At 60.3% G+C, this 112,898-nt stretch carries 109 protein-coding genes, 2 tRNA genes and 1 pseudogene (2 of these 112 only partly in view); 48 read left to right on the plus strand and 64 right to left on the minus strand.

Translation table 11 applies throughout. The annotated features are described in order from the left end of the window. From ACO08A_RS00850 to ACO08A_RS00860, 3 genes are all read right to left on the minus strand, one after another. Window positions 1-191, minus strand: the 5' portion of a protein-coding gene (locus ACO08A_RS00850; protein WP_422039396.1) for a response regulator transcription factor. Its footprint begins 496 nt before the window's first position; the window shows 191 of its 687 coding nt (coding positions 1-191); the start codon lies at window positions 189-191; the stop codon falls past the left edge of the window. A 189-nt stretch (window positions 192-380) separates the two neighbouring features. After that, window positions 381-1,922, minus strand: a complete 1,542-nt coding sequence (locus ACO08A_RS00855; protein WP_422039397.1) for a Do family serine endopeptidase — start codon at window positions 1,920-1,922, stop codon at window positions 381-383. A 259-nt stretch (window positions 1,923-2,181) separates the two neighbouring features. Further along, window positions 2,182-2,829, minus strand: a complete 648-nt coding sequence (locus tag ACO08A_RS00860) for a glutathione S-transferase (protein WP_422039398.1) — start codon at window positions 2,827-2,829, stop codon at window positions 2,182-2,184. Between the two features lie 129 nt (window positions 2,830-2,958). On the opposite strand from ACO08A_RS00860, the gene ACO08A_RS00865 reads away from it, so the two are divergent. The 3 genes from ACO08A_RS00865 to ACO08A_RS00875 all read left to right on the plus strand — a co-directional run bounded on the left by ACO08A_RS00865 (window position 2,959) and on the right by ACO08A_RS00875 (window position 7,230). Next, on the plus strand, window positions 2,959-3,957 hold the full coding sequence (locus ACO08A_RS00865) for a DUF2336 domain-containing protein (RefSeq protein ID WP_422039399.1): 999 nt from the start codon (window positions 2,959-2,961) through the stop codon (window positions 3,955-3,957). Window positions 3,958-4,339: 382 nt separating this feature from the next. Continuing rightward, window positions 4,340-5,911 carry an alpha/beta fold hydrolase gene (locus ACO08A_RS00870; protein WP_422039400.1) on the plus strand — a complete coding sequence of 524 codons (1,572 nt, stop codon included), beginning with the start codon at window positions 4,340-4,342 and terminating at the stop codon, window positions 5,909-5,911. Window positions 5,912-6,150: 239 nt separating this feature from the next. Beyond that, window positions 6,151-7,230 (plus strand): DUF2336 domain-containing protein, encoded by a 1,080-nt coding sequence (locus ACO08A_RS00875; protein ID WP_422039401.1) that lies wholly within the window; start codon window positions 6,151-6,153, stop codon window positions 7,228-7,230. Window positions 7,231-7,260: 30 nt separating this feature from the next. Here the strand turns inward: ACO08A_RS00875 and ACO08A_RS00880 are convergent, their stop codons facing one another. From ACO08A_RS00880 to ACO08A_RS00905, 6 genes are all read right to left on the minus strand, one after another. After that, window positions 7,261-8,502 carry an alpha/beta fold hydrolase gene (locus ACO08A_RS00880; RefSeq protein ID WP_422039402.1) on the minus strand — a complete coding sequence of 414 codons (1,242 nt, stop codon included), beginning with the start codon at window positions 8,500-8,502 and terminating at the stop codon, window positions 7,261-7,263. A 121-nt stretch (window positions 8,503-8,623) separates the two neighbouring features. Further along, complete coding sequence (locus ACO08A_RS00885) at window positions 8,624-9,400, minus strand: ABC transporter ATP-binding protein (RefSeq protein WP_422039403.1); 777 nt, start codon at window positions 9,398-9,400, stop codon at window positions 8,624-8,626. Between the two features lie 2 nt (window positions 9,401-9,402). Further along, window positions 9,403-10,311, minus strand: a complete 909-nt coding sequence (locus ACO08A_RS00890) for an ABC transporter ATP-binding protein (RefSeq protein ID WP_422039404.1) — start codon at window positions 10,309-10,311, stop codon at window positions 9,403-9,405. A 2-nt stretch (window positions 10,312-10,313) separates the two neighbouring features. Then, complete coding sequence (locus ACO08A_RS00895) at window positions 10,314-11,246, minus strand: ABC transporter permease (protein WP_422039405.1); 933 nt, start codon at window positions 11,244-11,246, stop codon at window positions 10,314-10,316. After that, window positions 11,243-12,271 carry an ABC transporter permease gene (locus ACO08A_RS00900; protein WP_422041840.1) on the minus strand — a complete coding sequence of 343 codons (1,029 nt, stop codon included), beginning with the start codon at window positions 12,269-12,271 and terminating at the stop codon, window positions 11,243-11,245. Before ACO08A_RS00900 ends, ACO08A_RS00895 begins: the two co-directional genes overlap by 4 nt. Before the next feature lie 170 nt (window positions 12,272-12,441). Then, window positions 12,442-14,040, minus strand: coding sequence for an ABC transporter substrate-binding protein (locus ACO08A_RS00905; protein WP_421982242.1), 1,599 nt, complete (start codon window positions 14,038-14,040; stop codon window positions 12,442-12,444). A 216-nt stretch (window positions 14,041-14,256) separates the two neighbouring features. Here ACO08A_RS00905 and ACO08A_RS00910 point away from each other — a divergent pair, with 216 nt between their 5' ends. After that, a complete protein-coding gene (locus tag ACO08A_RS00910) occupies window positions 14,257-15,201 on the plus strand; it encodes a LysR family transcriptional regulator (RefSeq protein WP_422039406.1) in 945 nt (314 codons plus the stop codon). A gap of 327 nt (window positions 15,202-15,528) precedes the next feature. Here ACO08A_RS00910 and ACO08A_RS00915 read toward each other — a convergent pair whose 3' ends face one another. From ACO08A_RS00915 to ACO08A_RS00955, 9 genes are all read right to left on the minus strand, one after another. Then, complete coding sequence (locus ACO08A_RS00915) at window positions 15,529-16,026, minus strand: cytochrome c-type biogenesis protein (protein ID WP_422039407.1); 498 nt, start codon at window positions 16,024-16,026, stop codon at window positions 15,529-15,531. Window positions 16,027-16,035: 9 nt separating this feature from the next. Continuing rightward, on the minus strand, window positions 16,036-18,024 hold the full coding sequence (locus tag ACO08A_RS00920; protein WP_422039408.1) for a heme lyase CcmF/NrfE family subunit: 1,989 nt from the start codon (window positions 18,022-18,024) through the stop codon (window positions 16,036-16,038). A gap of 35 nt (window positions 18,025-18,059) precedes the next feature. Beyond that, a complete protein-coding gene (gene ccmE / locus ACO08A_RS00925) occupies window positions 18,060-18,509 on the minus strand; it encodes a cytochrome c maturation protein CcmE (protein ID WP_319386662.1) in 450 nt (149 codons plus the stop codon). Between the two features lie 58 nt (window positions 18,510-18,567). Beyond that, a complete protein-coding gene (ccmI, locus tag ACO08A_RS00930; protein WP_422039409.1) occupies window positions 18,568-19,671 on the minus strand; it encodes a c-type cytochrome biogenesis protein CcmI in 1,104 nt (367 codons plus the stop codon). A gap of 136 nt (window positions 19,672-19,807) precedes the next feature. After that, complete coding sequence (locus tag ACO08A_RS00935; protein WP_422039410.1) at window positions 19,808-21,283, minus strand: hypothetical protein; 1,476 nt, start codon at window positions 21,281-21,283, stop codon at window positions 19,808-19,810. Window positions 21,284-21,389: 106 nt separating this feature from the next. Continuing rightward, window positions 21,390-21,827, minus strand: a complete 438-nt coding sequence (locus tag ACO08A_RS00940) for an RT0821/Lpp0805 family surface protein (protein WP_422039411.1) — start codon at window positions 21,825-21,827, stop codon at window positions 21,390-21,392. Between the two features lie 168 nt (window positions 21,828-21,995). Beyond that, the gene (locus ACO08A_RS00945) at window positions 21,996-23,429 is read right to left on the minus strand and encodes an ATP-binding protein (protein ID WP_422039412.1); all 1,434 of its coding nucleotides are present in this window, start codon (window positions 23,427-23,429) and stop codon (window positions 21,996-21,998) included. Further along, complete coding sequence (locus ACO08A_RS00950) at window positions 23,419-24,087, minus strand: response regulator (RefSeq protein ID WP_421982233.1); 669 nt, start codon at window positions 24,085-24,087, stop codon at window positions 23,419-23,421. Before ACO08A_RS00950 ends, ACO08A_RS00945 begins: the two co-directional genes overlap by 11 nt. A 78-nt stretch (window positions 24,088-24,165) precedes the next feature. Further along, window positions 24,166-24,420 carry a PepSY domain-containing protein gene (locus ACO08A_RS00955; protein ID WP_421982232.1) on the minus strand — a complete coding sequence of 85 codons (255 nt, stop codon included), beginning with the start codon at window positions 24,418-24,420 and terminating at the stop codon, window positions 24,166-24,168. 153 nt (window positions 24,421-24,573) lie between these two features. Here ACO08A_RS00955 and ACO08A_RS00960 point away from each other — a divergent pair, with 153 nt between their 5' ends. Beyond that, complete coding sequence (locus ACO08A_RS00960) at window positions 24,574-25,317, plus strand: DUF1194 domain-containing protein (protein WP_422039413.1); 744 nt, start codon at window positions 24,574-24,576, stop codon at window positions 25,315-25,317. Window positions 25,318-25,321: 4 nt separating this feature from the next. Here ACO08A_RS00960 and ACO08A_RS00965 read toward each other — a convergent pair whose 3' ends face one another. Continuing rightward, on the minus strand, window positions 25,322-26,500 hold the full coding sequence (locus ACO08A_RS00965; RefSeq protein ID WP_422039414.1) for a phytanoyl-CoA dioxygenase family protein: 1,179 nt from the start codon (window positions 26,498-26,500) through the stop codon (window positions 25,322-25,324). An 84-nt stretch (window positions 26,501-26,584) separates the two neighbouring features. Between ACO08A_RS00965 and ACO08A_RS00970 the strand changes: the two genes are divergently transcribed. Next, window positions 26,585-27,607 (plus strand): LacI family DNA-binding transcriptional regulator, encoded by a 1,023-nt coding sequence (locus ACO08A_RS00970; RefSeq protein ID WP_422039415.1) that lies wholly within the window; start codon window positions 26,585-26,587, stop codon window positions 27,605-27,607. Between the two features lie 12 nt (window positions 27,608-27,619). Here the strand turns inward: ACO08A_RS00970 and ACO08A_RS00975 are convergent, their stop codons facing one another. Both ACO08A_RS00975 and ACO08A_RS00980 read right to left on the minus strand, forming a co-directional pair. Further along, window positions 27,620-28,321 (minus strand): helix-turn-helix transcriptional regulator, encoded by a 702-nt coding sequence (locus ACO08A_RS00975; protein ID WP_421982228.1) that lies wholly within the window; start codon window positions 28,319-28,321, stop codon window positions 27,620-27,622. A 73-nt stretch (window positions 28,322-28,394) separates the two neighbouring features. Then, complete coding sequence (locus ACO08A_RS00980) at window positions 28,395-28,778, minus strand: VOC family protein (RefSeq protein ID WP_319386651.1); 384 nt, start codon at window positions 28,776-28,778, stop codon at window positions 28,395-28,397. Between the two features lie 253 nt (window positions 28,779-29,031). Here ACO08A_RS00980 and ACO08A_RS00985 point away from each other — a divergent pair, with 253 nt between their 5' ends. From ACO08A_RS00985 to ACO08A_RS01000, 4 genes are all read left to right on the plus strand, one after another. After that, a complete protein-coding gene (locus ACO08A_RS00985; protein WP_422039416.1) occupies window positions 29,032-30,972 on the plus strand; it encodes a calcineurin-like phosphoesterase C-terminal domain-containing protein in 1,941 nt (646 codons plus the stop codon). Window positions 30,973-31,050: 78 nt separating this feature from the next. Beyond that, the gene (locus ACO08A_RS00990; protein WP_422039417.1) at window positions 31,051-32,316 is read left to right on the plus strand and encodes a HupE/UreJ family protein; all 1,266 of its coding nucleotides are present in this window, start codon (window positions 31,051-31,053) and stop codon (window positions 32,314-32,316) included. A 191-nt stretch (window positions 32,317-32,507) separates the two neighbouring features. Next, complete coding sequence (locus ACO08A_RS00995; protein ID WP_421982224.1) at window positions 32,508-32,762, plus strand: YdcH family protein; 255 nt, start codon at window positions 32,508-32,510, stop codon at window positions 32,760-32,762. A gap of 539 nt (window positions 32,763-33,301) precedes the next feature. Then, window positions 33,302-33,586: a hypothetical protein gene (locus tag ACO08A_RS01000; RefSeq protein ID WP_422039418.1), complete on the plus strand. Its 285-nt coding sequence runs from the start codon at window positions 33,302-33,304 to the stop codon at window positions 33,584-33,586. Between the two features lie 90 nt (window positions 33,587-33,676). On the opposite strand, the gene ACO08A_RS01005 is transcribed toward ACO08A_RS01000, so the two are convergent. Beyond that, on the minus strand, window positions 33,677-34,531 hold the full coding sequence (locus ACO08A_RS01005; protein ID WP_422039419.1) for a cysteine hydrolase family protein: 855 nt from the start codon (window positions 34,529-34,531) through the stop codon (window positions 33,677-33,679). A 351-nt stretch (window positions 34,532-34,882) separates the two neighbouring features. Between ACO08A_RS01005 and ACO08A_RS01010 the strand changes: the two genes are divergently transcribed. From ACO08A_RS01010 to ACO08A_RS01030, 5 genes are all read left to right on the plus strand, one after another. Next, on the plus strand, window positions 34,883-35,488 hold the full coding sequence (locus ACO08A_RS01010; protein ID WP_422039420.1) for a hypothetical protein: 606 nt from the start codon (window positions 34,883-34,885) through the stop codon (window positions 35,486-35,488). A 718-nt stretch (window positions 35,489-36,206) separates the two neighbouring features. Further along, entirely contained in the window at window positions 36,207-36,719 is a 513-nt protein-coding gene (locus tag ACO08A_RS01015) for a hypothetical protein (RefSeq protein ID WP_422039421.1), read from the plus strand. A 35-nt stretch (window positions 36,720-36,754) separates the two neighbouring features. Continuing rightward, window positions 36,755-37,027, plus strand: a complete 273-nt coding sequence (locus tag ACO08A_RS01020; RefSeq protein WP_422039422.1) for a hypothetical protein — start codon at window positions 36,755-36,757, stop codon at window positions 37,025-37,027. A 341-nt stretch (window positions 37,028-37,368) separates the two neighbouring features. Next, window positions 37,369-37,812: a hypothetical protein gene (locus ACO08A_RS01025; protein WP_422039423.1), complete on the plus strand. Its 444-nt coding sequence runs from the start codon at window positions 37,369-37,371 to the stop codon at window positions 37,810-37,812. A gap of 26 nt (window positions 37,813-37,838) precedes the next feature. Then, on the plus strand, window positions 37,839-38,591 hold the full coding sequence (locus ACO08A_RS01030; protein WP_422039424.1) for an SDR family NAD(P)-dependent oxidoreductase: 753 nt from the start codon (window positions 37,839-37,841) through the stop codon (window positions 38,589-38,591). Window positions 38,592-38,597: 6 nt separating this feature from the next. Here the strand turns inward: ACO08A_RS01030 and ACO08A_RS01035 are convergent, their stop codons facing one another. Continuing rightward, the gene (locus ACO08A_RS01035; RefSeq protein ID WP_422039425.1) at window positions 38,598-39,026 is read right to left on the minus strand and encodes a secondary thiamine-phosphate synthase enzyme YjbQ; all 429 of its coding nucleotides are present in this window, start codon (window positions 39,024-39,026) and stop codon (window positions 38,598-38,600) included. 401 nt (window positions 39,027-39,427) lie between these two features. Between ACO08A_RS01035 and ACO08A_RS01040 the strand changes: the two genes are divergently transcribed. Then, window positions 39,428-40,714, plus strand: a complete 1,287-nt coding sequence (locus tag ACO08A_RS01040; RefSeq protein WP_422039426.1) for a glycosyltransferase — start codon at window positions 39,428-39,430, stop codon at window positions 40,712-40,714. A gap of 66 nt (window positions 40,715-40,780) precedes the next feature. On the opposite strand, the gene ACO08A_RS01045 is transcribed toward ACO08A_RS01040, so the two are convergent. Then, window positions 40,781-41,533 (minus strand): hypothetical protein, encoded by a 753-nt coding sequence (locus tag ACO08A_RS01045; RefSeq protein WP_422039427.1) that lies wholly within the window; start codon window positions 41,531-41,533, stop codon window positions 40,781-40,783. Between the two features lie 582 nt (window positions 41,534-42,115). On the opposite strand from ACO08A_RS01045, the gene ACO08A_RS01050 reads away from it, so the two are divergent. After that, window positions 42,116-43,696 (plus strand): FMN-binding glutamate synthase family protein, encoded by a 1,581-nt coding sequence (locus ACO08A_RS01050; RefSeq protein WP_422041841.1) that lies wholly within the window; start codon window positions 42,116-42,118, stop codon window positions 43,694-43,696. Between the two features lie 38 nt (window positions 43,697-43,734). On the opposite strand, the gene ACO08A_RS01055 is transcribed toward ACO08A_RS01050, so the two are convergent. From ACO08A_RS01055 to ACO08A_RS01085, 7 genes are all read right to left on the minus strand, one after another. Further along, entirely contained in the window at window positions 43,735-44,667 is a 933-nt protein-coding gene (locus ACO08A_RS01055; protein ID WP_422039428.1) for a DUF922 domain-containing protein, read from the minus strand. 88 nt (window positions 44,668-44,755) lie between these two features. Beyond that, the gene (locus ACO08A_RS01060) at window positions 44,756-45,547 is read right to left on the minus strand and encodes a hypothetical protein (RefSeq protein WP_422039429.1); all 792 of its coding nucleotides are present in this window, start codon (window positions 45,545-45,547) and stop codon (window positions 44,756-44,758) included. Window positions 45,548-45,685: 138 nt separating this feature from the next. Continuing rightward, a complete protein-coding gene (locus ACO08A_RS01065; protein WP_422039430.1) occupies window positions 45,686-47,566 on the minus strand; it encodes a flotillin family protein in 1,881 nt (626 codons plus the stop codon). 52 nt (window positions 47,567-47,618) lie between these two features. Further along, window positions 47,619-48,377 (minus strand): YqiJ family protein, encoded by a 759-nt coding sequence (locus ACO08A_RS01070; protein ID WP_422039431.1) that lies wholly within the window; start codon window positions 48,375-48,377, stop codon window positions 47,619-47,621. Window positions 48,378-48,379: 2 nt separating this feature from the next. Next, on the minus strand, window positions 48,380-49,063 hold the full coding sequence (locus ACO08A_RS01075; RefSeq protein ID WP_422039432.1) for a PspA/IM30 family protein: 684 nt from the start codon (window positions 49,061-49,063) through the stop codon (window positions 48,380-48,382). Window positions 49,064-49,215: 152 nt separating this feature from the next. Then, window positions 49,216-49,722: a hypothetical protein gene (locus tag ACO08A_RS01080; RefSeq protein WP_421982209.1), complete on the minus strand. Its 507-nt coding sequence runs from the start codon at window positions 49,720-49,722 to the stop codon at window positions 49,216-49,218. A gap of 267 nt (window positions 49,723-49,989) precedes the next feature. Further along, a complete protein-coding gene (locus tag ACO08A_RS01085) occupies window positions 49,990-50,835 on the minus strand; it encodes a helix-turn-helix domain-containing protein (protein ID WP_421982208.1) in 846 nt (281 codons plus the stop codon). A gap of 293 nt (window positions 50,836-51,128) precedes the next feature. On the opposite strand from ACO08A_RS01085, the gene ACO08A_RS01090 reads away from it, so the two are divergent. Continuing rightward, entirely contained in the window at window positions 51,129-52,229 is a 1,101-nt protein-coding gene (locus tag ACO08A_RS01090) for a hypothetical protein (RefSeq protein ID WP_422039433.1), read from the plus strand. A gap of 54 nt (window positions 52,230-52,283) precedes the next feature. Here the strand turns inward: ACO08A_RS01090 and ACO08A_RS01095 are convergent, their stop codons facing one another. Continuing rightward, window positions 52,284-54,164 (minus strand): ABC transporter ATP-binding protein, encoded by a 1,881-nt coding sequence (locus ACO08A_RS01095; protein WP_422039434.1) that lies wholly within the window; start codon window positions 54,162-54,164, stop codon window positions 52,284-52,286. Window positions 54,165-54,284: 120 nt separating this feature from the next. Further along, window positions 54,285-54,929, minus strand: coding sequence for a helix-turn-helix transcriptional regulator (locus tag ACO08A_RS01100; protein WP_422039435.1), 645 nt, complete (start codon window positions 54,927-54,929; stop codon window positions 54,285-54,287). Window positions 54,930-55,293: 364 nt separating this feature from the next. Here ACO08A_RS01100 and ACO08A_RS01105 point away from each other — a divergent pair, with 364 nt between their 5' ends. Together ACO08A_RS01105 and ACO08A_RS01110 are read left to right on the plus strand one after the other, a co-directional pair. Continuing rightward, window positions 55,294-57,291 (plus strand): putative bifunctional diguanylate cyclase/phosphodiesterase, encoded by a 1,998-nt coding sequence (locus tag ACO08A_RS01105; protein ID WP_422039436.1) that lies wholly within the window; start codon window positions 55,294-55,296, stop codon window positions 57,289-57,291. Window positions 57,292-57,336: 45 nt separating this feature from the next. After that, entirely contained in the window at window positions 57,337-57,654 is a 318-nt protein-coding gene (locus tag ACO08A_RS01110; protein ID WP_422039437.1) for a DUF2293 domain-containing protein, read from the plus strand. Window positions 57,655-57,932: 278 nt separating this feature from the next. Here ACO08A_RS01110 and ACO08A_RS01115 read toward each other — a convergent pair whose 3' ends face one another. The 4 genes from ACO08A_RS01115 to ACO08A_RS01130 all read right to left on the minus strand — a co-directional run bounded on the left by ACO08A_RS01115 (window position 57,933) and on the right by ACO08A_RS01130 (window position 62,519). Further along, entirely contained in the window at window positions 57,933-58,325 is a 393-nt protein-coding gene (locus tag ACO08A_RS01115) for a RidA family protein (protein ID WP_422039438.1), read from the minus strand. A 46-nt stretch (window positions 58,326-58,371) separates the two neighbouring features. Continuing rightward, window positions 58,372-58,989 (minus strand): MOSC domain-containing protein, encoded by a 618-nt coding sequence (locus ACO08A_RS01120; RefSeq protein ID WP_422039439.1) that lies wholly within the window; start codon window positions 58,987-58,989, stop codon window positions 58,372-58,374. 441 nt (window positions 58,990-59,430) lie between these two features. Beyond that, window positions 59,431-60,258: a hypothetical protein gene (locus ACO08A_RS01125; RefSeq protein ID WP_422039440.1), complete on the minus strand. Its 828-nt coding sequence runs from the start codon at window positions 60,256-60,258 to the stop codon at window positions 59,431-59,433. 161 nt (window positions 60,259-60,419) lie between these two features. Continuing rightward, window positions 60,420-62,519: an FUSC family protein gene (locus ACO08A_RS01130; RefSeq protein ID WP_422039441.1), complete on the minus strand. Its 2,100-nt coding sequence runs from the start codon at window positions 62,517-62,519 to the stop codon at window positions 60,420-60,422. A 196-nt stretch (window positions 62,520-62,715) separates the two neighbouring features. On the opposite strand from ACO08A_RS01130, the gene ACO08A_RS01135 reads away from it, so the two are divergent. Continuing rightward, window positions 62,716-63,030: a DUF2834 domain-containing protein gene (locus ACO08A_RS01135; protein WP_422039442.1), complete on the plus strand. Its 315-nt coding sequence runs from the start codon at window positions 62,716-62,718 to the stop codon at window positions 63,028-63,030. A 575-nt stretch (window positions 63,031-63,605) separates the two neighbouring features. Here ACO08A_RS01135 and ettA read toward each other — a convergent pair. Further along, on the minus strand, window positions 63,606-65,255 hold the full coding sequence (gene ettA / locus ACO08A_RS01140; RefSeq protein ID WP_422039443.1) for an energy-dependent translational throttle protein EttA: 1,650 nt from the start codon (window positions 65,253-65,255) through the stop codon (window positions 63,606-63,608). 307 nt (window positions 65,256-65,562) lie between these two features. Between ettA and ACO08A_RS01145 the strand changes: the two genes are divergently transcribed. After that, window positions 65,563-66,516 (plus strand): 2-hydroxyacid dehydrogenase, encoded by a 954-nt coding sequence (locus ACO08A_RS01145; protein ID WP_422039444.1) that lies wholly within the window; start codon window positions 65,563-65,565, stop codon window positions 66,514-66,516. A gap of 48 nt (window positions 66,517-66,564) precedes the next feature. Here the strand turns inward: ACO08A_RS01145 and bla are convergent, their stop codons facing one another. After that, entirely contained in the window at window positions 66,565-67,446 is an 882-nt protein-coding gene (bla, locus tag ACO08A_RS01150; RefSeq protein ID WP_422039445.1) for a class A beta-lactamase, read from the minus strand. Window positions 67,447-67,595: 149 nt separating this feature from the next. Here bla and ACO08A_RS01155 point away from each other — a divergent pair, with 149 nt between their 5' ends. Beyond that, entirely contained in the window at window positions 67,596-68,471 is an 876-nt protein-coding gene (locus ACO08A_RS01155; RefSeq protein ID WP_422039446.1) for a LysR substrate-binding domain-containing protein, read from the plus strand. Window positions 68,472-68,477: 6 nt separating this feature from the next. On the opposite strand, the gene mnmD is transcribed toward ACO08A_RS01155, so the two are convergent. Beyond that, window positions 68,478-69,242, minus strand: a complete 765-nt coding sequence (gene mnmD, locus ACO08A_RS01160) for a tRNA (5-methylaminomethyl-2-thiouridine)(34)-methyltransferase MnmD (RefSeq protein ID WP_422039447.1) — start codon at window positions 69,240-69,242, stop codon at window positions 68,478-68,480. 80 nt (window positions 69,243-69,322) lie between these two features. Here mnmD and ACO08A_RS01165 point away from each other — a divergent pair, with 80 nt between their 5' ends. Continuing rightward, on the plus strand, window positions 69,323-70,483 hold the full coding sequence (locus ACO08A_RS01165) for an NAD(P)/FAD-dependent oxidoreductase (RefSeq protein ID WP_422039448.1): 1,161 nt from the start codon (window positions 69,323-69,325) through the stop codon (window positions 70,481-70,483). Window positions 70,484-70,584: 101 nt separating this feature from the next. Here ACO08A_RS01165 and ACO08A_RS01170 read toward each other — a convergent pair whose 3' ends face one another. Further along, on the minus strand, window positions 70,585-70,773 hold the full coding sequence (locus ACO08A_RS01170) for a hypothetical protein (RefSeq protein WP_422039449.1): 189 nt from the start codon (window positions 70,771-70,773) through the stop codon (window positions 70,585-70,587). 243 nt (window positions 70,774-71,016) lie between these two features. On the opposite strand from ACO08A_RS01170, the gene ACO08A_RS01175 reads away from it, so the two are divergent. Continuing rightward, entirely contained in the window at window positions 71,017-71,493 is a 477-nt protein-coding gene (locus ACO08A_RS01175; protein ID WP_422039450.1) for a YbaK/EbsC family protein, read from the plus strand. A gap of 3 nt (window positions 71,494-71,496) precedes the next feature. On the opposite strand, the gene ACO08A_RS01180 is transcribed toward ACO08A_RS01175, so the two are convergent. From ACO08A_RS01180 to cysQ, 4 genes are all read right to left on the minus strand, one after another. Continuing rightward, the gene (locus ACO08A_RS01180) at window positions 71,497-72,510 is read right to left on the minus strand and encodes a GDP-mannose 4,6-dehydratase (protein ID WP_422039451.1); all 1,014 of its coding nucleotides are present in this window, start codon (window positions 72,508-72,510) and stop codon (window positions 71,497-71,499) included. A gap of 186 nt (window positions 72,511-72,696) precedes the next feature. Beyond that, window positions 72,697-74,604: a sulfate adenylyltransferase subunit CysN gene (cysN, locus tag ACO08A_RS01185; protein WP_422039452.1), complete on the minus strand. Its 1,908-nt coding sequence runs from the start codon at window positions 74,602-74,604 to the stop codon at window positions 72,697-72,699. 1 nt (window position 74,605) lies between these two features. Then, window positions 74,606-75,535, minus strand: coding sequence for a sulfate adenylyltransferase subunit CysD (gene cysD / locus ACO08A_RS01190; RefSeq protein ID WP_422039453.1), 930 nt, complete (start codon window positions 75,533-75,535; stop codon window positions 74,606-74,608). Between the two features lie 73 nt (window positions 75,536-75,608). Further along, window positions 75,609-76,445 (minus strand): 3'(2'),5'-bisphosphate nucleotidase CysQ, encoded by an 837-nt coding sequence (gene cysQ, locus ACO08A_RS01195; RefSeq protein WP_422039454.1) that lies wholly within the window; start codon window positions 76,443-76,445, stop codon window positions 75,609-75,611. A gap of 599 nt (window positions 76,446-77,044) precedes the next feature. Here cysQ and ACO08A_RS01200 point away from each other — a divergent pair. Both ACO08A_RS01200 and ACO08A_RS01205 read left to right on the plus strand, forming a co-directional pair. Beyond that, window positions 77,045-77,533, plus strand: coding sequence for a PilZ domain-containing protein (locus tag ACO08A_RS01200; RefSeq protein WP_422039455.1), 489 nt, complete (start codon window positions 77,045-77,047; stop codon window positions 77,531-77,533). A gap of 113 nt (window positions 77,534-77,646) precedes the next feature. Then, window positions 77,647-78,153 (plus strand): PilZ domain-containing protein, encoded by a 507-nt coding sequence (locus tag ACO08A_RS01205; protein WP_422039456.1) that lies wholly within the window; start codon window positions 77,647-77,649, stop codon window positions 78,151-78,153. 55 nt (window positions 78,154-78,208) lie between these two features. Here ACO08A_RS01205 and ACO08A_RS01210 read toward each other — a convergent pair. Continuing rightward, window positions 78,209-78,283: transfer RNA gene (locus ACO08A_RS01210), tRNA-Gln, on the minus strand. Between the two features lie 336 nt (window positions 78,284-78,619). Between ACO08A_RS01210 and ACO08A_RS01215 the strand changes: the two genes are divergently transcribed. From ACO08A_RS01215 to ACO08A_RS01225, 3 genes are all read left to right on the plus strand, one after another. Further along, window positions 78,620-78,696: transfer RNA gene (locus tag ACO08A_RS01215), tRNA-Pro, on the plus strand. Window positions 78,697-78,928: 232 nt separating this feature from the next. Next, window positions 78,929-80,209, plus strand: a complete 1,281-nt coding sequence (locus tag ACO08A_RS01220; protein WP_422039457.1) for a D-alanyl-D-alanine carboxypeptidase/D-alanyl-D-alanine-endopeptidase — start codon at window positions 78,929-78,931, stop codon at window positions 80,207-80,209. 227 nt (window positions 80,210-80,436) lie between these two features. Then, window positions 80,437-81,354 carry a DMT family transporter gene (locus ACO08A_RS01225; protein WP_422039458.1) on the plus strand — a complete coding sequence of 306 codons (918 nt, stop codon included), beginning with the start codon at window positions 80,437-80,439 and terminating at the stop codon, window positions 81,352-81,354. 42 nt (window positions 81,355-81,396) lie between these two features. Here the strand turns inward: ACO08A_RS01225 and ACO08A_RS01230 are convergent, their stop codons facing one another. From ACO08A_RS01230 to ACO08A_RS01245, 4 genes are all read right to left on the minus strand, one after another. Then, the gene (locus ACO08A_RS01230) at window positions 81,397-82,197 is read right to left on the minus strand and encodes a 2-keto-4-pentenoate hydratase (protein ID WP_422039459.1); all 801 of its coding nucleotides are present in this window, start codon (window positions 82,195-82,197) and stop codon (window positions 81,397-81,399) included. 103 nt (window positions 82,198-82,300) lie between these two features. Beyond that, entirely contained in the window at window positions 82,301-83,500 is a 1,200-nt protein-coding gene (locus ACO08A_RS01235) for a hydantoinase/carbamoylase family amidase (protein WP_422039460.1), read from the minus strand. Between the two features lie 288 nt (window positions 83,501-83,788). Further along, window positions 83,789-84,205: a DUF6855 family protein gene (locus ACO08A_RS01240; protein WP_422039461.1), complete on the minus strand. Its 417-nt coding sequence runs from the start codon at window positions 84,203-84,205 to the stop codon at window positions 83,789-83,791. Then, complete coding sequence (locus ACO08A_RS01245; RefSeq protein WP_422039462.1) at window positions 84,198-84,620, minus strand: SRPBCC family protein; 423 nt, start codon at window positions 84,618-84,620, stop codon at window positions 84,198-84,200. The genes ACO08A_RS01240 and ACO08A_RS01245 overlap by 8 nt, the downstream gene beginning before the upstream one ends. Before the next feature lie 73 nt (window positions 84,621-84,693). On the opposite strand from ACO08A_RS01245, the pseudogene ACO08A_RS01250 reads away from it, so the two are divergent. Then, a pseudogene (locus ACO08A_RS01250) lies at window positions 84,694-84,801 on the plus strand (transcriptional regulator); the annotation flags it as partial. 30 nt (window positions 84,802-84,831) lie between these two features. After that, the gene (locus tag ACO08A_RS01255; protein WP_422041851.1) at window positions 84,832-85,341 is read left to right on the plus strand and encodes a hypothetical protein; all 510 of its coding nucleotides are present in this window, start codon (window positions 84,832-84,834) and stop codon (window positions 85,339-85,341) included. Between the two features lie 157 nt (window positions 85,342-85,498). Here ACO08A_RS01255 and ACO08A_RS01260 read toward each other — a convergent pair whose 3' ends face one another. Next, on the minus strand, window positions 85,499-86,146 hold the full coding sequence (locus tag ACO08A_RS01260; protein WP_422039463.1) for a GntR family transcriptional regulator: 648 nt from the start codon (window positions 86,144-86,146) through the stop codon (window positions 85,499-85,501). Between the two features lie 136 nt (window positions 86,147-86,282). On the opposite strand from ACO08A_RS01260, the gene dctP reads away from it, so the two are divergent. From dctP to ACO08A_RS01290, 6 genes are all read left to right on the plus strand, one after another. Beyond that, entirely contained in the window at window positions 86,283-87,266 is a 984-nt protein-coding gene (gene dctP, locus ACO08A_RS01265; protein ID WP_422039464.1) for a TRAP transporter substrate-binding protein DctP, read from the plus strand. A 68-nt stretch (window positions 87,267-87,334) separates the two neighbouring features. Beyond that, on the plus strand, window positions 87,335-87,868 hold the full coding sequence (locus ACO08A_RS01270; protein ID WP_422039465.1) for a TRAP transporter small permease: 534 nt from the start codon (window positions 87,335-87,337) through the stop codon (window positions 87,866-87,868). Further along, on the plus strand, window positions 87,868-89,184 hold the full coding sequence (locus tag ACO08A_RS01275) for a TRAP transporter large permease (RefSeq protein WP_422039466.1): 1,317 nt from the start codon (window positions 87,868-87,870) through the stop codon (window positions 89,182-89,184). Before ACO08A_RS01270 ends, ACO08A_RS01275 begins: the two co-directional genes overlap by 1 nt. 29 nt (window positions 89,185-89,213) lie before the next feature. Further along, a complete protein-coding gene (locus ACO08A_RS01280) occupies window positions 89,214-89,999 on the plus strand; it encodes a maleate cis-trans isomerase family protein (protein WP_422039467.1) in 786 nt (261 codons plus the stop codon). A gap of 168 nt (window positions 90,000-90,167) precedes the next feature. Further along, window positions 90,168-91,082, plus strand: a complete 915-nt coding sequence (locus ACO08A_RS01285; RefSeq protein WP_422039468.1) for an MBL fold metallo-hydrolase — start codon at window positions 90,168-90,170, stop codon at window positions 91,080-91,082. Further along, window positions 91,082-92,029: an MBL fold metallo-hydrolase gene (locus ACO08A_RS01290; RefSeq protein WP_422039469.1), complete on the plus strand. Its 948-nt coding sequence runs from the start codon at window positions 91,082-91,084 to the stop codon at window positions 92,027-92,029. The genes ACO08A_RS01285 and ACO08A_RS01290 overlap by 1 nt, the downstream gene beginning before the upstream one ends. A 110-nt stretch (window positions 92,030-92,139) precedes the next feature. On the opposite strand, the gene ACO08A_RS01295 is transcribed toward ACO08A_RS01290, so the two are convergent. The 12 genes from ACO08A_RS01295 to ACO08A_RS01350 form a co-directional block, all read right to left on the minus strand. Continuing rightward, entirely contained in the window at window positions 92,140-92,574 is a 435-nt protein-coding gene (locus ACO08A_RS01295; RefSeq protein ID WP_422039470.1) for a DUF302 domain-containing protein, read from the minus strand. Between the two features lie 94 nt (window positions 92,575-92,668). Then, window positions 92,669-93,928: an FCSD flavin-binding domain-containing protein gene (locus ACO08A_RS01300; protein ID WP_422039471.1), complete on the minus strand. Its 1,260-nt coding sequence runs from the start codon at window positions 93,926-93,928 to the stop codon at window positions 92,669-92,671. A gap of 22 nt (window positions 93,929-93,950) precedes the next feature. Continuing rightward, window positions 93,951-94,655, minus strand: coding sequence for a c-type cytochrome (locus ACO08A_RS01305; protein ID WP_422039472.1), 705 nt, complete (start codon window positions 94,653-94,655; stop codon window positions 93,951-93,953). A 6-nt stretch (window positions 94,656-94,661) separates the two neighbouring features. After that, entirely contained in the window at window positions 94,662-95,957 is a 1,296-nt protein-coding gene (locus ACO08A_RS01310) for a c-type cytochrome (RefSeq protein ID WP_422039473.1), read from the minus strand. Further along, window positions 95,941-97,212, minus strand: coding sequence for a sulfite dehydrogenase (soxC, locus tag ACO08A_RS01315; protein WP_422039474.1), 1,272 nt, complete (start codon window positions 97,210-97,212; stop codon window positions 95,941-95,943). Before soxC ends, ACO08A_RS01310 begins: the two co-directional genes overlap by 17 nt. A 22-nt stretch (window positions 97,213-97,234) precedes the next feature. After that, the gene (soxB, locus tag ACO08A_RS01320; protein ID WP_422039475.1) at window positions 97,235-98,932 is read right to left on the minus strand and encodes a thiosulfohydrolase SoxB; all 1,698 of its coding nucleotides are present in this window, start codon (window positions 98,930-98,932) and stop codon (window positions 97,235-97,237) included. Window positions 98,933-99,024: 92 nt separating this feature from the next. Continuing rightward, window positions 99,025-99,876: a sulfur oxidation c-type cytochrome SoxA gene (soxA, locus tag ACO08A_RS01325; protein WP_422039476.1), complete on the minus strand. Its 852-nt coding sequence runs from the start codon at window positions 99,874-99,876 to the stop codon at window positions 99,025-99,027. Window positions 99,877-99,912: 36 nt separating this feature from the next. Then, window positions 99,913-100,242: a thiosulfate oxidation carrier complex protein SoxZ gene (gene soxZ / locus ACO08A_RS01330; RefSeq protein WP_319386595.1), complete on the minus strand. Its 330-nt coding sequence runs from the start codon at window positions 100,240-100,242 to the stop codon at window positions 99,913-99,915. 25 nt (window positions 100,243-100,267) lie between these two features. Further along, complete coding sequence (gene soxY / locus ACO08A_RS01335; RefSeq protein ID WP_422039477.1) at window positions 100,268-100,690, minus strand: thiosulfate oxidation carrier protein SoxY; 423 nt, start codon at window positions 100,688-100,690, stop codon at window positions 100,268-100,270. 22 nt (window positions 100,691-100,712) lie between these two features. Then, window positions 100,713-101,186 (minus strand): sulfur oxidation c-type cytochrome SoxX, encoded by a 474-nt coding sequence (soxX, locus tag ACO08A_RS01340; RefSeq protein ID WP_422039478.1) that lies wholly within the window; start codon window positions 101,184-101,186, stop codon window positions 100,713-100,715. A gap of 153 nt (window positions 101,187-101,339) precedes the next feature. Further along, window positions 101,340-101,900 (minus strand): thioredoxin family protein, encoded by a 561-nt coding sequence (locus ACO08A_RS01345; RefSeq protein ID WP_422039479.1) that lies wholly within the window; start codon window positions 101,898-101,900, stop codon window positions 101,340-101,342. Between the two features lie 16 nt (window positions 101,901-101,916). After that, on the minus strand, window positions 101,917-102,657 hold the full coding sequence (locus tag ACO08A_RS01350; protein ID WP_422039480.1) for a cytochrome c biogenesis CcdA family protein: 741 nt from the start codon (window positions 102,655-102,657) through the stop codon (window positions 101,917-101,919). 81 nt (window positions 102,658-102,738) lie between these two features. Between ACO08A_RS01350 and ACO08A_RS01355 the strand changes: the two genes are divergently transcribed. From ACO08A_RS01355 to ACO08A_RS01370, 4 genes are all read left to right on the plus strand, one after another. Continuing rightward, window positions 102,739-103,107, plus strand: coding sequence for a hypothetical protein (locus ACO08A_RS01355; RefSeq protein ID WP_422039481.1), 369 nt, complete (start codon window positions 102,739-102,741; stop codon window positions 103,105-103,107). Between the two features lie 81 nt (window positions 103,108-103,188). Next, entirely contained in the window at window positions 103,189-103,497 is a 309-nt protein-coding gene (locus ACO08A_RS01360; protein WP_319387622.1) for a metalloregulator ArsR/SmtB family transcription factor, read from the plus strand. Window positions 103,498-103,551: 54 nt separating this feature from the next. Then, entirely contained in the window at window positions 103,552-104,607 is a 1,056-nt protein-coding gene (locus ACO08A_RS01365) for a YeeE/YedE family protein (protein ID WP_422039482.1), read from the plus strand. A 175-nt stretch (window positions 104,608-104,782) separates the two neighbouring features. Further along, window positions 104,783-105,886, plus strand: a complete 1,104-nt coding sequence (locus ACO08A_RS01370) for a YeeE/YedE family protein (RefSeq protein ID WP_422039483.1) — start codon at window positions 104,783-104,785, stop codon at window positions 105,884-105,886. Window positions 105,887-105,944: 58 nt separating this feature from the next. Here ACO08A_RS01370 and ACO08A_RS01375 read toward each other — a convergent pair whose 3' ends face one another. Then, window positions 105,945-106,856, minus strand: a complete 912-nt coding sequence (locus tag ACO08A_RS01375; RefSeq protein ID WP_422039484.1) for a GntR family transcriptional regulator — start codon at window positions 106,854-106,856, stop codon at window positions 105,945-105,947. Between the two features lie 403 nt (window positions 106,857-107,259). On the opposite strand from ACO08A_RS01375, the gene ACO08A_RS01380 reads away from it, so the two are divergent. The 6 genes from ACO08A_RS01380 to otnK form a co-directional block, all read left to right on the plus strand. Next, window positions 107,260-108,249 carry a Bug family tripartite tricarboxylate transporter substrate binding protein gene (locus ACO08A_RS01380; RefSeq protein ID WP_422039485.1) on the plus strand — a complete coding sequence of 330 codons (990 nt, stop codon included), beginning with the start codon at window positions 107,260-107,262 and terminating at the stop codon, window positions 108,247-108,249. A gap of 67 nt (window positions 108,250-108,316) precedes the next feature. Next, window positions 108,317-108,748: a tripartite tricarboxylate transporter TctB family protein gene (locus ACO08A_RS01385; RefSeq protein WP_422039486.1), complete on the plus strand. Its 432-nt coding sequence runs from the start codon at window positions 108,317-108,319 to the stop codon at window positions 108,746-108,748. 12 nt (window positions 108,749-108,760) lie between these two features. Next, complete coding sequence (locus tag ACO08A_RS01390; protein ID WP_422039487.1) at window positions 108,761-110,305, plus strand: tripartite tricarboxylate transporter permease; 1,545 nt, start codon at window positions 108,761-108,763, stop codon at window positions 110,303-110,305. 79 nt (window positions 110,306-110,384) lie between these two features. Further along, complete coding sequence (locus ACO08A_RS01395; protein WP_422039488.1) at window positions 110,385-111,470, plus strand: isocitrate/isopropylmalate dehydrogenase family protein; 1,086 nt, start codon at window positions 110,385-110,387, stop codon at window positions 111,468-111,470. 86 nt (window positions 111,471-111,556) lie between these two features. Further along, the gene (locus ACO08A_RS01400) at window positions 111,557-112,231 is read left to right on the plus strand and encodes an aspartate/glutamate racemase family protein (protein ID WP_422039489.1); all 675 of its coding nucleotides are present in this window, start codon (window positions 111,557-111,559) and stop codon (window positions 112,229-112,231) included. A 3-nt stretch (window positions 112,232-112,234) separates the two neighbouring features. Next, on the plus strand, window positions 112,235-112,898 hold the 5' portion of the coding sequence (gene otnK / locus ACO08A_RS01405) for a 3-oxo-tetronate kinase (RefSeq protein WP_422039490.1). It continues 620 nt past the right edge of the window; 664 of the gene's 1,284 nt are visible here — the first part of the coding sequence; its start codon is at window positions 112,235-112,237; its stop codon lies off the right edge, out of view.

Here is a 112,898-nt window from a genome sequence, read left to right on the forward strand (position 1 = left end):
ATGATCGAAAGTCCGTCAAGCTTGGGCAACATGCGATCGACAATGAGAATGTCGTAGCTGCTGTGCAGGGCCATATCCAGACCGCTCTGTCCGTCCGCAGCATGATCGGCCGTGTGGCCGAGTTCGCTCAATCCCTTGACGAGATAGCTCGCCGCTTCTGGATCATCTTCGATAACAAGAATCCGCAACATGAAACCCTTTTACCTTGAGTGAGCATGAAATGGAATGGCTGGCGGCGGCAATGGATGTGAGGCGCCGCCGCCAGTCCGGCTGGGTTTACGGGCGAAACCCATGGCGAAGACCGGCCCGTCGGGGTTGGGGGCAGAGGGCAAGCCGGTCCCGCCAGTCAGGTTCCGGTTCCAAGACGAACCGGTTCCTGATCAGGCCAGGTTCATGGGCAGAGCCACGAACCGGGTTGTATCGTTGGTCTCGATCCGGAAGAGGACCGCCTTGCGGCCGTCGTTTTCCGCCTTGTCGAGCGCCTTGAGGACATCGTCGGCCGAATTGACCTTCATACCGGCGACTTCGAGGATCACATCACCCGTCGAAAGACGCTTGTCTGCGGCCGGTCCGTCCGGATCGATTTCCGCAATCACGACGCCCTCACCTTCCAGACCGGCTTCCGCCTTGGTCGTCACGACCAGGCCGAGATCGTCCAGGCTGGTCTTGGTTTCTTCAACCTGGGGCTCGGCAGCTTCCGCAACCTTTTCCTGGTCCTGAAGACGTCCGAGGGTCACGGAGATGTCCTGCTCCTTGTCGTCGCGCCAGATCGTAACCTTGACCTCGGTGTCCGGCTCATAAGCCGCAACGATCCTGGACAGGTCGCGCGGGCCGTCCACCTTCGTGCCGTCAACGGCAAGAATGGTGTCGCCTGAGCGCAGGCCAGCCTTCTCAGCCGGGCTGTTTTCCTGCGCTTCCGCGACGATGGCGCCGCGGGCCTCCTTGAGGCCAAGGCTTTCCGCGATGTCATCAGTCACGTTCTGGATTTGAACGCCGAGCCAGCCACGAACAACGGTGCCGTCGTTCCTGAGCTCCATGATGACATCTTGCGCGGTCGAAGCCGGGATTGCGAAAGCAATGCCGACATTGCCACCGGACGGCGAGAAGATCGCCGCATTCACACCGATCACTTCACCGTTCATGTTGAACGCCGGGCCACCGGAGTTGCCCCGGTTGACGGGTGCATCGATCTGGATGAAATCGTCATACGGGCCGGCACCGATGTCGCGGCCACGTGCAGACACGATCCCTGCGGTCACAGAGCCGCCAAGTCCGAACGGGTTGCCGATCGCGACGGTCCACTCACCGACATGCGGTGCTTCGTCGGCAAAGTCCACATAGGTGAACTCGTCGCCGCTCTCGACCTTGAGAAGCGCCAGATCCGTGCGCTTGTCTGAACCGATGAGGGTCGCATTGTACTCGTCGCCGTTCTTGTCGATCACGGTGAACTCGGTGCCGCGGTCGATCACGTGGTGATTGGTAACGACATATCCGTCCTTGGAAATGAAGAAACCGGATCCTTGCGACATACCGTACTGGCGCGGCGAACGGCGCTCATTGCGGCCTTCTTCACCGCCCCGGCCACCGAAGTCGCGGAAGAACCGCTCGAACGGATGGCCATCGGGCATGCCCTTGAAGAACTCTTCGAAACCATTGCCGCCGTTGCCGCCGTTGAAATTCATCATGCGCGGCTCAGCAGCCTGCTTGACGCGTACGCTCACGACAGCCGGGCTGACGGTGCGCACGACATCGGAGAAGTCCGCGGGTGCCGCGGCATCGACCCGGACGGCTTCGGCCTGAGCCAGCTGGCTCGGAACAAGCGTCTGCGCGGTCAACGCACCGGCGGCGCCCAGAGCGACAACACCTGCCAGCAATTTGGCACGGCGCGAACGCAAGGGAGAGACTGACCCACGATTTTGCATATTTTCTACCTCTGTCGACATAACTATTGGAGGCCAATACGGAGCGCATGGGGATCTGCGTTCCGGGCTCAAGGAAGAAAGTAGGTTGTCGTGCCTTACCGTTGCCTGTCGGGGGAATTACAAATTCGTAACGTTCGCGCCTCACCGAGACGGAGAGTCAAGCTGCGCTTCTAAAGTACTGTTTTCATTGATATTCAGAATAATCGCCGAACCGGACACCCGTTCCACATGCGACTAAAAATCGGTGTGCGGCGCAGTTTCAGGCCGGAAACCTGACCGGTGTGTCGCCGGAAACCCACTTTGTCCACTTCGGCATGACGGCCTGGAACGCGCCGGACGATTCAAAGGATTCGAGCCAGCTCCGCAGCGGATGCCAGTTCTGCGCATCAAACCAGGCGCGGTCGGCATTCGCGAACTGCCGGACAAACGGCAAGATCGCGTAGTCCGCCAGTGACGCGGACCCGCCAAACAGCCACGGTCCCCGCGTCAGGCGTTCATCAAGCTCGCAGAGAAACACTCCGGCGCGCGCCCGCTCCTCTTCCCTGTCGGCATCCTCGTAGCGCACATCGTACTTGTAGCGATCGAGATGCGACTTGAACGGACCGTCGCATTGCAGAACCAGTTCCCGCATGTCGGCCATCGTTGCCCGCTCCGGCTGTAGCCAGTTGTCCGGGTCGGCAAATTCAAGCGCCCAAAGCATGATGTCCCAGCTCTCGTCGATGACCCCGTCGCCTGTCTTGAGACACGGAACCGTTGCCGTAGGCGAAGCCTCAAGGAATTCCGGCGCCTTGTCCCGAAGCACAATTTCGCGCAGTTCGACCGGACGGCCGCTGGAAGCGATCGCAAGCCTGGCGCGAATTGCGTATGGACAGCGCCGGAAGGAATAAAGAACCGGAAGTTTGCTCATGGAATTGAAATGCCGCAAGCCCGGGCAAAGGTCAACTGCACCCAAGGATTGCATTTCGTCCAACTCGAACGCCGTTTTTCACGAGATGTAAAGAAAATGTGATGATACTTATCCTCATAGGGTAACATCATGACTGACTCGCTGCTTCAACTGGCCAAGGACAGTTCTTCGGAGAAAAAACACGAGCTCGCAGAGCACGTAACGGGTCTGCTTTCGTCGCGCTCCGAAGAAGACAGGACCAAGGAAACCGACCTCCTCAACAACATGCTGGAGGGGGTTTACGATTCCCTGACGCCCGAAGCCCGCCAGAAAATGTCCGAGACACTCGCAGACGTGAAAGCCACGTCCTCGACACTTGCCGGTGCCATTGCCAAGGACGAAATCCAGATCGCCCAGGCCATACTGGAACGGTCGACATCGCTCTCGGACGACACCCTGCTCGAAATTGCCCAGTTGAAAGACCAGGGGCACCTGCTTGCCATGGCCAAGCGGGACCATATCAGCAAGAAAGTCACCCAGCAGCTGATCAAGCGCGGCGGCAAGGAAGTCAAGCAGGCCATCGCCTCCAACCTGGGCGCCGAGCTCGAAATGCCGGTTTTCGAGGATCTGGTCAAGGAGATCCCGAAACAACTGGGCGACCGGATGCGGCACCTGCGCAAGTCCAACGAGGAACTCATCGAGGACCTGTTCCGGGAAGACGGCGAAATCGCCTCAGGCCCGAAACTTGAGAAAAAGCCGTCGAAAATCAGTCCGAAGGCCTGGCTCGCGGGTATCAGGCTCGGCAAAACCAACCTGAACAAGGCCGTCTACCAGCTGTGCATCGAACACAACCTCCTGGACATCGTCGGACTTCTCTCGGTGTTTTCAGACCTTGACATGAAATACGTCCACAACCTCATGGTCCGCTTTGACGCAACTGGAATCGCCAGCGTGTGCCGGGCCAGCGGCATCGGCGCACGCGAGTTCCAGGCAATCTGCAAGGAACGCTGCAAGCACCTGAAGTTTCCCGAAAGCACCGGCAGCAAGTGGCTGACCAACTATCACATGCTTGATGAAACCGACGCCCGTCGCCTGCTCGCGGTCATGAGAGCCAAACTGGAAAGCCAGGCAACGCACCAGGCTGCCTGACGCCGGCGCCGACACGGGCCTGCGGAACCGGGCGTGGCGCGCACCGTACCTGTCTTCGCACAAAAAATGCACGGCCACACAAGTGGAACATGCGGCCGTGCAGTTGCTTCAATAAATGGTGCGCCTTCTTCGCCTAGCCAAGCGGGCGCAGAAATGTCTTCAAGTATTCCCCAGCCCCTTCTTGGTCTTTGCGCTCCTGCGAGAACGCCGCTTCGTGCAACCTTGCCGGTTGATTATCGATTAGGAAATTTCCGAATTCATCGCATTCCCCAATTGGGTAATGACCGCAAAATTCTTTAACTGTTAGAATTGATCATGGGGCAATCCGGATTTCGATTGCCGTCATGACTTTTTGAGTAGTTGCACTGCGATGCAAGGTGGCGTGAAAGACAATCTGGCGCGGGTTTTCTCGATCCTTCCCGAGGAACGGATCGAACAGGCTGTGAACGGAACGCTCCAGCGCCTGAAGTCCGTCGAGACGAACACCAAGGCGGTTCTCAAATGGTGTGATTTCGATGAGCGGGGCAGGTTTGTGCGCGGCGGTGCGACGGACTTGTCCGACTACATGGTCAAGATGGTTTCAGCGCCCGCCGATGACCCGGAACTTGAAACCATGGCGCGCGATGTCGCAGACGGTTTCGCAGAACCGGGCCGCGTCACGTGCAACGAAGATGGCACCCGGTTCACACTGTTCCTGCCCGATCGTGTGTCGACTCCCCAAGCTGCACCCGTTCCGCGCATTCGCGGCTTCATCGTCGACTTTCAGGTGTTCAAGAAAATCCATCTGACCTTCCAAAGCGAAAGCAGGCTGACGGACGCGGAGATGCGGGTCGCATTCCAGTTGCTCGCCGGCATAACTTTGCGGCATGCTGCGTCGCTGGATGACGTCACCGTGGAAACGAAGCGCGCGCAGATCAAGACCGCGGCAGCCAAAATGCAGTGCAGCGGACAGCTCGATCTGGTTCGGCTTCTGATGGGCCAGCTGTCCATCATCAGCGTCATTGCCGACGATGAAATGCGACATGCCTCCTTCGCAGAAACCTTCATTTCCGAAAAGCTCGGCCGCGATGCGCGCCTGGTGGTCGAACGGCTCGGGAATGGACAGATTCTCAGATGTGTCGAGGCAGGCCCGGCCGACGGCATACCTGTTGTTGTCTTGCATGGAATGATGTTCGGAATGTTGCTTTCCGGCGCGGCCGAGCATCTTAAGACCGAAGGCCTGCGCCTGCTTATGCCCCTTCGACGGGGCTATCTTGATGCGCGGCCCATGCTTGATCTTGCCGCCGGCGACAGTCTCGTCGAAGAGAGCTACAAGGATCTCAACCTGTTTCTCGAACGGCGCGCCATGAAAGACGTGACACTGCTTGGCCACTCCCTGGGCGCCGTTCTTGCCTTGCACTACGCAAGACGCTTCCCGGAGCGCCTGAGTCAACTCGTTCTGCTCTCCGCCAACACGGCGGGCGCGGACACCGAACGCGACAGTTACGCCGACATCCTGTACGGCGGATACAAGACACTGGGTGAGGGAACTTCCCTCTCCAGGGCGATCACGCTGGAATTCAGCCGGCACTATCCAGATCAGGCAACGGCGAAGACCATGCTTGACCGCATGTTCAACGCTTCCCCGGCAGATCTATCGGCAATGGAAGGCCTGGAAACCGCAACACCCGTTCATGCATGGTTTCCGGACTTATACCGGAGTTCGGTCGCCGGCATCTCTGACGACTATGACTTTGTGATGGGCGCCCGGCTTCCCGAGCCGATCACGCAGATCACAGCCAGGTTCATACACGGCACCGAAGATCCGCTCACGCCGGTCGGGACCATCCGGACTCTCGTCGAGAAGCACAGCCCGGCAGACATTTCCACGATCTCGGGTGCGGGCCACTTCGCACCCGCAAGCCATGCGGAACAGGTGTGGCGGCTCGTCGCCGAGCAGGTCCGCCACAGGTAACGCAGCTCTGAACGCAAACTGCGCCTTTGCCCCTTTTTCAACGCGTCTGCCTTCGCCTGTTCTTGCGGCAAGCCCGCGTGCCGCGCGGCAAGCATGACGATCCGAGGCGGCCCGCGCAGGGATAATTGGCTTTTCTGCCGATAGAAGCCGCAGTCTTGCGCAAATTTCCTTCCACTCTTTAGACACTTGTAAACTGTCTCTAGGGTATTCTCCGATCCAAACGAATGGATGGATCCGACATGCTCAATGATCTTCTCAACCAAGCGCAGGACAGTTCTCCTGAAAAACGCCACAAGCTGGTTGAACATGTCACTGACCTGTTTGTAACCGGTGCGAACAGTTATCAGACGGAAGAAATATCGCTCTTCAACGCCGTGCTGGAACGCATGTTGCCGTCGATGGAGGCGGAGCAGAAACAGACCGTTTCCGAACGGCTGGCTCCGATCGACACAACCTCACATGCCGTTGCCTATGAACTGGCCAGCGACGAAATCGAGATTGCGCGCCCGATGCTGACAACATCCAAGGCGCTGAAATCCGATGACATCCTGCGGCTCGCGAAGACAATGGGCCAGGGCCACCTGCTCGCCATTTCAAAACGTGACCACCTGGAAGCGAAGGTCACCGATGTGCTGCTGGAGCGCGGGGAAAGCCCTGTCAAACAGTCTGTGGCGGCCAACTCCGGTGCAGAGCTGTCCGACTGGGGTGGACGCCTTCTCGTGAAACTCGCCGAGCGCGACGACAAGATCCGCGACGCGATGATCGAACGCGCGGATGTCTCGGAAGACGACTACGAGAAGCTGATTTCCCAGATGCCGGCGCAGCAACAGACCAAGATCAGGAAAATGCGCGAGGACAACGAGGAACTCGTGCGCACGCTTTTCCACGAGGCCAGCAAGGTTGTCGCCAGCACGAAGCTGGAGCGCAAGAAAACCCGCATCGATGCGAAGGTCGCTTTGAAGGACATCCGCGAAGGTCGCGGAACCCTCGGACAGGCGCTGACGCAGATGGCGCTGTCCAACAACCTGTTCGACATCTGCTTCCTGCTCGCGGAACTGGCCGGGCTCGACCAGAAATACATCACGAACGTCATGGTTCGCTACGATGCGACCGGTGTTGCCGTGCTGTGCAAGGCGCTTGGTGTCGACAAGAACGGTTACGTTGCCCTGTGCCGCGCACGTGCTGCAAACAACAAGCAGCCCGCAACGACCGTCCAGAACTGGATCAACGACTACCAGGAACTGACGGACAAGGACGCAAGGCGCCTGCTGTCGTTCATGAAGGTACGTCTGAGCACTCTGGAAGAACAGGCAGCCTGACCGGGCTGCCTGCGCTTGTCGCTCCAACTCTCATGAAGATGCGGCTTCCCGTGTGATGACGGCGGCACCGTGCTCCAGTGTGCGGTGAACCGGACACTTGTCGGCGATTTCGAGCATGCGCTGCCGGGTTGCGGCGTCAAGGTCTCCCTCCAGAGTGATCAGCCGCTCGAAACGGTCGATCTTACCGCCCTTTTCCTTCAGTTCCTCCGAGCAATCCGCGCAGTCGGCCGCGTGCACCTTGTTGTGCAGAACCTGCGTGCCGATCCGATCAACCTTCAGTCCCTTGCGGTCCGCATACATGCGCAGCGTCATGACGGTGCAGGCACCCAGCGCCGTTGACAGAAAATCATACGGTGACGGCCCGCTGTCAAAGCCGCCATAGCTGACAGGTTCATCCGCGATCAGCCGGTGCTGGCCGGCGGCGACCATCGCCTGGAACTTGCCCTGTCCGGTTTCGACGACGCCAACGCCCTCTTTTGCGGTCTCGTCCCGCCGCGAGGCGTCCTCCCTGTCCAGATACCCGCTGGCCCACCCCGCGATAACCCTCGCCGCGTAGGCAGCGTCCTCACCGCGGGTCAGCAGATGATCCGCCTTGTCGAGCGACACGAAACTCTTGGGATGTTTCGCGGCGACGAAGATCTCGGTGGCGTTCTCGACCCCGACCGTATCGTCCAGCGGCGCATGCATGACGAGAAGCGCCTTGCCCAGCTTCGCCGTCCTTTCCTTAACGGTCTGCGCTTCCAGATCCTCCAGGAATTCCTTGCGTATCGTGAACGAGCGCCCCGCGAGATCAACGCTTCCCGATCCCTTTTCGCGGATCTCGTCGACAGATCCCTTGAAGTTGTGAATGACATGATCGGCATCCGACGGCGCACCGATGGTGACGACCGCCCGGACTTCGGGGATATCCGCGGCGACGGACAAAACCGCAGCACCTCCAAGAGAATGACCGATCAGAAGCTGTGGTGCCTCGTAGTTGGTCCGCAGAAAGTCGGCGGCGAGCTTGAGATCATCGACATTGGACGAAAAGCCCGTCGACGAAAAATCGCCGCCGCTGCCGCCAAGACCCGTGAAATCGAACCGCAAGACGGCAATGCCCTCGGCGCTGAGCGCACCCGCGATGTGGCGGGCTGCCGGTATGTCCTTGGAACATGTGAAACAATGGGCGAACAGCGCGAATGCGCGGATCTTGCCGGCCGGAAGATCGAGCCGTGCCGCCAGTTTTGCGCCATGCGCACCGTCAAATTCCAGTCGCAGCGGTCTGTTTGCCATGGTTCAACCCTCCAGCGTTTCAACGCGCCTGAAATAAGCACGAACCGATGTCATGCAAGTCACGGCTTGGTGCGGAGCCTGTGAAGAGCTTAGCACCAGGTACCGGCGGGCGTGTATGGGTTCAGGCAAATTCCTTGAACGTTTCAAGCGCGGCGCGGTCATACCCCTGAGATGCCGTCCAGAGTTGGCGCGTGTAGTCGTGCCGGACGTTGCCGGAGCGCATCTGCTCTTCGCTCATTTCCTCCACGACCTCGCCCCGGTTCATGACGGCGATCCGGCTGCACAGGTGGCCGACGACAGCCAGGTCATGGCTCACCATGATGTAGGTGAGCCCATGGGTCTTGCGCAGCGCCGACAGCAGATTGAGGATTTCGGCCTGCACCGACACATCCAACGCACTGGTGGGTTCGTCGAGCAGGATCACCCTGGGCTCCAGGATCAGGGCCCGGGCGATGGCCACGCGCTGACGCTGGCCGCCGGAAAGCTGGTGCGGATACCGGAACCGGAATTCCGGCCCGAGCCCCACTTCCTTCAAGATCTTCAGAACGCGGTCTTCCCGGTTCTTCAGCCCGTGGATGATCAGCGGTTCGCTCAAGGTATCGTCAATGGTCCTGCGTGGATGAAGAGAGCCGTAAGGATCCTGAAACACCATCTGCATGTGCTTGCGCGACGACACGGACCTTTTGGTCTTGAGCGGTTCACCGGCGATCCGGATTGTACCCGTCCAATGGGAATAGATCCCGACCATGGCGCGCAGGACGGTTGACTTTCCGGACCCCGATTCACCGACGATGCCATAGCTCTCGCCTTCGGCGACGGTCAGGCTGACGTTCCTGACCGCAGTGATCTGGGACTTTCCGGAACCGAAGACGATGCCGAGATTTTCAATATCGATCATCGTCAGCCCGCCTCCCCGGTCATGTCCTGCGTTTCGTGCAGCCAGGCGGGATCCCGCTTGAGGACCGGCAGATCATCGTGTTTTCCGTCGAGACGCGGAAGGCAGTTCAGAAGGCCCTTCGTGTAGGGGTGCTGTGCGCGGTCAAGGTGCTTGGCGTCGAGCGTTTCCATGATGCGGCCACCATACATGACAAGCACGCGATCGCAGAAGCTGGAGACAAGATTGAGATCGTGACTGATCAGCACCAGCCCCATGCCCCGCTCGCGCACCATGTCGTCCAGAAGAGACAGGACCTGCATCTGAACGGTCACATCCAGCGCGGACGTCGGCTCGTCGGCAATCATCACCTGAGGATTGGTGATCAGCATCATCGCGATCATGATGCGCTGTCCCATGCCTCCCGAAACCTGATGCGGATAGAGCGAATAGACCTTCTCCGACTCGCGGATGCGGACCGTCTCGAGCATCGCAAGAGCACGCCGGCGCGCTTCCGAGCGGGACACGTTCTCGTGCCGGCGGCAGGATTCGGCAATCTGGGTGCCCACCGTCAGCACGGGATTGAGTGAGTATTTGGGATCCTGCATGATCATCGAAATCCGCGATCCGCGGATACTGCGCATGGTCTTCGCACCGGCCTTCATCAGGTCCATGCCGTCAAACATCATGCGACTTGCGTCGATCGTGCCGTTTCCGGCGGTCAGGCGCAGGAGGGCGCGGCCGGTCTGTGATTTGCCCGAGCCGGATTCGCCGACGATCCCGAGCCGCTCGCGCCCCAGATCGAAGCTGACGCCGCGTACCGCGTGGACGGGGCCCTTGGGCGTTGAAAACCGGACATGGAGATCGCGCACCGAAATCAGGGGAGCTTCATTCGGGTCGTCTGACTGAAAACCGGCCATCTTCATCTCGTTCATCGTCAATGCCCTCCCGAGCTGCGCGGGTCGAGCACGTCGCGAAGACCGTCGCCCAGGAGATTGAAGCCCAGCGAGACGACAAGAATGGCAATGCCGGGGATGGTCGGAACCCACCACTGATCAAGCAGATAGTCGCGGCCGGAGGCGATCATGGCACCCCATTCGGCAAGCGGCGGCTGCGCTCCCAGCCCAAGGAACCCGAGGCCGGCCGCCGTCAGGATGATACCGGCCATGTCGAGCGTCAGGCGGACGATGGTGGAGGAGAGACACATCGGCATGATATGGGCGAACAGCACCCTGATCCGGGAGGCGCCCATGATCTGCGCCGCCATGATGTATTCGCTGTTGCGCAAGGTCAGCGTTTCGGCCCGGGCAAGCCGCGCATAGGGTGACCATGTCGTCAGGGCGATGGCCAGCACGGCATTTTCCAGGCCCGGCCCGAGCACGGCAACGAATGCCAGCGCCAGGATCAGGCGCGGAAACGCCAGGAAAATATCGGTGATGCGCATCAGCGTGGCATCGACAACCCCTCCCAGAAGCCCCGCGGTCGTGCCGATGATCAGCCCGATCGGCATCACGATAATGGAGACGAGGAAGATGATGTAGAGCGTGACCCGCGAGCCCCAGACAATGCGCGCAAAGATGTCCCTGCCGAGTTCGTCCGTCCCGAACCAGTGTTCCGCGCTCGGCGGGGCAAGGCGGTTGGCAAGATCCTGCGTGGTGCCGTCCCCGCCCGCGATCAGCGGCGCAAACAGGGCCACGAGGCAAAGGAAGAGCACGATGGCCAGCCCAAACATGGCAATGGGATTGGACCGGAAGGCCAGCCAGCCGATATAGGCGCGCTGGCACTTTGCCTGGAACGCGTTTTTCGGCGAGTCGGCCAGCAGCCAGGAGGACGAACCGGATTTCTGATCAAGCGCGGTTTCCGACATCATTTCGCCCTCGGGTCGACGATCCGGTAGAGCATATCGGATAGCATGTTGATGAAGACGAACGAGATCCCGACGACCAGCGTGCCGCCGATGACGGCGTTCATGTCGGCGTTGAACAGGGAATTCGTGATGTATTGGCCGATGCCGGGCCAGGCGAAGACGGTCTCCGTCAGCACCGATCCTTCCAGCAGACTGGCATAGGTCAGGCCAATGATCGTGATGAGCTGAACGAGGACGTTCCGGAAGGCGTGATACCAGATGACCGTGCCCTCGCGCAGGCCCTTGACGCGGGCTGTCAGAACATATTCCTGGTTCAGCTGATCGAGCATGAAAGAACGGGTCATGCGGGCGATATAGGCGAGCGAGTAGATCGCCAGCATGGAGGCCGGCAGGATCACATGCGACAGGGCGTTGTGAAAAACGTCCCACTCCCCGGCCAGGGCGGCATCGATCATGATGACACCGGTCACGGGGTCGACGATGCCGTCATAGAAGAAATCGATCCGTCCCGGTCCCGCGACCCAGTCCAGTTTTGCGTAGAAGATCAAAAGGGCGACCATGCCCAGCCAGAAGATCGGGATGGAATGTCCAAGCAGGCCGACGACCCGGACGACATGATCGATCAGGGTTCCCTGGCGCACGGCAGCCAGCACACCGGCCGGAACCCCTATGATCACGCCGACAACCGTCGCGATGGTGGCCAGCTCCAGCGTGGCCGGGAAGAACCGCTTGATGTCCTCGATTACGGGCTGCCCGGTCATCACCGAACTGCCGAAATCGCCGCGCAGGATGTCACCCAGGAAAATCAGATATTGCTGCCAGATCGGCTTGTCGAGACCGAGCTGCAGGTACATGGCATCATAGACCTCCTTCGACGCCCGGTCGCCGACGATCGCGACAACGGGATCGTTGGGCATGATGCGGCCGATGATGAAAGTGATCGCGGTCAGGCCGATGAAGGTCAGGAGCAGCATGAAGATGCCGCCACCAATCTTTTTTGCCACGCCCAGATACGGCTTGAAATCCATCGCCGAGCGCTGCACTGCGGAACTGTCGCTCATTGCGAACGAAACCCCCGGTTGTTCCTGCTTGCCTACACAAAGCCGCGCTTCTTCATCTGAGACATGAAGAAGCGCGGTTCATTCCGAATGCGGCCTGCCGCACTGCTCTCAAGACCAGTGCGGCCGGTCTATCCGATTTATTTTGTCACGGTCTTGTAGAAGGCCTGGTCCGACGTCACGCCGTTGACGAAGCCGTCTACATTGGCCCGTTTGCCATAGGTGCCGATCGCCTGGAACATGATCGTGAAGGGCGAGTCCTCCTGAACCATTTTCTGCAGCTTGGCGTAGATTTCCTCACGCACCTCCGGATCGGATTCCGCGGCCGCCTGATCTGTCAGTTCCGTCAGGCCTTCCGCCGGCCAGGCGTTGCGCCAGGTCAGTTTGCCGGTCAGCTTGGCTTCGAAATTGTTGTCCGGGTTGTGGGCAAACGCGTCGGCGTTGGAATGCGGATCGGAATAGTCCGGGCCCCAGCGCGCGACAATGAGTTCGTGCTTGCGTGCACGGTATTTCGGCCAGAGCGTGGCACCGTCGGACAGGATGATTTCGGAATCGATGCCCAGTTCCTTCAGGCTGGCCTGCACGCTCTGGGCCACTTCGGTGAAGGGCGACTTGTTGAGCGTGTCGATGGTGATCTTCGTGTCGCCGTCGAGGCCGGCATCGGCGATCAGCGCCTTGGCCTTGTCCATGTTGTAGCTGTAGGGCGTATCCGTAGCCGCAGCCCACATGCCGGACGGCCAGAAGTTCTGGTGGATCTTGTACTGACCGTCGAGGAACGAGCCGACCATACCGTCATAGTCGACCATGTATTTGAGCGCCTCGCGAACTTCGGGCTTGGACAGGACCGGATGGTCCATGTTGGACGCCAGGTACATCAGGTATCCCTTGGGATAACTCTCCGCCGAAACGTCCGCGTTGCCGGACAGGCCCTTCAACTGGTCGGCCGTTAGTTCCATCGCAGCGTCGACGTCGCCCTTTTCAAGCAAGAGACGCTGTGCGGACGGTTCCGCGACATGGCGGATGACGACACGGTTCATGGCAGGCTTGCCCTGGCGATAACCGTCAAAGGCTTCCAGCATGACGACTTCGTTGGCTTTCCAGGTCTTCAACTTGTAGGGGCCGGACCCTGCCGAATTGTCCTTCAGCCAGGCATACCCCATGTCGCCGTCGACTTCGTGGCTCTGCACTTCCTTCATATCGACGATCGAGGCGACACTGGAAGACAGAAGGTTCAACACGAGTGCGGGCGACAGGTCCGCCAGGATGTTGATCTCGACCGTACCCTCGTCGACGGCCACCACGGCTTCATCGACGTTGTCGGCGGTCCAACCGATCTGCTTGATGATGAAGGCCGGGGTCTTGTCCAGCTTGACCGCGCGGCTCAGGGAATAGGCCACGTCCGCAGCCGTCACCGGGTTCCCGGAGTGGAATGTCAGTCCGGGACGCAGCTTGACGGTGATCTTCTTGCCGTCTTCGGAAAACTCGTAGGATTCCGCGATGCCGCCGACAAGCTTGGTCAGGTCGTCCGGCTCGAACAGGAACAGGCGCTCATAGATGTTGGCAACGATCCGGCTGCCGGTGAATTCGAAGCACTCGGCCGGATCGAGCGTGATGGCATCGGCCGTGTTGCGCGCGATCACGAAAGTATCGGCCGGTGTCGCGGCGATCACAGGAAAGGCGACGGACGTCGCGAGCAATGCCGCAAGTGAAAGACTTTTCAATGGAGTTGTGATGTTCACGATCATTCCCCCTCTGGAACAAAACGAATGGGATGGAGCCGGTTGATCCCGGCGGGATCGTGTGCGGTCACGCTTCGTTGGTCGAGCGCGGATTCCACACCTGAACCAGAAGCTTAAACCCGCCGGTTGAATTCAACCAAGAGTCTTGTTATGCAAATTTTGCATAGTTATTCATACTGCTTACTTATTCGGCAGCTTCCCTTAAGGAATGATGCAGTGGACACCAACTGGCTGGCCGATTTTCTGGTCCTGAGCAATCGCGGGAATTTTTCCCAGGCCGCGGACGAGAGAAACATCACGCAATCGGCGTTCAGCCGCCGGATCAAGGCGCTGGAGACCTGGCTCGGCACCGAACTCTTCGACCGGAGCAGCTATCCGGTCACGTTGACGCCGGAAGGGCAGGTCTTCCACGCGACCGCTCAGAACGTGTTGAGGGAACTGGAACTCAACCGGGTGGAGTTTCAACGGCGCAATTCCGGGACGACACCCGATATCCGCCTAGCGGCATCAACCTCCCTCGCTCTCAGTTTCGTGCCGGAATGGCTGCAGCAGATCAAGGACGCCTGCGGCGCCTTTTCGGTGTCCCTGGACACGTATGACTTTTACGAAATGATCGAACTGCTCGGCGACCGGAAGATGGATCTGGTGGTGCTGTATTCTAAGCCAGAGGTACCGGCATTTTTTGAGCATCAGGCCTTTGAATCGATCAAACTGGGCGAAGACACTATGCATCTTTGTACTGCGCTTGATGCGGAAGGGCGGCCCGCCTTCGACGTCGACAACCCGCCGAGCAGTGGCCTGGAATATATCGGCTACGGTCAGACAGGATATTTTTCGAAGGTCGAGGATCTGCTTTTTTCGACGATGACCTCCCAGGACCCGGAGTTCGTCTGCACCTCGCAGAGCGGAACCTGCGAATTCATGAAACGCCTCGCCTTGATGGATCAGAAAATGATCTGGCTTCCGGCCTGCAGCGCCTATGAGGATATCAAGTCAGGCCAGTTCGCACTGGCGGGCAACGGCAGATACGACACGAATCTCGACATTTGGGTGTACCGGAACCGGGAAACGACGTCAGCACTCGTCGAAGCGATCTGGGCACATCTCAAGACCGACCCCTGCACAAGTCACCTGCAGCGGTTTCAGCTCAGGCAGAGCTGAGCATCGGCTAGGCACCGACGGAGCCGACCAGGCCACCAGAGGCTCGCGAATAGCGAAGGCTCTAGGGTACGGACTTATAAATGAAGTCAATTTGGTTTGGATCGTTTTGACCAGCTGCGAGGAGCGAAAGCGCAGGAAATGTGGTTCATTTTCAAGCCTTTCGCGACGTGGCGGATGGCCAAAACGACCAAATCCGAAGGACGGCAAAATGGCTTTACCTCGCAGCGTCACCGCGCTTGACCGGGCAAAAAGCCCGCCCTGCGCACGTTTCCTCGCGAGATTTTGCCATTTCTGCCGCCAAATCGGCTTCATTTATGGGTCCGTACCCTAGCCCTGCCCGTCGCCGTCCCGCTTTTCAAGCAGCGCCTTCAGCCGTTCTTCCTCGCCCTCGGAAAGTTTCGCAGACCCTGCCGCGGCCACCGGGAACCCGCGCCGGGAGCGGTTTCTGAGCGCGAGGACAATCGCGATGATACCGGCGACAAGAGCAATCGGCCCGGCCGCCCACAGCCCGAGCGTGTGCCAGGCAAAGCGCGGCTTAAGAAGCACGAATTCACCGTAGCGGGACACCAGGTAGTCGATCACCTGTCCGTCCGTATCGCCTGCCACCAGGCGCTCGCGCACGAGCACCCGCAAGTCCTTGGCAAGCGGTGCGTCGCTGTCGTCGATCGACTGGTTCTGGCACACCATGCAGCGAAGTTCCGCAGACAGGGCCCTGGCCCGTTCTTCCAGGGCCGGGTCGTCCAGCACCTCGTCCGGGGCAACCGCAAATGCCGGCGCACCCAACAGGGGAAGCCACAGCAAGAGGCTGGCAAGAAATGCACGCATTCCCAATTCCTATTCGGCTGGCGCGGGCTGCGCCGCCTTGCGTTTTGCCGCCGGCTTCGGTGCGCCGATGCGCAACCGGCGATCGGCCATGGAGAACACCGCACCGATTGACATAATCACGCAGCCGATCCAGATCAGCGTGATCAACGGCTTGAAATAGACCCGGACATCGACAGCCCCGTCGCCGCGGCTTTCGCCGAGGGAGAGATAGAGCTGCGAGAAACCGATGGTGTGGATCCCGGCTTCGGTCGTCGGCATCTGCCGCGCCGTGTAGACCCTCTTGGACGGTTCCATTTCGGTGACCAGCGCCCCGGCTTGGCGGACGGTGAAATGCCCCACCTCCTCGGTGAAGTTGGGACCCTGTCTCGGCACCGCGCCATCGAATGTCACATCGTAGCCATTGACCTCGACGGTCTGGCCGGGCCGCATCGTCTCGATGCGCTCTTCCTGAAAGGCCGATGCCGTCACGATGCCGAGAACCGTGACACCGACCCCGAAATGGGCGATGGCCGTGCCCCATGCGGAGCCGGGCAGACCGACCAGACGCGATAGTGCTCTTTTCGGACCGATTTCGAAGAATTTCACGCGCGTGACAATTTCAGAAACAGCGCCGGCCATGACCCAGACAGCCAGCCCGACACCAAGGGGAGCGAGGATCTTTTCCATGCCCCAGAGCCAGAAGGTGAAGAGCGTGAGCACCAGCGCGAGACCGAACGCGGCATAGAGCCGCTGGCAGGCCGCCAGGAGATCGCCGCGTTTCCAGGACAGGATCGGTCCGAAGGGGATCGCCATCAGCAGCGGGATCATCAGCGGCCCGAAGGTCAGATTGAAGAAGGGTTCACCGACCGAGATCTTCTCGCCCGTTACCGCGTCCAGTGCCAAGGGGTAGAGCGTTCCCACGAAGACGGCGGTACAGGCCGCCGTCAGGAACAGGTTGTTGAGCACCAATCCGCCTTCGCGGCTGATCGGGGCGAACAGACCGCCCTGCTTGAGCATCGGTGCCCGCCAGGCATACAGCGCCAGGGAGCCGCCGATGAAGAAACACAGCAGGCCGAGAATGAAGACACCGCGTGCCGGGTCCGTTGCGAATGCGTGGACCGATGTCAGCACGCCCGAGCGCACCAGGAAGGTTCCCAGGAGCGAAAGCGAGAACGTGAAAATCGCGAGCAGGACGGTCCACACCTTCAGCGCCTCGCGCTTTTCCATCACGATCGCCGAATGAAGCAGCGCGGTGCCGGCAAGCCAGGGCATGAAGCTGGCATTTTCAACCGGGTCCCAGAACCACCAGCCGCCCCAGCCGAGCTCGTAGTAGGCCCAGTAGGACCCCATGGCGATGCCGAGTGTCAGGAAGCACCAGGCAAGCAGGGTCCAGGGGCGTACCCAACGCGCCCAGGCTGCGTCCGTCCGGCCGAGGATCAGCGCGGCGACCGCGAACGAGAAGGTGATCGAGAAGCCGACATAACCGACGTAAAGAAGCGGCGGGTGGATCGCCAGACCGATGTCCTGGAGGATCGGATTGAGGTCCGCACCTTCCAGAGGCGGATTGGGAACGCGTGCGAAGGGATTGGACGTTACCAGCAGAAACAGGATGAACCCGCCGGTCACCCAGGCCTGGACAGCCAGCGTCGCGGCTTTCAGATCCTGGGGCAGGTTGCCGCCGAACACGCCGACAAGTGCCCCGAAGAACACCAGGATCAGCACCCAGAGCAGCATCGAGCCTTCATGGTTGCCCCACACGCCGGTAAACTTGTAGAGCAGCGGTTTTGCCGAATGGGAATTCTGCACAACGTTCAGAACGGAGAAGTCCGACGCCAGGTATGCAATCGTCAGCGCGACGAAAGAGACCAGGATCAGCATGAAAAGCGTGACGGAAATCGGCGGCGCGACCGCCATCAGCCTGCCGTCTCCCGACAGGGCTCCCCACAAGGGCAAGACACACTGAACAAGGGTCAGTGCAAATGCCAAGACAAGTGCGTAGTGTCCCAATTCTACGATCATGCGCGCGTCCCGTGTTCCCCCGCAGGCCCCGGTTCCTAGTTGGCTTCGCCTTCGCCGCCTTGCCAGTGACCCTGGTCTTTCAGCGCTTCGGCAACTTCCTTGGGCATGTAGTTCTCGTCATGCTTCGCAAGGACACTGTCGGCGACGAACACGCCGTCGGTCCCGACAATTCCTTCCGTCACAACACCCTGCCCCTCGCGAAAGAGGTCGGGTAGTATTCCTTTATAGGTAACGGCAACCGCATTCGCCATGTCCGTTACCCGAAAACTCACTTCGGCGTTGTCCGAACGCACCACCGAGCCTTCTTCCACCAGGCCGCCAAGACGGATGCGCTGACCGGCCGGGATCTGCTTTTCGGTGATATCGGTCGGGCTCTGGAAAAAAACGATCTGGTCATTGAGCGCAAAAAGGATCAGGCCGAGCGCGACTGCGAGCACTGCGCCTGCCGATCCGATCAAGGTCAATCTTCTTTGCTTGCGTGTCATTTCCCTGCGTCCGGTTATGCGCCTGCCGGGGGCACGACCCCCGGGGCAATTCTTTCCATCAGGACCCGCTTAGCCCGAGCGAGGTGGCCGTGTCCTTGATCAGTGACAAATCGTCCGGTTTTCCGGCATAGGCATCCTCGGCGGCTGCGAGTGCTTCGCGCGCCTTCTGCGGCTCGCCCAGAACCATGTACGCCCTGATCAGCCGGCTCCACTCCCCCGCACTGCCGCCATCCGCTGCCAGCCTTTCGGCGAGGCCGGCGACCATGCTGCCGATCATCGCCTGCCGGTCCTCGGCGGACATCTCCTGCGAGGCGGCGACGTCTTCGGCTGTCGGACCACTCAGCTGACCGGCAACCGGCCGCTGTTCCAGACCCGCAAGTTGCTGACGCGCGGCAGCCACCCAGGGTGCCGTTTCATCCGCGCCTTCCAGCAGGGACTTCCATGCCTCGACTGCACCGTCCCGGTCCCCGTCCTGCCCCAGCGCGATTGCAAGAAAGAACCGAGGCTTCACGGCAGAAGGCTGGAGCGACACGGCCTGTTCGAAGGCGCGCTTTGCGTCCGCCGTGACAAGACCCTGGTTGGCCATGGTGAGGGCCTCGCCCATGTCCGTCAGCCAGTCGGGTCTCGGCCCGAGGATACGAAGGGCGTTGGCATAGGCGCGCGCCGAAGCCTGCGGTTGGCCCATTGAAAGATAGACCGGCGCGACGACGGCCCAGCCTTCACCATCCTGCGGATTTTCCGCCAGATGACGTTCCACGCGCGCGACCAGCAGCTCAACCGACTGTTCCTCGGCCGGCGCGTTCAAGCGCGTGACCAACGGTTGATCGGGTTTGTCGGGAGAGCCGAGCGCGAAGTAGGTCGCCAGCGAGATCAGCGGAAGAGCGGCAAGGGCGACGACCTGTGCGGTCTTCAGCCGAAACCCGGAGGATGAGCCTTTCTGACGGCTTTCGTTCTTGTCATGAGCGGCGAGCAGCCGCCGCGCGGTTTCAGTCCGTGCCGCCGCGGCAGCCTCGGCATCGATCAGACCGCGTTCCAACTCGCTTTCGATCGCGGCGAGTTGCTCCCGGTAAACAGCCTCGTCGGCACTGCCGATCGTCTCCGCCTGCGACCGCCCTGCCCGCGCCAACGGAACGAGAACCGACAATGCGGCAATTCCTGTCATCAGTGCGAGTAAAATCCAGAATATCATGGGCGCACTATAGACAGTGCAATACGGGCAAATGCAAGACGAACCGGATGTGACCCGCCGTCGCGCCGCTCACAATCGTGTTGGCGGATACCGGGATGAAAGGTGCCGTTCAGTACCTGGCGAGAACGCTCGACACCAGTTTGCGCTCCGGTGCCGGCTCGCTTGGAGCGTCCTGGTTCGACGCCTTCGCGAAGGCAGCGTCGCGGCTGCGGCGCAACTGCGTGGCATAGTCGGCGCCGAAGTAGATCTCCGAGAGCGTGATTGCCACGTCCGCGGCGGATGCGTGCGCCTGTATCTGGGCACCTTCCGCCTTTCCAAGGTCGGTGATCAGGGACCTCGTGACGATCTCGAGCGTCTGTTCGACAGCCTGGCGGGTCTGCTTGCCAACCTCGTTCACGGCGAAGGTCTCAGACGCCGTGCGCGCCATGGTCACGACGCGAAGTGTCCTGACCGCATCGTCGACGGCCGTCTTGTCGGTCACGAGCACGCCGTCCTTGTCGAATTTCGGCACTTGAAGGGCACGGCGAATCGCGCCGCTCGCACCTTTCAGTTCGCGGGTGACCTCCCCGGAGATATTGCGCTTGGTGTCTGCCAGCCGCTGATGCCAACGCCCTGACAGCGACAGATCCATATCGCGTTCAACACCGCGCACGAGCGCATGATAGTCGGACAGGGCTTCCGAAAAGGAGCTGGGGTCGTCGCTGTTGTGACGGTGGTCCAGCGCCCGGATCTGGAGGCGCTCGGCCTCGCTCATGACGATGTCGACGAAGGGCGCGAATTTCGAGCCGGCAATCGTCCTCGGGTCCGGGTCGCCGGCAAGTCTGCCGGCGAACGTGCACAGGGCAGACGGTGTGTCGGAACGATCCACCAGGGCCGCGGCGATGATCGGAACGTGATCCGGGAAGCGGTTCGAGCACTTGTCCACCAGACGCAACACGTCGAGGTCCTGCTTGAGGCGGTGTTCGTTGATCCGTTCCGGAATGTTCTGCAGGAAGGGCGACAACCATCGCTCCGCGGCAAACACCTTCTGGATGTCTTTGAGCTCGGCTATACCGCGCTCACCGCCGAGTTCAGCGCCGATGATACGCCGCTTCTTCTCGGAGATTTCACTTGCTTCCAGGGCTTCGCCGAGCGCCTCGACCGCACGCGTCCTGAGCGCCTGGACGAGTGCATCGACCCGTTCACCGCTGACGGCGGCATTTCCCGCCTGGTCGAGCACGGTCTTGACTTCATTCGGCATGACATCGCGCGAAAGCCACGTCCAGACCCGCTCAAGCATGGCGCTCTGGATGCGGCCTTCCTGCCGGTTCGGCAGTGTTTCATCTATCAGAAAGCCGTTCAGCGGCGCGAAAAACAGTTTGTGAACCTGCCCGCGTCTCACGTCGACATCGGGTACGTCGAGCGCGTCCGGGAGTGGCCCGTCAACCAGGGCCGATGCGGCGGTGAGGATGAGATCCAGATGCGGATCGGTGCTTTCCTTGCGCTTGGAATTCTCCAAGTTTCTGACCAGCGAGCCCAGCGCTTTCGGACTGAGACTGCTCAGATATGTCCTTATTTTGATTTCAAGCTCGTTTGAACGGGTCATCCAAGGGTTCGGCGCAAGATCTTGATCCGGCCAATGATACCCGCACAAGGATTAAGCAATTGTTGAGAGAAAACGCAGCGCCATCAACGGTTTTGGGGCGAAAAAGCTAGCCGATTACCAGCCAGTTGCCACGGTCTGTTTCGCAGGCGGTTCCGCGTGCCTGAAGGGTGCGTCCGCGCAGCACCATTTCATGAGTGAACTCACGGCACTTCGTGTCGTTGACCGTGTAGACCGGCCCGGGACGAACCTGACCGCTGCGGCCCGTGCGCTCATTCTGCCACGCCACTGCCGCACCCAGGCCACGCGCCCGCAGCGCGCGGTTCTGCGCGTCTTCAGCCGCCCGCCGGTCCGACGGGTCCAACGCATCGCCGAACTCGTTGTTCACGAGAACCGAGATTGCCGTGTTGGCTTCTGAGCCGGCGACGTTTTGAGACGGATCACCGAAGAACGACCCGAGGCCCTCCGTATTCGTGGAGCCGGACGTCATCGAGCATCCGGCCAAGGCGGCGGCAAAGGCAACAATGGCGATATCGCGCAGTCGCATGCTCGGAAGCTCCCAGGGTGTGCGGTGTCCGGGTTAAACCCGGCGACGAACAATTGATATTTTCAATTTGTGGCCGAACTTGGCCACAAGAATGTCTTTTCGGTGCGGCGCCCGTTCACTTCCTATCACAGCTCTTCGACCTGATTCTTAACAAGAACTTGAAAATTACTAGTCAGGTGACAAGGCCGGAAGGATCAGACTCGCCTTCAGTCCGCCAAGATGCGAGCCGGCAAGCTTCAATTCCCCGCCATAAAGCGCTGCAAGGTCAGCAACAATCGACAATCCGAGCCCGGTTCCCGGTACGGTTTCATCCAGTCTGCGGCCCCGCTTGACGGCTTCTGCGCGCTGCTCGGGAGACAGGCCCGGGCCGTCGTCTTCCACAATGAGCGCGAACATCTCGCGATTGCTGTCCGGCCCGCTCACGGCCTCGATCTTCACGTTTACCCGCGCAGCTGCCCACTTGCAGGCGTTGTCGATCAGATTTCCGCTCATTTCCTCAAGGTCCTGGCTTTCCCCCCGGAAACGCAGGTCTCCGCCAGGCTGAAAGGCAACCGTGATTCCCTTGTCCTGATAGATCTTTCCCATCGCGCGAATCAGTCTAGCAAGCACGGGTTCGGTTTCGCAGGACACGCCGATGACCCGTCTTTGTGCCGCCATGCGCGCCCGTTCGAGGTGATGCTGTATCTGTGTCGACATGATCGCCGACTGTTCGGCAACCTTGTCGGCGAGCGCGCCTTCGGATGCGCGCGCCTCATTGGAAATGACCGAAAGCGGCGTCTTAAGACCATGCGCGAGGTTACCGACATGCGTGCGTGCCCGCTCGACGATTTCCTTGTTGGAAACGATAAGAGCATTCAGTTCGACGGCCAAAGGCGCGATTTCGGTGGGCAGGGCCTCGTCTATCCGGTCCGCCTCGCCCAGGCGGACAGCCGAAAGCGATGCGCGCAGCCTTGTAAGAGGCTTGAGGCCGAACCGGACCTGAAGAAAGATCGCGAGGATCAGTCCCAGGCCGACGATGCACAGCGTGATCGTCACCATTCGGGAAAATTCAGCGACGTCCGCCCAGAACCCGGCAGTGGCCGCGCCGACGGCGATCACATAAGGCGTGTCTCCGATCGATATGCGTTGTTGCAGGACACGTACCTCGTCACCGGTCGGACCGGCGATAAAGCCGACGCTGTCGTCCATGTCCGCGATCGGCGGCGTGTTCAGGGGGTCTCCAACCAGGGATTCGGATGCATAGAGGATACTTGGGCTGTCCGCGCGCCGCACGGTCCAGTACCAGCCGGACAGCGGCAGAGAGAATCGGGGGTCGCCGCGGTAGACCGGCTCCCTGACGGTCTGAACCTGGGGCTGCCCGTCGGCGCCGTTGTCCTGCCCGGTGTCCAGCATCTCGGCGATGAGCGCCTTGATGTGGATTTCAAGCTGGGCGTCGAACGCCCGCTCACTGGCATTGCGGTAAAGGCCGACCAGAAAGATCCCGGCAAGAGCAAGCGTGATCGCGGACCAGAGCGCGGCGACAAAAACAAGCCGCGTTGCAAGGGACCGCTGCGGTTTGACGGTTGCCTGCGGCCCCGGACCTGCGCCTTTGTCAGTCGTCACCGGCTGCTCCAAGACGATAGCCGAGACCCCGGATCGTCTCGATCATGTCCGAGCCGATTTTTTTGCGCAACCTGCCAACAAACACCTCGACCGTATTGGAATCGCGATCGAAATCCTGATCGTAGAGATGTTCCGTGAGCTCGGTCCTGGAGATCACCTTGCCTTGATGGTGCAGAAGATAGGACAGCAGGCGATACTCGTGCGAGGTGAGTTTTATCGGGCTGCCGTCCACGGTCACCCGGCCCGCCCTGAGATCAAGCCGAACGGGTCCGCAGGTCAATTCGTTGGAGGCATGGCCTGCGGCCCTGCGCACGAGCGCCCGCACACGGGCGAGCACCTCTTCCATGTGGAAGGGTTTGGCGACGTAGTCGTCCGCGCCGGCATCTATGCCGGCGACCTTGTCGGACCAGCGGTCGCGTGCCGTCAGGATCAGGACCGGCATCGTGCGGCCGTCCCGCCGCCAGTTTTCAAGAACCGAGAGACCATCAAGCGTCGGCAAACCCAGATCGAGAACGACCGCATCATAGGGTTCCGTATCGCCGAGAAAGTGGCCATCTTCGCCGTCGCTCGCGCTGTCGACCACATAGCCCGCCTCTTCCAGGGCGGTCACGAGCTGACGGTTCAGGTCTGTATCATCTTCGACTACGAGAATGCGCATATTGGCCAACTTCTTGAAAGATCGTGCGTTGCTTTGGCAACCGGCAAAAATGGTTCGGATTTGCGGATCAAGTATCAGCTACCGGTTGGCATTGACTGTGACCTTTGTCACCTTGCCGCCCTTCAGCACCGACAGGACATAGACATAACCGCCGCCCTGCTGACACAGCTGCGCCTTGACGATTTCCCCTCCGGCCCTGCCGGCAACCGACCCGAGCGGCGCCGCCTTGCCGCTGGCAACCGCCTGCCGTGCCTGGGACTGGGACAGGCACGCTGCATGGGCAGGCTGGACCATCGACAGGGTCAGCAGCAGTATTGCAAAGAACCGTTTCACGTAACCTGTTCCGAATTCGTGTTTCGCTTTCATGGGCAAGGTGTAATCAATTTTTCCTGAACGCAAGCTGAACCCGGCGTTTAGAAACGATTTTGACAGGTCCGGGCGTCCGATGGCGATTGCTCTGGAAAATCGACCTGCTAATCTTTCTCGATGTCCAGGTCAAAACGACTGCCAGCAACGCACGCGTTCGTCAAAGCAGGGCTTTCCTGCGCCACGGGCCATCTGCGTTCACTCGCCTTCTGTCTCGCTGCGGTTGCCGCCCCCGCGCCCGCCGCAGCCTGTTCGCTGTCGCTCGTTCTCGCCATGGACGCGTCATCGAGTGTCGATCATCTCGAACATGACCTGCAGCTGAACGGCCTGGCGAACGCGCTGAGCGACCCGGAAGTAGTGCAAGCCATCGAAGCCGTCGGCGGGATCTGGATCATGAGTTTCGAGTGGAGCGGTCAGCGCCAGCACTTTCTGCAGTTCGGCTGGCGCTATCTCGAAGATGCCGAAGACGCCGAAGAGGCAGCCGAGGAACTCAGAACGTCCCACAGAGGCTTCATCGGCTTTCCGACCGCGATCGGCTATGCCCTGGGCTATGCTGCGGTTCAGATGGGCCGGGCGCCCGCCGACTGCGCGCGCAAGGTGATCGACGTGGCCGGAGATGGCATCAACAATGACGGCTTTCCCCCCTCCAGCGCCTACAAGGCGTTTGATTTCGAAGGCGTGACCGTCAACGGCCTCGTCATTGCCGACCAGGACACGACGACGATCGACTACTACCGCGAGCACGTGATCAGCGGCCCCGGTGCCTTTATCGAAGTCGCCGCCGACTACGAGGACTATGCGCGCGCGATGAAGCGCAAGCTCATTCGTGAAATCATCGGCAACGGCTACGCTGCAAGGAATTGAGCGCTCACGCCTTGCGCCGTGCCGACTGCGTTTCAAGGGCCGCGGCGAAGTCCTCTGCGGACATCCCCTCTCCCAATGCTTTCAGAAACAGCTGTTTTTGGGTTTGCGGCGCAAGACCGCCGACAGGGGGATTCGTGTCCAGGTTGGTCGGGAACGAATAACCTTCCGCACATGCGGAGACCGCCGCCTCGATTTCCGCCCTGCCCCAGTCACCGGAGCGGCTCTTTTCCAGGAGGACCGGATAGAGCACCTTGGACATTCCCTCCCGATCGATGTTCTCCATCGCGCGGCAAAATGCAGACGATATCTGGAGCAGGTTGGCCATGCGCTGAATATCGGCGCTTCTGTTCTCGCCAGCGGCGTGAAACAGCGCGGGATTGAAAAAGATCGCATCGCCTTTTTTCAACGGCAACTGCACATAGGCGCCTTCGAAGAAATCCTGGAACACCTTTTCGCGGTAGGCCATGTAACCCGGCCGGTAAAGCTGTGAAAACGGCAGCAGCTTGGTCGGACCGCTTTCAACGGGCATGTCGGCATGGGCAATGCCCCCCTGCAGCGTCATGACCGGGGACAGGTCGTGGACATGGGCCGGATAGCCTGCACAGGTTTCCGCATCCTGAAATCCGAGATGGTAGTCCCTGTGCGCCTGCTGCGCCGCGCCGCCCGGACGCACGACGTTGACCTGCGCTGTCATCTGGTAGTTCGGCCCGAGCCATGCCTCGCAAACCGCGTCGACAAACGGATTGGCAAAGCATCCGGCGAAGGCTTCGGGATCGCGAAAGCACAATTTCTGCAACGAATTCCAGATCCGGTCATTGGCGCCGGCCGCCGCGAAATGGTCGGCACCGCCGCCGGCGGCGGCCTTTTCTTCGCGGATGATGTCCTGGAAAACCCGCGATGCGGCATCAAGAGGCGTGGTGTCGGCAAAGGCGCCGTCAAGCACCAGCACACCCGAGCGATGCATCAGGACATGCGCCCACTCCGCCATGAGCCGGCGTTTTCCCGCCTCACCGGAAATCACGCGGCCAAGTTCGCTCGCCTTGTAGGTGGGAACATTCGAGACGATGCGCTCGGCAAGCGGCACCTCGCTCTGTTCGAGCTTCTGGTCAACAAGTGCCTTGAAATCGTCGATGCTGCAGCTGCCCGCATCGAAATAGCCATTGGCGACGACCTGACGATCCATGTTTTCCTCCCGATTTGTCCGTTGAGGACAGAGTACGCAAAAACCGGGTTGCCGGGGGATGCAAAATCCATCAAGAATCCATCAATGACCCATCGTTTTCCCGTCAAGGAAATTGCGGTCCAGTCCGGGTTGAGCACGGCCACCGTCGACCGGGTTCTGAACAACCGCGCCCATGTCAGCCCGCAGACGCGCAGGCGTGTCCAGGACGCGATTGCGGAACTGACGCGGCAGGAAAGCCAGCTTGCGGCCAGGGGCCGGCGGTTTTTCATCGACCTCGTCGCCGAAGCCCCCGTGAGGTTCACCCGTCAGATCCAGCAGGCGACCGAGGCGGTTCTTGCCGAATTCAGACCCGCGGCGCTCCGCCCGCGCTTCACCTTCGCCGAGACAATGAGCGCAGAGGAAACCGGCGCGATCGTCGAGAGAATCCTGCGCCGCGGCTCTCAGGGAGTGTGCCTCAAGGCACGAAACACTGTGGAAACCAGGCGGGCGGTCAGGCAACTCGAAGACAAAGGCATTCCAGTCGTTACCATTTTTACCGACATCCCGGACATAGACCGGCTCGCCTATGTGGGGCTGAACAACGAAAAGGCCGGGCGAACGGCCGCCTACCTGATGCAGAAACTGCTCAAGGAAGACGACAGGACACTCCTGACAACGCTCAGCCAGCACAGTTTTCAGGGCGAGGAAGACCGCTTCAGAGCCTTCCGGTCCGAGCTTAGAAGGCTGCGTCCCGAGCTGGAACTGATCGATGCCAGCGGCGGCGGCGGGCTCAGCCCGGCAACCGCGCTTGGCGTGCGCGACAAGCTTCACGGCGTGAAGGCAATCTCCGGCGTCTATTCGATGGGCGGCGGAAATCTGGCGATCCTCAGAGCGCTGGACGCAGCGGGGATCGAACCGGGTGTCTTCATTGCCCACGATCTGGATGAAGACAATCTCGAGCTGCTGCGCGCCGAAAAACTGTCGCTGGTGCTCTATCACGACCTGCGAGCAGACATGCGGCTGGCCTTCCGGCATCTGCTCGCCTTCCACGGTGTCGGCGAGCCGCCGCGCGCGTCGGAGAGCGACATTCAGGTGGTCACGCCCCTGAACATTCCCGGTGACATCTGAACCGGGGCCCGCTCACGCATCGGGCCGCCCGTGGCCCTGCGCTTCCATGGAGCGATAGAAATCCTTGAGCGTCTTGCCGGGCTCCGGCCGGAAGACATCGCCCGTGTCCTTCACGTCGGACATGCGGTCCAGGCGGAACATGCGAAAGTCCCGGCGCAGTTCGCACCACGCCACAAGTGTCCAGACCTTGCCCCAGAACCAGAGGCCCAGCGGCCTGATCACGCGCGCCGACGCATCGCCCTTGCCGTCCATGTAGGAGATCGACAGGCTCTTGCGTGCGTCCGCCGACATCTCCAGGAAGTCGATGAGCGCGCGCACCTCCGGCGTCATTTCCGGCGCGAAGGCGTGGATCTCGATCTCGTTCTGGCGCACGCGCATCTTGTCCGGCATGACGGCGTCGATCTTGATCATTGCCTCTTCGGCAGCGCGCGCCATCGCGGCGCCGCCCCAGGCGCGGATCAGACGGGCGCCGGCCAGAAGCGCAACTATTTCGTCACGGGTGAACATGAGCGGAGGAAGGTCATAGCCATCGCGCATGATGTAGCCGACCCCGGCCGCCCCCTCGATGGGAACACCGGATGCCTGAAGATCGGCAACGTCGCGATAGATCGTGCGCTCCGATACTTCCAGCCATTCGGACAGCTGCCGGGCCCGGACAAGCCGTCCACCGCGCAGATACTGCACAATCTGGAACAGGCGGTCGGCGCGTCTCATGCGCCGGGGCCCCTTCGAAGAACAGGTTTCAAAACGTCACTCCACATTCTCCAAAAGGGCTCCCGGTTACATTCTAGCTTGCATTGAAGGCAAACATTCCGATCGAATTCCCGTCCGGGTCAATGCCATAGGCAAATCGGCCGGCCGGTATGGGGATCGGATCGGATACTACCTCGCCGCCTGCTTTCGCGAAGCGTTCCATCGTGGCTTCGAGCGCATCGGGACACAGTATGTGGATCGTCGGTCCCGTCCCTTTTGCAGCAGGTTGCCCGGGATACAGATGTCCCGCAACGCCCATGTCCGTCTTGGTCGGGAACATGGCGATGTGGTTCGGCCCCATATCCGTGATCAGGTTAAGCTCGGTCTGGAATACCTCGTTGTAAAAGCGGATCGCCTTGTCGAGGTCCGAAACCGGAATTTCCATCCAGACATTGAAATTGTCAGGAACGAAAGTCATGAAAAGTCTCCTGTTGTGCTGCGATGAGAGGACCCTAGCAGCCCCCTCCTGACAGCCTTCTGTCAGGATAGTTTCCGGTTTTCGTTTCTGATGCCGAGGCGATTGACCACCGGCGTGTGACACTTTCGAGAATGTGTGACATTGCGTGCATCCTGTTTGATGCAAAACCTTAACGTGATAGACAATCTATCGTCACCAAAGCCATTGACAGTCGGCTTGGCTGGCTCAGCAGCCATACCCTTCGGAGGCTCTCATGAAAAAACTGACCCTGGCCCTGCTTCTGGCAGGCACGAGTGCATTCGCATCCGGTGCGAATGCCAAGGATGCAAGTTACGTCGGCGGCGTGGACGTGGTTCGTGGCGATCAGGAAGCGGAAACAGCGCGCGGAAAGGTATTCGTCGACACGAACCGCAATTCCAGACTGGACGAAGGTGAAACGGGTCTCGCGGGTGTTCTGGTCTCGAACGGCAAGGAAGTCACCGTGACCGGATCCGACGGCTCCTACGAGCTGCCTTCCTACGACGACATGAACCTCTTCATCACCAAGCCCGCCGGGTATGCGACGCCGGTCAGCGAGGACATGGTTCCCCAGTTCAACTACGTGCATAAGGTCGCCGGCTCGCCGGACCTGCGCTTCGGCGGCATCGCGCCGACCGGTCCGCTGCCGCAGGCCGTGAATTTCCCACTGATCGAGGACATGGTCGGCGATGACTTCCAGTGTCTCGTCTTCGGCGACCCCCAGCCATACAGCAATGCCGAGATCTCCTATGTCCGCAAGACGGTCGGCAACATGCTGATGAACCGCGACAACTCCAAAACGGAATGTCTGCTCTTCGAAGGCGATGTCATGGGGGACGACCTGTCGCTCTATCCCAGGTTCAAGAAGATCATCGCGACCGGCGGCGTGCCGCAATACTACGTTGCCGGCAACCATGACCTCGATTTCGATGCAAAAAGCGATGCTGACAGCTTTGACACCTTCCGCCGTGAATTCGGGCCGGAATATTATTCGTTCGACATAGGCCGGGTGCATTTCGTCGTTCTCGATGACGTGCGCTATCCGTGCAACGGTGTCGATGACCACGCGTTCTGCGACCTGTCCGCCAGGCCGTCCTATAACGGCGTCATATCCGAGCGCCAGCTGGAGTGGCTGAAGAACGACCTCGCCAATGTTCCGCAAGACAAGCTGATTGTCTTGAACGCGCATATCCCGTTCGTGACCTACACGGATGCGCGCGCTCAGAAGCACCAGGTCGACAACCTGGACAAGCTCTACGACCTCATCGGCGACCGCCCGGCGCTCGGCCTTTCCGGCCACACGCACACAACGGAACAGATCCTGCCGGGCGAATATTTCAAAGGCTGGAAGGAAGCGACCAATACCGGACCGGCGAAATTCCACCAGATCGTGACCGGTGCGGTGTCCGGCAGCTGGTGGGCGGGTGATCTGAACAATTCGGGCGTGCCCCATGGAACGCAGCGCCTGGGCTCACCGCGCGGCTACTACGTTCTGGATTTCTCAGGCCCAGACTATGTCGACACCTACCTGACCTTCGAAGGCACGAGCAACGACCAGATGCACGTCTCCTTCAACACGCCGCGGTTCCGCACATGGGCGGAAAGGCTGATCGGCTACACCAAACTCTACGATGTGCCGAGCGACATCACGCCGCCGGTCACGGTCAACGACCTCGGTGACATGGACATGCTGACCAGGGACGATCTGGCCGGCACGACCTATGTTGCCATCAACGTCTGGAACGGATCAAGGGACTCCAAGGTTTCGTTCAAGATCAACGGGGGTGCGGTGACCGAGGCGGTACGCACACAAAAGGGGGAAGGCGAAGAAGCACTGGTTGGTCCGGCCTATGCCGATCCTCTCGCCCTTGCGAAACAGTCGACCAACGGCCGGATCGCGGTTAAGAGCACCGATGGCGGAGAGGAGACCGCAGGCTTCTACACCTGGAAGGGTACCCACTGGACCGGGGTTGCGGGTCCGTTCCAGGACTGGATGCTTTCCAACAAATCCAGCCATTTGTGGCGCGCGGAACTGCCGAAGGATCTGCCTGTCGGCGTTCATGTACTCGAAGTGACGACAACAGACCGCTACGGGCGCATGTTCAAACAGTCCAGGACGTTTGAAATCGTCGAGGAGTTGCCGCAGATGACGTGGCAGGAAAATTTCTGGCAGTAGTCCGGCAAAACTGCCGGAGACCGCCTGCGAAGCTTGTCCCGGGTGCATGCCGTGCCCGGGACCGTTTGGACAAGGACCATGAAACCGATTTGCCAGCGCATCAGTCGTACCCTCGAAATTTTCGTTTTCTGCGCGGTTGCGGTGCTGCTGACCTGTGCGCCTTCTTCCGCTCATTTTTCCGAGGGAACGAAGGTTCGCACGATCCTTGTCGCGGAAGACGGCGGCGATCTCGTCGCCATCGTGCGGGTGCCCGCGCCGCTGGTGTTTTCCGACCTTGTCGGCAGGGCGCAAGTGGACCAGGTGTCGTTGTCGTCGCCCTTTCTGCGCCTGGAAAGCACAGGCACCGGTGTGCGCTACCGGATCGACATGGAAGCCGTTGCCCGGGACCGGCCGGGTTTTGAGGACAGGCTCCTGGACGCTCTCGTTTTTTCGCAGGCCGGGCTCGACCTGACCGCCTCCCTCACCGGTTTCACGGTTCATGCCCGCAGGCCGCAACAGGTACTGGACAGCCTGGACGCGGCGCAGGCAGCGGTCAGGGGCGACAGCACCTCCCTCGATCCCGTCTTCGGCGCGGCGGTCGTCGACTATGCCGTGCGGATCGAAAGCCCGGATCCTGCCGGCGACATCGAGATCAGATCGGGATACGCCCCTCTGCTGCCGGGACCCGGCGTCGCGATCGAAAACCATCTCGTCGATGCAAGAACGCAGCCGCCGCTGTCATCGACCGCGCCGGGACAACTGGAAACACCGGTGGTTCTGGACGGATCGCGCCTGTCCACCTTCCTGCATTTCATCTACCAGGGTATGCTGCATATTCTCGAGGGGCTGGATCATGTTCTTCTGGTCATTGCGCTCGCGCTCGGTGTCGGTGCGACGCGCAAGCTCATTTACCTTGTAACCGCCTTCACGATCGGTCACTCCGTCACGCTGATCGCGACCTTTCTAGGCGCAACGCCCGCCTGGCCGTGGTTCATTCCGGCCGTGGAGGCGGCGATCGCGGCCTCCGTCCTCTATGCGGCGGTCGCGGCGATGGTCCGGAAATCCGGATCCGTGCTGATCTTTGCCGGGATCGGATTGCTCCACGGTCTCGGGTTTTCCTTCGTGCTCGGCGACATCCTCGGACGGGACACGCCGGATCTTGTGCCGGCGCTGCTTGCCTTCAATGTCGGCATCGAGGTCGGCCAGCTGCTGATTCTGGCGGTCACCCTATCCGTCGTGTTTTGCCTCGAAAAACTGGCCACACCGGCCTTGCGGCCTGCAAGGCTCGGCACACTTGCCGCCATTGCGATCCTGTCTTCGTGGTGGGTCGCGGAGCGTCTGGGCGGGGTCGTGTCGGCTGTCTGACAGCGTGCCCCTCAGCCGATCTCTCCGCACCGGTTGCGCAAGGTCTTCGGATCTGCGCGTTTTGCGCGGCAAGCGCGGACGCTTTCCACGATCCGTTGCCCTTTCACCAAGGGATTTGCCGGCTGATTGATCTGCCTCAAGGTCGCTCGTGCGTCTTGACGGCACCTTGTGCTTCTAAAAAGGAGGCATGAATGAGCCACGTTCCCCACGAACTGCACGAAGAATTTCCCGAAGCCGCGGACGCGATCCACACGTTGAAAACCAATGACGCCCACTTTTCGCGCCTGGCCGAGGAGTATCACACCGTCAATCGCGAAGTGCATCGCATTGAAACGAATGTGGAACCCGCTGCAGACGAGGTACTGGAAGACCTGAAGAAAAAACGCCTTCATCTGAAGGACCAGATAGCCGCGATGTTGACGGCTGCGGCAAACACCGCGACCTGAGCCCCTCCTTTTCAGGCCGGTGTGAGTGCCCGCGTCGTCCCCGTCCGACGGCGCGGGCCGCCCTTCCAGGGCAACATGACGCTGCGCGCAAGGCCGCGGCAGTCCTTCCCGATCACTTCCGTTCAACGGTCAGCCACCACGACGACGTGGACGGAGCCCGCTTTCCAAGCAGCGCTGAAATTGTTTCGCTATTTACATAACGCAGCGGTAGTTGGTCTTGTAGGCTGCGCGAATGAATCGGAGAAACCCTTTTAGGGCCATATATTTGAGAGATCCTGGCACAACCGGAGATACCGGTCTCCAGGTTGACGCTGCGGCGTTCCATCGCGGATTAACGCAGGCCGACCGCCTTGCCAAAGCATTCTCCGATGTGGCCCTGAACCGCTCCGGATCGTTGCTCCGGTCGATGCGCCCACCGGCTTCGCTCTCCTCGAAAGCCAGACGCGTTCCGCCTTCAGATGTTACCCTGCGCAGCCCCTTCCCCTGCGCACACACCCCGCAGATACCGTCATTGCGTGCAGTGGCGCCCGGTGCCCGCCATGCAGTATGACAGGATACGGGTCACCGTTCACACCTCCTTCGAGGCGGAAAACAAGGCTGAGGAGCGTGCGGCCCGCTTTGCGTTCTTCTTCGTGATCGAGGTCGACGATTTCAGCATCGCCTTGCCGATTGCGATCGACGACCCCGACCCCGGCAAGCTGGAGACGATCCGACAGACTGCAATTCAGGACTTCCGGATGCTCGTCCACCAGATCGCCGACGCACCCGTCGCCAACGGCGTGACCGCACTCCCGAAAGCGCATGATATCAGCATTGACGCCTGACCGGGACGGGCGGCCGCGGAAACAGAAGCCCCGGGCGATATGGCACCACCATCTTGGCGGTCGCACCACCCGAGCTCAACCGTCGCAGCCTTACTCTGGACCGGCTGTGTCGGATATCGACCCAGCAAATTTGGCGAAGTCGTCCATCGACATAAGCTGAACGCCCTGCCGCTGCATGGCAACAAGTCCGCCCGGATAGACCTGCGTGATCGCCTCCGGAACGGCGCCGACGCGATAGTGGTGATCGGTCGCGCCGTATTGCGTCGCCCGCACGCAATTTGGGAAAGTCATGCCAATGAAAACGACGCTGTCGATATCCTTCGCTTTTAAGAAAGCATTCAGGCTGCTGCGGTCAAAGCCGTTATAGTGCGGCTTGTAGATGACGTATTCATTCGGCCCGATCTGCTGTACACCGAGGTTGAGCAGCGTCTTGTAATCCAGTGTCACGTCACCGGGCGTTGTCGAGGCGACCAACTCAGACCCCCACGTTCCGGGCACGGCCATTGTGAACTGGCCCTTTTCCATCTGCCATCGACGCGCCATGTCAGCGTCGCTTCCATCTGCGTAATACATCCGCACAATGTGGACGATCAGGGAACCGGTTTCCCGCCATAGGCTGGTTTGCTTCGCGATGTTCGGAACAACGGTTTCGATATCCGTTTCCGGAGCCGAACCTTTCGCCGTTCCCCAATCGTTTTGGGTGTCGATAATCAGGAGGGCCGTCTTGTCGCGATGAAGTTCGGTATCTGGCGTCTGGAGATTGTGCCGCAGCAGTTCCTGGAAGGTCTTCTTTTGCGTTACAGTCCATGGCACCTTGGTATAGAAATTCTTGTCATAAAAACTGGCGCTTGTATCGTTAAAGTCGGCCTCGGCACCGGAGACCGACAGGGCGATGAGAACGCATGTCAAGATGGTGATCGGTGCAGCTTTCAATGCGGTCGACATGATTAACACCTTCGCAGCCACGTAAAACTTTTACGTGTTTTTTTGATTTTCCAACTTTAAATTTAGTATCGTTACGTAAGTCCCGTTATGCAGATTGCGCAAAACGTTCGCCTGTAGCCCGGGACTGCGCGCATATCCACTCATGCCTCCGCCCTCCTGAAGATTCGCATATTGCCTAATCCGGCCGATCGGTTTCTGGTAAGCGCAGCGCCGAGGCATGTCGTCTTCCGGATGCAGCGCAACCTGTTTCCAGACCACGCGACAGAACCACCCGCCGTTTCGTGCGCAGCTTCTCTCGACTTTCGGTTGCACTTTTGCTTGTATGCAGGCGGGGGACCGGAAAGGTCTGATATGGAAGTGACGTTCGCGGCTGTTCTGGCAGCCTGCGGAGGCTGGTTCAGGCGGAAGGTGCTCACACGACTGGATCCCGTGTACGACAGTCCAACGCCCACGGACAGAGCCGACCCCTTCACCCGGTACTACAACCCCGCCGAGTTTCAGGAGCTTGCCGAACCCTATCGGGATACCAGGCACCGGCTGTGGGCCAAGATCGCGAAGAAACGCTGGAAGATGAACCCCGCCTATATGGGCATGCCACGCCTTGAGGAACTTGACGCGGTCGTTGAAGAAGCCGGGGAAACCCGCACGGCGTTTGCGGTGTTCTGGAACCATGAGCGCGCGGAAGACGATGAGCTTCATGACCTGGTGAATCAGGAATATGCCAAGCTTGTCAGGCTCGAAATGGACGCCGAAGATGCCCGGTTTGAATGGCTTGAACAAATCGCCCGGTGGCTTGACGGTATAGGCGCGCTTTCGCTTGAAGAGATCCACAGCCATGAGCCCAAGGAATGGTCCGACGCCGTGCGTCAGGCTCTTGACCGCCAGATAAACGGCAAGTCCCCACCTGTTCAGAAAACCGCGCCGCCGGAAGAAACGGCCCCAGCACCGACAGACTAGGTTCTCGACATTCGGCAAAGACTTTGCCTGGATGCGGCCCGGGGGACCGGAAAGGGATCTCGTAAGGCGATCTCCAGTCTACGAAATTGTCATTCCGGCTGTAGCGCAGCGGAAGGCCGGAACCCAGCAACCCCTTGTTTCTCCGTTTTGCATTCATCTTCGACCGCCCGGAAAACTGGGTCCCGGGCTTGCCGCTTGCGCGGCAGACCGGGATGACAAATTCGAGATAAAACCAGGCATCCCGATTCGGCATCGGACGGGATTTGCCGCTTGTTCAAGGTCGCTGACAGATTTCCGCATGCGGCGGTCGTGCGATGGCTTGACCATGGCAACCATGCCGTTTCGGATCCATTCTACAGGCCTGCAATGGGCTGCGAAGTCAGGGCATGGATTGCCAGATCAAGTCTGGCAATGACGGCGGGTGGAAGTTTGAGGCTTGTGAAACTACCATCGGTTCACAAAAGCAGAATTCGCGCCATCGGGTCGCCAGAACCGGCCGTTCAAACCACCTCGAACCACATCATCATGCTAGGGTACGGACCCATAAATGAGCCCGTACCCTAGAGGCCGCGTGGCCGAGCATGTGGCAGCCGATAAGACCTGGACGTCCGCCGCGCCGCGTTTCACCTGAAAACTCTGCACCCACATACGCCAAGCCAGAACGCGGTTTGCGCTTATGGTCTAATCCGCCGCGGGCATCCTCGCCTAGATTGTCTGCATGACTTTGTTTCTTGGCATCGCCGCGCTGGCCGCGCTCATGGCGTCCGTTGTCTTTCTCCTGTTGCTGCCTTTCACGCCGGGCCGCCGGTCGCGCCTGCTTGGCGGGTCAATTGGTTTCCTATTCACGTCGATCACCTGCGCGACGCTTGCCTACAGTTCTGACCTGGTCAAGCTTGCCGAGTATGCGAGGGAAGGCAAAAACGGATCGCCGGACGATTGCGGCACTGCAATGGATTGCTGGCTCGACAAGTCGTGGCGTACCGCCACCCTTTACTGCCCCGCCATCATCGAGCGGTTTGCAATGCGGGACTTTGAATGGATCGACGGGCTCCTCGAGCCGAAGTTCAACGGCTTCCGCCTGGAAAATCCGCAAGGTTCTGCAGTCACCATGATCGGCGACAAGCTCAGGTTTCAGAATAGCTCCGGCGAATGGTTACGAATGACGTACGAATGCGACGTCCTTCCGGATACCGACATTATCGTCGACGTCCGCGTCGACGCGAGGGACTGACGAGGGATGAACGGGTGACCGGTAGAGAGGCGTTCATGAGTGTTCTCATTTTCATCCTGGCCGCCGGCGTCCTTTTGGGGTCGTTTCTGGGATATCGAGAAGGGACAAAAGACGGCTTCGACCGCGGGTTCGAACGCGGCGTTTTGCGCGCAGACAAGATGTGGGCAGACAGGAGCCACACCCTCGTGGATACGCTCGCCGACGGTGCCACCCGGAGATACGCTCAAAACAGGCTCTGCGGCTGGATGGGCAAGCACTTCGATTTCAACAAAGGAAGATGCGTTCCCCAAAAAAAAGCGCCCAGATAGGCATCAGGGGCTCGAACGAATGGCCCGCTGACAAACCGATCATCCTTGTTCTCTGCAGTTCGACCCTTTCGTAACTACAAAACAACCCTTAGCACTCAAAAAAATGGCGCCAGGACTTTATCGAAAGCCCGGCGCCAGTCTGGGGAGGAACGACCCTCATCGTTCGAGTAAAATGTGGGATTTCCGGGCCAAACTTACAAGGAAATAAAGTGTGAGATAAGTGTGAGGAAAGACCGCTTTCCCTTCGCTTTCTTCAAATAATACAAAAGCTTATTCGAGACCTTGACGAAGCGGAATGAGTCCTGTTTGCTCTGGGATATCTTCAATCCCCGGGGCGATTCATGGCCAGATTCCTCCTCATCTTCTCCTGTTTCCTTCTGTTCGTGCCCGGGCTTGCCCTGGCCGCCGACTACTGCGTGGACGTCAATTCGAAAAAGGGCTGGCAGGGTGTCACCATTCCCAATGGCCAGATCACGCGGGTCAGCTTTTCGGGCGGCTGGAGTGTGATCAACGGGGTCTACAAGCCTGTCGGGCCACGCGGCTATTCCGGCAAGGATGCCAAGAGCCTCGGCCCGTTTTACGGCTACAAGTTCGACCAGTCCTACGCCTTCGGGGAAATGCTCGTGAGAGACCAGGCTGGGCGCATCGTGCCCTTTGCCGAATTCAGTGCCCTGGCCGTCAACACACGCAATCCGGCAGGAAATTACGCGTTCCGCATCAACGACCTCGACAAGGCCCTGTGGGACAATGCCGGGGTCATCAAGGTCTGCATATCCATGCGCTGAGACGTGTTTCAGGAGAAAACGGCGACATGAGCCAAAAAACAGCACTTGTCACCGGTGCCGCGCGCGGCATCGGACTGGCGACCTCGAAACTGATGATCGAGCGCGGCTGGCAGGTTGCCATGCTGGACCGGGACACTGAGGAACTTGCAAAGGTTTCCGCTGACCTGCAGCACGCCGTGCCGTTTTGCTGCGACGTGTCGATCCAGAGTGACGTCGATGAGACCATACCGGCCATTCTTGAGAGGTTCGGGCGGCTCGACGCCGTGGTCAACAATGCCGGCGTTGCCCAGTTCGGTCCGATCGAAGGCACCGATTTCGAGACCTGGCGCACGGTGATGGAGACCAATCTGGACGGGGTGTTTCTGGTTTCACAGGCGGCCGTCCCCGCACTGAAAGAAACGCGGGGGTCGATCGTGAACATTGCCTCGATCTCCGGTCTGCGCGCCTCCACGCTGCGCGTCGCCTATGGCACCTCCAAGGCCGCCGTCATTCATCTGACCAAGCAACAGGCGGCGGAACTCGGCGAATTCGGTGTGCGCGTGAACTGCGTCTGCCCGGGTCCGGTGCGCACGAAGCTGGCCATGGCCGTCCACAGCCAGGACATCATCGACGCCTATCATGACGCCATTCCGCTCAACCGCTACGGCAGCGAGAGCGAAATCGCCGAGGTCATCGAATTCCTGTGTTCGGAACGTGCGAGTTACGTCACCGGCCAGATCATCGCCTCCGATGGTGGTTTCGAAAGCACGGGGATCGGCCTGCCGTCGCTGCGGAGCTGAGTTGAACTACGCCGATGCCGCCAGAAACTGCGCCGCGACCTGACGGTGATGCGGCCGGTCGCGGTGCTCGAAGAGATAGATCCCCTGCCAGGTTCCCAGCACCATTTCGCCATCCACGACCGGAATGGACAGGGAAACGGGCAGCAGCGACGCCTTGATATGGGCGGGCATGTCGTCCGGCCCCTCGTAGGTGTGGATCAGGTACTGCATGCTGGGGTGATTTGAATGCGGTACGAGACGCTCAAAGAACGCCTTGAGATCAACCTGCACATCCGGATCGGCATTTTCCTGGATCAGCAGGGAACAGGACGTGTGCCGGACAAAGAGCGTCAGCAGCCCCTCACCCGCTCCTTTTTCCCGGAGCCAGGCGGACACGGTGCGCGTGAACTCGTAAAGACCCGGCCCCCCGGTTTTCAAGGAAAAGACTGTGTGCATTCCGGTCCCGTTTCCCGTGTCATATTCATGACTTGGGACGACCTTACACCAACCTCGACAAGTAAGAAGCTATTCGATGGTCTTTTTCAGGTTCGCCAGCAAGGAGCGGTGCGCGGGGCGGCCTGGTTGGCCGGTCACGCGGCGCGACGCAGTCCGGCGGGCCTGAAAAAACCACCGGAGGCCGCGACATGAGAGCGTTCCACCGTGTCGCGCATCTTGGCTGATGCTCCACATCGCCCTGCGACACGCTCCTCGCGGAACACTCTCATGTCACGGTCGAATAAGTTCTTACTTTTTGAGGTTGGTATGAGCGAATAAAGCCCAGGTTGCAATTGCCCGAACCCACCGCCATCTTGATGGTTCGACCTGTTCTCAACCGGTTTGCACCCTCCGGAAGCCCCATGCCAAATGCAAGACCCAAGATACTGATCGCGACGCTCGGAACGCGTGGCGATGTCCAGCCTTATGTCGCACTGGCACAGGAACTGGCCCTGCAAGGGGCAGACGTGGTGCTGAGCACGGGGGAAGGTTTTAAGGACATGATCGAGCGCGCCGGCGCACGGGCCCGGCCGGTGCCGGTGAACTACCAGACCCTGTTGCAACAGGAGGACATCAAGGCTGCCCTGCATTCGCTCAAGGGGATGATCAAGGCCGCGCGTCAGAACATCTTGCTCCAGCGGGAGATCGTGAAAAAGCTCTGGCAGATCGGCCTGGAGGAAAAACCGGACCTGATCCTCTTCAACCTGAAGGCAACTGTGATGACGCTTGTGGGCCGCAGGCTGGGCGTTCCGGCCCTGCCGACCAGCCTGCAACCGGTTCTGGCCGCAACAGGCGACTTTCCGCTGGCGCTGTTCGGACCGCCTGACATGGGCGCCTTCCTCAATCGCCGCAGTTACGATTTCGGGCGCCTTTTGATGAAGGCCGGTCTCGGATCGCTTTTCAGGCCCCTCAAACAGGACGCGGTGGCAGAGCTCTCCATGCCGGGTTCGACAATCGACGGGTTTCTGCCCGCCGGCGGCAAGGCACTTTCACTCCAGGCCTTCTCGTGCGCGCTGGTGCCGACACCGGTCGACTGGTCCACCGAATTCTGGCAGTGCGGCTACTGGTTCACCCCGGCTCCGGCTGACTACGCTCCCCCCGATGATCTGAGGCGGTTTCTCACCGCAGGCGCTCCGCCGGTCTATCTCGGCTTCGGCTCCATGCCGAGCAAGAACCCGGAAGACCTGACGAAAACAGTGCTTGCGGCGCTCCTGCAAACCGGCCAGCGCGCCATCCTTGCCACCGGCTGGGGCGGACTTACCCGGGAGGCATTGCCGGGCGGGCTTTCCGATACCGTCTTTCTGATCGAAAAGGCACCGCACAGCTGGCTGTTCCCGCAATGCAGCGGTGTCGTGCACCACGGCGGTGCCGGTACCACGCACGAAGCACTGCGCTGGGGCCGGCCGTCGCTTGTCTGCCCCGTTTTCGGCGACCAGCCGTTCTGGGGCCAGCGTGTGCACGGGATCGGGGCCGGACCGGAGCCGGTCGCCCAGAAGAAACTGACACCGGACACCCTTGCCCGGGCCCTGAAGGCGCTCGAACACCCGGACCATGCTGCCGCAGCCGGCACGGCGGCAGAGGTGATAGGCAATGAACCCGGGGCAAAAGGCGCCGCCTCGCGCATCCTGACCCTCGCGACAACCGGATAATCCGGCGACTTGTCCGCGAGGGAGAGGTTAGTCTCCGTCTCGTGCCGAGCCAGGCAACTGCCGTGATCAGGCTTCGAGCGCCTTGCTGATCTCCTGGTTGGTCACCCAGCCGATCACCGGCTCGGACGGGCTTCCGTTCGCCGTCACGAAGACATCCTGGCAATCGTCCCTGCTTTCCATGCGCATCTTTGCGTCGGCAAGGGTTGCGCCTGCGCGTGCAAAGGCGATGGAATGCGTGATGAAGTTGCCGAATTTTTCAGGGGCGCGGGTTTCGCTTTCAAGATCATGCACCTTGTCCAGCGTGTCGGCATTGGCCGCCTCGTTCTTGAAGTTCACGGCTGCACCGGATGACGCCACCACGGCCCGCATCTCGCTCCAGATGCTCCTGTGAATGATACCGATACACGCCTTGTTCGCCGTCAGGATGACGACTCTGGAAATCGGCCTGCCACCGGGTAGCTTCTGTTCCATCGCTTCCGCGATCTTCTGCAGCGGCACGTCCCGCAGGCTGTCGTTGGGGGCGTCCACGCTGCCGACGATGGCGCTGAGCGGGATCATCGCCTCCTCGATCGACACGGACCTGAGTTTCTTGCCCGACAGCTTGACCAGGCTTTCCGTCGCCTTGCTGGCTGCCTCGAAGTTCTGCTTGCTGAAGTAGTAGGCAAGAACGGTTCCGACCCAGGTCGCGAACAGCGGCAGAAGAGCCGCGAAAACATATTGACTGTTCTCGACCTGCTTATCGGGGTCCTTGACTACAACCGTGCCGACAAACAGCACCACGAGAGACACGACAACCAGTCCGCCAATGGACAGTTTCACAATGTCTTCGGCAAGCATTTCACGGAAGCCCGACGACGCTCCTGACGCAGCGTTCGCCTGCCCAGCAGCCTTGTCTCTGGCCTTCCAGAGCAAAACAACCACAATAAAGATGGCAACCAAAAGCCCGATTATTATTGCGTTCGACATACCTGTTCCGAGCACAGCCCCCTCCGTAAATTCCAAAATCGAAAAATGACTTTTAAAAACAGGTTCGAATACTAAATCAGCAGTCAGGCGGCCACTACTAACCGGGTCGCAACCTGAAATTGAACGACGCCAAGCCAAGATCCGGCTCACGATCAGAAACGGTGACGTGAACCGCCCGCAACCGCTCCGGGGAAACGGATTGGCGCGGCATTATCGGCCCGCCCTCTGCGCAGGTCTTCCGGCCGGTGCGGACACGTGGGCGACGCATTCGGATTTGGCGGCTGTGCTTTCGTTGGTGTTCTCTCTTTTCTTTTCTGCGGCAGCCTGACACAACTGTTGCAGCCAGTTTCCGAAAAGGGGTCAGCCATCGTGTTTCCTGCCCGCTACAATGTTTTTGCCATTTGCCTTGCCCTGACGCTTGTCGCTTTCGTTCTCATGTTCGCGGTCAGTGTTCATTTCTTCTGGCCTTTCCTGATCGTGGCAGCGCTATCGCTGGTCGGCCTCTACGACCTGCGGCAGACCAAGCATGCGGTTCTCAGGAACTATCCGGTTTCCGGCCATTTCCGGTATATTTTCGAAGCCATCAGACCGGAACTCAGACAGTATTTCTTTGAAAGCAACCAGGACGGAAAACCGTTTTCACGCGAACGCCGTTCGATGGTCTACGACCGCGCAAAGAACATTGAGGACGTCCTGCCTTTCGGGACCGAACTCGATGTTTACAACGACCATTACGGCTGGGTGAATCACTCCATCACGCCCAAGCACGAGAACCACGAAGAACTGCGCGTGACAATCGGCGGTCCGGACTGCAAGCAGCCCTACTCCGCATCGCTCTACAATATCTCGGCGATGAGTTTCGGTTCACTGTCCGGCAATGCCATCCTCGCACTGAACAAGGGTGCGAAGGCCGGGCATTTCTATCATGACACCGGTGAAGGCAGCGTGTCGCGATACCACCGCGAAGGCGGCGGCGATCTCGTCTGGGAACTCGGCAGCGGTTACTTCGGCTGCCGCACGCCGGAGGGAAAATTCGATCCGGAGAAGTTCAAGGCGCAGGCGGCCGATCCCCAGATCAAGATGATCGAAATCAAGATGAGCCAGGGCGCGAAACCCGGACATGGCGGCGTGCTGCCCGGTGCCAAGGTGACGGAGGAAATCGCCGAGGCGCGCGGTGTTCCCATCGGCGAGGACTGCATCTCGCCGGCGTCCCATTCCGCATTCTCAACGCCGATCGAGCTTCTGGAGTTCATCAAGACGCTGCGCGACCTGTCCGGCGGAAAACCCGTCGGTTTCAAGCTCTGCATCGGCCACCGTTGGGAATTCATGGCAATCGTCAAGGCGATGCTGAAGACCGGGATCAAACCGGACTTCATCGTCGTGGACGGCGCGGAGGGCGGTACCGGCGCGGCCCCGATCGAGTTTGCGAACCGGCTCGGAACCCCGCTCCTGCAAGGGCTTCTTTTCGTTCACAACAGCCTTGTGGCCACGGGCATACGCGACGACATCAAACTGGGCGCCAGCGGCAAGCTGATCAGCGCTTTCGACATTTCGGGGACCATGTGCCTCGGCGCTGACTGGGTGAATTCCGCGCGCGGGTTCATGTTCGCGGTCGGCTGTATCCAGTCGCAAAGCTGCCACACCAACCGCTGCCCGACCGGTGTCGCCACGCAGGATCCGAAACGCCAGCAGGCGCTCGTGGTTCCGGACAAGGCCGAGCGGGTCACGAATTTTCACCGGAACACGCTGAAGTCCCTCATGGCCTTTACTGCGGCCGCGGGCCTCGATCACCCGAGCGAGTTCAAGCCGGAACACTTCTTCCTGCGCGGCGGACCGCGTGAAGTCATGTCCGCGAATGCCGCCTTCACCTGGTTGAAAAAAGGCGCCCTTCTGGACGACGTGCACGACATCCCCGGCTACTCGGCATTCTGGGCGATGGCGGAGCCGGAAAGCTTCCAGCCGTCAAAGTCACTCGATGCGGCGAGAATGCTCAACCACCACCGGTCGCATCACTGACCCGGACCCTGGTGCGGCCCCGCCAAACCGGCGGCCGCTCAAGGCAGGTGATAGAACCAGCGTTGCTTCGGTTCCGCCTCGGAAAAACAGAGGATCCGGCTGTCAGACACTCTGCGAACACAGGGTGCCTTGTTGATAAATGCAAAGTCGGCAAGTTCGTCGTTCCACCGCACCGGTCCGCCGTCGAAATACTGGACCTGGACCCGTTCCTCCGGCCAGCTGAAATCAATTCTGCAGCGCGCGGTGTCCGGTTCACAGGACCGGTCGTAACGGCACATCAGTGTCTCGACCGTCTCCCTGTCGTCCGAGATCTGACACCAGCCGTCCAGTTCGAGATCCGGGCTTCCGGGGACCGGTGTCTCCGGTCCCGCCGGCTCGTTGAGGTCCGGGAAGAGCCGGGTCCCGTTTCCGGTTCGCTTCGCGATTGCCGCAGCGCTGTCGCGATAAAGCTGTGATATCCGGGTTGCCTGTTTGTGGAATGCATCTTTCAGCTCTTCACAGGTCTTGAACGCTGGAAACCGCGTGTAAAGTTGACCGATTTCAGTGACGGAACTCACGCCACTGGACATGATCTGTTCCCTGTACAGATCGATTGCCGCGCTCGTGCGCCTCAGACGCGCGCGCATTTCCGGAGTGGCCTCGGATTTATGCCGCCAGCGCGGTATCCAGTTTTCGAACTCGACGGATGAATCAACCCTGCTGAGGACACATCCTTTCTCCGTTTCCCGCCACCATATGTGCCAGTTGGTCGACCAGATGTTTTTCGCCCAGAAGAAGTTGCCCCAGTTCGCATCCTTTCGGGCGTGATGCTCCAGATTTTTCGTGATTTCCAGCTCGGTAGCACCTGGCACGTAAAAATAGTTGTTCTTTGTCGTGACTTCAGGTGCGGACAGCGCCAGCGGCACCGGCAACACGAAGCAAAAGACAAAAGAAAGAAATGCGGTCCGTTTCGCAATTCCCGAAATGCTCATGATACGAAGACTTTCCTTGTACAAACCATTGTGCCGCCAGGACAGAATTGCCTTGCGATCAGCCGACAGGCTCCCGGCCGACACGCTTTCACCTCTCCACACGGACCTCTTCGAACGGAACGCCGGTTCCGTCTATTTGGAACTGAGCGAGTGAAAATGACTGTGTTCCGACCGCCGGCTCGAAGAACCGGAACCGCAGCTTGACCGGCCGGGTCTTGCTCACGAACACCGTGGCCTTGTGGCGCACCTCGTTCTTGCTTCCGGTCCCGAGTGAAAAGGAGGAAATCGGATAAGTGATGCCGTCTTCGTCCTCCAGGAGGGTGCTCTGGTTCGAGATTTCCACCCTGCGGCCCGCATCTCCCAAAGCCTCCAAAGAGATGTCGCAGTACACGTACATCATCTTCTCCGAACAGGAGGCGAGATCGACCTGAATGTCGTTTATGACCTTTCGCCTCTTTCCCTTTGAGACAACAACCCCATTCCCCGGATTGGCATGAAGGCTTCCTGCTTCGGCCAGCTTTTCGAGTTCGCCGACGCGCGCCTGAAGGTCCTCGATTTCGTTATTCGGAATGTCTGCATTCGCTGCATTCGAATCCCTGGCCTCTGCTTCCAGCTTCGTGACTTGCCTGCGAAGAGCGATTTGCTCTTTCCGCAACCGGTTGAAGTCCTGGTTGATCCCGAGGTTTATCGGACGCTGCTCAAACGCCTCAATCCTGGAGAGAAGCTCCTGCTTGTCGTCGTAAAGCCGGTTCACCTCGGTGTAGAAGTGATAGACGACCCCGGCAAACAGGATCAGCAGTACGAAAATCATGATCGCAGAGATCTCGAGAAACAGGTTCCCGCGCTTGTGGAATTGGTCTTCCTTGTTTTCGTAGTCCATCCCGTTCCACCAGATTTCATCCCGCCGGAAACCGACTACCCCAGAGGATCAAGGCCTCAGGGGCGCGGTCCGGTTCCGGCCTGACCGTACCGATATCCCGGCACCAACAGGCGCCGGGACATGTCTCACTTCCACCGATCAGGCAGCAGGATCTGCGCTTTCCGGCTTGGGCGGCTTGGGAGCTTTATCCGCTGCCGCCTTAATGGCCGGGTCCGCCGCGGCCGTATCAATCGACCCGTCCGGCAAAGCTTCAACAGGGCCGGTTTCGACCGGGTCAATTTCCTTGGCGGGTGCCTCGGAAAGGCCATTGGTCAGCCCGGACAAACCGGACCCGTCCAGACCGACTTCCTTCATCATGGCATCCAGAAGCGGAGCCTGGGAGCGGTACTTCAGTGCAGACGAGACCATCTGATCGGCGAGGTTTCCACCGCCGCCTCCGTTCGGCCCGGCACTGCCGGCGGCACCACCGGCGCCTCCGGTCATGCCATCGACCTGGATGATCTTGATGCCGTCGATCTGCTCCATCGGCCTGACGCTTTCCGCAATGATCTCAGGCAGCTGCTCCAGAAGCTTGACACGAACCTGCATCGCGATCTGATCCGGCGACAACAGATTGGCCGCTTCGTTGATCGCGCGCTGACCGGCGGCTTCCACCTCGTAGAGAGCCTTCTCGGCTTCCGCCCGGAGCTTGTCGGCTTCCGCGGAACCCTGCGCTTCGATGCGAAGCTTCGCGGCTTCCGCTTCCGCCGATATACGAACGGCCTCGGCATGATCGGCAGCCGCCTGTTTCTGGGCTTCCGCACCGACGGTGACCGCGACCGCGTCCATTTCGGCAGCCTTGCGGGCTTCGATCAGTTCGATCTGCTTGTCACGCTCTGCCACCTCGGTTTCCCGCGCGGTCGCGACCTGTTCGGCCGCACGCGCCGCAATGGCCCTTGCCTCGTCTGCCTCGGCCTCCGCCTCGGACTTTTCACGCGACTTGGCGGCAACGGCAATGTCGCGATCCTGCTCCGCCAGTTCGATCAGCTTCTGCTTGTCGACATTGGCTGCCTCGACGGTCCGCTCCTTGGAGATCTCGCGCTCGCGGACCTGCTGGTCCATCGCGATCTGGCGCTCGGTGACAGCCTGGTTGGATTCAATGTCCTTTTCCTTGACCTTCTGGCTTGCAAGGATCTTGGCTTCTTCGGCTTCGCGCTCGCGCTCGGCCTGCTGCTTGGCGATCAGCGAGGACTGCTCGGCCCTGCGGATCTCGATTTCGCGCTGCTGTTCGAGCTTGGCGAATTCTTCCTCGCGGCTGATCTGCAGACGCTCCTGCTCCGCCTCGAGATTCTTGCGCTGAATCAGGACTTCCGTCTCCTGTTCGATGTCGTTGCGCTTCTTGCGGCGCTCCTCGATTTCCTGGGTCAGCTTGGTCAGACCTTCGGCGTCGAAGGCATTTTCCGGGTTGAAGTATTCCCGGTTGGTCTGGTCGAGGCCGGTGAGCGACACGGATTCCAGTTCGAGACCGTTTTTCAGAATGTCTTCGGAAACGGCAGCCTGCACCTTCTGAACGAAGTTCACGCGCTGCTCGTGCAGCTCTTCCATTGCCATTTCAGCGGCAACGGCGCGCAGGGCGTCAACGAACTTGCCTTCGACCAGTTCGCGCAGGGCTTCGGGTTTCATGGTCCGCTGACCCAGTGTCTGTGCGGCGTTGGCAATGGATTCGATGGTCGGCTGAACGCGGACGTAGAATTCCGCCAGAACGTCGACGCGCATGCGATCCCTGGTGATCAGGGCCTGGTCGTTGGAACGGCGCACCTCGAGGCGCAGCGTGTTCATGTTGACGGGAATGACATCGTGCAGCACCGGCAGCACGAGCGTTCCGCCATTCATGATCACGCGCTGGCCACCGAAACCGGTCCGTACGAAGGAGACTTCTTTTGAAGACCGGCGGTAGAGCCTGGAAATGATCAAACCGATTGCCAGCAGGGCCACAAAGCCGATGCCGACGAGAATCAAAATGCTTATGAGTTGGTCCATAACTTACAACTCCCTTTTTCTTTTGATGAAATTCATGAGCCCGGCGCGGGCGTCAGCCGTCAGCGCCGGTCAAAGTCGCGTTCGTGTTCCTGATCGCGGTGAAATGCGGGCCCTGCTGACGGACGATGATGATGTCCGTCCCCTGCTCAAGCACCTCGCCCTCCACGTCCGGCTCGACCAGAACGTAGTGAGATTGTCCGGTCGGATCACTGAGACGCGCCTGTGCAGGCAGTCCCGGCCTGGCGTGGCCCTGAACGATGACGGCGGGCTTGCCGACGAATGTCTGCCGCGAGACGGCATCGCTCTCGTCCTTGGGCATGACCCGTGACAGCCCCAGCGCCGTCACCCGTGTGAAGGGCAGCGCCCCCGCGAACGCCCCGGCAGATGCCAGGATACCCGGCAGGAGGAAACCGGTCACCGATTGCACAAGGCCCTGCAGCACATAACCGACGAGGCCAAATCCGGTGAGAAAGATCACCAGGATGATCAGTGCGGGCACCCGCCCGAAACAGAGCCAGCCAAGGATCTGGCTGAAGAGCCCTTGTCCCGGCCCGGAAATTTCCGTTCCCGCTGCAACCGTTTCAAGATTTCCCGGCAGTGCGCCTCCCTGGATGTCCGCGTCGAATTCCGGCGCGTCGATTTCGGGGAGATCCACATCCGGCAGGTCCACTTCCGGAAGCAGGCTGTCGATCATGCTCGACAGACCCAGTCCCATGAGCGTGCCCACACCTTCGGCGAGCGCGATCGCAATCATCAGGCCAAGAGCGACCGCGAAAGGCGTGTTCGGCCCGGCTAGGATGAACTCGAACATGTTCAACCGTCTTTCGCCGACGCCTTCAATGCTGCAAGGCGTTCGGAAACCCTGTTCTTGCGGGCAAGGTCCTCAAGCTCCGCAAGTTTGGTTGCATCGGCCCTGTCGGCCGTTTGCGTCCCCGGCAGGCCGGTCGCACTCTGCATGACACGGTCGAAGGCTTCTTCCGCCTTGCGTGTCTTGCCCTCGACACTGTCCTTGGGTGCGGCTGCACCCGATGCTGCACCGTCCGTCGCACTTTGCTGCTGGGCACGGCGGAAGTTGTCGAGCTCGGCTTCCATTTCCCGCTTGCGGGCCTGGAGCGCACCTATGTAGCCCTCCAATTCCTTTTCCTCGCGGCTGGCTTCCGCAACGGCGGATTCCAGGACGGGGATCTGGACTTCCAGATCGAGCTGCCGCGCAATCGCTGCTTCGGCGAGATCGTCGCGCCCCTCTTTCACCGCCAGGGCGATCTGACCCTGGAGTTCTTCGTGACGCGAGGTCGTCTCCCCAAGCCGCGTGTTCGCAAGATGCTTGTTCGCAAGCACACCGGCCAGTTCATCACGAACCTGGTCGACAGCCCGGTCGACTTCGCGGATCGCCTCCGCCATGACGGTTTCGGGGGAAGTGTTTTCAATGGAGTCCACCAACTGGTTCACACCGCCGGAAACCAGACGCGTTACGCGCGCTACAAGACCTTCTGCCATTTTTTTCCTTCCTTTCCGTTCATCTTCGTCCGTAAGTCAAAAACAAATACATCCGGGGCATCACGCATTGCGATGCATACGGCAATCGCCGGCCGGCCTCATCAGCCCCATTCTCCAATCCCCGGCGCCATGAATTTGCTGCCGGGCAACTATCAGTCCCTCGCCGCGCGCCTCTGATCCAGCAGTCGGGCGACCTCCAGGATCGGCTCCAGCCGCTTGTCCATCAGCGCCGGATCATACGTCCGGCTCGGTGTTGTCAGTCCGAGGTCGAAAATCTCCTCGATCACCGAAAACAGTTCCGCAGACAAGGCGGCTTCGAATTTTACCAGATCCTGCTCGCCTTGCTCAGGCCCGGGGGCCGACGCAATCAGTTCCGCGAGCATTTCGGGCAATCGTTCATACAGTTTCATGACAAGGTCGGACCTTATCCCGGTTTCCCTCTGCAATTGCCGCAAGCCCCTTTCCGCAGGCCGCACCATCGAGCGAAGCAGGTCTTCGCACGCGGCGACGTCCTGAACGCCTTCCTCTCGTTCGCGGGCCGCTTTCAGGATTTCGCGCATCTTGTCGCTCGGAGTTCGAGCGCCCTGAACCTCATAGCCCGCGAGAAAGGCCACATCGTCATCACTGAGCCTGACGCTGATCGGAATACTCTTCGGCATAGACGTCACCAATCGTCTTCGTTTGTCTCAATATGTTTACATATGTACACAAAGGTTTTCATTTGTCAAGAAAAATCGACCATCAAGTGCAGGATTTGGCAATTGCACGTCAGGGATTCAAGAGAGTTGTCCGTCCATGCCTCGCGTCAATTCCCGGTATTTCCCTTTTGAAACCGTCGGAAAACTGCACTCCGGAAGGCTACGACCGCTGATCCTTGCGCCCGGTCATGCCTGCAACTGGTTCAGGAAAGACGGTGCCCGGCCCTCTCAGACATCTTCCGCGAGCCGCGACACGAATGCCCCGGCCTCGTGCGACCTGACGACGGCATGTCGCACGAGATCGTCGAAATGGCTGGCGAAGAGCTGAATGTGGCGCGTGTTGGAAAAGGCGAGGTAGCGCTGCCCCAGATAGAGGGCCGCCCATTTCTGGCCGAAAACAGTGAAGGGCGACGAATACCGGTCCGTTGCACCGAACAGGTGCAGGCGCAGGGAGGGATAGAGATCGGAGAGGCTCTTTCCCATGACCTCCAGCTGTTCCCTGCGTTCGTCGGGAGAAAGACCGGACCAAAGTCCCTCGCCGCGCGCAAACGCCTCAAGGGCTTCCTTGGAAAGCGCGATTTCCATGTCCGATTCAGCGCGTCCGAGCAGTGCTCTCTGGTCGCGTGTGCCGGTGATGGCCTGGTCCGCGGTCCGGAGCGTCTCGCCGGCATATTCATAGGCCAGCACCGCATCCGTTTTCAGAACATCAGGCAGATTTGCCGGAACGTGCCGGATCTTCGCCCCGACGGCGTCGCGGTACCAGGCCAGAAGGTGTTCATCGACCGGATGCCGGTCGGTTTCGGCGATCTGAACCGCCTGATCAAGGATCTCCGCCGCAGCCCCGCGATGTGTCGACAGACCGAGGAGCCAGTCCGCGGACACCCCAAGCGCCGTGGAAATCGATGCCAGCGCCTGGCCGTTCGGCAGGCGCGGGGCCTCCTCGGACAGGAGTTGCGAGACGGTCGAGCGGTCAAGGTTTGCGCCGCGCGCCAGGTCGCTGCGGTTCATGTCACGGCTGCGGATGGCATCCGAAAGCCGTTCACGGAAGAGTTCTGCGCGTTCTCGCTTGTCCATCGGTGATTATTGTCTGCCGGATTTTGTAAAATCAACACGGCGTTGACCAAAGTCGGCAAGTTACGAGCGTCCTCCACATGCTGCGCACTCTCTGTCCCGCTTCCGCCGACCACGCCGGATGAGGAATTCACCTTGTCCGCGGCACCGCGTGGCAGAACAGCGTGAGCCAGCGCTGATCCGGCTGCAGGTTCACGACGATCGAATCAGGTCTTCACGCCGCCATCAAAGTGGGCGATCCTATACGGGTTCCGACGGCGATTGCCGTAGAACAGCTTTTTTGAGGGGGGACCGACATGTCAGCGGACGAGGGAACATCGCCATCGACGGAGGGGATGGTCGACTATGACGCCAACTCGCGGGCTCAGAAGGAACATGCGCTCGGAAACTCGGAGATCATCGCGGACCTTGCGCGGCGCGTCGCGAACCTTCCGCATGACCTGAACATGACCGATTACGGGTGCGGTCCCGGACAAAGCGCCGTCGAGACGGTGCGGCCCGCTCTCGACGCCTGGAGCCGTGAGACTGCCCTGAAATCCGTTTCCGTCTGTCATGCAGACCAGCATGGCAACGACTGGAACACGCTCATGAACCTGGTCGCGGGAAAGAGCGGTTACCTGAACCGCCCGCATCCTCCCTTGGTTTCAGCCGCCGTCGGCTCGTTCTATGACCGCATGGTCGCCGATCGCTCCGTCTCCCTGGGCACCTGTTTCTTCGCAAGTCACTGGCTCAGGTCGACCGTCAGCCTTCACGCCCCCGACACCGTCTGGTTTGCCGACCTGACCGGCGACGCAAGGCAGGTGATGTGGCAAAAGGCAAAGGACGACTGGATCCGGTTCCTGCGCCTGCGCTCAGAAGAGCTTCAGCCGGGCGGGTACCTGTTCGTATCGACCATCGGCGCCGTTCCGGAAGCCGGTGAAATCAACGGCACGGCCGCATCCGGGCGCGGGATCTACCGTGCGATGCAGGCCGTGACCGCATCCATGGCCGAAGAAGGCCTGCTTGACCGTAGCGCCGCAGACAATTTCGTTTTCGGGCTCTGGTTCCTGACCGCGCAGGAAGCGCGGCAACCCTTCGAAGAGGGGTCGGGTCTTGCCGACCTCTATGAGGTCGATACGATCGACGTTGCCGGTGTTGCGGGTGGCGGTGATGTCTTTGTGTCCTCTGTGAATGATCCTGCGGACTACGCCAGAAAATATGCCGGCTACACCAAAGCCTTTGCGGCAAGCTCGTTGCGTGCAGGCCTGTTCGAAGCAACGGTCGGCGACGGCAGGGATACGGCGCCGCTGGAGAACGAATTCTTCGGCCGCCTTGAGGATCTCTATCGCGAGAAAACGACGGCCTATGCCCTTGAGCAGTGGCATCTCAAGGTCATCCTGAGGCGAAAAAAGGACTAGGGTACGGACCCATAAATGACGCCGATTTGGCGGCCCGACCCCGCACCCGGGCGCCTATTCGGCAGCGTGTGCCAGGAAGCCGCCCGACTGGCGTTCCCACAAGGTGGCGTAGAGACCGCCGCGTGCCAGGAGATCGCGGTGCGTTCCCTCTTCAATGATGCGGCCACCGTCCATGACGACGAGCCTGTCCATTGCCGCGATGGTCGACAACCTGTGGGCCACCGCGAGCGTGGTCCTTCCTTCCATCATCTGAGCCAGGTTCTGCTGGATGGCGAGTTCCGCCTCGCTGTCGAGCGCGGATGTTGCCTCATCGAGGATCAGGATCGGTGCGTCCTTGAGGAGCACTCTGGCGATGGTGATCCGTTGCCGCTGCCCGCCGGACAGCTTGACACCCCTGTCACCGACATGCGCGTCCAGCCCGACCCGTTCCTTGCTGTCCCTCTGCTCGGAAATGAAGGCCTCGGCCTCGGATGCACGTGCGGCGGCCATCACTTCAGCATCGCTCGCGGCGGGTTTGCCGTAGCGAATGTTGTCGCGGATCGACCTGTTGAGCAGCGAGATGTCCTGGGTGACGACCCCGATCTGCCGGCGCAGCGATTCCTGCGTCACGTCCCTGATATCCTGGTCATCGATCGCGATGCTGCCTTGCGACACGTCCCTCAGGCGCATGAGCAGCGCAATCACCGTCGACTTGCCAGCGCCTGAAAGACCGACCAGACCGACGCGCTCTCCCGGGGCGATGGTCAGGTCGAAGTTCTCCAGAACCGGCTTGCGGTCCTTCTGATAGGCAAACGAGACCGCATCGAAGCGGATCTGCCCCTGTGTCACGGTCAGGTCCCCGGCGCCCGCATGGTCCTTGATCTCGGGCCTGCTGGTCATGATCGGCATCGCATCCTTGATCGTGCCGAGCGTGCTGGTGATGGACTGTCCGACGCTGATGAAGTTGGAAGAGGCGGCCGACAGTGACCTTGTTACCGTCAGCCCGGCCACGAAGTCGCCGAGCGTGACCCAGTTCCCGACAAGCCCCCAGAAGCCGATCACGGCAACCGCCAGCATCAGGAGCACGTTGAGGAAATAGACGCTGCTGTCGGTCAGGATATAGGACCGGTTTTCACTGTGCCTGGTATCGATCGTTTCGCCGATCACCTTGCGGATCGCACCGGCCTCGGAGTCTTCTGCGGCAAACAGCTTCACCATCGCGATGTTGGAATAGACATCGGTCATCGCGCCGGTCGCCCGGGAGTTGGCAGCGGCGACCTTGGCGGAGCGCTGCATGTAGGTCGGGATTGCCAGCCAGGCGACCAGAACATTTGCGGCGATCCAGAAAAAGACCGGGACCGCAAGCGGCCAGGCGAGTGCAAGCAGCAACAGGAACGACCCGCCGAACTGGATGATCAGAAAGGGGATCGTTTCGATTGCCAGCATCATCTGGCGATGGACCGACATTGTCACCTGGGCAATGCGCGAGGCGACCTGCCCTGCGAACGTGTCCTCGAAGAAGGCGAGATCCTGCATCTCGACGGCCTTGTGCGCCTGCCAGCGCATGGCGGCAGGCAGGAGAATGCGGACGGTCTGAAAGGCGAATGTCTGCCGCAACAGGAACACCAGCGGGCTGACGATGACGAACAGGACGAAGAAACCGGCCAGGATCCACATGTTTCCGAGAAGAAACGCACGTGCACCTTCGGCTGTCACGCCGTCAACGACAAACGCAATCGCCCAGATCCCCAGAAGTCCGAGCAGCGACGAGATCATTGCCAGGATCGAGACAATGACGAGTTGCCTGCGGAACATCCTTGCGAAATGCCAGACCAGTCTCAACGGGCCTTTGTCGGGCATCGGGGTGACCGGCAGTTCCAGCGGCTTCAAGTGCGTTTCAAACGGACGGAAGTAACGCTCGATCAAGCCGGCAAAAATCGGTCTGGCAAAAGCCACGCCACGTACTCCTGAATGGTCTTCCAAAACCGGCAATGCCCGGGGTGACAATGTGTACCGGGATCCGGTCAATCCCCGACCGGGTCACATCACCGCTCAACGGGATGTTTCCCCAGCGGTCTACTTGCCGGTATCAGCGCGTTCGCAAGGTGTTATCCTGTACATGCAGCGGCGGTCGCCGGACAAGAGATGCTCAATGCGCTCAACCTTGGCCTCCGGGCCGAGGACGTCCTTGAAGAGCGTGAGCTCCGAGCGGCAAAATCCCTGGCAGGCCGTCGCCGCGGCGCAGATCGAACAATGGTTTTCCACCAGAAGGAAAGCGCCGTCCTCGCGGATGACCTCCGCCATGTAGCCTTCCCGGCTGCGCAGATCCGCCAGCATCTCGACCCGGCCGTGCAAGTCTTGCGCACCGCTCATGGCCGTCTTGTAAAGCTGGCCCGTTTTCGCTTCGCGATGCGCAATCAGGTTTTCCAGGCCGTCTTCGCCATAGAGATCCGACAGCCCTTCCAGCAGCCCGACAATCAGGGTCGAGTGGCTGTCGGGAAATTGCTGGTGCCCGGCGGCCGTCAGTCCCCAGACACGCTTCGGACGCCCGACCGAGCCTTTGACATCCTCGAAATCGACCAGTCCCTCACCATGCATTCCGTCAAGATGTTGCCGCACCGCGACCGATGTCACGTTCAGGTTGTCCGCAAGATCGGCAGCCGTCTGCGGGCCCGATGACTTGAGTGCGTTTAGGAGGCGGGTTCTCGTACGGTCGGCCATGGCTTCAATATAGGGCCGGTTTCGCATTAAAAAATAGTTCTCTTATCAAATTGTCGTTCGACGAGAGAGAAAAAAGGACTGCGACCTTCAACGGCCAGCGGGTTCCGAAATTGATTCCAGTGATTGGCGTAAGCCACTGACATTCCTGAAACTTCAGAAAAGTCTCTGCAAAAGCATGCCCAATCCTCTTTGGATTGATAGTCAGCGCGGTTTTTACAGGTTGCCGCAAGAAACAGTTCTGGTTTTATGAGTTCTGACAAAATACAATCGGAAGCAAATTCACTCTTTTGCCTAAACTAAAAGTAGGTACTCTAACCTTTCTTTTAGCTTCTTCCGTTAAGAGACAGTCCAGTTGGAGGAGTTGATGGAAAAAATCCGGGTTTTTCTGAGATGGATGTCGATAGACCCGCGCCATCCGGAAATCGCGCAAGCGCAGTACAACGAACTGAAAACCCAGATCCCCTCCCTTTACGCGCTGCTCATGGTGAACGCGATTGCCGTCGCGTATACCCATTACGACGTGGCACCCGTCTACCTCACTGTCGGCGTTCTGGTGCCGATGCTCATTCTGACGAGCATTCGCATGGTCGCCTGGATCCGCGCCAGGCATGTCACCCTGGGCCCGGAAGACGCCATCCGGAAAATGCGTCAGACCGTCATTCTGGGCAGCGTGATGGCGGCCATCTACATCACCTGGTCGCTCGCTCTCGACGGTTATGGCGGTCCGGAAGAACGCGGCCACGTGGCACTCTTCATCGCGATCACCGTGATCGGCTGCATATTCTGCCTGATGAACCTGCCCCAGGCCGCGTTTGCGGTCATGTTCATCGTCACAGTGCCCTATCTGGTCTACTATGTCCGGCAGGATCAGGACGTCTATTTCGCAATCGCGATGAACATCTTTCTGGTCTGCCTGGTCGTTCTCCAGGTTCTGATCAGCGGCTACCGGGGCTTTTGCAAGCTGGTGCAGTCACAGTCCGACCTTGCAGCCAAGCAGCAGGAAACCGAACGCCTGAATGCGGAAAATGCGCGGCTTGCCCAGACGGATGCACTTACCGACCTTCCCAATCGCCGTTATTTCTTCAACCGGCTCGAGGCGCTGATCGGGGACGTTGAGGGAAGTGAAACCAGGTTTGCCGTCGGCGTCGTCGATCTGGACCGTTTCAAGCCGATCAACGACACCTACGGGCACCAGCTTGGTGATCAGCTTCTGATGGAGGTCGGCAATCGGCTCAAGGCACTGGATTCGCAGAATGTCGAGGTCTGCAGGCTCGGGGGTGACGAATTCGGCTTCCTGTTCCACGGCGACACCAACGAGGCGGCGAATGCGGGTCAGTCGATCTGCGACCTGATCACCGAGCCCTACAAGATCGGAGATCTCACGCTGTCCGTCGGCGCGTCCTGCGGCATTGCTGTTTATCCGGACGCCGGAAAAACCGCGCACGCCCTTTTCGACCGCTCCGACTATGCGCTTTACAATTCCAAGACAACCTCACGCGGCCATACGACGGTTTACTCCGAAGAGCACGAGGCGCGGATACGGTCGGAGCGGGCGATCGAAACAGCCCTGCAGAACGCCAACCTGGACGCGGAGTTCCAGGTCTATTTCCAGCCCGTCGTCTCCCTGCCCGACAAGACGGTGGTCGGGTTCGAAGCCCTGGCGAGATGGCACAGTCCTGTCCTGAAAAGCGTCCCTCCGGATCGGTTCATTGCGGTTGCGGAACGGACCGGACAGATCAACCGCCTCACCTTGTCCCTGTTTGACAAGGCTGTCCGGCAGATCAAGGATTTGCCCGGGGACCTCAGTCTTTCCTTCAACCTGTCCGCCCAGGACATCACGTCGGCGGTGACCGTCCATGCGCTGCTTGACGCCATCGAACGTCACGGCGTCAATCCAAGGCTGATCACCTTCGAAATCACCGAAACCTCGGTCATCGGCAGCTACGAAGCCGCCGAGGAGTGCCTGCAGACGTTGCGCAGTGCAGGTGTCAAACTGGCACTGGATGATTTCGGAACAGGCTATTCGAGCCTGGGTTATCTGCACCGCCTGCCGATCGACTGCGTCAAGGTCGACCGCAGTTTTGTTGCCGGCATCCACGAACCCGTCGCAAGCGGCGTGATCACGTCGATCATCAACCTTTGCCGCTCGATGGAAATGCTCTGTGTCGTGGAAGGTGTCGAGGACCGGACACAGCTCGACCTGCTGTCGGCCCTGCGCTGCAATCTGGTACAGGGTTACCACTTCGCCCCGCCGCTACCATTCGACCAAATCCTGGAAAGCGCACGCGCAAACGGAACGGTTGCCGGTCTCGCGCTCTCCAGCACGGACGGCATGGAAGAACTGAGACTGTCCAGCGCCTGACCAAATGGATGTCAGCGCCAACCGCGATGTCAGGGAGACCCATTCTTGAGCGGCGGCACAAAGCGGCAGAAGGAGATGCGCAAGGCCCTGCGCAGCCTCGCACCCAGGGTCCCGATGAGCGACGCGGAAGCGATACTCGGCATCGCGCTTTCCGCTCACCTGCGCCATCTGCCGCCGTCGATAGCACTCTGGCAGGCGACCACCAGTCACGTCCGGCACGCGCTGACAGAGTACGACACACTGCTGGAAGAAGGCTATGACCGGGACGCGGCCCGTTTTTTTGTTGTCCAGACGATGAACGACATTCTCAGCGAGTGGGGGTGCAACAAGGAAGTCTCGGTCGACCCGGACCCGTCCGGCTGATCCGCGTCATACCCTAGGGTACGGACCCATAAATGAAGCCGATTTGGCGGCAGAAATGGCGAAATCTCGCGAGGAAGCGTGCGCAGAGCGGGCTTTTGCCCGATCAAGCGCGGTGACGCTGCGAGGTAAAGCCATTTTGCCGTCCTCCGGATTTGGCCGTTTTGGCCATCCGCCACGTCGCGAAAGGCTTGAAAATGAACCACATTTCCTACGCTTTCGCTCCTCGCAGCTGGTCAAAACGATCCAAACCAAATTGACTTCATTTATGAGTCCGTACCCTAAGGCCGTTTGGCGACCAGATCGATTTCGACCAGGGCATCCACGGCAAGACCGGAGACGCCCACACAGGTGCGGCCCGGCAGCTTGTCCGGCGGGAAGAACGCCCTGTAAGTCTCGTTCATCCTGGCATAGTCACGCTTGAACTCGGTCAGGTAGACGCGCGCAAAGACCGCGTGTTCCAGCCCGAGGCCGACGCCTGCCAGCACAAGCTTGAGGTTCTCCATCACCCGTCTGGTCTGCGCCTCGATGCCGTCCGGCAACGGCGCCTCGGGATCGTCCGGAAGTGTCGGCATCTGCCCGGTGACATAGACCCAGCCGTCAGCCTCGACGGCATGGGAAAACGGGGCAACTGGCTGCGGCGCGTTGCCGACCATGTGATGGATTGGAAGCATGCGTGTCTCCGGTAATTTTCAGTCTTGAACCAGAGCCAGACTAGCGTCATGACCGCGGATAAATCCACTGTTCGGGGATATGCGCCGTCACGGTCTCACCGGTTTCGATCACGCCGGGTTTTTCGACATAGCCGACAAGGCCGCGCAGGCCCCGCGCGACCTGCGGAAACAGCAGGTCGAGCCCCTCGCGATCGGGGTAATTCGCGGCAATCGCCGCACCCGCAAAGCGGCACGGGGCGTTATCGCCGTCAACGCGGATCACCGTTCCGCCTTCGAAGACCAGCCGGGTGCGGGGCGGGATGCGAGTCAGGTTGGCAATTCCGGAAACCAGAATGTTACCGCCAATCCATTCAGCTTTCAGTTCCCCGATCTTCATTCTGGCTGCGACTTCGGAAAGCTCGTCGACCGACAGGATCGACACCTGCCGTTCGTTGCACATTTCCGTACCGCGCGGATACCAAGGTTCCCGTCCTCCGGACTTGCGGGTGAAACCGGCGTGCCGGTCTCCGGGAACCCCCTCGAAGCTCAGCTCGAGGTGCTCGGCGGGCGCCGTCTGAAAATCATCCGGGGACGGCGTGCGGTAAACGCCCTGAACCTTCCCGTCCACCTTGAACTTGCGTGCAATCCGGATCTCTTCCGGCATCAGTGCGGGCTGGTCAGTCATTGTCGGCTCCTGTTTTCTGACACCGAGGGGTAATACCAACATCAACAAGTAAGAACCTGTTCGATGGTCTTTTTCAGGTTCGCCGGCAAGGAGCGGTGCGCAGGTCGGCCTGGTTGGCCGGTCAAGCGGCGCGACGCAGTCCGGCGGGCCTGAAAAAACCACCGGAGGCCGCGACATGAGAGCGTTCCGCCGCGTTGCGCATCTTGGCCGATGCCCCACATCGCCCTGCGACACGCTCCTTGCGGAACACTCTCATGTCCCGGTCGAATAGGTTCTTGCTTATTGAGGTTGGTATAAGCCCGCCGGACGAAGGACACCAGCAAATCAAATTGATCAACGCATCAAACGTGTTGATCTTTCCCGCCGGCCGGATCCAGGCTGTCCTGCACCACGCAAAAAGGGCCCGCAGCACTGTGCGGGCCCTGAACCATGTTTCCCCGGTTACTGGAGTTTCACGGTGCACACCATCTGTGTGTGCTGCGAGTTGATCCAGCAGTTGGGCGGCAACGGTCCGGTCGGGATCGGATAGTAGTAATAGGTCGGCTGGTTCGCCGCGTTGGCAATCGCCGCGCCGGTCGCTACGCCGGCAGCATAGGCGCCCGGATGATAGTAGGGGCCATACGGCGGGTAGTACGGACGGTAAGGCGGATAGTAGGGATGATACGGGTGATAGGGATGATGCCAGGCGCGGCAGCGCGGGTCCTGCGGCGAGTGGTAGCAATAGGGACCATAGGGCTCGAAACCGACCGATCCCGGCGCAGTTGCGGTTGCCCGGCCGTGATGGTGATGAGGCTGGCGGGCGCTGCGGTCAATGAAAAGCGCGACGCCTTTTGCCGTTTCCGGCAAATCGCCCCGCAACACCGTCACGCCGTAGACCATTGATGACCCGTCGGTCCTGGCCGAAGTCAGTTCGACGAGCGCAGGCGCCTTTCCGGTTTCGCTCAGAACAGAGACAACCGCATTGGGCGGATCCCCCTTGAAACCGTCATCGGAATTCCAGTAGTCCGCAAAATCGGCATTCGAGATCTGGCCGCCCACACGATACGGCCTGTCGGAGAAAAACAGGACGCCCGTGTTGGCATCCGAGAGTGTCAGGGAGGTGCCGTCATAGGACATCTCGCCCGCCTGCTGGACGAAGTCGTAGGTTGGCGGCGGCGTCGGATCGGCATTGACCGGCTGCGCCGTCTGGGCGCTTGCCGGTCCGGCTGCAATCATTGCCAACAGGCCGGCGCAGACCGTGAGGCCGCGCGGAATTCGTTTAAACTGCATGTGTTGTTCCTCCTCCGGGCCAAGCGGGGTGCCCGATTGCTGACACGCAAATCTTGCACAAAGCGCCGGTTGAAATTGTGACATAAAACACAGTCTTTACGGGCAATTGCAGCCGGATCAAGGCCTTGAAATTAATATTCGGTAAGGCTCAGGTCCGAGGTTCAGGTTTCAGGGGCACTTGCGTTCAGGTCCGACGTCGCACTCCAGATGTGTTCCTGCCGGAGCCCTTGCAGGCAGCGTACGACTTTCCGGGCGTAGTAGAGTGTTGCCACCCAGTCGGTCATCAGGTCGATGTCGGCCGTTTCAGGGGCCGGCATCGCGGCCAGCCACTCTTCCGCCAGCCCAGGCACCGTTTGCTGCGCCCGGTTCTGCAGCACGGCATCGAACTCCTCGAGGACGCGCTGGTCCATGCGTTCCAGAAGATCGCCAACCGAAGGCTCCCGGCGGTTTTGCGCCACTTCCGTTCGAATGGCATTGCGCGCCTGGCGGTAGAGGATGACGTAGTCGGCAAGAACAATCACAAGGACATCGAGATCCCCGCTTGTCCGCGCACTCGACGCCCAGGGGATCTGCTCCGCACGGTAATTCTGCGCAGCGCCCATCAGGTCCCGTGCCTTGTCCTTCAAGGACGCATAGGCGGCCCGGTCCGTCCCGGACGTGTCTCCAGCTTCGCTCAGGAAGGTCTTGCACGAGAGCAGATAGGCGCTCGCCAGCCCCTTGACCCCTTCGCCGCTGCGCCTTGGAAACAGCAGCCAGGCGGCCGCCAGTCCGGCACCCGCGCCAATCAGGGTGTCGTAAAGCCGGTCCCAGAATTCAGAGACCGGCAGGCCGGTCATGGCTTCCAGTCCGATCAGCACCATGAAACTGATGATCCCGACGGCGATGCCGTAGTTGCGCTCGAACAGGATGATGATCGGCGGCAGCAGCGCCACGATCAGGAACAGCCTGAATTCCGGCACCTTCGACAGAAGCGGTTCCATCAACATCGCCACGACAAAGCCGGCCAGCGTCCCGGCAGTCCGCTGTGCCGTCTTGTGAATGGTCGCACCGAGGCTGCTGCACAGAACCACGATGACGGTGATCGTGATCCAATAGGCGTGGCTCAACTGAAAGACGTGGCCGATGCCATAGCCGACGGCTGCCGCGACACTGGCCTGTGCCGCGAGCCGCCAGGAAACCCGGTTCCAGAGACCTGACCCTTTCCCTCCGGCAGGCGCATCCTTTGCCCCGGCTTCGATCACCTCGTCTCCCCCGGCAAGCTGCCACAAACGGTCGAAGGCCTGGGCAATCCGGAGGATCTGGAACGTGTCCTGCCTGCCAAATCTGGCGGCGCCGCGTGCCCACTCCAGATCAGGCCGCGTGGCATCGGATCCGTCCCGACCGGTTTCAATGCGCCGCAAAACCTCTTTCAGGGACGACCGGTAGGTTTCATTGGCGATCAGATCGCGCCGAACGTCGGCAGAGAGCGCTTCAAGGGCGTTGCGCACGACCTCCAGCGCCAGTCGCATCATCGCCACGGCTTCCGCGGACAGGCCGCGCAGCTCACCTTCCGCGCCTGCCAGCTCCGCGGAGAGTTCCAGTTCGGCACGCAGTCCGGCAAGGTCATGAAGAGCGGCCCGGCTGGTCTTGTCGCTCCGCGAGCGGCCGGTCGCGGCATGGTCAAGATAACCGGCAATCGCCTTGCGGTTGGCAGCGGCGACGCGCTCGTAGGTCCGACGTGCCGACGGCCGCCAAAGGCCAATCCGCGCCAGGACTGCAATCAAAACGCTGAGCACCGTCATGAGCGGCAGCCAGAGGCCCGGAGACTGGGGGGTACTGGACATGATCACGAACAGCCAGAAAATCGAGATCATGCGCCCTGCGCGCAGCCAGAAAGGCCCGAGACCATCCAGCGCGAAACCGAGCGCGATCACGCCGATCCAGATCAGCTGTAGCACCACGGGCGCAGCGTTGCCGGACAAGGCGCCGATCAGGGCACCGGTGGCGGCCAGGCCCGTCAGAACCGCCCCGAAGCGCACCAGCTCGCCGGCCTCGCGCCGCCGGGTTGAAACCGGGGTGAACATGAGCACATGTGCGGCCGCCGACGCGCAGATGACCGCAAGGGCAAAACCCGGAATGCCCTGCGCAAGGCTGCCGACATGATCGGCGATCAGCGCGGCGGCAACGACCGCAAGCGTCAGATGGATACCCCTGACGAGGCGCAGGGCGCCCGGGTCGTATCGATACATGCGCGACAGCGTACGGGAGACGGCTTGAAGCATTTGAGGAACTTGAAACACCTTCGCCAAGGAACTGATTTCATTTTGAAGCATGCCCTTGAATTCATGCAACCGTAAAGCAAAAGCCGTGGTTGCCTGGCGGCCGGGACCGTCCATTCCTTCCGGGGGAATTGAGATGCGCCTCTGTTTCGCGCATCTCTCACACACGTTCAGCAGAGAGAGAGAAAGAGCCAACCGCATGAAATCGCTTTATCTTGCCGCCGCCTTCGTCGGGACCCTGGTGCCCTGGATCTTTTTCGGCGGATTCATTGCGGAGAACGGGATCAACCTTCCGCTCTTTGTTGCCATGATCTTCGCAACAAAACCGGCAAGCGGGTTCGCAGCCGATCTGCTGATCTGCTGCGCCGTCTTCTGGATCTGGTCATGGCGCGATGCGCGCGAAACCGGTGTGCGCGGCTGGTGGCTCACGGTCCCGGCGGTCTGGCTCGTCGGCCTGTCGCTGGCCCTGCCACTTTACCTGTGGCTTCGCGAGCGCGCTGGCGAGGGCGAATGAAGAACTTTGCCAGTGTGAAGCCGAAGATCGCCGAGACCTCCAAATAAAGGCTCGGAAGCCGGCAGGAAAGGTGCGAAGCGCTCCGTCGTCACCCCGGGCGAACGGTGTGAGACCCGGGGCCGGAGAGCCCCGGAGAGGCCACCCCCGAAGACCCGCCAAGGCGTTGTCGCCCCGATCCCGGATCTCCCTCAGGTCGTCCGGGATGACGTTGCAAGACCAGTGCCGGCCGATTGAGCTTTGATACGAATAGTCAAGGAGCCGGGCACCGTGCCTCTTCCTCATCCTGAGGAGGACCGACAGGTCCGTCTCGAAGGATCGGCGGAGGTCTCAGGACAAGCGGTTCATCCTTCGAGACAGCGCTGCGCGCTGCCTCCGGATGAGGTTCCTTCAGGTGCTCTGCGGAACGCCCACTATCGTCATTCCGGCCAAGCGCAGCGCGAGCCGGAACTGGGGAGCCACGGGCTGTTGCGATATTCTGGAGACGCCATCGTTTGCGGATCTCCCTCTCGCTGTCCGGCATAACGAAAAAAGGCGGCCACCGGGGCCGCCTCTTAAAGTTGTTTTGCCTGCAACACTCAGCGCGTCAGCGGCTTGTACTTGATCCGGCGCGGGTCGGCGGCGTGGGCGCCGAGACGGCGGACCTTGTCCTTTTCGTAGTCCTCGAAGTTGCCTTCGAACCACTCCACGTGGCTGTCGCCCTCAAAGGCGAGCATGTGCGTGGCCAGACGGTCGAGGAACATGCGGTCGTGGCTGATGACCACGGCGCAGCCGGCGTAGTTTTCAAGCGCGTCTTCCAGGGCCGCCAGCGTCTCGGTGTCGAGGTCGTTGGTCGGTTCGTCGAGCAGGAGCACGTTGGCGCCCTTCTTCAGGACCTTCGCCAGGTGCACGCGGTTGCGCTGACCGCCGGAGAGGTCGCCGACCTTGGCCTGCTGTGCCGGGCCCTTGAAGTTGAAGGACGAGCAATAGGCGCGCGAGTTGATTTCCTTGTCATCGAGATAGATCACCTCGGCACCGCCGGAAATCTCTTCCCAGACCGTCTTGTCCGGGTCGAGCGCATCGCGCGACTGGTCGACATAGCCGAGCTGGACGCTGTCGCCGATGACGACATTGCCGCTGTCCGGCTTTTCCTGGCCTGTCAGCATCTTGAAGAGCGTCGACTTGCCGGCGCCGTTCGGGCCGATCACGCCGACAATGCCGCCGCGCGGCAGCTTGAAGGAGAGATCCTCGATCAGGAGACGGTCCCCGAAGCCCTTGGAAACGCCCTCCAGGTCGATGACGTTGGCGCCGAGGCGCTCGCCGACCGGAATGAGGATCTGCTCGATGGACGGCTGACGCTCCTCCTGCATCGCGACAAGATCCTGATAGGCGCGGATACGCGCCTTGGACTTGGTCTGACGGCCTTTCGGCGACATGCCCATCCACTCGCGCTCGCGGGCGATCGCCTTGGAGCGGGCCATGTTCTCGCGGCCTTCCTGCTCCATGCGCTTGGTCTTCTTTTCCAGATAGACCGAGTAGTTGCCCTCGTAGGGAATGCCCCTGCCCCGGTCGAGTTCCAGGATCCAGCCGGTGACGTTGTCGAGGAAGTAGCGGTCGTGGGTGATGATCAGGACCGATCCCTTGAACTCGCGCAGATGCCGTTCCAGCCAGTGGACGGTTTCCGCGTCCAGGTGGTTGGTTGGTTCGTCGAGAAGCAGGAGATCCGGCTCGGACAGGAGCAGCTTGCAGAGCGCGACGCGGCGGCGCTCACCACCGGAGAGATTGTCGACGGCACTGTCGGAGGGCGGGCAGCGCAGCGCTTCCATCGCCATTTCGACCTGGCTTTCCAGGTTCCACAGGTCCTGGGCGTCAATCTCGTCCTGAAGCGTGGCGGCCTCTTCGGCGGTCTCGTCCGAATAGTCCATCATCAGCTCGTTGTAGCGGTCGAGCTTGGCCTGCTTGTGGGCAACGCCTTCCATGATGTTTTCCATGACCGTCTTGGAATTGTCGAGCTGCGGCTCCTGCGGCAGGTAGCCGACCTTGGCGCCTTCGGCGGCCCAGGCCTCGCCGGAATATTCCTTGTCGATGCCGGCCATGATTTTCAGAAGCGTCGACTTGCCCGCCCCGTTCGGACCCAGGATGCCGATCTTGGCGTCCGGGTAGAAGGAGAGATGGATGTTGTCGAGGACTTTCTTGTCGTTATAGGCCTTGGAGAGGCCATGCATGTGATAGATGAACTGGCGCGCCATGGGGCTCCGCTTCTCCACTTTCGAAAACTGACGGGATTCTTAGGAATTCTGCCGGGTCTTTTAGGGGAAATGCGCGCCGGGGGCAATGGGGGGAAATGTTCAAACGGCGTCATTTTCTCAATGACATAACATAAGCTTCAGAACATCCGCATTCGATGCGGCCAACGTCGCATGCATCTTCAGTCTGACAGGTTGCAGCGGGCGAAGTCACCCTCCGCGCTTTTCCTCTTTTCTGAGACGCGATTTCTTGTAAAGTCCGGCGGCTGAAACCCACTCACCTCAAAGCTTCCTTCCCGCCGGATACCCCATGCAAAAACCCGACATTCTCATGACCAAACCCATGCTTCCCGTGGTCGAGGAGCAGCTGGACGCCGCCTTTAGCGTGCACCGGCTGCATGCGGCGGACGATCCGGACGCGATGCTGGCGGACATCGGCCCGAAGATCCGGGGCGTGGCGCTTTCCTGGGCGGAGGTCAACGACGCGTTCCTGGCGCAATTCCCGAACCTGGAGATCGTCTCCAGTTTCGGCGTCGGCTACGACCATGTGGATACGGATGCCTGTCTGCGCGCCAAGGTGATGGTCACGCACACGCCGGACGTGCTGACGGATGAAGTGGCGGACACAGCCATCGGCCTGATGATCATGACGGTACGCGAACTCGGCCAGGCCGAAACCTGGCTCAGGGACGGCAACTGGACCAAAAAGGGCGGCTACCCGCTCAGCCAGGCAACGCTTCAGGGGCGCACGCTCGGCATTTTCGGCCTCGGGCGCATCGGCAAGGCGATCGCCAAGCGCGCCGAAAGCTTCGGGCTGAAGATCGCCTATCACGGCCGCTCGCAGCAGGCCGGCGTCGACTATCCTTACCACGCAAGCCTGGTCTCTCTGGCGGAGGCCTGCGACACGCTGATGGTGGTGGCGCCGGGCGGTGCGGAAACTCAGCATGCGGTCAACGCCGACGTCTTGAAGGCCCTTGGCCCGAACGGCATCGTCCTCAATATCGGCCGGGGGTCGGTGATCGATGAAGACGCCCTTGCCGAGACGCTCGAAAGCGGCACGATCTACGGTGCCGGGCTGGATGTGTTCGAACAGGAACCGTGCACGCCGGAACGGCTGATGAAGCTGCCGCGTGTCACGCTGCTGCCCCACGTCGGCTCGGCGTCACAGGCGACCCGCAACGCCATGGGCCAGCTCGTGGTCGACAATCTGAAAAGCTGGTTTGAAAGCGGCAAACCGCTGACGGCAGTTCCGGAAATGAAATAGTGGCCACGCGCCGGGGAACGTGCCCCGGCGCATGGTTTTCCCTAATCTTCAGTCGACGCTCTCAGCCAGCGCCGCGCCAATCTCGGCAATTGCCTTGTTGCGCGTCTGGAATGCGGCGGTTGTCTGGGTGATGTAGATTGCGACGACCACCGGATCGCGGCCCTCCGGCCAGATGACGGCAATGTTGTTGCGCGAACCGTTGGCCCCAGCCCCGGTCTTGTCGGCAATCCGCCAACCCTTCGGAATGCCTGCGCGCAGGGTCGCGTTGCCAACCTTGTTGCCTTCCAGCCACGATGTGAGCGTCGCCCTCGCCTGCGGGTCAAGGGCATCGCCCAGAACCAGTTTGCGGAGCGTATCGGCGGCTGCCCACGGCGTCGTCGTGTCCCTTTCGTCGCCCGGGATACCGGTGTTCGATTCCGGTTCCCAGCGGTCGATACGGGTCTTGTCATCACCGATCCGCCGCAGGTAGGCCGTCACACCGTCCGGTCCGCCGAGCTCGGCCATCACAAGGTTCGCGGCCGCATTGTCGCTGATCGTGACCGTGACCTCGCAGAGCTCCGCGATCGAGAACTTCTTGCCGCCGATATGCTTTTCCATCACGGGCGAATAGGACACGATGTCGCTCTCCTGCACCACCACCTGGCGATCGGAATCCGCGGTTCCCTTTTCTGCCGCATCCAGAAGCGCGGCGCACAGGAAGGCCTTGAAGGTGCTGTTGAGCGGAAAGCGCTCGTCGCCCCTGTTCGACCAGGTCCTGCCGGATTGCGTGTCGATGATCGCCACCCCAACCCTTGCGGACAAACGCGCTTCAACGTCCTCGACCGCTCTTGCGACGGGAGCCGGGTCGAAACCGGCCGCTTCGGCGGGAATACCCGACAGGAGTGGCAACAAAACACCCAGGAGGGCAAACCTGCGATTGCTCAAAATCATGATCGTCTCCAGACAGTATGAAATATCACCCGCTGCATCCTGCCCCCCTGGCGAACCGCATCAGGCGCGACGGAGATTGCGCTTGCGCTTCTCATAAGGCAAATGATGATTGATAACGTCAGGCATGAGAAAAACTTGGTCATAATTTCATGGATCTTTCGAGAATACCGCTCAATGCGCTCCGGGCGTTTGAAGCCTCGGCGCGGCTGCAGAGTTTCACCCGTGCGGGGCTGGAGCTTCGCGTGTCGCAGACCGCCGTGAGCCACCAGGTGAAACTGCTTGAGGAAACGCTGCGGGTGTCGCTCTTCAAGAGAGGATCGCGTGGCGTGACGCTGACCGATGAAGGCCAGGCACTGCTGCCGGTCCTGTCCGATGCCTTCCGGCGCATGAGCGATGCGCTGAGCCGGTTCGAGGACGGAAACTTCCGCGATGTCCTGACCGTCGGGGTCGTCAACAGCTTTGCCACGGGTTGGCTCCTGCCCCGGCTTGACGCCTTTTCGACCCTTCATCCGGAGATCGACATCCGGCTGAAGACGAACAACAATCGTGCCGACCTGCTTGAGGACGGACTGGACTGCTTCCTTCGTTTCGGCGACGGCGCCTGGCATGGAACGGAAGCCGCCTGCTTGTTCGAGGCCAAGCTCTGTCCGGTCTGTTCACCCGTGACGGCGGAACGCTTGAGCGAACCGGCCGATCTCTTGCACGAAAACCTGCTGCGATCCTACAGACAGAACGAATGGGCACTCTGGTTCCAGGCTGCGACCCTGCCGCCGCCCAGAAGCCGCGGCTGGATGTTCGATTCGTCGCTCTCCATCGTCGAGGCGGCCGCACAAGGTGCCGGGGTCGGTCTCGTTCCCGTTCGCCTGTTCGAACGCGACCTTGAGACCGGGCGGATCGTCAAACCCTTTGAGGCCGGTATCGTGACAGGCAGTTACTGGCTGACCTGGCTGAAGTCGCGCGCGGAAACCGGCGCCATGCGTGCCTTTCGCGACTGGCTCACAGAAACGGCGACGGAGCAGCCGTGAGCGGGCTCAGTCTTTCCGCCCGACTATCATCTCGCGTTTGCCGGCAAATCCCGGTTTCTTTTCGATGGTGAATCCTGCGGCCTGAAGATTGCGGCGAACCCAGCCTGCGGCGGTATAGGTCGCGAGGGTGCCACCCGGCGCAGTCAGGTCCGCAGCTTTCGCCAGAAGGTCCAGGTCCCACAGCTCCGGGTTCTTCGCAGGGCTGAACCCGTCGAGATACCAGGCATCCACCGGGGGAATGACAGGGTCAGCGCTCCCTTCGGGTCCGCCTTCCAAGACGAGATCGGTTATCATTTCCCGTGCATCGCCAACGCCGAGCAGAAGCTCCGCACCGGCAATCGTCATCCGGTTCCAGCCCGGGGCCGGTGCCCACGCGCAAAGCAATTCGTCACTCATTGCGGAAAGCGCCGGAAAGGCAGCCAGCGCGCGTTCGAGCTGATCAGCGGACAGCGGGTAAAGCTCGAACGACAGGAACACGAGCTTTGGCGCTGTTGCCAGCGCGGCCACCAGTTCAAGCGTCGTCAGGAGGTTCAGTCCGGTTCCGAAGCCCAGTTCGGCGATGGTGAAACGCTCTCTGCCCGGCAAGCGCTCCGGCAGCCGGTTGCCGCCGATGAACACATGCCGGGTTTCCTCAAGACCTCCGGCCTTGGAGAAATACGTGTCGCCGAAACCGGGTGCGCGCGGCACATCGCCGTCCAGCCATTCCAGCTCCGGTGCCCCGTTCGGCTTCATGTCCGTCTTGCCGTTTCCCGCACCAGTCTCCTGAGGCATGCGCTAAACTCTTTGCCAAATCCCATCTGTTCTCATAAGAGAGCCGTCGATCGCTTTCAATCCCGGGACCTTGCCTGACCATGCCTTCCCCGTCCGACGCGCCTTTCGACATTGCGGTTGCCGGTGCCGGAATTTTCGGACTTTCGATCGCGCACCGTGCGACCAGGAAGGGTCTGCGCACGCTCGTTCTGGAGGCTTCACATGTCGGTGCCGGATCCAGTGGCGGGCTGCTCGGCGCGCTGATGCCGCATATGCCGGCGCGCTGGAATCCGAAGAAGGAGTTCCAGTTCCAGGCCCTGCTTTCGCTGGAGAACCACATCCGGCAGCTCGAGCAAGAGACCGGCCTGAGCTGCGGCTACGCGCGCTGCGGCCGCATCCTGCCGCTGACAACGAAAGACAAGCTGGATCACCACCTGGAACGCGCCGAGGAAAGCAAGCTGCGCTGGCATCCGGAGGCGACCGGGTTCACGTATGACGTCGAACCGGCCGGCAGCCGATCGGACTGGCTGGACGCATCAGCGGCCCCTTTCGGCCTCGTTTACGAGACACTCGCGGCACGCATGTCGCCGCGCGACTATCTTGCCACGCTTGCGGCATACGTTCGCCGTCACGGACGCCTTGCCGAAAACGCACATGTCACAGGCTACGACGAGACATCCGGGACGCTTCAGCTTTCCAGTGGTGAAACGGCAAAGGCGAAAATAGTCGTTCTTGCGGGCGGATTTTCCACATTCGACCTGATCGAACAGCTTACGGGCGAACGAATCGGCCGCGGAGAAAAGGGCCAGGCCCTGCTGATGGACGGCAATGGCCTGGAGGACAAGCCGGCCATCTACTGCGACGGGCTCTACGTTGTGCCGCACGGAAACGGCACCATTGCCGTCGGCAGCACGGCCGACCGGGACTATGCCGACGCCGCGCCATCACCGGCGCGCAGCGCCGAACTCGTCGAACGCGCGACACGATTCTGTCCTGCACTCGATGGCCGCAAGGTCCTGTCGGAATGGGCCGGTATCAGACCGCGTTGTCACAAGCGGGACCCCCTTGTGGGCCGTCTGCCGGGCCATCACTCGATCTTTGCAGCCACGGGCGGATACAAGATTTCCTTTGGGATCGCGCACCTGGTGGCGGAGTGCCTTGTGTCGGAGATCTTGCAAGAGCGCGCGCCGCATGAATTGCCGCAAACCTTTGCACCACAACACCATTTCGGCGACAATCGCCTGGATGCGGACGGATTTTAGCTTGGAATGCAGGCGTGTACGCCACCGTCCAGGAAGGGCTGATGCATGCGCGCCTGAATATCGGATTGCGAGGTTGGACGGTTCAGGAAAGGATCAGCGGCTCACAAAAGTGTTGCGGCCGTGTAAATGCCGTAAAGGCTCAGGGAAATCGAACCCCAGAAAAGGAGGTTCTTTGCGAGCAGGAACGGAACGGTTGCCACCCCGTCGTGATCCTTCAAAACGGCAGCCTTTTCACGCCCGCCCAATTTGGGGTTGTGAACTTCTCCGGCGGCTGTCATCGCTCTGGCCATGTTGGCGTTCCTCGACATATTGCGCCTTCAAGACGCTTTCACGTATTTCTCCGTCACATTATCAATAAGCATTATGGAGCAAGTGTTTAACTCTCGTTTAAATTCAGTATGAACGCTTTGTTAATTTCGAACAGGTGAATTTTAATTTAATTCACAAGTAGTCTTCGTGCCTGTTGATTGTTCTTAGGCCTTAATAATGTCAATTTTTACGATCTCGTTACTAACTAGGGATGCCAGGAACCAATGAGCCTCACCAGCGTACGTCAACACCTTGCGATTGCAGCGCCGGAGCTGACGATCATCGAAACGGATCAGAGCAGCGCAACCGTTGACCTGGCAGCGGAGGCCCATGGCGTTGCCCCCGGTCAGATCGCAAAAACGCTGTCGTTTCAGTTGAAGGACAAGATCTTTCTTGTCGTGGCACGTGGAGATGCCCGCATGGACAACAAGAAGGCCAAGGCGGCGTTCGGCGGAAAGATAAAGATGCTCGGGCTTGAGGACGTGGAAAAGCTGACCGGGCATCCCGTTGGGGGTGTCTGCCCCTTCGGGCTCGCGCATCCGCTGCAGGTCTACTGCGACGTGTCCCTTAAGGCGTTCGACATCGTCATCCCGGCTGCCGGGGCGACAAACGCCGCCGTCAGGATCAGTCCGGAACGCCTCGCGGACATCACCGACGCGCACTGGGTGGACGTGTGCCAGCCACCGCCGGAGGCCGGTTGAGGATCAGACCTGGTAGTATTCCCTGTACCAGGCGACGAACTTCGCAATCCCCTCGCGCACCGATGTTTTCGGCGTGTAGCCGGTCAGTCTTTGCAGCAGGTCGGCATTCGCCCAGGTGGCAACGACATCGCCGGGCTGCATCGGCATGAGGTTGCGTTCGGCCGTTCGGCTTGTCGCTTCTTCGATCGCATCGATGAACTCTGTCAGCTGCACGCTTGTCGAGTTGCCGATGTTGACGATGCGCCAGGGCGCTACCGGCGACAGGCTGTCTCCCTCGGCGACCGCCTCGCCTTCGGCGGGGCGAACGGGAACCGCGTCCATGAGCAGGCGAATGCCCTCGACAAGGTCCTCGACATAGGTGAAGTCCCGTTTCATGTCGCCGTAATTGTAGACGTCGATCGGCCGTCCCTCGAGGATCGCCTTGGCGAATTTGTGATGCGCCATGTCGGGCCGTGCCCAGGGACCATAGACGGTGAAGAAACGGAACATGGTGATCGGAAGACCGTAGAGATGCGCATAGGAGTGCGCCATCGACTCCGTCGCCTTCTTGGTCGCGGCATAGAAGGACACCTGATGATCAGCCTTGTCGGTTTCCGTATAAGGCATCACGTCGTTGGCGCCATAGGCAGACGAGGTCGAAGCCAGAAGCATGTGTTCAGGCGGAAACGCCCTGGCTGCCTCGAGGAGTTCGAATGTGCCGCAAATGTTGCTTTCCAAATAGGACCGCGGGTTTTCAATCGAGTAACGCACCCCGGCCTGTGCCGCCAGGTGGATGACAAAATCAGGCGTTTCCGTACGAAACAGGGACATGAGCAGGTCCGGCGTTTCAACACGTTCGTTCACGGGCTCGAAGTGCTCGTGCTGAAGCAGCATCTGCTGCCTGCGTTCCTTCAGCCGGACATCGTAGTAGTCGGTCATGGCATCGAGACCGATGACCCGGAAACCGTCTCTCAACAGACGCGTGCACAAGAAGTATCCGATAAATCCGGCCGCACCGGTTACCAAAACGGTTTTCATCTGCGCACGTCACCCTTTAGCCGAGAGGGAATGTTGTTGCCCGGGTCTTATAGCGCTTCGGCTGCACGGGCAACGGCAAAGTCCACTTCCGGAGTCGGCTGGCCGAACATCCCCTGCGTCAAGAAAAAACGCGGCCCCACCTGGTGAGGCCGCGTCTTTGAGGGAGTGTCCCACGTTGCGGGGATATCAGGCGCTGAGGTAGCCATTCTGACGGAGATAACCGATTATCTCCTCGGCCACGTCCTCGGGGTCCCGGTCGACATTGCGGATGTGGATTTCGGGATGCTCTGGTGCCTCATACGGGCTGTCGATCCCGGTGAAGTTCTTGATTTCACCCCTGTCAGCCTTCTCATAAAGGCCCTTCGGATCGCGCTGACGGCAAACCTCGATCGGGGTGTCGACAAAGACTTCCACGAATTCTCCTTCTCCCAACAGGTCGCGCGCCATCCGGCGCTCGGAGATAAAGGGAGAGATGAAGGAGACGAGCGTGATCAGGCCGGCATCAGTGAACAGTTTCGCGACCTCACCCACGCGCCGGATGTTTTCCACGCGGTCCGCATCGGTGAAACCGAGATCCTTGTTGAGCCCGTGGCGCACATTGTCGCCATCAAGCGTGTAGGTGTGCTTTCCGTCGATATGCAGCTTCTTTTCCACGATCGAGGCGATTGTGGATTTGCCCGATCCGGACAGGCCGGTAAACCAGAGAACGGCAGGCTTCTGGCCCAGTTTCTCCGAGCGGGCGGTCTTGTCCACGTCCAGTGCCTGCCAGTGAATGTTGCTGGCGCGGCGAAGTGCAAACCAGACCATTCCGGCACCGACGGTGGCGTTGGACATCCGGTCGATCAAAATGAAGGATCCCGTCGACCGGTTGGCTTCGTAGGGATCAAAGGGGACGGCTGCGGAAAGCGCGAAGTTGCAGAACGCAATCTCGTTCAGCTCCAGCGTTTTGCCGGCGGCGTGCTCGAATGTATTCACGTTGATCTTGTGCTTGATCTCCGAAACCGTTGCGGTCACGGTCCGCGTCCCGATCTTCAACAGGTAGGGGCGTCCCGGCAGCAGCGGCTCGTCGCTCATCCAGATAACATGTGCGGCAAACTGGTCTGCGACGTCCGGACGGTGAGCCGCAGAAGACAGAAGATCGCCGCGCGAGATGTCGATTTCATCCTCAAGCGTCAGCGTGACGGCCTCTCCCGCCCGCGCTTCCGTGACATCTCCCGAGGCGCCGATGATGGACTTGACGCGGGACGTTTTCGCCGGTCCGGCGACAACGAGTTCTTCCCCGACCGACACGCGGCCGCTGGCAATCGTTCCCGAATATCCACGGAAATCAAGATTGGGCCGGTTGACCCACTGCACCGGAAAACGGAATGGTGCCTCGAGGGCATGCTCTCCAACCTCGACGCTTTCCAGGTGCTCCAGAAGGGTCGGACCCATGTACCAGCTCAGCTTCTCGGTCCTGGCCGTCACGTTGTCGCCGAAGCGGGCCGACATCGGGATCGCTTCCAGGGTTTCGAAGTCGAACCCGTTTGCGAAGACCTCGAATTCCTTGCGGATTTCATCGAACCGCTGCTGTGAGTAGTCGACAAGATCGATCTTGTTGACGGCCAGCACAACGTGGCGAATTCCGAGCAGCGATGCGATGAAGGCATGGCGGCGGGTCTGCACCAGCAACCCGTTACGGGCATCTACAAGAAGAACCGCCAGATCGGCGGTAGAGGCGCCGGTCGCCATGTTGCGCGTATACTGTTCGTGCCCGGGCGTGTCGGCGACGATGAACTTGCGCTTGTCGGTCGCGAAGAACCGGTAGGCGACATCGATCGTGATGCCCTGCTCGCGCTCGGCCTCCAGACCGTCGACCAGGAGAGCAAGATCGATGTCCTCGCCGACGGTGCCATGTTTCTTCGAGTCGCGCTCCAGCGCTGCGAGCTGGTCTTCGAAGATCAGCTTGGTGTCGTAGAGCAGACGGCCGATCAGTGTCGACTTGCCGTCATCGACCGAGCCGCATGTGAGAAACCGGAGCTGATCCTTGGATTCCTGCGCAAGGATATAGTCCGTGACCGCTGCCTCTGCAGCTTCTGTGACATTTGCAGTCATCTTAGAAATACCCTTCCCGCTTTTTCTTTTCCATGGACGCGCTTTCATCCTTGTCGATCAGGCGGCCCTGCCGTTCGGATGTGCGGGCGATCAGCATTTCCCGAACGATTGCCGGAAGGGTGTCGGCGTCCGATTCAATGGCGCCCGTCAGCGGATAACAGCCGAGCGTCCGGAACCGGACACTTTTTTCCTGGATGATTTCACCGGGTTGCAGCTTCATGCGCTCGTCATCGACCATGATGAGCATGCCGTCTCTTTCTACCACCGGACGGCGCGCCGCCAGGTAGAGAGGCACCATGGGAATGTTCTCCGTCAGGATGTACTGCCAGATGTCCAGCTCGGTCCAGTTGGACAGCGGGAATGCCCGGATGCTCTCCCCTTTTGCGACACGCGCGTTGTAGAGGTTCCAGAGTTCAGGACGCTGGTTTTTCGGGTCCCAACCGTGGTTGGAATTCCGGAACGAAAACACGCGCTCCTTGGCGCGGGACTTTTCCTCGTCGCGGCGCGCGCCACCGAATGCCGCGTCGAACCCGTATTTGTCGAGCGCCTGCTTCAGGGCTTCGGTCTTCATGATATGGGTGTGGACCGAAGAGCCGTGATCAAACGGATTGATGTTTTTCTGAACACCTTCCGGATTGGTATAGACAAGCAAGTCCAGGCCAAGCTGTTTTGCGGTTTCGTCCCGAAACCGTATCATGTCCTGGAACTTCCACGTCGTATCCACGTGAAGCAGTGGAAACGGCGGCTTGGAGGGATAAAACGCCTTCATTGCAAGATGCAGCATGACGCCGGAATCCTTGCCGATGGAATACAGCATCACCGGGTTTGAAAACTCCGCTGCCACTTCCCTGATGATGTGGATGCTCTCCGCTTCAAGGCGTTTCAGATTGCTGAGACGCTCCGGTGTGATCCCGTGAGATTGCATGTTCATGTTCGCTTTTCCGTTCTGACCGGCGAACCGGCTTTATCTGGATATGTCCTGTCTTTTTTGTGGCAGCGTGTCTTCAGGCCGCCGTCGGTTCCGGCAGCAGTTCTTTCGAGGTAACGGCAATGAAATGCGGATTGAGCAGATCGTCCTTTGTGGCATTCGCAGGAACCGAATAAACAAAATCGGTTCCGTCCGCCGCCAGGACCACCGCGCCGCCCGCTGCGCGCACGACGGCATCTCCCGCCGCGATATCCCATTGCATTGTCGGAGCGAGGCGTGGGTAGAGATCCGCCTTTCCCGCCGCCACCCAGCACAGTTTCAGCGACGATCCGACAGAAAGCCGTTCTGCAACGTTCAGACGATCGATCAGGGCCGAGGTCTCTTCCGAAAGATGTGAGCGGCTTGCGAGCACGCTCAGTCCGCCCGCCGGCGGTGTCCGGACCCTGACCGGTTCAACATCGACAAGGCTTCTTTCGGCAATTCTAGCCTTGAAGGCCCGTCGTTCACCGTTTGCAATGGATGTCAGTTCACCCCAATAGATCTCGCCAAGTGCCGGTGCCGAGACAACGCCGAATACAGGCACACCCTTGTCGATCAGTGCAATGTTGACCGTGAACTCCCCGTTCTTCTTCAGAAACTCCTTGGTGCCGTCGAGTGGATCCACAAGAAAGTAAACGTCGCCTACCGTCGGCAGGTTTCCTGCTTCGACGGACTCCTCTGCCACCACTGGAATGTTCGGGAAGGCATCACGGAGACCGGCCAGAATGATCCGTTCAGCGGCTGCATCGGCCTTGGTCACCGGCGACCCGTCCGCCTTGCTCTCCACCTCGAACGGCTCGGCATAAATTTTCAGGATTTCCTCGCCGGCCCGCACGGCCAACTGGCACAATAAGGATATCTGCTCTTCTGTCATCAACGCCTCGAATACGCCGAAACCTGCTGGTTCCGGTCGGGTTTCACCAGTCTTACCGGCAGGTAGATAAAGGAAACAGGTGCATCAGTTCAAGCAATGGCATTCCACTGATCCACCTGTTCGGGGAACGCCTCGAACCTGCCACTCGCGACTAGCGGGTGTTTGTTGCGTGCGAAACTCGGTTTGCTAAAATACTCCAGACACGCATACGCAACGTCATTTGCTCGTGTCCCCCTCGAAATCGTGCCTTGTCGGACTTGAAATAGGCCTTTGCCGCACCGCAGCATATTTATGCTCGCGAGCGTAATGCATACAGAAAAAACTTGCAAGAATTCTTCCAAAGCAGTCAATTCCGTAAAACAAATTTGGCAGAAAAGTACAACCATTTTATTCGAAATTTACGTATTTACGTTAATTTTGGTTTCTTTCCAGAATTTCTACATCCAAAAGCTGCAACAACTCACTCTGTGACCTTGAAAAAATGAGATTCATATCGCTTTCCCTTGTTTATTCATTCAAATTCACTTCTTGGAAACAGCTTTAAACTAGGCTTAAAATTCAAAATCGGCTGAACATTTGCGAGTCTATGCGAGATGACCATGTCGACTGTCAATCCTGCACCGCAGCAAGACGCGGACAACAAAGACAACGAGGATTTCACGCCGCGTGCGCGCCGGGCGCGCGTCTACAAGAAAGGCAAGATGGTCTTTCAGAACGGCCTGAGATCCATTCCCTGTGTGGTCCGGAACATTTCGGACGGAGGCGCAATGCTCGAGTTCGATCAACCCTACATTCTGCCAAAAGACTTCGAACTCTACATCGATCTCGAAGACTATGAAGTCTCGTGCGAGCGCAGATGGGAAACGGGTTTGAAATGCGGCGTGATGTTCACGAGCGAACGACGCCACGTTCCGCAAAAGCGCTATCAGACACTCAGCCCTTCGGATGCTGCCCTGCAGAACGGATTTGACGCGTTCCACGCGCATCACGAGGAACCCGAGGACGAAGGCGAAGATAGCGCAGACACATCCGGTGATCCGGAAATCTCGCCGAACGGCGGCAAGCCGTCCTTCGGCCGGCGGCGCTAATGCGTCTTTCCTGTTTGAGGGCCGGATTCACGGAATGACAAGGACTTCCTGATAGAAACGGCATGTTTGTGGGTGTCCCGCACATCCCAAAATACACGAGAAGCGAAACAGACATGCCCGACACCGAAAACGCAGCACAGTCGCCCTCCGACGACCTTGAAACCGAGCAGAACGAGCGCGCCCGCCGGTCACGTGCCCTCAAGAAGGGAAAACTGATCTTCAATCGCGGCTTGCGATCGGTCCCCTGTATCGTCCGCAACCTGTCCGATAGCGGTGCAAAGCTGGAATTCGAGCAGGCTTACCTGCTGCCCCAGGAGTTTGTGCTTCAGATCGATCTCGAAGACTTCGAGGTCACCTGCCAGAGACGCTGGGAAGACGGGCTTCGCTGCGGCGTCGAGTTCATTTCCGGAAAGCGCGCAGTCGGTCAGTTGCGCTCGCAAACGCTGAAGTCGTCGGACGACGCATTGACGGAAGAAATCGACGAACTCAGGGACTCGCCGGACAATTTCTTTTCGCGCAAACGGGTTCTTGACCGTAAGCACCCGGACGAGTCTGACGGGCCTGCTGCAAACACCCGCCCGGCCGCGAACAGCGCAAAGGGTTTCGGACGGCGCCGCTGACATCGCGTGCCGTTGCTCTCACCCGGTTCGACCTTCTACTGAACTGTGAGGAGACTGGCTGGGGTGGCTGGATTCGAACCAGCGCATGGCGGTACCAAAAACCGCTGCCTTACCGCTTGGCTACACCCCAAGGCCGTGGGAACGCTGTATAGCGAGGAGATTTCCGAAGCGCAAGCCTCCCACCTGCCTATCTTTTCGACCCCATCCCGGGTTTTCCCCAAGCTCCTGAAAACAAATCTGTTCACAATGACAGAAGGGTCAATCCGGTTTATAGCTCCGCACTTCACAGGCCCGCTTTGCGTCTCTCATCCATCCCGGTCCTAGGCTTGTTAGGCGCGACAAAAAAGAGTCCGATCCCTTTCAAATCGCTTGCGGGATCAGCTGAGCTTTGCTAAACGACCCTCCACGCAGCGGGACCTTGTCGCGCTGTTCCCGACGGGTTTATCCTGAAACCCGGTAAAAGTGTCGGAGTGTAGCGCAGCCTGGTAGCGCACCTCGTTCGGGACGAGGGGGTCGGAGGTTCGAATCCTCTCACTCCGACCATTTCTACTTGATGTTGGTTTTTAAGCAGCTTTCGCGCTTGCGGGACTTGCGCCGAATTTCCGCCGTTTCCGGGCCAATGATCGGGCCAACGTTTCCGGCTGTTTCGTTGCGCGTTGATTTTACGCGTATTCCGAAAGCCGACATTTGTTCCATACGCAGCACATGCGACGGATGGACGTGAAGAGGGCATTCGCGCATTCGTCACATTCGGCTCAGTTTCGGCATGATTTACATGACCTATTCACAAGCAGTCGAAGTTCCGGTTGAATTGCGTGGCCGTATCCTCGTCACCCGGCCGCCGGAACAGCGGCTGACTGGAGCCTTCATGCGCCTGCTTGCCTTCGCCCTTGCCGTTGTTCTTCTTTGTGCGCCCGCATTGGCCGGCATCAAGGAAAAGGTCGCCGGCGTTGCACCGTCGGGTGTCGTGCTGGTGCTGGATGGCGAGGGCAATGAACTGGTGGCGCAAAACGCTGGTAAATCCTTCGTTCCTGCGTCCGTCGCCAAGATCGTCACCGCATGGCTGGCGATGGAGGTTCTGGGGAGTGACCACCGGTTCCAGACCCGGTTTTACCTGGACAGCGACAGGATGCTCTATGTGCGCGGCGGCGGTGACCCCTTCCTTGTCTCCGAGGAGCTTGCGCTGCTTGCGCCCGAGCTTGTCGCCGCAACCGGCAAGGAGCCGTTCGCAGGCATGGTTCTTGACGCAAGTTATTACCCTCAAGAGCTGCGCATCCCCGGCATCGAGGACACCGGCCGGGCGTATGACGCCCTCAACTCGGCGCTTGCGGTCAACTTCAACACGATCCACGCCGTCAAAAAGGGAAAATCCGTCCGCTCCGCGGAAAAGCAAACCCCGATCACGCCCCTGGCGGTGAGCCAATTCCGCAAACGCGGCCCAAACGGGCGCGGCCGCATCAGCCTTGCCCAGGAAGATCCTTCCGTCGGCGTGCGCTACGCCGGCGAGCTTCTCGCCGTCTTTATCGAACAAGCCGGTGGCAGCGTTGAAGGCGAGATATCGGTCGGAACCATCCCGGAGGGACTCGAGCCCATCCACGTGCACAGCCAGTCCCGAGCCCTGCCGGAGATCTTGACCCAGATGCTGCTGGGGTCGAACAACTATGTCGCCAACCAGATCTTCCTGGAGGTTGGCGCACACCGTCTCGGCGGACCGGTCAGTCTTGCAAAGTCGCAAAAAGTCGCGGAGCTGATCCTTGATGAGCATGGCATCACCGAGGGCATCGACCTCAAGGAGGGCTCGGGCATCAGTACAGAGAACCGCTTCTCTACCCAGGGCCTTGCCAGGGTGCTGGCCGAGTTTGCACCGTATGCCGAGCTGCTCCCCAGGACCAAGGCCGGTTCGCGCTACAAGACAGGCACGATCCCTGGTGTCAAAGCTCTGGCAGGATACGTGAACACCACCAAACACGGCCTGGTGCCCTTCGTGATCTCGCTCGGCGGCAAGACGGGAAAGACCCGGTTCCGCCTTCTCAGGCACCTTGAGCTCGGTCTTTAGGGAACGGCACCTCGCTCAATGCATATCCTCCTGAAAACAAAATCGCGTGGTGCACGGCGCGTTGATGGTCTCCGGGTTCGTGCCGTCGGACCGGGTCCGTTGACGAGGCACCGCCAGGCACGCCGTGGCAACGCGGTCTCCGCGAGGCCGATCGCCGCGCTCCCGGAAACCGGCGTCCTGGTCAAGCCGATAGAGGTCCGACAGGTGCGAAACGAAAGCACGCAACGGTGAACCCGTTCCATCCTGGAAGCTTTGCGCGGCTCGGCGCCTCCTGGAAGAGCCAGTCGCCGGTCATTCGGGGTGTGGTGATGATGTGTGCCTCGACCGTTGCCTTCGCGGTCATGCACTTTTCTGTCCGGGTCGCGTCCAGCGAGCTCCATCCCTTTCAGATCGCCTTCTTTCGCAACCTGTTCGGCCTCGCCTTTCTTGTGCCCCTGCTGATCGGGCCGGGTTTTGTGCAGATGCGGACAAGCCGGTTCGGCCTTCATGCGCTGCGCGGGGTCGTGAACATAGCGGCAATGTTCCTGTTCTTCACAGCATTGGCCATAACACCGCTCGCAAAGGTCACCGCGCTCGGTTTTACGGCCCCGATCTTTACCTCGGTCCTGAGCGTTCTGATCTTCAAGGAAAAAATCCGGCTGAGACGATGGACCGCGATTGGCCTCGGCTTCGTCGGCATGCTGATCATCCTGCGTCCGGGCCTGGCCGTCGTGGAGACCGGCTCCCTGCTGGTCATCGCTGCGGCGCTGTTGTGGTCGCTTGCCCTGATCATCGTCAAGAGCCTGTCGCGCACGGAGAGCAGCGTCGCCATCGTCGCCTGGATGGGGATCTTCCTGTCGGTGTTTTCGGTCGGCCCGGCCCTTTGGGTCTGGAAGGACCCGAGCCTATGGGCCTGGGGCTGGCTGCTGTTCATCGGTTTCGCCGGATCGGTCGCCCAGGTCAGCCTGAGCCAGGCCTTGAAGGAAACGGATCCGACCGCCGTCATGCCCTTCGACTTCCTGAAGCTGATCTGGGCGGCGCTGCTGGCGTTCTGGTTCCTGGGAGAAATCCCCGACGAGATGACATTTGTCGGGGCGGCGGTGATATTCGGCTCCGGCCTCTATGTCGCGCAGCGGGAACGGGCTGCCGCCAGGGCTGGCAAATAACCGGGCGGCTTGCCGAATGACCCAAATTGGCCGGAAAAAGCTCTAGACAAAGCTGATCGTTGCGCCCGGCAGATCGATGCCGTCGAGCCGGGTGGTCCAGCGGTCACCCGGCATGACCGGCGCAGCGTCGGTCAGGGTTCCGGTGGTTACGATCTCTCCCGCACTCAGCCGCGGTGCAGCGGTGTCGGCTGCCAGTGTGTCGAGGAGATGACCCAGCGCCGTGAGCGGACCGTCCAGCACATCCGCTCCGCAGCCCGTAAGCCGCTTGCCGCGCGGCCCCTCAAGCACCACGCGAAAGCGCGGCAGTTGCTCGATAACGGATTGCGTCAGGGGCAGCCTCGGGCCGAGATAGAGCGCGCCGTGCAAGCCGAAAGCGGCGGTACAGTCCGCGTCGGAGAAACGCCAGCCGGGGTAAGAGGAAAATACGACCTCAAACCCGTGTGACACCCAGTCGATGCACCCGGCAAGCTCGGTCTCGCTCATCCCGGCCCTTGGCGCGGATTTCAGGCCGAAGACAATCTCGGGCTCAAGCCGCGGCTCGGGCAATTCCGGCAATCGGTGCGGCCCTTCACCGATATCATGCAGGGTCGTATCCCAAACCGGCCCCCACATCGGACCCGTGACGTCGTAAAGCGGCCAGATCGTCCGGTTCGTGAAACCGATCTTGCGGCCCACCCTCCGCTCGCCCCGGGCCTCGCGCAGTGCGTTGACCCTGTGGGCGATGGAATACGCCGTTTCGGCGTCAAAAGCCGGATCGCGACCGGTTATTGGCGCAATCTGCCGGCCCGTGTCATAGGCCTCAAGCAGTTCGGCGGCATAGGCATCAAGCGTCACATCTTCCATCTTGGCCGACCTCCAGGTAACTCCTTCCAGTGCCCGTGCGAGACTGTCGCTGCCCTGTGCGCTCTTTTCAACTCCGAGGGAACCAGGTAAGTGTCGCTTGAGGTCATGACCCTAGTCGGCTGACGGCGTCCGCCATCACACGCAGGCCGGTTATCAAGTCGGCCTCATGCGTGTCCTCGGCAAAGTCGTGGCTGATCCCGTCTATGGACGGAACGAACAACATTGCCGACGGCATCACCCGCGCCATGTTTGAAGCGTCGTGCAACGCGCCCGATGGCATCTCGCGCCATTTGCCGGGGGCCTGCGCCTCAGCGGCGGCGCTCAAGGCCGCGCGCAAATTGGCGTCCATCGGAACCGGCTGCAGGGCCTTGATCGGCACAATTTCAGCCTGCATTTCTTGGTCACCGGCAATCTCGGCAACAAGATCGCGAACAAGTGTTTCCATCCGGGCCAGCCGATCGTCATCAACATCGCGCCACTGCACGTCGAACACCACTTCACCGGGCACAATGGAGGGTGCATTGGGCCGCAGTTGTATCCGGCCAATCGTCCAGACCGTGCGCGGTGTCACAATGTTCCGAAGGCGGTCGTTCAGCGCCGCGTTGAAGGCCGACAGCGCCTGAAACGCATCTCTTCGCTGGTGCATCAGCGTGGTGCCAGCGTGGTTTTGCTGACCTGTCAGGGTGACCTGCACTTGCCGGGATCCAACAATATCCGTGACAACGCCAATCGCCTCGCCCGCGTCGTCCAATGTGCTGCCCTGTTCGATATGCAGTTCGATGAAACCCGAGAACTGGTCTTGTGGCACGAACGCCCCTGCAAGATCCGCAACTGAAGACCGCGCCTCGCGGAATGAGACGCCGTTCATGTCCGTGAATGCATCGGCCTCGGCAAGTGTGATCTTGCCTGAATAAATGCTGGATCCGGTCAGCGCACCGAACCGCCCTTCTTCATCCTGGAAGTTCACAACTGAGACCGGCGGACCACCCGCCTCTTTCGCGGCGCGCGCGACCTCCAATGCGACGATGACACCCAAGGCCCCATCAAGCCAGCCCCCTTCGGGTTGGGTATCGGAATGAGACCCCAAAAGCACGGATGGAGCATCGGTCAGACCGAAGACGTTGCCCGCAGGATCCACATGTGAGGCCAGACCCGCCGCCTCCAACTGGTTGATCAGCCACTTTCGGGCAGCCACGTCCGGTTCAGAAAACGCCGGACGTACCACTCCCTTGCCCACGCCACTCGCACCGAAGGAGCGGAGCGTAAGAAGATCTCTCAAAAACCTGTCTGGCAGAACGTTCATCTTGACCTTTTAAACCTGAGAACACCCGGAGTTTGCCCGGCATTCCGAAATTGGAACGTTTTGTTTTGATGCTGCAGCCGATTTGCTCACCTTTCAAGCCAAGTGACCCAAAATCGTGTCAATCAGCAGAGCGCCAAGCGGGCCATGGCACCCACGGTCTTGCAGTCTCCAACGCGCTCTACCTGGACCTTTCCGGTTCGCGGGGCTTGTGCTGGCATTTGGCCCCGAGGTACTTCGGCAACGCGGTCTACGTTGCCCTGGAGGGCCGATGACTGCTGACCGCCATGCTCAGATTGCCCGTATCCGATTGTTTCTGGCGTTGTGTTCGAGTTCTGCCAGACCCAGCAGCTCCAGGGTTGGACCGACATAGTTGGCAAAGCGCCCCCTGTAACCCTTGCGCAAACCGTAGTACCCGCCGACCGGGTTCGCCGCTGAACGCGCCCAGTCTTCCAGCGTCCCCGGTTTCGTTGGTTTGCCTTCGTCTGCGTTGCCAAGCGGCATCCAATCGCCGTGGGCCTTGAGCATTGCGTGGGCATCCTCGATCGCTCGAAGCTGGTAGGACAGTCTTGTCTTACCCACTTGAACGACCAACGCAGGCGGGTCGTTCGTGACGTCCTTCCAGACCTGAAACTCAGAGGTCAACGGCGGGGTCTTCAAAAGCCAGGGATCTTCTTCGATGCCGGAACCATAGACAACATCATTCATTGCTTTCTGCCTTTTCTTTCAATGTCTTTGCGAACTTTTCAAAACTTGGATTCAGGTCGGGGATGGTCTTCATGATCAGCCCGGACATGAGACCGCCAAAGACCTCCTGCATATCAAATGTGGTCGTGTCACCTGTCGCCGAAAGCGCGAATGTCCGCGTTCCGGTGAACAGCCCCAAGGGCATTCCGCCTTGCCAGACCATCTTTCGCGGCGCCTGGAATACAACTACGCGCAGCACGAACACGCGTTTGGGATCGATCTCCGACCAAAGCCTGATCCGGCTGTGCAACGAGAGGTTTCCCTCAATCTTCAATATGCCAAACGGCACCGGATCGTTTTGCAGGCCGTCAATCAAGGCTGACCAAACCCGTTCGGCCGTGGCCGAGATTTCGATGGATGTGGCGTAAGTCTTCATGTCCTTCCCTTCCTTGCAAAGGTAGGCATAAAGGAAGTAACATGACATCTTCTGTCATGTTTGGTTGAACATCATGCGTGCTGCACGCCTGCTTCAAATTCTGCTTCTTCTGCAAAATCGCGGGCGCCAAACCTCGGTTCAGCTCGCTCGGGAACTGGAAGTCGCCCCGCGGACAATTCTCCGCGACGTGGATGCCATGACGGAGGCCGGTTTGCCGATCATCGTGCATCAGGGAAACGGTGGCGGAATTGAACTGGGATTTAACTACCGTACGCGGCTGACCGGTCTTGCAAGAGACGAGGCCGCCGCGCTGGCGCTCATCCTTTCGGCAGAAAACCCGATAGTCTCCGCTCTGGGCCTTGAGAACGCCGCCAAACGTGCGCAGGCCAAGCTGATTGAAAGTCTTCCGGACAAAACGAGGCTGGAAACGAAGACGACGGCTGCAAGGTTCATCCTGAATGAACGTGAACCCGTCCAAGACAAGCGGCTCCGCGCGATGGCGCGGGCCGTTCAGGCAGAAACAATCGTGCGCGTACGTTTCGCGACAAAGACAGAACAAATGATCTATCCAGTCCGTTTGGAAAAGGATGAGAGGACATGGCGCGTGCATGACAGCCTGTCCGAAACCGCGTTGCCCGTCGAGAATTGGGGGAGATTGAACATCTCGTCGATGCGTATTCCACTGGACAAGAGAGCCGGAAGGCAAACCGGTCAAGTCTAGCGGACATCCGGGCAAGCCCGGCATCTGGACGTTTCAGCGCGTTTCCGTCAGTCACTTCGCGCCTTTGTCTGCCCGCATTTGGCCATTTGCAAGCTCCCGGTTTCCGCACTTTGCAAAAAAGTACAGATGTCAGCCAAACGCCCGGTGCCGCCAATCGCTACCTGACCTCAAGTGCCTCCAGGATCAGCGGCAGACGCTGGCCCTGGAGCATCATGTGGTCCCGCATCAGTTCGTCAGCCTGGAGCCCGTCATTGGCAAGGATCGCCTGCAGGATCCGGGTGTGTTCCTCGGTCGACTTTTCCAGGCGCCCGCGCATGCTGTAGGGAAGTGCGCGATACGGGTTGATGTGCCCGGAGAGCTGTTCGATCTGTTCGATGAGACGGTTGTTACCCGCTGCCTGATGGATCGCGGCGTGGAATGCCAGGTTCGCCCTGGCATAGGCGTTGGGGTCGTTCGCCTTGGCGGCCTCTTCGCATTCGGTAAGCCTGTCCTGCATCGCGTCCGCCTTTTGCGCCGTCAAACGCTCGGCAGCCAGTCTGCAGGCCATGCCTTCGAGTTCCGCCGCGACTTCGAAGAGATCGATAATTTCCTTGGCGGTTAGCGTACGAACCAATGCCCCCTTGCGCGGCCTCGTCTCCAGCAGACCGCTGTCGACAAGCGAACGCACGGCTTCACGAACAGGGGTGCGCGACACGCCGAACCGCTCTGCAAGGGCAGCTTCCTCCAGCTGATCGCCGGGACGCAAAACGCCGGACCGGATGTCATTTCGCAAAGTCTCGATGAGTTGGTCAGCAACACGGGCCATCTTCAATCCCCTGATTTGAAACCTCTTTTACCCCGCAGCGCAGACTTTGTCGATACACATGTTGACATCTATTAATTTTTATATCTCTTATATGTATACATATAGATTTTATATGTACCCATTGGAGGAGAGTGACATGAAGACATATCTGCTGACTTTCGCGGCCGCAGCCGCGCTGCTATCCGCGCAAGCAACCCAGGCAACGGAACTGCGGCTGTCGCATCAATGGTCCACCAAGGATGTCAGGCACGCAGTTGCCGAGATTGTCGCCAACGAGGTTGCGGCAGCTGATGTCGACCTGAGCATCAAGATTTTTCCGTCGAAGTCGCTGTTCAAACCGCGCGAACAATACCGCCCCTTGAGCCGCGGCCAGCTCGACATGACCGTGTTTCCGCTCAGCTATGCCGGTGGCCAGCAACCGGCCTTCAATCTCACCCTGATGCCGGGTCTGGTGAAGAACCATGATCATGCGTCCCGGCTCTCCAAATCGCCGTTCATGGACGCGCTTGAAGCCAAGATGGCCGAGGACGATGTCATGGTGCTTGTCCACGGCTACCTGGCAGGTGGCTTTGTCGGCAAGAACAAGTGCATTACCAAGCCGGCGGATGTGGAAGGCCTGCAAACGCGGGCAGCCGGCAAGTCCTTTGAAGAAATGCTGGTTGGTGCCGGGGCCTCCATTGCCTCCATGGCCTCGTCCGAGATTTACAGCGCGATGCAAACCGGCGTGCTCGATGCGGCGAACACTTCGTCGTCATCGTTCGTCTCCTACCGCATCTTCGAACAGGTCGCCTGCTACACACCCGCAGGCGACGTGGCACTCTGGTTCCTGTACCAGCCGCTACTGATGAACAAGACCACATTCGATGGTCTTTCCGAGGTGCAGCAGACGGCACTTCTGGAAGCGGCTGCCAAGGCGGAAGCCCATTACCTGGAAGAAGCAAAGAAACAGGACGCGCTTTCCGTCGACGTCTTCAAGGAAGCCGGCGTCGAAATTGCCGAGATGTCACCCGAGGACTTCGCTGCCTGGCAGGCCCTTGCAAAGGAAACTTCCTACAAATCCTTTGTCGAGAGCGTTCCCGACGGACAGGACCTCCTCGATATGGCGCTCTCCGTGGAGTGACGATCCGTGCGGGCGCGGGTGTTCAGCCCCCGCCCGTCCACATTCGCAAACGATCGGAGACAAAACCAATGGAAACCACCCTACCCGCCCGCCCCGCCAAGCCGCGCGTGTTCCAGCAAGCCATCGGCTGGATCTCGGAAGTTTCAGGCTGGACCGCAGCTGCGATGATCCTTGGCGCGGTGTTGCTGACGTGCCAGATGATCTTTGTCAGGTTTGTGCTGAACGCGTCCACCGTCTGGCAAACCGAGGTCGTTGTTTACCTGATGGTCGGTGCCACGCTTGTCGGGCTGGCCTTCGTGCAGAAACACAAGGGCCACGTGAACGTGGACCTTCTGAAGCTGTGGCTGAGCCCGAATGCCGGCCGGACGCTCGAGATCGTGACCCATTCGGCCGCGATCATCGTGATCGGTGTCTGCCTGTTCTACGGCTACGAGTTCTGGCATCTGGCGCAATCGCGCGGCTGGACATCCGACACCGTCACAGCCGTGCCGCTCTGGATCCCGTATCTGGCGCTGCCCGTGGGACTGGGCCTGATGCTGTTGCAACTGATTGCCGATCTTCTGGACGTCCTGTCCACTGCACCTACCGGGGAGGCATCGTGATGGATCCTCTCATACTTGGCGCGATCATCGGGCTTGCAACGATCTTCGTCCTGTTTTCCGGAATTTCCGTCGCCGTTGGCCTGCTGCTGGTGTCTGCCGTGTTCCTGCTCACGTTCGACGGCCTGCGCTCGCTGGAACTCATGCCGGAGATCCTGTTTGGAAAGCTCGACAGTTTCGCGCTTCTCTCCATCCCCATGTTCATCATCATGGGGGCTTCGATTGCCTCGACCCGGGCGGGCGCCGATCTCTACGAAGCGCTCGAGCGATGGCTGACCCGGGTGCCCGGCGGTCTGGTTGTCTCCAACCTTGGCGCCTGTGCCCTGTTCTCGGCGATGTCCGGATCGAGCCCTGCAACCTGCGCAGCCATCGGCAAGATGGGCATTCCGGAGATGCGCAAGCGCGGTTATTCCGAAGAAATCGCCACGGGGTCGATTGCTGCCGGTGGAACTCTCGGGATCCTGATCCCGCCCTCCATAACCATGATCGTCTACGGCATTGCCACCGAGACTTCGATCGGCCGGCTGTTCCTGGCCGGAGTCGTACCCGGTTTGCTGCTGGTCGGGCTCTTCATGGCCTGGTCGATTTATGCCACATGGGCTTCCGGGGAGCGTGCGAGCCTCGGCCGCGTGACCTACAGCTGGCGCCAGCGGTTTGAAATCATGCCGAGGGTCCTGCCGTTCATCGCGATCATCATCGGCGTGCTCTACGCCATGTATGGCGGTGTCGCAACGCCATCGGAAACCGCAGCCGTCGGCGCGTTGCTCTGTCTTGTCGTGGCGATGATCGTCTACAAGCTCGTGCGGCCTTCGGCCCTCTGGTCGGTTCTGCGCGACAGCACCAAGGAAAGCGTGATGATCCTGTTCATCATCGCGGCCGCCGGGGTGTTTTCCTACATGCTGTCCAGTCTGTTCATCACCCAGGCGATCGCCGCGTGGATCAGCGAACTGGAGGTCAACCGCTGGATGCTGCTCGGCGCGATCAACGTGTTCCTGATCGTTGCGGGCTTCTTCCTACCGCCCGTTGCCGTGATCCTGATGACGGCACCGATCCTGCTCCCGGTCATAACAGGTGCCGGGTTCGACCCGATCTGGTTCGCGGTTGTCCTGACCATCAACATGGAGATCGGCCTGATCTCTCCACCGGTGGGCCTCAATCTTTACGTGATCAACGGCATCGCGCCGGACATCTCGCTTCGCAAGATCCTGCTGGGCTCCCTGCCCTTTGTCGGATGCATGCTGATCGCCATCCTTGTTCTGTGTCTGTTTCCCGGTCTGGCCACCTGGTTACCCAATTTCGTCATGGGGCCAGCGCTTTGAGCGCCGGCACCCGAAACAGGAGATATCTCATGTCCCAAGCTTCCCTTTTTCGCCGTATCGGACTTATCGTCCCGAGCTCCAACGTCACCATGGAAACCGAGATCCCTGCGCTGCTGAAAGCGCGAGAGTCGATCCTGCCCGACCGGTTCACGTTCCACTCCTCACGCATGCGCATGAAGGCCGTGGTCAAGGAAGAACTGGAGGCGATGGATGCCGACAGCCTCCGCTGTGCGAGCGAACTCTCCGATGCTGCCGTTGAAGTCCAGGCCTATGCCTGCCTCGTCGCGATCATGTCCATGGGTCTCGGCTACCACCGCACGTCATCTGAAAAGCTCCACCAGGCAACGGCGGCAAACGGATGTCCGACACCGGTTCTGAACTCCGCCGGAGCCCTGGTGGAGAGCCTGAAGGAAATGGGCGTAAAGAAAGTCTCGATCATATGCCCCTACATGAAGCCGTTGACGAAGCTGGTCGTCGATTACATCGAGCATGAAGGCGTCGAGGTTCAGGATTTTCTCGCGCTCGAGATCCCGGACAATCTGGATGTCGCGTCCCAGGACCCGGCGGCTCCGGCTGAGCTGTGGCGCAAGCTGGACGTGCGCGGCGTCGATGCCATCGTCGCGTCCGCCTGCGTTCAAATGCCGTCTCTTCCGGCAATTGAAATGATCGAGCGCGCCTCTGGCTTGCCGACGGTTTCAGCGGCTGTCGCGACAACCCGCAAAATCCTTCAAAGCCTCGGCCTGACCGAAGTTGCACCGGGTGGCGGCGCGCTTCTGTCAGGCGGTCAGCTTGCAACATTGCCAAAGGTAGCCTGATCTCTTCAGGACCACGGCGCCACGGTCAGAGCGGCATACGCTGGCCTCTCTGGTATTGGCCAACGCTGCGGGGTCTGTCTTTGCAGACCCCGGCCTTTTCAATTCCGCTTGTGATACCAGTCTTTTTCATACATATTCAAATATAAGAATTTTATATGAGGAAGCGCAATGTCCCTGTCCCGCCGTGCCTTTTTGTCCGGTTGTGCCGCCCTGCCCCTTTCCGCGCAAATCAGCCGGTTTGCGCTGGCCGAGACGTCGATCGGCCAGGGAACGCTGACGACCATCAGCGACGGACACCTGACGCTTCCGGGCGGCTTCATTTTCGATCCGATGCCGCAGGACCAGCTTCTCCCCTTGCTGGAAGAAGCCGGGGTTTCCCAGGAAACGCTGATGCCGGACTGCAATGTCTCGCTCTACCGCGACGGCACCAACACGGTGCTGTTCGACGTCGGATCGGGACCGGATTTCCAACCGTCTGCCGGCGAGCTTGCGGAGGGACTGGAGCAGGCCGGTGTCGCCCCCGAAGACGTCACGCACGTGGTCTTCACCCACGCCCATCCGGATCACATCTGGGGCCTGCTCGACGCGTTCGATGACCCGGTCTTCAGCAATGCGAGCTACATGATCGGCCGCGCCGAGTGGGACTACTGGTGGAACCCGGAGACCGTCAACACGATCGGCGAAGCCCGCGCTGCCATGGCGGTCGGTGCCAGACGCAGGCTGGAGGCCATCGAGGATACGGTCGAGTTCTTCACGGGCGATCAGGAAATCCTGCCAGGGATTCAAGCCGTTTCCACTCCCGGGCACACACCCGGCCACATGAGTTTCGAAATCCGAAGCGGTTCGCAGGCCGCACTCGTGATCGGGGATGCCATCGGCAACCACCACGTCGCCTTCATGCGGCCCGCGTGGCCGAGCGGATCGGATCAGGATGCCGAGGTTGCCGCCTCGACGCGGATCGCCCTCCTGGACCGGATCATCGCCGACGATCTCAGAATCGCCGGTTTTCACCTTCCCGGCGGCGGGATCGGGAATGTCGAGCGCACGGGCGACGCCTTCCGCTTTCTACCGGAGGCGTCCTGATGCGTATCGCCAGCGTGTTCCTTTCCGTTTGTTTCGCCACATCGGTGCTGGCCAGCGAAGACATTGCAGACCAGTATCCCGGCTCTGCGCTCTATTCAAAGCCGGTCGAAGTCATCCCGCATGTCTGGTCCGCCATCGGCGCGACGGCACCGCCGACCTATGAAAACTCCGGCCACAACAACAATCTGAGTTTCATCGTGACCGGCGATGGTGTCATCGTGATCAATGGCGGGGCGGCCTATGTTCTGGCAAAAGCGCTTCACGAGGAAATCAGGGCAGTCACCGATCAGCCAGTCAAACTCGTCATCGACGAAAACGGCCAGGGTCACGCGATGCTCGGCAACTCCTACTGGTCGGAACAAGGTGTCCCGATCCTGGCGCATGTCGATGCCGCCCATGAAATCGAGGAACGCGGCAACCAGATCCTTGAGGGGATGAAACGGTACAACCGGGACAAGGCTGAGGGCACCTTCGTCGCGCCGCCGACGCAGACTTTCGAAGACAGGCATGTCATCGAGATGGGCAACTTCCGCATCGAAGTCCTTCACCTCGGCCCGGCACACGGCCCGGGGGACACGCAGGTATGGCTGCCGGAGCAAAGCCTCGTGATCGCCGGCGACATGGCCTTTCACGAGCGCATGCTGCCGATTTTCGAGGACACGATCGCCGCGGACTGGCTGGAAACATGGGAGACCGGCTTCGAGGCCCTGAACGCGACCTACGTCATTCCGGGCCATGGCCACCCGACCAACATGGCACAGGTCCGCCGCTACACGCGCGACTACCTGCTTTACCTGCGCGAGAAGATCGGCGCGCATATCGAAGACGGCGGCGACCTGGCCGACGCCTACTATGTCGACCAGTCTCCCTATGCTCATCTGGATACGTTCGAGGAACTTGCCACTCGGAATGCAGGCCGGGTCTATGAGCAGATGGAGTTCGAATAGACCGACCCATTATTGCAGGGCGGCCGCAGCGATAGTGCGGCAACGTTCTCGCATCTCATCCGGTCCCGGCAATCGTGTGAGCGGGGACCGCAAAAAACGTCGGAAGTGCCTCAGTTGCCGATTGCCTCGGCGACGATCTGCTGCATCAGGTTCTCGACCGCCTGCATGGACCCGTCCGGATAATCCTTGTGGCCGATCGTGACGCCCTCATCCGTCTCCATGACGAATATTCCATACGGGCAATGCACAATGTTCATCGGATCCTTCTCCATGACCTGACGCGAGATCAGGGCAGAGCAGAACAGGAAGATATCGGCGTTCTTGAAGATTGTTTCCTCACTGCCGACATCGGCCGCCGTCCGGTTGAGCATGGCTCCGACATGGCTGACGGAATCGATCACCAGCCCCTCCCCGACGATGGCGCTTTCGACAGCGAAAGTCGCGTCCTCGAAGGACCCGTCAAAGGAATAGGTGAATGGCTGATCGGCCAAGGCTGCGCTGCTGAAGGTGAGGCCGAAAACGGCCACAAGAACAAGGGATTTCATAGTCTTATCCTCCACGTTTCAACGCAATTCTGGAACCTGGCAGCACCCCGGGCATTGATCGAAATCAGTCCCGGGACGCTGCGAACGCAAAGATTTAGCCGAGCATGTCCGTGGTGATGCCGGTGTACCAGCCTTCCGATTCCTCGTAGGTCGCCTTGCGCAGGTCCGCGCTTTCACCGGTCTGCGAAATGAAGCCGTCGACCTTGGCGATTTTCTCCGGCGTTGCCTCATAGGTGGCACCGACCTTGACGCCATCGTCGGGTGCGATCAGCGACCAGCAGGTATTGGAGAATTTCGCCGGGAAGACCTTGGACCCCGTGAGTGCGCCGCGCACGGCATTGGCACAGACCTTGGCCTGGGAGTTCGCGGAAAATCCTGATTTCGGCATGTCGCCCTGGCTCGAGGCGTCGCCGAGGACGTAGATGTCGGCATCGGCCTTGGTCGACATGTCGGCGGCATTCACTGGCGCCCAGTTGCCATCGGTAACACCGGCGAGATCGGCAATCCGGCCGGCCTTCATGGCCGGGATGACATTGCAGACGTCGACCTTCGTCTCCTCGCCGTCGATGGTGACCGTCATGGCGCCGGGGTCGACGGAGACGTTGCCGCCGCCGAAGTCTTCGCCGATCCAGTCGACCATGCCTTCATAGTGGTTCGCCCAGCCTTCCTGGAAGAGCGCCATCTTGGAAAATTTCGGTTTCGGGTCGGCGACGATGATCTTCGCGGTCGGATTGTTCTGCTTCAGGAAATGCGCGACCATCGACACCCGCTCATAAGGTCCCGGAGGACAGCGATAGGGGTTCGGCGGCGCGACCATGGCAAAGGTTCCACCTTCCGGCATCGCCATCAGCTGAGCCTTCAAAAGCTCCGATTGCGAGCCCGCCTTGTAGGCATGCGGCATCGCGTTCTGCGCACCCAGGCCCCAGCCTTCGACCGCCCCTTCGACGAAGTCGATACCCGGGCTCAGGATCAGCTTGTCGTAAGGCACAGACCCGCCGCCCGCCAGGGTCACGGTCCTGGCGTCGCGATCGACACCGATCGCCCAGTCATGGACGACGTTGACGCCACCTGCGGCAAGACCGCCATAGGTGTGGCCGATGTCCTCGATTTCCTTGAAGCCGCCGAGATAAAGGTTGGAAAAGAAGCAGGTGTAGTACTTGCGTGTCGGTTCGATCAGGGTGACGTCGACCGCCCCCTTGCTGTCCTTGGCGATGTAGCGTGCGGCCGTGGCCCCACCGGCACCACCCCCGACGACCACGACACGCGGTGTGCCCTGCGCCTTGACCATGGGAGCGGACAGGACGGCCGCCATTGCGGCGGTCGTGCCGACAAATTGTCTTCTGTTCAGCGTCATTTCTTCCTCCCTAAAAGCACCGTCATTGTTCAAGCGCGGCAAAGTAGGCTGCCAGCGCTGCTATCTCTTCCGCATTGAGCCGCCCGGCCATCATCTGCATGACCGGATGGGCGCGTTTCTTGTTCTTGTAGGCATGCATCGCGACCACGAAATCCTCTTCCGGCCACAGCACGATCGACGGGATACCGTCGTCCGCACCATCTGCCTGATGGCAGGTCGTGCACTCGCTGCTGAGATATTCGCCGTATTCCGGATCGCCCTTGAGCGCGAGAATGGCCGGGTCGAGATCGTGGTTTGTCGGGGTCGCCGTCGGATCCGCCTCGGGAATGTTGGCCGGGTCATCGGAGAACGTGCGCAGGTAGGCGATCAGGTCGAGCCGGTCCGCCGGTTTCCTCAGACCCGAAAAGCTCATGCGCGTCCCGCTGGCAAGCGCCCGCGGCTTTTCCAGGAACGCGTCCAGCGTGTCGGCATGCCATTCAAGCCCGCCGGTCCCGGCCCGGACGAGGGCCTTGGAATAGCGGAAATCGTCATGCGTTCCGGCCTGCCGGCCGAAGATCCCGTTCAGGTGAGGCCCGATCCGGTGTTTCGCGCCCTCACCCACCATGTGGCAGCTCTTGCACTTCTTGAAGACTGCCTCGCCGGCAACAGGATCGCCGAAGTCGTCTGCCAGCGCGGCCGAGCACAGCAGCCAGAAGACAATAGCGGGAAGGTTTCGGGCGAGGCGCATCTTCGCTTACTCTCCGACCGACTTCAGATAGGCCGTGATGGCATCGAGGTCGTCCTGTTTCTTCAGCCCGGAGAAGGCCATTTTCGTGCCTTTCATGTAAGATCTCGGCTTGGCCAGGAACTCCGCCAGAGCCGCCTCGTCCCAGACCTTGCCTTCTTCCTGCGCGGCCACGAACACCTTGGAATACCTGAAACCCTCCACGGAGCCCATCTGGCGGCCGATGAGCGCATTGAGGTGCGGACCGGACTTGTTCTTCGCGCCTGCACCGACTGCGTGACAGGCGCTGCATTTCTTGAAGACCTTCTCGCCCGAAGCCACCAGTGCAGGATCAAGCGATGCCGACACGGCAGCAGGCGATGCCGCCCCGGTGGCGGTCTCTTCCGAAGGCGCCGCCGTTGCGACAAAGGTCGGCGTGTCGTCCGCGCTCGCGTGGTTCATGATCGACTCGCCGCCATCTTCCGGCGTCACGTCAAGGAACGTGGCCCGCATGGTGATCTCGACGCTCGGCTTGCAGTTTTCCATGCAGGGCTCGGCCCGCCACTTGGTGTATTCCAGCGCCGGACGATCGTCGATCACGAACCCGTCCGTGTTGTACATTTCGAATTCGGCGAAATTCTCGTGGCTCAGCTCAAAGTCGTCGTCCACGAGATCGTTGGAATAAAGGATATAGGCGACAATCGCATAGGTCTCGTCGGCGGTGAGCGTCTGCGCTTCGCCGAACGGCATGGAGCGGTGCACGTAGTCCCAGACAGTCGAAAGATACGGCCAGTAGGAGCCGACGGTCTTAACCGGATCCTTGTCGCCGAGCGTGTCGAACCCGCCGGCAAGAACGGGCCAGTTGTCCACGCCCTCGGCGAAGTCCCCGTGACAGGAGGCACATTTTTCGGCGAAGACCTCTTCGCCCCAGTAGGCATCGCCCCGGCCCTCGGGCAGGCCGCGCCCGTCGGGCAGCACGTCAACATCCCAGGCCGCGATTTCTTCGGCACGGGCCTCCCGGCCCAGCCCGAATTTTCCGTCCTTTTCCGGAGCATATTCCGTAAGGTCGCTGCCAAGCGCCGCGCGTTCTTCCGCCGCGGCCTGGATCTCGGCGATTTTTTCCTTCAGGTCCGAGACGGCCGCCGCCTCTTCTTCAGCGCGCTGGTTCGCCGATGCCGCCTGCAGGGAGACCTGTTCGACCCGTTGTTCCAGCGCACCGATCTTCTTTTGCCCGTAGTCCATGTTGGCAAACAGGAGCGCGGCCGAAAGCGCAAGCGCCGTCCCGCCGGCAACCGGGAGAACGATCTGGTTAAGAGACTTCGACATTCTCGGCGACCCCGTTTTCATCCACGAACCAGGTCTGGATGCAATTGTTGTGATAGACGGCGTTCTCGCCGCGCATTTCGCGAAGTTGGTCCTTGGTCGGCTGGACGTATCCGGTCTCGTCCATGGCACGCGACTGAAGCAGCATCGGATTGCCGTCCCAGTCGATGTCCAGGTAGAAGCGGGTCAGGGCCTTGGTGTCACCCTGCTTGCCAAGACGCGCCGTCTCCCAGGTGATGCCCCCGTCCCTTGACACATCGACCCGCGTGATCTTGCCGTGTCCGGACCAGGCGAGCCCGGAGATGACCAGGGGACCCTTCCCGTGTGAAATCGGCATTTGCGGGCTTGGCGAGGTAATGACGGATTTCGCGTCCATCACCCAGGTCCATTTCCGGGCAGTGCCGTCCTCGTAGACGTCGGTGTATTTCGAGGTTTCCTCGCGGCTTTCCACCGCCATGTCGGTGACTTCGATGCGGCGCAGCCACTTCACCCACATGTTGCCTTCCCAGCCCGGCACCACGAGGCGGACCGGGTAGCCGTGCTCCATGCGCAGCGCCTCGCCATTGGCCTTGAACGCCACCAGCACATCGTCCAGGGCCTTTTCCATCGGGATCGAGCGGCCGTTGGAGGATGCATCCGCGCCTTCGACGTAGACCCACTTGTCCTTGAGGTCGCCCGCTGCGGCGAGGCCCGCCTCGTTCAGGAGCGTGCGCAGCGGGACGCCGGTATATTCCATGTTGTGGATCATGCCATGCGTGAACTGGGCCCCGTTCAGCTGGGCGCCCGCCCATTCCATGCCGGTGTTGGCGGCACATTCGCAAAAGTAGACATGGTTCTCCCGCGGGAACCGCTCCAGATCCGCGTAGTGAAACACCAGGGGCCTGTCGACGAGGCCGTTGATCATCAGCCGGTAGTCTTCCTTGCGCAGTTCGATCGCACCCGAGTGGTGGCGCTCGAACGCACAGCCCTGCGGCGTGATCGTGCCGTCCAGCGCATGTATCGGCGTGAAGTTGATGGAAGAAATCGGAGACGCGGTCAGCCATTCGACATTGCGGCGAACCACGTCCTTCTCGAAACTGATCGGCATGCCATAAGGCGTCTCATCCACGCCGGCGCCTGTGATCGAGGCCCAGTCCTGAACTTGTGTGATCAGCGGGTCGGCTTCGCTCGCGCTCGCGGTTCCGGCGACCGACGCGCCCGCAATCGCGACGCTGCCCTTGAGAAAGGACCTTCGGGACGGTTTGGTTTTCGCGTCCATCAATGAGGACTCCCTGCCTAAACTATGCACCAATGACTTCGACGCTGTTGCTCGGCCGCGTTGACACCGTACCGAGCTTGCGAATGTGATTTTCAACGACGTCCCAGATCTGAGGCCCTTCCGTGCCCTCGTTCACACTGGCCCATCCGGCCACCACGTATGAGCGCGACGGGTCGATAGCCTCGCCTGTCTCCAGGAGCGTCATGTTCGAGATGCGGCTGCCCTGCGGCTGGGCGATATCGATCCTGTATCCGAGTCCCCCGGTTCTCACCATGTCGCCGCCCTGCTGGTAGTAGGGGTCCGGGTTGAAGATGTTGTCCGCGACGTCTTCCAGGACCACTTTCAGGAACTCACCCGTCATTTCCGTGCGATAGGCCTTGCCGTAGGTCATCGAGGTGACGTTGAAAATGTCTTCGCGCGTGATCTCCTGGCCCGGGATCAGCGAGGGGCCCCAACGCACGCCGGGACTGAGCGCAATCTCGGCATCGCGTTCGGACAGCAGCGCATCGCAGATGAGATCGTCCCAGGTGCCGTTGAAATTGCCCCGGCGGTACAGCAGGCTGTCGGTCCTGCCGATGACTTCCGACAGGTCGTCAAGATAAGGCGCTCGCTGCTCGTCGATGAGCGCGGCGACTTCCGCATCCGGTTCGATGACGTCGGCGAAGACCGGAATGAGCTTGTGGCGGTAGCCCATCAGCTGACCGTTGCGGATGTCGAGATCGACCCGGCTGACGAATTTCCCGTTCGAGCCGGACGGAACGATGATCGTCTTGCCCGACAGCACCGGTTCCGGCAGTGCATCGTGGGTATGGCCGGAGAGGATGACGTCGATGCCGCTGACCACGGTCGCCATCTTCTTGTCGACATCGAACCCGTTGTGGCTGAGAACAACGACGCATTCGGCGCCATCCGCGCGCACTTCGTCGACCATGGCCTGCATGTTTTCATCGCGGATGCCAAAGGCGTATTCGGGGAACATCCAGCCCGGATTGGCGATCGGCATATAGGGAAATGCCTGCCCGATGACCGCGACCTTCGTGCCACCACGCTCGAACATCTTGTAGGGCGGAAAGAGCTCCGTCGGCTCGTCCCATTCGACATCGAAAATATTCTGGCCGAGCGCTGCGAACGGAAGGTTTTCGACAATCTCGTTGACGCGGTCGCTGCCGAGCGTGAATTCCCAATGGAATGTCATCGCGTCCGGGTTCAGCGCGTTCATGACGTTGACCATGTCCTGCCCCGCCGTCTTGTAGCAGGTGTAGGAGCCGTGCCAGGTGTCTCCGCCATCCAGCAGGATCGCGTCTGGACGGTCGGCGCGAATGGACTTGATGACGGTCGCAACACGGTCCAGTCCGCCGACCCGGCCATACCCCTTCGCCAGTGATGAGAAGTCACCTGAACTCAGGGCATAATGGCTCGGGCTGCCGTCCGCGATCCCGTAAAGCTTGCGGAACTGCGCGCCGGTCACGTGCGGTACGGCACCCCGGTTTTCACCCACACCGATGTTTTCGGACGGCTCCCGGAAATAGATCGGTTTCAGCTGCGCATGAATGTCGGTGACGTGAATGAGGGAGACGTTTCCGAACGTGTCGAATTCCAGAAGCTGGTCCTGAGTGAGCGCCTGCTGTGCGGCGAGGCGCGCCCAGTTGCCGAAACCCGAGGCGCCGACAACCGCGGATGCTGCCATTCCGACCTGCAGAAAATCGCGACGCGATATCATATTCCTGCTCGCTCCTCTTAACATATGCGCATAAGTGAATATATCACTTTGCAAAAAGGGTCTCGGCGGTTATCCGAGACCCGGTAATGGCGTCAGTTGCGGACGGACGGCCCTTCGACGCTCAATCCGTTTCCACGCGAGGCAACATAAAGTTCCAGCGCAATGAACTCGGGCGAGCCCGGCTTGTAGGTCTGCGCGCGCGTGTCGCGCACACACCCCTTGAACCGTGCATGCACGGAATTCAGCTTGGTGTTTTTCAGCCGGTAGGTCGGAAAGCCGTTGATGTGGCCCTGGCTCAGGTGATCGGCGCGGATCATGAGACCATAGCTGTCTTCGTGGCAGTTTGCGCAGGACAGCTCAAGCTGGCCGGTCCGGGTATAGTAGAGTTCCTTGCCCTGCTCCCAGGTTTCCCTGGCTGGACCGTCTATCGCGACATTCACGGGCATGCCGCGCGAAACGGAGGAAATCAGGGCGACCATGTCGGTCATGTCGCCGCCGGTATATTTCCACTTCTCCGCGCCCATGTGCGTCGTGCGGCAATCGTTGATCTCCATTTCGATGGTGGTCACCTTGCCTTTTTCGTCGTTCCATTTCGGATAGACGGCACGAACACCGGCCATGGTTTCAGGACCTTCGTGGCAACTTGCGCAGGATTTGCCTGCGGTTCCGTCGACCGTTTCCCAATTGACCATCGCGTTTTCGACACCAATCATTCCCGGATTGTCGAAATCGTCCATCTGGAAAGCCTGGGTCTCGTCGGAGCGGAACCGCCAGCCGGAGTAGATCGTCGAGAGATTTTCCGTGTGCGCCGGCGCATCGGTCTCCGTGACGATCGAAATGTCGCCATTGATCGTCAGGCTGTCCTCGTCCGGATCGGACATTGCCAGACCCGGCATTAACACCAATGCAGCAGCGGACCCGATTGCTATTGTCGTTTTCTTCACGCCTTCCTCCCTCAACCAGACGCTTGTCATTGACGGTCAGCTGACCGTGATCTTCTTCGTCGTGTCGTAGACTGACCCGTCGTCGTCGTACCAGGTGAACTTGAATTCACCGGACTCGGGCACGACCGCTTCGAACTGGAAGTAGGGATTGGTCGAGATTGCGGGTTCGAGCACCACGTCGATCACGTTCTGACCGTTGAAGTCGGCGGTGAAGCGGTTGATGATCGAGCGCGGAATGACATTGCCGTCATCGTCCTTGCGCTGACCGCTTTCCATCTTGTGGCTGATCAGCGTCTTGATGGTGATCGTCTCGCCCGCCGCAGCCTTCTTGGGTACCTTTACCCGTGGTTTCACACCGGATGCCATGATTTATCTCCTAATGCCTTGCCGATCAGCCGCCGCAGCCGCCGATGGTCACTTTCACGTTGGCCTTGGCCATCTGGAAGGAGCCGTCTTCCATCTTGGCGATCGCCACCACGTTCTGTGTCGTGGCAAGGCGGATGCGCGTCGAGGCGCTGCGCGAGGCACTGAGCGGGCCGAACTTGAACGTAGCCACGTTCGGAACCGGGTTGCCGTCAGCAAACAGCGTGACTTCCGCCGCGCCCGGAGCATCAAAGGCGATCGGAACGGTGTTGCCGTTTTCGGCGATTTCCGGCGCCGTCAGGGTGATGGCTCCCTCGCCCATGTCCGCGCCACCGGTCAGCGCCGCGATCGCATCGTCCGTCAGGGAAGCAAATGCGGGCAGGCTCGACAGGGTGGCGAGGGCGAATGTGCCGGAGCCGAATGCGAGTAGCTTTCGCCGTGTCATTTCCATGTTGATCTCCATGTCAGGAAGCTCACTCTTCCTTGAGCGTTACGAGAAAGGCGACAACGTCTTCGATCTGCTGGGCTGTCAGCAGCGGCTGCACGTCGCCGTCGCCATGGGCATCGCCGGTATAGGCATCCCCGAGGCGAACGAACCCTTCGGTCTTGTAAAAGGACGGCATAAGGCTGCCTTCGAACATCACCTTCGCATTCGCTACGATGCCGCGCAGCTCCGCGACGGACCACCGGTCCGCGACGCCGTCGAGCGGCGGTCCGATCTCGCCGTGAAACGCCAGGTGGCTCAGGACGGACACCTGATGACAGGCAATGCAGTTGCCGGCACCCTTGTTCATGATTTCGGCCCCCGCGGCAGGATCGCCGGCCACGCCCGAGAGCGAAACGTCAACAGCGCCGTCAGTGAAGACGACATCCGTCGGCTTGACCGCCTCGGCGAACGCCGTCGATGCAGCAAGCATTGCGCCTATGCCGAATAATACGTGTTTCATGGGTCCTCCCTCAGCCGATTCCCGGCGACCTTTCATGCGACCATACAGCACATATTCGCGTTTACGCAATAACAAATTCAATTAAATGAATTTATCTATCTGTTCGCACGCGCAGCAAAAACGCAATAATATGTCGCGCTGCGGTATGGTTCGTTACTTGTTTTGGCTTTCGAACTTGCGTGCGTGGTATTTCTGGAAGGGTTCGTCGCTGTTGTAGCCTTCTTCCACCACCCAGGTCAGCATGTTCATCGTTGTCCACCGCCCGAAAGCGCCCGGCATGTTGGCGACAGCCGCCTGAGGTGCAGTGACGCCGTCGTCGACTGCGGCCGGGAAGAAGAAGATATTGGGCGTGAACAGAGCGCCCCACCGTTTGACCATGTCCTTTTCCGGCAGTGTCGTGCCGTCGAAATCGGTGACCTCGACGTCTCCGAACATGTTGATCTGGACGACGAAATAATTGTCTTCGATGTATTGCGAGATCTCCGGAATGACGAAAACTTCCTCGTGCATCCGCTTGCAGTAGATGCAGCCGCGCTGCTCGACAATCACCATCAGGCGCTTGCCTTCCGCGTTCGCTTCCTCAAGATCTTCGGAGAGATCCTTGAACGTGTCCCGCATCCAGGACGCCTTATGGAGACCGTCATCGCCGATTTCGGCCGCGAACACCTGCGCCGAGAACAAGAGCGCGCAAAGCACCGCAAACAAACGTGTCATTGTCATTCCTCCTCCACTAGCCAATGGCGCTGAACCAGGGGACGTTTTCCAGCATCCATTGGGCGATGATGTTGATGGAATTCGTCGCGATCAGGATCCCGAACAGGATCAGGAACGCCCCCATGAGCTTTTCAACGACGCCAAGATATTTTCGAAAACCGGCCATCCAGGTCATGAACGGGCCGATGAAAAGAGCCGCGACAACAAAAGGCAGCGTCATGCCGAGGCCGTAGACGAAGAGCAGCGTCGCGCCCTGACCCGCTGTCTGCTGGCCTGCAGCCGTGAACAGGATCGCGGCAAGCACCGGGCCGACGCACGGGGTCCAACCGAAGGCAAACGCGAGCCCGACGACATAGGCCCCGAGCAGACTGACGCCCGCCGCATTGCCGGTTTCGACCCGAAGCTGCCGATAGAGGATGCCGATCCGGACGAGTCCCAGGAAATGAAGCCCCATCGCGATGATGATCGCAGCTGCAATCCAGCGCAACACGTCGAAATATTCGCGCACCAACTGACCGAACGTGCTGGCCGTGGCCCCCAGTCCCATGAAGACGGTGATCACCCCGAGGGCAAACAAACAGGCCGACAGGAAAGCGCGCAGCTTGACGGCACCAGAAACGCACGCCTCCGATTCCACCTGGTTCACCCCGACACCCGCCAGGTAACTCAGGTAGAAGGGAACGATCGGCAGGATGCAGGGCGACAGGAACGACAAAAGCCCTGCGGCCAGCGCACCGAAATAGGTGATCTCGAACATGGATTGAGCTGCTTCTCAGCTTGATATATTCACAAATTAGATTATGATTAAGTGTGTGCACTCGTCAATCGGGGTTTCGAATTGACTTTGTTGAAGACGCTGATCGTTCTGTTGCTGACGCTCGCGCCGGCCGCGGCGCATGCCGACACGTTCCTGCTTATGGCGGAGGAAGACGGGTGTCACTGGTGTGCCAGGTGGAACAAGGAGATCGCGCATATCTACCCGAAAACGGCCGAGGGTAGAACCGCCCCGCTGAAGCGCTATAACCTGCACGGCGAGACGCCCGATGTGGTCTTCGAACGGAAGGTCCGCTTCACACCGACCTTCATTCTCGTGCACAATGGCGGAGAAGTCGGTCGAATCGAGGGGTACCCCGGTGAGGATTTTTTCTGGAGCTTGCTCAGCATGATGTTCAGCAAAGCGAATATTCCGCTGGATCAGACAGGTTGAGAAACGATGAGCGCTGACACGCAAGGCACGCCCGAAGACGCGAGCGAAACCACTTCCCGCCTGCCGGTGTTCGATGCCGACATGTGTGCCGAAGACATGGACAGGATGATGAAGAACGCCCAGCGCGCCTCCAATTTCCTGAAAGCCATCAGCCACGAAGGCCGGTTGATGATCCTGTGCCACCTCGCCTCGGGTGAAAAGTCCGTGGCGGAACTGGAAAATCTTCTGTCCGCGCGGCAAGCCGCCGTGTCGCAGCAACTGACGCGGCTCAGACTTGAAGGCCTTGTGACCCCGCGCCGCGACGGCAAGGCGATCTACTACAGCTTGACAGACGACCGGCCCAAGCAAATCATGGAAGTGGTTTATGACCTGTTCTGCCGAGAGGACTAACCGAACGCTCGACTAGCGTCCGGGTAGGGTCAGGACCCTGGGGAGGAGCCGGACATGCTGGAGGCGCTTGGAGAAGCCAACACGGTTGCGCTGATTGGCCTTTTGGGCGGGATCGCCCTTGGACTTGCTGCGCGTATCGGACGCTTCTGCACGCTCGGCGCCATTGAAGACGTTCTCTACGGAGCGGACGACCGGCGTCTGCGCATGTGGGGTCTTGCAATCGGTGTCGCCATTATCGGCTCCCATGCCGCCATGTCCTCCGGACTTCTCGAAGGATCAAGCACGGCCTATCTCGACAGGGTCTGGAACCCGTTTGGCTCGATCGTCGGCGGGCTGATGTTCGGCTACGGCATGGCCCTTTGCGGCAATTGCGGATACGGCGCACTCGCTCGCCTCGGCGGCGGGGACCTGCGCGCGTTTGTCATGGTGATCGTCATGGGACTGTCCGCCTATTTCGTCATGTCCGGGCCCCTCGCCCATGCGCGCGTCTGGCTGTTTCCGGTCGAAACCGGCGCTCAGTCCCCGCAGGGTGTCAGCCAGTTCGTTGATGCCACCTTCGGGATCGCGCCAATCATCACGGGCCTTGCCGTCGGCGGGCTGATCATCGCCTTCACGCTCACCAGTGCCGCATTCAGGACGTCGCCCAAGCACGTTTTCTGGGGAAGTGTCGTCGGCCTTGCGATCGTGTCGGGCTGGGTCGGCACCTACTGGGTCGCCATGACCGGTTTCGAGGCGGAACCGATCGAGACGCACACATTCGCCGCGCCGATCGGCGACACGATCTATTACGGCATGACCGCCTCTGGAAACACCTTGTCCTTCAGCGTCGGATCGGTCGTCGGCGTCGTCATCGGTGCGTTCCTCGGCTCCTTCGCCAAGGGACACTTCCGCTGGGAAGCCTGCGAGGACCCCCGCGAACTCCGGCGTCAGATTACCGGCGCTGCAATCATGGGTCCGGGCGCGATCCTTGCCGTCGGCTGCAGCGTCGGTCAGGGCATTTCCGCCTTTTCCGTGCTTGCCTACAGCGCACCGATCACGTTTCTGGCGATTTTCGCCGGCGCCGCTTTCGGCCTGAAGCAACTCATCACCGGCTTTGCGCCTGCCGAGTAACACCGTCTGCCGGAGCAGCGAAGGCCAAATCGGCTGCCGTGGCCATTATTCATATTCAAAAATTCGAATTTTCTGTTTCATTCTTGAGATCGGTCAATGCGCGCCGGTTCGCTGCCTTCACACTGGTCGGATCTTGAACTGCTGACAGCGTTGAGCCCGCTGCGCCGGATCGCTTATGGACCTGACCGCACTACTCGACAGATTGCCGGAACCCACCGTGCTCGTGCTCGGCGGGCTGACTGTCGGCATCCTGTTCGGTGCATTCGCACAGCAGAGCCGGTTCTGCCTCAGGGCCGCCGCTTTGGAGTTTTCCCGCCGCAGACCCGCCGACCGGCTTCCCATCTGGCTGCTGGCGTTTTCCAGCGCCCTGATCGCGACACAGTTTCTGGCACTGCTTGGCGAAGTCGATACCGGCGAAACGCGCCAGCTGGCATCGCCGCAAAGCCTCTCCGGGGCGCTCATCGGGGGGGCGATGTTCGGAACGGGCATGGTAATGGCCCGCGGGTGCGCGAGCCGGCTGCTGGTGCTTTCGGCAACGGGCAACCTGAGGGCCCTGCTGTCCGGCCTGGTTTTTGCCGTCGTTGCCCAGGCCAGTCTTTACGGTGCCCTGAAACCCCTGCGCGACTGGCTGTCCGGATTGTGGACAACGGTCGATACAGGCGGCAATGATCTCACGACATTCCTGGGCATGAGCGAGGCATCGGTCTTTCTGTTCGGCGGCCTCTGGCTGCTCGCGGGCCTCGGTTTCGCCTGGCGCAACCGGAGTTCCGTCTGGCGGTTGGCAGCCGCCATCGGCGCAGGTCTGACGGTGCCGCTGGCGCTCTGGTTCACGACCGCCATGACCCGGCAGGCCTTCGATCCGGTACAGGTGGAAGGCGTGACCTTCACCGGGCCTTCGGCCGACATGCTGATGCTGTTCCTGTCCGCCCCCTTCGAAGAGCTCGGATTCAATTCCGGACTTGTGCCGGGCGTCTTCCTCGGCTCGTTTTTCGCCGCCTTCCTCACCCGGCAACTGATGCTGCAGGGGTTCGAAAGCGGCCCGTCCATGGCCCGGTACCTCACCGGCGCGGCCCTGATGGGGTTCGGCGGAATGCTCGCGGGCGGCTGCGCCGTCGGTGCCGGCATAACGGGAGCCTCCCTTTTCGCGGTGACCGCGTGGCTGACGCTTGTCGGCATCTGGCTTTCCGCGATCGTGACGGATCATGTGCTCGCGAAGATACCGCGCGCGCACGTCGCCGCACTGGACACCTTTCCAGGCGGACGGCAGTCAACGCCGTGAAGCGCACGCAGCGGGCCGACCCTCGATGAGGCGCACACTCCGTGGTGCGCGGACCGGATCACGGTTCTCTGACGATCTCCTCCGACCACGACCAGGCGATCGGGGACTTGCGCTTGAGGGCGCCGCTCAGATGTCGGCGCATGAGGTATGACGCGTCGGCGACCTGCCCTCTTTCCAGCAGCCCGATAATCTCCAGATGCTCGGTGCACTGTTCGACAAGCCGGTCCTTGTCGATCTTGGCCCGGTATTCCATCAGGCGGCGCATCTGGTTGACCCTTTGCAGCGCGGTGTAAAAATACGGGTTGTTCGACAGCTTGATCAGTTCCTCGTGGAACAGAGCCCCGTTCTTCAGAAGCTGTTCGGGCTGGAACCTGTCCAGGTCCGCCTCAAGCAGGCGTTCCTGCATGCGGCGCTGTTCGTCGAGCACACGCCGGTCAATTTCAAATCCCGGCTCAAGCATCGCCGCCGGTTCAATTGCCATCCTGAAGCGGTAAATCTCGTCGAAGGCCTCGGCAGTCTTGGCAACGGGCAGGAAACGCCAGCCGTAGCCGTCTTTCCGCTCTGCCCAGCCCTCGCGCACCGCGCGCACTAGAACGTCATTCAGTTTCGCCTTGGTCAGACCGTATCGTTGACGCAGAAACTGTTCCGTCACCTCTTCGGGAAGCTGGTCCGTCAACCAGTCCTCGGCAATACGATGGTACTCCCCGTTCTCGGCCCCCTGTTGGGAACGCAGGCTTTCGGGAACCTCCTGCAGCGGCGTCTCGGTGACGAAATAGCCCCGGTTGTGCCGGTGCTCCAGGACGCCCGCCGTTTCCAGCGTGATCAATGCATCCCGCGCAGGCGTGCGCGACACGTTATAGCGGTCCGCGATCGATTGCGCGCGAATGTGCTCACCCGGCTCAAAGGCACCCGAGACGATATCCTGTGCCAGTTGGAGCGAAATCCGTTCCGTCAGACCGCTTGTTCTCATGTTCAGATCCAGTTCCCGGATATGCGGCCTGGTTGAGGCGCAGAGGCTTCCAAAGACCGCTCTTGACTGCGGCGCGACCCAGCTAAACCGAAGCGGGTTCTCTTGTAAATGTACATCGCAAGCGAAATGCAATGTCAATCAATTTTGCATTTTTAGATTTTAATGAACAAAATTTCAGAATCTGCAATCTACGCAGAACCCCTCTTCATATTCAGCTATTTCGCTCTATTAATTCATTTTTTTCTTGATTTTGAAATTCGATTTCGCGTTTCAAAGTGCTCGTGTCCGGCTTTTTGGATGTAAAAATGCAATTTTCGTATTTGCATTTTTATATTTAAATATGCAATATCGCCGTCGAAGCGCTTACGGCTTCCGAAATCGACTGCTTTGGGAGGAACCCACAATGAACAGGAAATTTGCCACGCTCAGTGCCGTGGCCGCACTTGCGTTCACCCTCAACACGCCTGCGGCCATGGCCGCAGACTTCAAGCCCGAGAGCCCGGAATGCATTGCCCCGTCGAACCCGGGCGGCGGATGGGATTTCATTTGCCGCACGACGGCCAAGTTTCTCTTCGATCTCGGCAAGATCGATGATTCCATGCAGGTCACCAACATGTCCGGCGGTGGCGGCGGGGTTGCCTTCGCGCACGTCACGAAGGAACGGAATGACGACAATGCCCTGATCGTCGCCGCCTCCATGTCGACCAGCGCCCGGATCGCCCAGGGGATCTACGAGGATGCCTCGAAGGAAGACGTGCACTGGCTTGCAACCTTCGGCGCGGAATACGGCGCGATCGCCGTTCCCAAAGATTCCGAATTCCAGACACTCAACGACATGATGGACGCGATCCTGAAGGACCCCCGCTCGGTCGGCATCGCCGGTGGTTCCTCCGTCGGCAGCTATGACCACATCAAGCCGATGCTTGTCGCCCAGGCGGCCGGCCTGGAAGATGTGACCAAACTGAAATACGTCTCCTTTTCCGGCGGCGGCGAAGCCATGACAGGTCTCCTGTCCGGTTCCGTCGAGGCGCTCTCGGGCGATTTTTCCGAAATGCTCGGGTTCCTGGAAAGCGGTGACATCAGGATCATCGGCATCCTGGCGCCGGAGCGCCTGGAGAACTTTCCCGACATTCCGACCGCCAAGGAACAGGGTTACGATGTCGTCGGCGCAAACTGGCGCGGTCTGTACATGCCAGCCGGCGCATCGGACGAAGCCAAGGAATTCTGGAAGGCCGCGATCATGGAGATGACCGAGGACGAAGGCTTCCAGGCGTCTCTCGAGGCGGCCGCAATCGCACCTTTCAACAATTTCGGTGACGACATGGACACCTTTGTCGCGGGCACGATCGACGATGTGACCAAGCTCTCCAAGGAAATCGGCATCATCCAGTAACGGTGCCGTGGCCGCCCCGGTGCCACGGGGCGGCCCAATCAATCAGACACATTTTGCGGAGGAAAAGATGAGCGACCGGATTTTCGGCGCCGTCGGGCTGGCTGTTGCCGCCTTCTACATCTGGGCGGCCTCCATCATTCCCGACAGTTTCATGGTCGACGTCGTCGGACCAAGAGCCTTCCCCTACATCGTCGGTGCCGTCATGGCGGTCTGCTCCCTCGTTTTCCTGTTCCGTCCCGACACGGAACCGTCCTGGCCCGTCTTCCGCGATTTCGCCGAAATCGCTTACGCAGCCGCGATGATGTTTCTCTATGCCTGGGTGTTGCCGGAACTTGGCTTCGTGATCTCGACAATATTCGCAACTGCCTATCTGACCTGGAGACTGGGTACCTCGCCCCTGATGTCCCTGGTAACCGGCGCCGCCACATCGGCCGGCATCTACGTCACTTTCCATCTGATCCTGGGCCTGTCGCTGGCCAAGGGTCCGCTTGGCTTCTAGGGGACCGGTTCAATGGAAATTTTCAGTTCACTCGCAGACGGATTCACGGTTGCCCTCACCACCCAGAACCTGTTTCTCGCACTCCTTGGCTGCTTTCTGGGGACACTCATGGGCGCGCTGCCCGGCCTGGGGCCAGCGAACGGGGTCGCCATCCTGATCCCGATCGCCTTCTCGCTCGGGCTCGGGCCGACCCCATCGCTCATCCTGCTCACCAGTGTCTATTACGGTGCGATGTATGGCGGACGCATCAGTTCGATTCTGCTGAACATTCCCGGCGACGAGCCGGCGATGATGACCTGCCTCGACGGGTATCCCATGGCCCGCCAGGGCAAGGCGGGCGAAGCGCTGTCCCTGTCCGGCATCGCGTCTTTCGTAGGCGCTTTCTTCGCAACCTGCGGCCTGGTGCTGCTGGCGCCGCAGCTCGTCAAGATCGCGCTTCTGTTCGGGCCGGCGGAGTATTTCGTGCTGTTCACGCTCGCCTTTGCAACGCTTGGCGGGATCTCTTCGACCAATCAGGCGAAGTCGGCCTTCGCCGCGGCGCTCGGCCTCGGCATAGCCATGATCGGCAGCGACTCCCAAACCGGCTCGCAGCGCTTCACCTTCGGCGAAATCCATCTCTTCGACGGGATCGATTTCCTGATCGCCATCGTCGGACTGTTCGCCCTCTCCGAGGTGTTCATCTTCCTGGAGCATCACCGCGGCGATGCCGTCGGCAGAAAGGGCGGCATGCAGATCGGCCGTCTTCTGCCGGACCTGGCGGTGCTGCGCCGCTGTGTCCCGACCATGGGTCGGTCCACCATCATCGGCTTCATTTCCGGCGTTCTTCCCGGCGCAGGCGCGTCGCTGGGGTCCTTTCTGTCCTACTCGCTGGAAAAGTCCGCCGTTGACCGGGACGGCAAGACCTTCGGCAAGGGGGATCCGCGCGGCGTCGTTGCCCCGGAAGTCGGAAACAACGCCGCCTCGGGTGGCGCCCTGGTTCCCATGCTGGCGCTGGGTGTGCCGGGATCCGGCACGACCGCGGTGCTGCTTGCCGTGCTCCTGCAACTCAACATCACGCCCGGCCCGCTCCTGTTCCAGAAAAACCCCGATGTGGTCTGGGGACTGATCGCGGCCCTGTTCATCGGCAACTTCATGCTGCTGGCGCTCAACATTCCGCTGGTCGGCCTGTTCACCCGTGTGCTGCTGGTCCCGACCCGTATCCTGATGCCGGTCGTCGCGATGATTTCGTTCATGGGGATCTACGGCATCACCGGCTCCACCTTCGACGTGATGCTGATGGTCGGCTTCGGTCTGCTCGGCTGGGTTCTCAGAAAACTGGACGTGCCACTGGTCCCGATCATTCTCGGCATCCTTCTGGGCAACGAAATGGAAGTGAACCTTCGACGCGCCATGACCATTTCCGATGGCGACTGGTCCATTCTCGTCGGAAGCCCTCTCGCCGTCATTCTCTGGGTGATCGCGATCACTGGATTTCTTCTGCCGATATTCCTGGGAGCCCGGGTCAAGAACCGGATGAAGAAAGACAGGCTCATCGAAGAAATGGACGCTGCCGACTAGGTTGCCAGCCCCTGACACAGAGCCCTTCCAGGTGCTCCCGATACATGGCGCCGGATTGCGCCGAACCATGGAGTGAACAATGCGCATCATGACCCTGCCCTGTGACGGTATCGGTCCGGAAATCATGGCGGCAACGCTAGACGTCGTCGAGGCCGCCAACCGCCGCTTCGACCTCGGCATCTCCTTCCACGAGGAGGAATCCGGCTTCACCAGCCTGAAAAACCACGGCATCACGCTTAGGGAAGACGTGCTGGAAGGGGCACGGACCGCGTTCGACGGTGTCATCCTGGGAACCCAGTCCCACATGGACTATCCGCCCGTCGCCGAAGGGGGACGCAACGTGTCAGCCGGTTTCCGCATTGGCCTGGACCTTTATGCGAATGTCCGCCCCGCCCGCTCCCGACCCTTCATCGCGAACAAGGCCCCCGGCATGGATCTGGTCATCATGCGTGAAGCAACGGAAGGGTTCTATCCCGACCGCAACATGTTCCGGGGCGTGGGTGAAATGATGCCCGACCCCGACATGGCGCTTTCCGTTCGCAAGATTACGCGCCACGGTTCGATGCGCATCTGCCGTGAAGCCTTCAAGCTGGCGATGCAACGCAAGAAAAAACTTGCCGCCATTCACAAGGCGAATTCCTTCCTGATGACCGATGGCCTTTTCCTGGAGTGCTTCAGGACAGTCGGCCGGGAGTTTCCCGAAGTGGAAACCGAAGAACTGATCGTCGATGCCTTTGCCGCGTTGCTGGTACGCAAACCCGAGACGTACGATGTCGTCGTCGCGACGAACTTCTATGGCGACATCCTGTCGGACCTGGCATCGGAACTGTCGGGGTCGCTCGGGCTTGCCGGATCAATCAACGCGAATGCGGAAACCGGCTTGTGCTGCGCGCAGGCGCAGCATGGATCAGCGCCGGACATTGCCGGACGGAACATCGCCAACCCGACCTCGCTGATCCTCTCGGCGGCGATGATGCTGACGTGGCTCGGCGAGCAACGCGGCGAAACGGCGCTGATGGATGCCGGACAGGCAATCTCGGACGCCGTCGACACGGTGCTCGACGACCCGTCCAAACGCACGCGGGACCTCGGCGGTGCCGTCAACACGGATACGTTCGGCAGCCTTGTCGCCGAAACCGTGCGCCACCGTGCCCAAGCGGCTTGATGCTTCCTCCCGACGGACAACAACGTCCGTCACCTTGTGGTGCCGCGGCATTGCGGCACCACCTTTTCCCGACCGGACCTGACCTGATGTCTTCTCGCCCCCGTCTTGCCCTGATCCATGCCACGCGCGTTGCGATCGATCCCATCGAGAAAGCGGCCGCAGATCTCTGGCCGGAAGCCGAGACGGTTTCCATTCTGGACGCGGCATTGTCCATTGACCGGGCGGCGGCGAGCGACCTGACAGCCAAGCTTCGCGACCGCATTCTCGGTCTTTCGCGCTATGCCGAGCTCACCGGGGCGGACGGCATTCTGTTCAGTTGTTCCGCGTTCGGATCCGCAATCGAGGCGGCCGCGGATCAATCGCACCTGCCGGTCATGAAGCCCAATGAGGCGATGTTCGAAGCTGCCTTCGACCACGGCACGCGCGTCGCCCTGATCCACACATTCATGCCCGCGGCAAAGAGCATGGAACGCGAGTTCGCCGAGGCGTCCGCTTCCAGGGGCGTTACGACACGGCTCGTCCCGCATTTCTGTGAAGACGCACTTGCCGCCAAGCGGGACGGTGATGACGAAGAACATGATCGGCTGGTCGCCGAGACAGCGGCGGCAGTCGGGGACGCGGATGTAATCCTCCTGGCGCAGTTCTCCATGGCGAGTGCCGCGCCGCGCGCGCGTACCATGACACGTATTCCCGTTCTGACCAGCCCGGAGGCCGCAATCGCGGAAATTCGCAGGCGTGTCGAGGCGCGGGAGAGGACCTAAGTCATGCTCATCGGTGTGATAGCGGATGATTTTACCGGCGCGAGCGATATTGCCAACACGTTGGCAAGGGGCATCGCTTCCGAAGGCGGGATCAGAACCGCGCAGTATGCCGGCATTCCGGACCATGAGGCACCTCGGGATATCGATGCCGGCGTTATCTCGCTGAAAAGCCGGTCCGCACCCGTCGATGAAGCCGTCGCGCAATCGCTTGACGCCCTTGCCTGGCTGCTGGACCAGGGGTGTCGGCAAATCGTCTTCAAGTACTGCTCGACATTCGATTCCACGCCTGACGGCAACATCGGTCCTGTTGCCAGTGCACTTGCCGGCGCGCTGGGTACAAAAGGGGTCGTGGTCTGTCCGGCCTTTCCGGCCACCGGTCGAACCGTCTTCCAGGGGCGTTTGTTCGTGGGCGACCGCCTGCTCAATGAAAGCGGATTGCAGAACCATCCGCTCACGCCGATGACCGACCCGGACATACGAAGGGTGCTGGCAAGCCAGATCGCCGGGACGGTCGGACATATTCCCTATCCTGTCGTGACGGAGGGAAACGTGCGCATTGCCGAGGAAGTGAAACGATGTGCGGAAGACGCGGATTTCATCGTTGTCGACGCGGCCGTGGACGCGGATCTCCTGAACATCGGCGCTGCGCTCGCAGACGCGCCTCTCG

Source organism: Roseibium sp. (genome assembly GCF_965232425.1).
Classification (GTDB): Bacteria; Pseudomonadota; Alphaproteobacteria; order Rhizobiales; family Stappiaceae; genus Roseibium.

Excerpts from the sequence above, each read along its gene's own strand:
- ACO08A_RS00855 (WP_422039397.1), bottom strand. The coding sequence starts at position 1,922 with ATGCAAAATCGTGGGTCAGTCTCTCCCTTGCGTTCGCGCCGTGCCAAA.
- ACO08A_RS00860 (WP_422039398.1), bottom strand. The coding sequence starts at position 2,829 with ATGAGCAAACTTCCGGTTCTTTATTCCTTCCGGCGCTGTCCATACGCA.
- ACO08A_RS00865 (WP_422039399.1), top strand. The coding sequence starts at position 2,959 with ATGACTGACTCGCTGCTTCAACTGGCCAAGGACAGTTCTTCGGAGAAA.
- ACO08A_RS00875 (WP_422039401.1), top strand. The coding sequence starts at position 6,151 with ATGCTCAATGATCTTCTCAACCAAGCGCAGGACAGTTCTCCTGAAAAA.
- ACO08A_RS00880 (WP_422039402.1), bottom strand. The coding sequence starts at position 8,502 with ATGGCAAACAGACCGCTGCGACTGGAATTTGACGGTGCGCATGGCGCA.
- ACO08A_RS00885 (WP_422039403.1), bottom strand. The coding sequence starts at position 9,400 with ATGATCGATATTGAAAATCTCGGCATCGTCTTCGGTTCCGGAAAGTCC.
- ACO08A_RS00890 (WP_422039404.1), bottom strand. The coding sequence starts at position 10,311 with ATGAACGAGATGAAGATGGCCGGTTTTCAGTCAGACGACCCGAATGAA.
- ACO08A_RS00895 (WP_422039405.1), bottom strand. The coding sequence starts at position 11,246 with ATGATGTCGGAAACCGCGCTTGATCAGAAATCCGGTTCGTCCTCCTGG.
- ACO08A_RS00900 (WP_422041840.1), bottom strand. The coding sequence starts at position 12,271 with ATGGATTTCAAGCCGTATCTGGGCGTGGCAAAAAAGATTGGTGGCGGC.
- ACO08A_RS00915 (WP_422039407.1), bottom strand. The coding sequence starts at position 16,026 with ATGCGTGCATTTCTTGCCAGCCTCTTGCTGTGGCTTCCCCTGTTGGGT.
- ACO08A_RS00920 (WP_422039408.1), bottom strand. The coding sequence starts at position 18,024 with ATGATCGTAGAATTGGGACACTACGCACTTGTCTTGGCATTTGCACTG.
- ccmE (WP_319386662.1), bottom strand. The coding sequence starts at position 18,509 with ATGACACGCAAGCAAAGAAGATTGACCTTGATCGGATCGGCAGGCGCA.
- ccmI (WP_422039409.1), bottom strand. The coding sequence starts at position 19,671 with ATGACAGGAATTGCCGCATTGTCGGTTCTCGTTCCGTTGGCGCGGGCA.
- ACO08A_RS00935 (WP_422039410.1), bottom strand. The coding sequence starts at position 21,283 with ATGACCCGTTCAAACGAGCTTGAAATCAAAATAAGGACATATCTGAGC.
- ACO08A_RS00940 (WP_422039411.1), bottom strand. The coding sequence starts at position 21,827 with ATGCGACTGCGCGATATCGCCATTGTTGCCTTTGCCGCCGCCTTGGCC.
- ACO08A_RS00950 (WP_421982233.1), bottom strand. The coding sequence starts at position 24,087 with ATGCGCATTCTCGTAGTCGAAGATGATACAGACCTGAACCGTCAGCTC.
- ACO08A_RS00960 (WP_422039413.1), top strand. The coding sequence starts at position 24,574 with ATGTCCAGGTCAAAACGACTGCCAGCAACGCACGCGTTCGTCAAAGCA.
- ACO08A_RS00965 (WP_422039414.1), bottom strand. The coding sequence starts at position 26,500 with ATGGATCGTCAGGTCGTCGCCAATGGCTATTTCGATGCGGGCAGCTGC.
- ACO08A_RS00970 (WP_422039415.1), top strand. The coding sequence starts at position 26,585 with ATGACCCATCGTTTTCCCGTCAAGGAAATTGCGGTCCAGTCCGGGTTG.
- ACO08A_RS00975 (WP_421982228.1), bottom strand. The coding sequence starts at position 28,321 with ATGAGACGCGCCGACCGCCTGTTCCAGATTGTGCAGTATCTGCGCGGT.
- ACO08A_RS00980 (WP_319386651.1), bottom strand. The coding sequence starts at position 28,778 with ATGACTTTCGTTCCTGACAATTTCAATGTCTGGATGGAAATTCCGGTT.
- ACO08A_RS00985 (WP_422039416.1), top strand. The coding sequence starts at position 29,032 with ATGAAAAAACTGACCCTGGCCCTGCTTCTGGCAGGCACGAGTGCATTC.
- ACO08A_RS00990 (WP_422039417.1), top strand. The coding sequence starts at position 31,051 with ATGAAACCGATTTGCCAGCGCATCAGTCGTACCCTCGAAATTTTCGTT.
- ACO08A_RS00995 (WP_421982224.1), top strand. The coding sequence starts at position 32,508 with ATGAGCCACGTTCCCCACGAACTGCACGAAGAATTTCCCGAAGCCGCG.
- ACO08A_RS01000 (WP_422039418.1), top strand. The coding sequence starts at position 33,302 with ATGCAGTATGACAGGATACGGGTCACCGTTCACACCTCCTTCGAGGCG.
- ACO08A_RS01005 (WP_422039419.1), bottom strand. The coding sequence starts at position 34,531 with ATGTCGACCGCATTGAAAGCTGCACCGATCACCATCTTGACATGCGTT.
- ACO08A_RS01010 (WP_422039420.1), top strand. The coding sequence starts at position 34,883 with ATGGAAGTGACGTTCGCGGCTGTTCTGGCAGCCTGCGGAGGCTGGTTC.
- ACO08A_RS01015 (WP_422039421.1), top strand. The coding sequence starts at position 36,207 with ATGACTTTGTTTCTTGGCATCGCCGCGCTGGCCGCGCTCATGGCGTCC.
- ACO08A_RS01020 (WP_422039422.1), top strand. The coding sequence starts at position 36,755 with ATGAGTGTTCTCATTTTCATCCTGGCCGCCGGCGTCCTTTTGGGGTCG.
- ACO08A_RS01025 (WP_422039423.1), top strand. The coding sequence starts at position 37,369 with ATGGCCAGATTCCTCCTCATCTTCTCCTGTTTCCTTCTGTTCGTGCCC.
- ACO08A_RS01030 (WP_422039424.1), top strand. The coding sequence starts at position 37,839 with ATGAGCCAAAAAACAGCACTTGTCACCGGTGCCGCGCGCGGCATCGGA.
- ACO08A_RS01035 (WP_422039425.1), bottom strand. The coding sequence starts at position 39,026 with ATGCACACAGTCTTTTCCTTGAAAACCGGGGGGCCGGGTCTTTACGAG.
- ACO08A_RS01040 (WP_422039426.1), top strand. The coding sequence starts at position 39,428 with ATGCCAAATGCAAGACCCAAGATACTGATCGCGACGCTCGGAACGCGT.
- ACO08A_RS01050 (WP_422041841.1), top strand. The coding sequence starts at position 42,116 with ATGTTCGCGGTCAGTGTTCATTTCTTCTGGCCTTTCCTGATCGTGGCA.
- ACO08A_RS01055 (WP_422039428.1), bottom strand. The coding sequence starts at position 44,667 with ATGAGCATTTCGGGAATTGCGAAACGGACCGCATTTCTTTCTTTTGTC.
- ACO08A_RS01060 (WP_422039429.1), bottom strand. The coding sequence starts at position 45,547 with ATGGACTACGAAAACAAGGAAGACCAATTCCACAAGCGCGGGAACCTG.
- ACO08A_RS01065 (WP_422039430.1), bottom strand. The coding sequence starts at position 47,566 with ATGGACCAACTCATAAGCATTTTGATTCTCGTCGGCATCGGCTTTGTG.
- ACO08A_RS01070 (WP_422039431.1), bottom strand. The coding sequence starts at position 48,377 with ATGTTCGAGTTCATCCTAGCCGGGCCGAACACGCCTTTCGCGGTCGCT.
- ACO08A_RS01075 (WP_422039432.1), bottom strand. The coding sequence starts at position 49,063 with ATGGCAGAAGGTCTTGTAGCGCGCGTAACGCGTCTGGTTTCCGGCGGT.
- ACO08A_RS01080 (WP_421982209.1), bottom strand. The coding sequence starts at position 49,722 with ATGCCGAAGAGTATTCCGATCAGCGTCAGGCTCAGTGATGACGATGTG.
- ACO08A_RS01085 (WP_421982208.1), bottom strand. The coding sequence starts at position 50,835 with ATGGACAAGCGAGAACGCGCAGAACTCTTCCGTGAACGGCTTTCGGAT.
- ACO08A_RS01090 (WP_422039433.1), top strand. The coding sequence starts at position 51,129 with ATGTCAGCGGACGAGGGAACATCGCCATCGACGGAGGGGATGGTCGAC.
- ACO08A_RS01100 (WP_422039435.1), bottom strand. The coding sequence starts at position 54,929 with ATGGCCGACCGTACGAGAACCCGCCTCCTAAACGCACTCAAGTCATCG.
- ACO08A_RS01105 (WP_422039436.1), top strand. The coding sequence starts at position 55,294 with ATGGAAAAAATCCGGGTTTTTCTGAGATGGATGTCGATAGACCCGCGC.
- ACO08A_RS01115 (WP_422039438.1), bottom strand. The coding sequence starts at position 58,325 with ATGCTTCCAATCCATCACATGGTCGGCAACGCGCCGCAGCCAGTTGCC.
- ACO08A_RS01120 (WP_422039439.1), bottom strand. The coding sequence starts at position 58,989 with ATGACTGACCAGCCCGCACTGATGCCGGAAGAGATCCGGATTGCACGC.
- ACO08A_RS01125 (WP_422039440.1), bottom strand. The coding sequence starts at position 60,258 with ATGCAGTTTAAACGAATTCCGCGCGGCCTCACGGTCTGCGCCGGCCTG.
- ACO08A_RS01130 (WP_422039441.1), bottom strand. The coding sequence starts at position 62,519 with ATGCTTCAAGCCGTCTCCCGTACGCTGTCGCGCATGTATCGATACGAC.
- ACO08A_RS01135 (WP_422039442.1), top strand. The coding sequence starts at position 62,716 with ATGAAATCGCTTTATCTTGCCGCCGCCTTCGTCGGGACCCTGGTGCCC.
- ettA (WP_422039443.1), bottom strand. The coding sequence starts at position 65,255 with ATGGCGCGCCAGTTCATCTATCACATGCATGGCCTCTCCAAGGCCTAT.
- ACO08A_RS01145 (WP_422039444.1), top strand. The coding sequence starts at position 65,563 with ATGCAAAAACCCGACATTCTCATGACCAAACCCATGCTTCCCGTGGTC.
- bla (WP_422039445.1), bottom strand. The coding sequence starts at position 67,446 with ATGATTTTGAGCAATCGCAGGTTTGCCCTCCTGGGTGTTTTGTTGCCA.
- ACO08A_RS01155 (WP_422039446.1), top strand. The coding sequence starts at position 67,596 with ATGGATCTTTCGAGAATACCGCTCAATGCGCTCCGGGCGTTTGAAGCC.
- mnmD (WP_422039447.1), bottom strand. The coding sequence starts at position 69,242 with ATGCCTCAGGAGACTGGTGCGGGAAACGGCAAGACGGACATGAAGCCG.
- ACO08A_RS01165 (WP_422039448.1), top strand. The coding sequence starts at position 69,323 with ATGCCTTCCCCGTCCGACGCGCCTTTCGACATTGCGGTTGCCGGTGCC.
- ACO08A_RS01170 (WP_422039449.1), bottom strand. The coding sequence starts at position 70,773 with ATGGCCAGAGCGATGACAGCCGCCGGAGAAGTTCACAACCCCAAATTG.
- ACO08A_RS01175 (WP_422039450.1), top strand. The coding sequence starts at position 71,017 with ATGAGCCTCACCAGCGTACGTCAACACCTTGCGATTGCAGCGCCGGAG.
- ACO08A_RS01180 (WP_422039451.1), bottom strand. The coding sequence starts at position 72,510 with ATGAAAACCGTTTTGGTAACCGGTGCGGCCGGATTTATCGGATACTTC.
- cysN (WP_422039452.1), bottom strand. The coding sequence starts at position 74,604 with ATGACTGCAAATGTCACAGAAGCTGCAGAGGCAGCGGTCACGGACTAT.
- cysD (WP_422039453.1), bottom strand. The coding sequence starts at position 75,535 with ATGAACATGCAATCTCACGGGATCACACCGGAGCGTCTCAGCAATCTG.
- cysQ (WP_422039454.1), bottom strand. The coding sequence starts at position 76,445 with ATGACAGAAGAGCAGATATCCTTATTGTGCCAGTTGGCCGTGCGGGCC.
- ACO08A_RS01200 (WP_422039455.1), top strand. The coding sequence starts at position 77,045 with ATGTCGACTGTCAATCCTGCACCGCAGCAAGACGCGGACAACAAAGAC.
- ACO08A_RS01205 (WP_422039456.1), top strand. The coding sequence starts at position 77,647 with ATGCCCGACACCGAAAACGCAGCACAGTCGCCCTCCGACGACCTTGAA.
- ACO08A_RS01220 (WP_422039457.1), top strand. The coding sequence starts at position 78,929 with ATGACCTATTCACAAGCAGTCGAAGTTCCGGTTGAATTGCGTGGCCGT.
- ACO08A_RS01230 (WP_422039459.1), bottom strand. The coding sequence starts at position 82,197 with ATGGAAGATGTGACGCTTGATGCCTATGCCGCCGAACTGCTTGAGGCC.
- ACO08A_RS01235 (WP_422039460.1), bottom strand. The coding sequence starts at position 83,500 with ATGAACGTTCTGCCAGACAGGTTTTTGAGAGATCTTCTTACGCTCCGC.
- ACO08A_RS01240 (WP_422039461.1), bottom strand. The coding sequence starts at position 84,205 with ATGAATGATGTTGTCTATGGTTCCGGCATCGAAGAAGATCCCTGGCTT.
- ACO08A_RS01245 (WP_422039462.1), bottom strand. The coding sequence starts at position 84,620 with ATGAAGACTTACGCCACATCCATCGAAATCTCGGCCACGGCCGAACGG.
- ACO08A_RS01260 (WP_422039463.1), bottom strand. The coding sequence starts at position 86,146 with ATGGCCCGTGTTGCTGACCAACTCATCGAGACTTTGCGAAATGACATC.
- dctP (WP_422039464.1), top strand. The coding sequence starts at position 86,283 with ATGAAGACATATCTGCTGACTTTCGCGGCCGCAGCCGCGCTGCTATCC.
- ACO08A_RS01270 (WP_422039465.1), top strand. The coding sequence starts at position 87,335 with ATGGAAACCACCCTACCCGCCCGCCCCGCCAAGCCGCGCGTGTTCCAG.
- ACO08A_RS01275 (WP_422039466.1), top strand. The coding sequence starts at position 87,868 with ATGGATCCTCTCATACTTGGCGCGATCATCGGGCTTGCAACGATCTTC.
- ACO08A_RS01280 (WP_422039467.1), top strand. The coding sequence starts at position 89,214 with ATGTCCCAAGCTTCCCTTTTTCGCCGTATCGGACTTATCGTCCCGAGC.
- ACO08A_RS01285 (WP_422039468.1), top strand. The coding sequence starts at position 90,168 with ATGTCCCTGTCCCGCCGTGCCTTTTTGTCCGGTTGTGCCGCCCTGCCC.
- ACO08A_RS01290 (WP_422039469.1), top strand. The coding sequence starts at position 91,082 with ATGCGTATCGCCAGCGTGTTCCTTTCCGTTTGTTTCGCCACATCGGTG.
- ACO08A_RS01295 (WP_422039470.1), bottom strand. The coding sequence starts at position 92,574 with ATGAAATCCCTTGTTCTTGTGGCCGTTTTCGGCCTCACCTTCAGCAGC.
- ACO08A_RS01300 (WP_422039471.1), bottom strand. The coding sequence starts at position 93,928 with ATGACGCTGAACAGAAGACAATTTGTCGGCACGACCGCCGCAATGGCG.
- ACO08A_RS01305 (WP_422039472.1), bottom strand. The coding sequence starts at position 94,655 with ATGCGCCTCGCCCGAAACCTTCCCGCTATTGTCTTCTGGCTGCTGTGC.
- ACO08A_RS01310 (WP_422039473.1), bottom strand. The coding sequence starts at position 95,957 with ATGTCGAAGTCTCTTAACCAGATCGTTCTCCCGGTTGCCGGCGGGACG.
- soxC (WP_422039474.1), bottom strand. The coding sequence starts at position 97,212 with ATGGACGCGAAAACCAAACCGTCCCGAAGGTCCTTTCTCAAGGGCAGC.
- soxB (WP_422039475.1), bottom strand. The coding sequence starts at position 98,932 with ATGATATCGCGTCGCGATTTTCTGCAGGTCGGAATGGCAGCATCCGCG.
- soxZ (WP_319386595.1), bottom strand. The coding sequence starts at position 100,242 with ATGGCATCCGGTGTGAAACCACGGGTAAAGGTACCCAAGAAGGCTGCG.
- soxY (WP_422039477.1), bottom strand. The coding sequence starts at position 100,690 with ATGGAAATGACACGGCGAAAGCTACTCGCATTCGGCTCCGGCACATTC.
- soxX (WP_422039478.1), bottom strand. The coding sequence starts at position 101,186 with ATGAAACACGTATTATTCGGCATAGGCGCAATGCTTGCTGCATCGACG.
- ACO08A_RS01345 (WP_422039479.1), bottom strand. The coding sequence starts at position 101,900 with ATGACACGTTTGTTTGCGGTGCTTTGCGCGCTCTTGTTCTCGGCGCAG.
- ACO08A_RS01350 (WP_422039480.1), bottom strand. The coding sequence starts at position 102,657 with ATGTTCGAGATCACCTATTTCGGTGCGCTGGCCGCAGGGCTTTTGTCG.
- ACO08A_RS01360 (WP_319387622.1), top strand. The coding sequence starts at position 103,189 with ATGTGTGCCGAAGACATGGACAGGATGATGAAGAACGCCCAGCGCGCC.
- ACO08A_RS01365 (WP_422039482.1), top strand. The coding sequence starts at position 103,552 with ATGCTGGAGGCGCTTGGAGAAGCCAACACGGTTGCGCTGATTGGCCTT.
- ACO08A_RS01370 (WP_422039483.1), top strand. The coding sequence starts at position 104,783 with ATGGACCTGACCGCACTACTCGACAGATTGCCGGAACCCACCGTGCTC.
- ACO08A_RS01375 (WP_422039484.1), bottom strand. The coding sequence starts at position 106,856 with ATGAGAACAAGCGGTCTGACGGAACGGATTTCGCTCCAACTGGCACAG.
- ACO08A_RS01380 (WP_422039485.1), top strand. The coding sequence starts at position 107,260 with ATGAACAGGAAATTTGCCACGCTCAGTGCCGTGGCCGCACTTGCGTTC.
- ACO08A_RS01385 (WP_422039486.1), top strand. The coding sequence starts at position 108,317 with ATGAGCGACCGGATTTTCGGCGCCGTCGGGCTGGCTGTTGCCGCCTTC.
- ACO08A_RS01390 (WP_422039487.1), top strand. The coding sequence starts at position 108,761 with ATGGAAATTTTCAGTTCACTCGCAGACGGATTCACGGTTGCCCTCACC.
- ACO08A_RS01395 (WP_422039488.1), top strand. The coding sequence starts at position 110,385 with ATGCGCATCATGACCCTGCCCTGTGACGGTATCGGTCCGGAAATCATG.
- ACO08A_RS01400 (WP_422039489.1), top strand. The coding sequence starts at position 111,557 with ATGTCTTCTCGCCCCCGTCTTGCCCTGATCCATGCCACGCGCGTTGCG.